The organism is Marivita lacus (assembly GCF_014637725.1).
Taxonomy (GTDB): Bacteria; Pseudomonadota; Alphaproteobacteria; order Rhodobacterales; family Rhodobacteraceae; genus Marivita; species Marivita lacus.
The window spans coordinates 57,354-172,696 of the sequence record NZ_BMFC01000003.1 but is presented as its reverse complement, the minus strand read 5'-3'; the positions used below and the strand labels follow the sequence as shown (position 1 = coordinate 172,696).

The following is a 115,343-nucleotide window of genomic DNA, read 5'->3' as shown; positions in this document are numbered from 1 at the left end:
GTGCAAAGCCTCGGGCGTGCCCAGCCCCTCGATCGTGGTGATCTCGCCCCAGACATCGGCCAACGCGACCTGGCAGGAGCGCACGGCTTCGCCACCGATATGCACCGTGCAGGCCCCGCATTGGGCAATGCCGCAGCCGTATTTGACACTGGTGATGTTCAGGCCGTCCCGCAGCGCCCAGAGCAGCGGCATGTCGTCTGGCAGGTCGACCGTGTGACTGGTGCCGTTTATCGTAAGGTCCATGGCTTTCTCCAGTCAGCTGGTGGACGAGACTTGGCGTATCAATCATTCTAAGCTAGGTCCGGCAGCGCCGTGCGGCGATATGCATATGTGGTCAGGTGCATGCAGATTGGGTCAGGCGGTCTTCGGGATCTGGTCGTGGGCAACTGCCCGTGGCATTCAGGTACGATAATTGAAAGACCGGGCGCATGGATAATTCACAGACCTATTCCCTGTTCATGGCGACCGACGTGGCGTGCCGCATCCTTGGCGTCGATCCGCAGGTGATGCTGGAGACGGCAGGCCTTGGCGCGCTTGCGCGCGGCAGAACCGAGGTGCGAGGCACGGCGCAGCAGTATTTCGACTGCTGGAACACGATGGAGGTGCTGTCGCCGCGCCCCGACTATGTGCCCCACTTGGGTGTTGCGATCTCGCGCGGGCCGGTGATCCCGGTCTTTTTCACGCTGTCCTGCGCGCCGGACATGGAAACCGGCCTGATGCGTCTGGCGCAGTTCAAGTCGCTCCTCGGCCCGACGCTCATGCGGGTGTTCTGGGACGGCAACTTGCTTCGGCTGGAATTCGACAGTGTCGATGCGCGTGTGCCGATGCCGCCGAGCTTTGGCGCGCTTCAACTCTTGGTCGCGGTCGAGAACATTCGCGGGGCGGCGGCCCATCTGGTCTGCCCGGTTGCGGCGGGCTTCGATGGGTCCGAGGAGGAGCGGCACATGATCGCCGGTCATCTCGGCGTCATGCCGGAGCGGTCGCACGCCACCTACGTGGCCTTCTCGCCCGAGGATGCGAAACGCCGGTTCATTTCCGAGAACCCCGCCCTCTGGGCCGATATCGAGGCCGACCTCAAGCTTCAGCTGGCAACCCAGAACGACCGTTGGCCTGTCGCCGAGCGGGTGCGAGGAGCCTTGGTTGATCTGATGCCCGCAGGGCGTACGGGGGCCGAGGACGTGGCGCAGGCCCTCGGGATCAGCCGCAGCACGTTGCAGAGGCGATTGCGCGAAGAGGAGACATCATATCAGGCGGTCCTCGACGCCACGCGGCGCGACATGGCGGTCCGGTATCTCACCAAGACAACCCTGCGCGCCGACGAGATCGCAAATATTCTCGCCTACCGCGATGCCAACAGCTTTTCGAGAAGCTTCCGGCGCTGGACGGGCCTGTCTCCGCTGGCGTTCCGGGAGGCGGACACCCTGCCGTCCACTTCAGGGAAGACCCAATAAACCACTCTTTGCGAAGATGTCGTTAGGCCTGCTTGATCTGTCCCGACATTCAGCGTTTGCGGCCGTTCGATTGTGCGGTGGCTTCCACCGACGCCGAGTCAGGGCAGAGTGTCGGGCACCCCAACAAGGAGCCCGGTTGCAAACGCGGGCATGGCAATAGAGCTCGGTGCGCAGGACTGGAGTCCCGAGATGGAAAACGGGAATGTACATCAGTCGGGACAGGATCGTCGCGAGCGCGGCATCCCAGTTCTAGCCGTTCGAGATGTCATGACTGACCGCCAGACGCGCAAGCGGCAGATACATGACCTCCCCTCCCTTGAGGTTTCCCAACGTCCCGTCGATCCTAAGGCCTTCCGTCCCCATGCCCGGCCGCGTGCGCGTGCGGTTGGTAAATCCATAGGCCAGCCCGCCAGTGACGGGAGCATAAACAGATTTCACCATGACGGCCCCAAAGATCACGAAGACGTAACCAGCAAGAAGACACCGGAGTCAGTCGAATTTCGTGAAGGCTCGCTGATGGTGTGGCGGCTGTGAACCTGGCCGCAAAATCACCGAACTCACCGTTTCGTGCGGCGCAGGATTTCACCGATCTGCTGGAAAATATCCGGGTACGTGCTGCTCTTGCGCCATGCCAGAACGACACGGCGTGGAGTTGCACCTTCAAGCTGCGACAGATGCAGGTCGTGTCCCGCCGTCAGTCCCGCTTCAATCGCCAGGTTCGGCAAAAGGGTCACTCCGATGCCTTCCTCGACCATCGAGACCAGCGTTGGCAAACTGGTGGCCGAAAAGGATGCGTCTTCTTCAAGGGCAACCCCCGGCACGCTGGACAGCGCGTGTTTTTGCAGACAGTGCCCACGTTCCAGAAGCAAAAGCCGACGACCCGCAAGATCGGCGCCTTCAATCCGTGAAAGATTGGCCAGCGGGTGGGCCCGGGATGTGGCAAGACTGTAGTTGTCCTCGAACAGCAGCATGGTTTCCACCTGTTCCGGCAGGTCATGCGGCAAAGCAATCAGGATGAGATCCAGACGACCTTCCATGAGACCTGACAGCAGCGAGTCCGTCAGTTCTTCGCGTAGGTAGACCTGCATCTTGGGCCATGTCTCACGCAGAGCAGGCAGAGCACGCGGCAGCAGGAACGGGCCCACCGTCGGGATAACACCCAGTCTGAGCCGGGTTGGTCCGGCAGACATTTCGGCATGTGCCGCGGCTTCAAAATCGCTCACTTTTGCCAGGATTTCGCGCGCACGGTTCGCAAGGGCTGTGCCGATTGACGTCATGAGAACGGAATGGGTGCTGCGTTCGGCCACTTTCACACCAAGGCGCGCCTCCATCTCCTTGAGGCCGGAAGAGAGGGTCGATTGCGTCACGTTGCAGATCTCGGCAGCACGCGAAAAGTTCTTGGTATCGTCCAGGGCAACAAGAAACCGCATTTGGCGAAGTGTCGTCATGGTGCCCCTGGTTATCGAAAAAACAGATCACCCTGTCCGTTTAATTCAATTTCCAGAATATATCCAGAGTGTCTATCCCGGTCTCAGACGAGCAAAAAGGAGAGACCACAATGAATGCTGTCACCCAAATCACTCCTGCATCGCAGGTCGCGATGCCCCGGATCAACGAACCCGCGCCGGAGTTCGATGCGCTGACCACGCATGGTCGGAAAACGCTGACCGACTATCGCGGCAAATGGCTCATCCTGTTTTCGCATCCAGCCGATTTCACGCCGGTCTGCACCACGGAATTCACCGCCTTCGCGCGTCGTGCCGAAGACTTTGCTGCGCTGAACACCGACCTGATCGGTCTGTCGATCGACAGCCACTACGCGCATATCGCGTGGGTCCGGTCGATCAAGGACAGCTTTGGCGTCGACATCCGCTTCCCGATCATTGCAGATCTCGACATGAAAGTGGCGCAGGCCTACGGCATGATTCAGCCTGGCGCATCCGACACACAAGCCGTGCGCGCCACCTTCATCATCGACCCCGAAGGCGTCCTGCGCGCGATGGTCTACTACCCGATGACCAATGGGCGGTCGATCGACGAATTCTACCGTCTTGTGCAAGCGCTTCAGACATCCGACACCCACAAGGTCGCAACGCCCGAGAACTGGACGCCCGGTCAGGCCGTGATCGTCCCGACACCGCAAACAACGGACGCGGCAGAGGCGCGCATGACCGAAGGCTATGACACCAAGGATTGGTATTTCTCGACCAAGACGCTCTGATCTCAGGAGTCTGCTGCGTGCCCCGGCGCATGGCCATCGGGGCCGCCCACGCAGGGTTTCGAGGTACCCCTCGGACTGCAATCGCTGCGCGAACGCGCGTCATGATCTTGCCGTTGATCATTCTGGCAATCACGGCATGGCACAGCTGGGCTGCGGCGGTTGTGCTGCTCGCGGCTGGGCCCTTGTCCGAGATCGGGCGGCTGCGGTCGGCAGCGAAAAGGATCGTGCCGATGGTGGGTGGGGGAAAATGGCTGCGCCTCGGCGGGAAACCATCATCTCCGCTACGCCCCTCATGGTAAGCGACCTTTCAGCAAAACGAGGAAAGGACGCCGACGTTATTTTCGAACCCGTGTCATTCCTCGTTGGGCCGGGAGAGTCCGTCGCGCCTGCGCCCTTTACCGCCATCGGTTTTCCCGACCAGGAGGCGCGTGCGACCCACTATGCAGTCGAAATTCCCTGGGCGATGGGGCTGATCGGCACACGGTTTCTGACACAGGCAATTCCGGGCATCAACGAACTCGTCGCTGAATCCGAAGTGAAGATCCGTGACGGGCTGATCGCCTATGACGCGCTGATGACCATTCGTGAAGAGCGGGATGCGACGCCCCAAGCCGTGCGCCACGTTTGAAGCGCATTCCGAGAACCAGAAGGCAGAAAACAGATGACCGGGTGATTTTGGCGTTTGGGCAGTCTCATCCGCGCCGACTTTCGAGCCTTTGTCCAAGGTCCGACTTCCTGAAGGTTTTTCGATGTGGGCCGCTGCGCGACGTGGGCGGCCCACATCGAAAAACCTTCAGGGGAGCGGACCTTCGCCGGCAGCGCGAGACAGTCCCACCAAACCGTTGGGTGCCGCCATCGGCGGGACCTCAAGATCTGGCGTCATGCTGCGCCGCCACAAGTCGACCCCGATCCCGTTGCCATGTCTGAGACTCAGAATGACCCGCTCGCCAAATTTTACCTTTCCGTTTGTAGGACTGGCAGTGTCATGCCAGCCCGTGCCGCGTGAAGGGCAACTCACGAACGCGGGTTCCCGTCGCCCGGAAAACCGCGTTGGCGACGGCCGGGCCGATCGGTGGCGTGCCCGGCTCACCGATGCCGGTAGGCGCCGCGTCCGAGCGGACGATGTGCACCTCGACCTCCGGCATGTCGGCGATCCGCAGCGGCGTGTAATCGGGGTAGTTCCACTGCGCCACTTCGCCGTCCACCATCGTGATCTCTTCGCGCAGGATGGCCGACAGGCCATAGCCCAGCCCGCCCTCGATCTGGGCGTTGATGTTGTCGGGGTTGATCGGCACGCCGCAATCGACGCCGCAGGTCACTTTCTCGACCTTCACAGTGCCATCGTCGCGGATCCGCACATCCGCAATCTCGGCCACGTAGCTGTTGAAGCTCTTGTGAACCGCGATGCCGCGATGGGTGCCCTCGGGCCCTGTCGGTCCGGCCTTTTCGGCAGCGAGGTGCAGCACACCGGCCAGCCGTGCGTCCTCGGCAAGATGGGCGAGGCGGAATTCAACCGGATCGCGCCCGGCCGCCACGGCCAGTTCATCCATCATAGTTTCCATGACATAGGCGGTGTGGGTATGCCCGACCGAACGCCACCACAGCGTGGGAACGCCGACCTTCGGGTGATGCACGTCCACATGCATGTCCGGGATCGCATAGGTGGTGTCCGAAATGCCCTCGACCGTCGAATGGTCGACCCCGTCCTGAACGACAAAGCTTTCGAACGATGTGCCGGTAAAGATCGACTGGCTGACGATGCGATGCTCCCAGCCCGAGATGTTGCCCTCGGCGTCGAGCCCGGCGCGCACGCGGTGCACCGCCATCGGCCGGTAGTAACCGCCGCGAATGTCGTCCTCGCGGGAATACACCAGCTTGATCGGGCGCGCGGCGTTGCCCGCGTCGAGCCAGGCTTTGCCGATCATCGCCGTCTCGGCGGCCAGATGGCCGTCTGGCGTCGCGCGGCGACCAAAGGACCCACCACCCCAGCGGGTGTTGATCGTGATCTGCGGGAAGTCGAGGCCGAGGACCGCCGCCGCTGTGCCATGATCCAGTGTCTGGATCTGCGAACCGCCCCAGAAGGTCGCCGACTGGCCATCGTACAGCACGGTCATGTCAAGCGGTTCCATCGGCGCATGCGCAAGGTAGGGGAAGACGTACTCGGCCTCGATCACCTGCGCGGCCTGAGCGAGTTTTGCGGACGCGTCGCCGCGCGGGTGGGATGGCAGGCCGGGTGCGTCGAGTGCGGCGCGAAATTCGTCAAGAAGCGCGTCGGTGCCCCGGGTCTCGCCCGAGCCCGCGACCCAGTCAAGCACCAGCGCCTCGCGGCCCTGCATCGCCGTCCATGTGTTGGTCGCCACCACCACAACGCCTTGCGGGATTTCGAGAACCGCCTCGACCCCGTCCAGCGCCAGTGCCGCTGTGGCATCCACCGAGGCCAGCGTCGCACCAAAGCGGGGTGGGCGGGCGGTCACGGCCACAAGGCCGCCTTCGGGCTGGGCATCCATTCCGAACAGTCCGACGCTGCCGCGTGTCTTCATCGGCAACTCGACGCGGGGAAAACCCTTGCCGATATAGACCCAGTCTTCCGGGGATTTCAGCGTCACTTCGGCTGGCGGCTCCTGCGCCGCGGCGAGGGCGGAAAGTTCACCAAGAGTTGCCAAATTGCCGCCACCCGAGACCACACCGTTCGTGATCGTGATGTCGCCTGTCGGTACACCCCATTCCGAGGCTGCGGCGGCCACGATCATTGCGCGAACGACAGCCCCGGCCTGGCGGTACTGGTCAAACGAGTTGGCCATGGCGGTGGACCCGCCTGTGCCCTGGAGACCGAACAGGAAGTTCTTGTATAGCTCGGGGTTCGACGGGGCGAATTCGACCTCGACCTGATCTGCGGCGGCGTCGAGTTCCTCGGCGACCAGCGTGGCAAGACCCGTCGCTGTCCCTTGTCCCTTGTCCAGATGCTTGCTGAGAACGATCACGCGGTTGTCCGGCGTGATGTGGACAAAGGGCGTGGCCAGTGCCCCGGACGCGGTATCGGCAAGGCCCTTCTGGGGGATCACGGCACCGATCAGCAGCCCGCCCAAGGCCCCTGCGGACAGCTTGAGGAAGGTGCGGCGCGTGGGCTGCGGCGCGGGGCGTTTCGCATCGAGATAATGCAGCATCTCAGGCCTCCATGATTTCGGCGGCGCGGTGGATCGCACGGCGGATGCGGGCATAGGTGGCGCAGCGGCAGAGATTGCCCTCCATGGCTGCGTCGATGTCGTCGTCGGTGGGCTTGGGCGTTTCGGTCAGAAGCGCCGAGGCCGACATGATCTGGCCGGACTGGCAGTAGCCGCATTGCGGGACCTGCAACTCGACCCAGGCTGTCTGGATCGCCCTGGCCGCTGGCGTGTCGATCGCCTCGATGGTGGTCACGGTGGCACCTTCGAGATCGCCGATCAGTGCCTGACACGACCGCGTGGCCTCTCCGTTGATATGCACGGTGCAGGCCCCGCAAGAGGCGACGCCGCAGCCGAATTTCGTGCCCGTCATCTTGAGCTCGTCGCGGAGGACCCACAGAAGCGGCATGTCTGGATTCGCGTCGATCTCGCGCGGTTCTCCGTTTATCGTGAGTTGCATGTTTCTCTCCGGTCGGTTTGTGGACGAGGCGTGACACCGCGCCTTTGAAAGGTAAATCCGGTGGGGTTCAATAGCGATATGCATTTATGGTCAAATGCAGACAATTCTGGTCAGGCGTGTCCGGACCTCGCATTGATCTTCCCTCCTTGACATAGGGCTGTCGCGGTTGAAGCGCTGCGCCTATGGAAATTTCACCGACCTTGTCCTTGCAGCGACGGATGCACCGGTCGATCCGTGCAAGCTCGGGTTTCGTGCCGGTCACCAGCCCGACGCCAAGAGGCAAAGGCAGGTGACCGCGCATCAGCCCCAGGCCTTGAATTCCGTGATCACGTCGCGGCGAAACAGCAGTCCGAGCGCTACAAGCTGGAAGCACATGAACAGGCCGATCCCCACATAGACCGTTGTGGCCGAGGCCATCTCTACCGGCATGGGACTGATCATCTGCGTGATCAGGCCCTGTGAATAGTCGAAGGCCCCCACGGCGTTGTAGGCGACAAGCGCCCCCCAGATGGCCACGCTGCGCCGGGTCCAGAAGAGGTAGAGCATCACCGGCACCGCAAACCCGATGATCGTGTCGCTCAGCCACGGGCCGAACCAGCCATCGGGTGCGATGCCGCCGAACATTTTCACCTCGGGCAGGAACAGGATGGTCTGCGCGCGGAAGATCGTGGCACCCATCAACAGCGTGATGGCCCATTTGATCATCGGTGTCATGCCGCGTGCCTTTCGGCGTGTTTGAGGACGGCTAGCAAGGCGAAGACCGGAACAGCCAGAGCGATCGCCACGCGGATGACGTGCAGCGCAAGCCAGGTCGCGCGCACGCTCGATGCCTCGGCCGCTGTATAACTGTCCCAGATCAGCAGGATGTTCTGAGGGATGAAATAGCCCAGCGTGAACACGGTATTGGCGACGTAAAGCCAGACCGCCCACATCCAGAGGCGGCGCACCGGGAGGTTTTTCCAGTCCAGCCGCACCGAAAAGAACAGCCCAACCAAGGTGATCAGGTTGAGCGGGATGATCGTGAGCGCGAAATTCAGGAACTCGTCCCAGAAGCCTGTCCGCCAGACCAGCGGGTCAGTCCCGAGCCACCTGATGCCGTAGGAGACAAGGATGAGCAGCCCGCCGCCCGCAAAGGCTGCGGAGGCGACCACGGCCGTCATATTGACAGCTTTGCGATAGGTGTCGGGCGTCATCGTGGGCAACCTTTGTTTTTGGTGTCAAATTGCTTTAGCGCGCGGGGCCCGCGGCCATCGCGCGCAGGATATAAACTGGGATTGCAAGCGTGATCAGGACGCGGGGGATATGACCCAGAAGCCAAAGCCCACGGATCGTGGCGGCATTCTCGTCCGTCACCGGGCCGGTCATCGCAATGCCCTTGTAGAAATCCAGCGCATCCCCCACGGGCGACCCGATCGCCGCCGCAAGTCGCACGTTGAGCGGCATGTGGTAGAAGATGGTGATCAGCGAGACCGCCAGATAGAGCCAAAGCGCGATCACCCAGTTGCGGCGCGCCCGGGCAACATGCCCGTCGAGCCGGGCCGACAGGATCAGGCCAACCGGCATCAGCAGAAAGAACGGCATGATCGTGAAGAGAAAATTGCTGAACTGGGGAAAGAATTGCGCGACGAACTCGGAAGGAGCGAGGCTGAGCCAGTAACCGCCCATCGACAGCCCGATGAAGGCATTGGCGCCGAAGAAGGCGGCTGAGGTAATGACAGCCAGCGCGTTGACGCGGCTACGGTAAACATCCGATGGCATGACAATGGCCTTGTCGTTGGGGGTCAATGAAACTCGGTCTTGGCGAACTGACGAAACAGGAAGGCGGGGGCGATCCGGCTCATCAGCTTGATCTGGCGCGATTGTCCCAGAAGCATCTCGGTCTGGTTCCGGCGCATGCCTTCGAGGATGTCGCGCACCAGGTCCGAAGGCTTCATCTTCTTGAAATTGTCGGACTTCAGCACCGATGCCATGTCGGTATCGACGACCGGCGGCATCGCTTCGAAAACGGTGATGCCGTGGGGCTGCAACTGGTGACGCAGGGTTTGTGCACAATGATGGATCAGCGCCTTCGTCCCGGAATAGATCGGCGTTCCGGGTGACGCGACAAATGCGATTCCCGATCCGATGAACAGAACCCCCGGCTGTGCGCTTTTCTCCAGAAGCGGCAAGGCGCGCCGCGTGAGTGTCAGCGGGGCAGTCGCGTTGATCGCGATCTCGGCCTCGATCTTTTGCAGCGCGCCGGGATCGCTCCTGAAGTCATAGGCCAGGAAAATGCCCGCGTTGTTGATCAGCAGGTCAAGCCGACCATGCTGCTCCCGGATCGCCGACAAAATGCGCTCCTGATCATCGGCGACCGTCACATCCCCTGTGATCGGTTGCGCCCCGGTCAGTCTTGCGGCCTCCGCGAGCCTGCCCGCGTCGCGCCCGCAGATGACGACCGTGTTGCCAAGCGCCACAAGTTGCCGGGCCAGTTCAAAGCCGATTCCCGAACCGCCGCCGGTGACAAGAATGATCTTCGATGTCAGGTCCAAGGCGATCTCTCCACGTACAGATGTCATCGTCAAACTAGGCTTGTGGGCTGGCTGTCTTCCACCGCTTGCGACTTGCAGATCGTGTCAATGACTTGCAGATCGGCTCAACGCCGTTGCCAAGAATAGGGCGAGCGTTTCTAGTGCAACGCGCGGAGTCCCCGCGTGAAAGGCTCCCCTGGATGCAGACGCAAGAGCGATCCCCGATCTATACATCCGCTGTCCTCTCGGGCCCGATCTGCGGGATGCTTGGTGTCGGCTGGGACGATGTTCTGATCCGCGCGGGCATCAACGCGACCGAGCGCAACGACCGGGCCTTTCTGGTCTCCGCCGACGAATACCTGGCGCTCTGGGCCGCGATGATGGACCTGACGGGGCAGCAGGACGTCTCGAAGCTTCTCGGATTGCGCATGGCAGGTGGTCCGGCGATCCCGGTTCTTTTCGCGCTGTCGACCGCCCCGGATTTCGAGACCGGCATCACGCGCATGGCACAGTTCAAGAGCCTGTTCGGGCCGATGCGGTTCGTCGTGTCGCGCAGCGCGTCGGAGTTCACCGTGCGGGTCGCCCCGGACCTGCTGAACGCCCTGCCCGGATCGTTCAGCAGCCCCCAGATCATCTACCTGCATGCGCAGGCCAATGCCTTGGCGCGTCATGCGATCCGCCCTAAGCGGGTGTCCCTTCCGCTTCCGCAGGACGAGCGCGCGCGTCTGGCGGAGGTCTTCGACCAGATCCCCGAGCAGGGGGACGCTTCGCTGACCTATGCCCGCGCCGATGCGCGCGCGCCCTTCGTCTCGGACAATCCCGACCTGTGGCAGGCCACCGAAGCCGACCTGCAAGCCCAGGCGATGATCCAGTCCAAGGGGGTGCCCCTGTCGGACCGGGTCCGGGCGACGATGGTCGAGGCGTTCTCGATCACCGAACCCACCATCGCCCATGTCTGCAGCCGCCTGAAACTGGGACGGAGCACGCTTCTGCGCCGCCTCGGAGAAGAGGGCGTGACATTCCAGTCGCTTCTGGACGAAACGCGAAAAGAGCTTGCGATCCGCTATCTGGTCAAGAGTGAACTGAACAACCAGCAGATCGCGCATCTGGTGGGCTACCGCGATCCAAACGCCTTCCAGCGCGCGTTTCGGAAATGGACCGGGAAAACACCACATGCGCTGCGCAGCGAGACCCGGCAATGACAACGCCGCCAATCACCGAAACACGCGCCGTGTTTCTGGAGGGCAACCTCTTTCGCCATATCACGGTGATGGCGCTGACCTCATCCGTCGGGCTGATGGCGGTCTTCGCGGTCGACTTCATCGACATGGTCTTCATCGCGATGCTGGGCAATGCCGAACTGGCGGCGGCCGTGGGATATGCAGGCGCGATCCTGTTCTTTACCACCTCCTTTGGGATCGGCATGGCCATTGCGGCGGGTGCATTGGTGGCCCGAGCCTTGGGAATGGGTGACGCGGAACTGGCGAAAGCGCAGGCGGCGGCAGCGCTTGTGTGGGGCGTGGTTTTCGGCGCGGTCTTCGCGGCGGCGGTCTGGCTGAACCTTGCACCCTTGGCAGCCCTCATGGGGGCCTCGGGCGAGACTTTGGACCTTGCCGTTCACTACCTGCAGATCATCGTGCCCAGCCTGCCGTTCCTGATCGTCGGCATGGTGGGTGGTGCGATCCTGCGCGCCCATGGCGATGCGCGCCGCGCGATGATGGCGACGATCTGGGGGGCGCTGGTCAACGCGGTGCTCGATCCGATCCTGATCTTCGGCCTGGGGCTAGACCTGACTGGGGCTGCACTGGCCAGCGTCGCGGCGCGCCTCGTGATCGCGGGCACCGCGCTGATCCCGATCTTTCGCCACCACGGCGGGCTGGTGCGCCCCGGCGTGCCAGAGATGCGGGTCGCCTTTGTGCCCATCGTGACCATCGCCGGCCCGGCGATCCTGACCCAACTGGCCACGCCCCTGGGTCAGGCAGTGGTCACCCGCGCCATGGCCAGTTTTGGCGAGGCTGCGGTGGCGGGCATGGCCATCGTAGGCCGGATGACGCCGGTGGCCTTTGGCGTGATCTTCGCATTGTCGGGCGCCATCGGGCCGGTCATTGGCCAGAACTTCGGCGCAGGTCGCATGGACCGGGTCCGGCAGGCCTACCGCGACGGGATATTGTTCTGTGGGATTTTCATCGTGGCGATGACAGGAATACTTTTTGCCCTTCGCGGCCCGATCATCGCGCTCTTTGGCGCCGAAGGCGTGACGCGCGATCTGCTGTTGCTGTTCTGCGGTCCGCTGGCGCTGGCATTCTTCTTCAGCGGTGTGATCTACGTTTCCAATGCGGCGTTTAACAACATGGGTCATCCATTCCGCTCCACCGCCATCAATTGGGGGCTGCATACTGTGGGAACCATTCCCCTGGTCCTCACAGGGGCTTGGCTTTTTGGTGCCAAGGGTGTGCTGATCGGACAGGCGCTCGCCGGAGTGATCTTTGCCGGTATTGCCACCTTCATGGTTCGGCGGATGATGGACGGTGAGGCCGGTCCCCCCGTGCAGAAAGAGCCCTTCGACCGGCAAGCGCGGTTGATGAGCCTGATGCACCGACGGAGGTAATCTCGCGCCATCCGGGCACAGACAAAAGTCATCCTCTGAGTTGAATGCTGCTTTTTGCAGGAGGCACGTTGGTGGGATTTGAAGGCGCGGACACAGGACAATGTCGCAACAATCCTCCCTCAACTCCGATACCCGCGGTCCGTGATGTGCTCCCCAAGGCGTTCCCGCTCGGGGTCAGACTTTCCCCGCTTTGATGTGCCAAGGTGATGATTGTTGAAGGCATCAGACGAATGGAAAGCATCCATGTCCAAGACAAGGGTCAACGCAAAGGATGCCGGTCAGACCATGTCAATCAGGATCTGCCGAGTGAGACACCAACGGCACCCTTCCACTTCGAGGACATTCAGCAGATTTGCAGCATCGCCTCGCGCATACCCTGCGTGATGAAGATCGAACGGGCGTGACCTGCCCCAATATGCATACTTTTGAACGAAATTGCAGATCGTCGCAACGAACACTGCAAGCTATATTTTGTTGTATAATCATAAGGATCACGGAAATGAAAAACTATACGTTGGCTGCGTCCGCCGGGCTATTCCTGGTCTTCGCGGCTCCAGCATTCGCTACATCGAACCTCGTCAATTGTCTGGACTATGTCATCGGTCTTTCGGATGAAGTGGCGATCGAAGGCCAGGCACGCGCAGGGTCCGTATCGGCGTTCGAGCAAAGAGTGTGTGAAAGCTCTTCGGAAAGGGCAAGCGATATCACTGAAGTCACTCTATATCCTGTATTTATCGAGGAACTTGGGATGGCAACTCGGGTGATTGTGATACCGACAATGACCAACGACAACTAACGTTCAGTCTCCTTGTCCTTGACAGGCTGAGGCGGGATTTCCGGGACGGGTTTATAGCTCGGGAGCGTGGCTCCCGGCTGGCCCGTCGCGGAGATATGCCAATGCCCAAGCAACAGAAGATCACCCTCAGCGCCTCGCGCGACATTCCCTTCGACAAGCTGATGCTCACCCAGACGCTGCGCGATCTTGAGAGGGACGGTCTGGTGACGCGGATCAGCTGTCCCGAAGTGCCGCCGCGGGTGGAAGACCGACTGACCGACCTCGGCCTCTCGCTCAGCGACCTTGCGCGGGCCATGGAGCAAGGAGTCGTCATTCATTGCCCGGCCATACTGGAGCAGCGGCGCAAGGTGGGACTGGACGCCTGACCTGATTGCGCAGAGCGCCCTCAAACAGCGCTGCCTGCGACCACCCTATTGCGCAGTGTGCCGATCCGTTCGATTTCGCTTTCCACCCGGTCTCCGGGCAAGCAGTAGCGCGTCGCGGCCACCAGACCCGGTGCGGGCTGCCATTTACCGCCAAGCTCGGCATCGACAGACCATGCGGTACCGGCGGGTGTACCGGTCAGGATCACCATGCCGGGTTTGAGGGTGAAGTTGATCGAAAAGAAATGGATCAGCGCGGCGCAGCTCCAGAGCATGTCGGCGGTGTTTGCCTCCTGGCGCAGCTCTCCGTTGATCCAGGTCCGCAGCATCAGCGCCTGAGGATCGGGAATCGCATCCGTGGTGGTGATGACAGGACCGAGAGGCAGGCTGGAATCGAAGGCCTTGCCGCGCCCAAGTTCGTAATAGACGACACCCTCGGGCGTGCGGCGCACTTGTCGGTCGCGCGCGGTCACGTCATTTGACACCGTGTAGCCAAAGACATGTGCCAGTGCGTCGGCCTCGGGAATGTGGCGGCCTTCGCGGCCGATCACGATGGCAAGCTCCGTTTCGCAATCCAGTTTCGAGGTGAGTTCGGGGTCATGCACGATCCCGTCTTCCGGACCGATCACGCAATCGGATGTCTTCAGAAAGAACTCCGGCTCCTTGCCCGAGAGCGGCGCATTCGCCTTTTCGGCGTTGTGGGCGTGGTAGTTGCTGCCAGCACACAGCACGGTCGAAGGCAGAAGAGGCGCGGCCAAACGCACCGTGTCGATTTGAACACAGGCCTCTTCAGGCGGGTTGTCCGCGATGGTACGTGCGGCCTTACGGGCACTCTCTCCGCCCCGGATCAGCGACACCATGTCGATGAATTCGGAACGTGGGTCGGCCTTGTGCAGATCGACGATACGGTCGCCATCGACAAGGCCAAGGCGGCGTTCGTCCGCGTGAAAGAAGGTACAAAATTTCATGGTGCGATCCCCGCTCCTCAGGAAAACAGAAAGGACAATGTCAGCCCAAGACCCAGCACGGCGACACCGATGCGCAACGGTTTCTCGGGCAGGCGCCGGGTGATCGACGCGCCGAAATAACCGCCGACCAAGCCGCCCGCCAGAACACAGCCCGCCGCCAGCCAGTCGGTGAGACCCGACAGCATCATGGGGATAACCGCTGCCGACTGGATCCCGGCCGCAAACAGGTTCTTGGCCCCGTTCACGCGGCCCAAGCCCTGCCCTGTCGAGGCCGAAAGCACCGCCAGCAGCATGAAGCCCATGCCAGCGCCAAAAAAGCCGCCGTAGAAGCCGATCAGCGTCAGCAGGACGGCGGTCGCGGCGCGCAGGCGGTCTCCGGGAAAGGCCCAGCGCATGAGATCGGTCGTCTTGGGGCCAAGCACGATGGCGACCACTGCGACACACAGCAGAAACGGCACGACGCGGACAAAGACGTCATTGCCCGAATTGACCATGACAACCGATCCCGCCACTGCGCCAAGCAGGGCTGGCAGAAATTGCCGGGCCAGCGTTTGCGCGTCGTCCCTCAATTCGCGTCGATAGACCCAGACCGCAGACAATTGCGCGGGCCAGAGTGCCACACCCTGCGTGACGTTGGCCGCGATGGGCGGCAGCCCGCTGGCCAGCAGCATCGGAAAAACGAAGAGCTTGGCCCCGCCCGCCGCCGAATTGACCATTCCGCCGACAAGACCGGCGGCAAGAAAGATCAGGATTTCGAGTGTCATCGGCCGGGCTGTCCTGCCGCGGCGCCCTCGACTTCCTTGAGGATTGCGGCGGTCAGCGCGAAATGGCGTTCGGTCAGGGTGCAGGCGCGTTCGGCATCGCGGGCCAGCGCGGCCTCCGAGATCGCGGCGTGTTCGGCGCCAAGGTCGCGCGACCCGAGCCTTTGATAGACCGAGGCCCTGCGGTAGCGTTCGCAATGGTCGTGCAGCCCGACCCGCAGGCGCAGCAGCCAGTCGGACCCGCAGGCCGAGACAAGCGCTGCGTGAAACCCGGCATTCGCCTGTTCCCAGGCATCGGGAACAGCGCTTTCGGCGCGGGACAGGGCCGCGTCTTCCTTGGCCATGATGTAGCTTGCCGCCACGACGCGCGCTTCCCACGCAGTGTCGCCCTGAGCGATGGACAGGCGCAGCGCCTCTTTCTCGATCACGGTCCGGGCAAGGTTGAGATCCGCGAACTCCGACGGATCGAGCGGGGCAACTGTAAAGCCGCGATTGCCCTCGGTGACGACCAGCCCGTCCTGCGCAAGTTTCTGCAACGCTTCGCGCAACGGTGTCGGGCCGATGCCGTAAAGCGCCTTGAGCTTTTCGATGCGCAAGCGTTCGCCCGGCACGCGGGTTCCCGCGATGATGTCATGGCGCAAGCCGCGATAGGCGGTATCCACGAGGGTTTCGCCTTCGGAAGGATGGAGGATCTGTGTGTTCATGGCGTCTGGATGTCCCACCTCGTCCGGCATCGCAACTGTATTTGACAGACTCACTTTCATATGTTTTCTGGTTTTATCGATAAAAAATAAGAGTGTCGAGATAATGAAGCTGATTACCTTCGAAATGGACGGGGAAATGGCGGCTGGTTTCGTCGACGGGACAAACGCTGTTGTCTGTGTGACCGGGGCCGACGCGCAACGCGCTGTCCTGTCCGTCATCGAGGGCGGAGAGGCCGCACTTGCGGCTTGGCAGGATGCCGAGCTCACGCGCGCGCCGCTGGCGGATGTGCGCCTGCTTTCACCGATCCCGGCACCGCTGCGCGATATCTTCTGCGTCGGCAAGAATTACTACGCCCACGCGGCGGAATTCCACAACAGCGGCTTTGACTCCAGCGCCAAGGAACAGGTGCCGTCGCATCCCGTGGTCTTCACCAAGGCCACGACCAGTGTCTGCGGTCCGGGCGATGTGGTGCGCGGCTCGCTCGATCCGACAGCATCGGTGGATTACGAGGGTGAACTGGGCGTGGTCATCGGCAAGCGTTGCTTTGGCGTATCCAAGGCCGACGCTTATGACCATGTGTTCGGCTATGTCATCGTGAACGATGTCACCTCGCGCGAATTGCAGAAACAGCACAACCAGTGGGTCATCGGCAAAGGGATCGACACCTTCTGTCCGATGGGGCCGTGGATCGCCACATCCGACGAAGTCGGCGATGTGACCGCGCTGGAACTGGTGACGGAAATCAACGGCGAAGAACGCCAGCGGGTGACCGTGTCGGACCTGATCTTCGACATTCCGACGCTGATCGAAACGATGTCCCGCACCATGACGCTGCTGCCCGGCGACATCATCGCCACCGGCACACCCGTCGGTGTGGGCATCGGGTTCACCCCGCCGAAATACCTCAGGTCCGGGGACCAGATGAAGGTCTCGATCACCAGGCTGGGAGTACTGGAGAACGAGATCGGCTGAGGCCGACATGACAAAAACCTAGGGAGGAAGACATGCGTAAACTGCTGACGACGACTGCGGCGCTTGCCGCGCTTGCCACGATGGCCCAGGCTCAGGACGGTTATTTCGCCGGGAAGTCCATCGACGTGATCGTGCCTTTCGGCACTGGCGGGGCGACCTTTGTCTCTGCCAAGTTCCTCGAGCCCTATTTCGAGAAGCACCTGCCCGGCAATCCCGAGATCAACGTGATCGACCGTCCCGGCGGCGGGTCCATCCTCGGGGCCAACTGGTTCGAGCAGAATGCCAAGGCGGACGGCACCACGATCCTGTTCACCACGTCTTCGACCGCCAACCCCTTTGTTTTGGGACAGGAGGGCGTGGAATACCGTCTGTCGGAGTATCGCGTTGCCTACAGCCACCCGTTTGGCGCGGTCGCCTATGTCTCGCCCTCGACCGGCGTGACGGATGCAGCCGGCATCAAGGAGTCCTCAAACCCGCTGATCTATGGCGGCATCGCGGCGGCGGCCTCGGACCTGCCGGGTCTTCTGTCCTTCGAGGTGCTGGGGCTCGACGTGAAATCGGTGCTCGGCTTTACCGGGCGCGGTCCGGTGCGGCTCGCTTTCGAACAGGGCGAGGTCAATATCGACTACCAGTTCACGCCGGTCTGGCTGACGCAGGTTGTACCGAGCGTGGAAGAAGGCAATGCCGTGCCACTCTGGACCGGCGGCGCGATGGAAGGTGGCGTGCTCAAGGCCCGCGATCCCGTCGCACCGGAGCTGCCCTCGGTCTACGAGGTCTACGAGACGATGAACGGCCAGCCCCCGTCGGGCATCGAATGGGACGCGTTCCAGGGCATCGCCTCGGTGACCTATGCCTATGGCCTGACCGGCTACCTGCATCCCGACGCCCCGCAAGAGGCGCTTGATGCCTTTGCCGCCGCGGTCGAGGCGATCAATGCCGATCCCGAATTCCAGGCCGCAAGCCAGGACGTCACCGGCGGCGCGCGGTTGAGCGCAGGACCGGAGACAGAAGCCGCGATCAAGGCGGCGCTGTCGCCGTCGGACGAGGTCAGAACCTACCTCCGCACCCTGCTCAGCGAAAAGTACGGCGTGAACTTCTGAAGCACAGACGAAACGGTACGGAGGCGGCACCCCTTGCGGGTCCGCCTCCTGTTCCTGTCTCCAACCCCCGGGCAGCCCCATGATCGACAACGCGCTGATCGCGCTTGACGCGCTCTTCGACCCGATGCGACTGGCCGCGCTCTTTGCCGGGATGCTGGTCGGCATGGTCTTCGGCATGCTGCCGGGACTGGGCGGGGTCGCGGCAGTGTCGATCCTGTTGCCCTTCATCTACTATCTCGACGACTATTCCGGCCTCGCGATGCTGCTGGGCGCGGTGTCGGTCGTCTACACCTCGGACACGATCACCTCGGTGCTTCTGGGCGCGCCCGGCTCCCCGGCTTCCGCGCCAACGGCCATCGAGGGCCATGCGCTCGCAAAGCAGGGTCAGGCGGCCCGCGCGCTTGGTGTGGGCTTTCTGGCGTCCATGGTGGGCGGGCTGGTCGGATCGCTGGTGCTCTTCTTCGCCATCCCCATCGCCGGGCCGATCGTGCTGATGCTCTCCACGCCCGAACTGTTCATGCTGGCGCTCGTGGGTCTGTTCTTTGCCTCGTCGATGATCGGCAAGGACTTGGCCAAGGGATTGGCAGCGGCCGCGCTTGGTGTGCTGCTTGGCGTGGTCGGGCCAGCACAGGCGGCAGCCGATTTCCGCTTTACCTTTGGACAGGTCTACCTGCTTGACGGGTTCTCATTGACCATCGTGGCACTGGGCCTGTTCGGCGTGGCCGAAGTGATCTCCATGCTCGCGCAAGGCGGCGGGATCAGCCATCAACGCATGGAAGTCTCGCAATGGGGTGACGGCTTCCGCGATTTCTGGCGCCATCGCTGGCTGGTGCTGCGCGCCTCGCTGATCGGCGTTCTGGGGGGCTTTGTGCCTGCAGTGGGCGCGTCGGCCTCGACATGGGTGGCTTACGGTCATGCGATCCGCTCGACCAAGGACAAATCCAAATTCGGCAAGGGCGAGATCCGTGGCATCGCCGCCTCGGAAGGGGCGAACAACGCGACCGTGATCTCGGATCTCGTGCCCACGCTGCTCTTCAGCGTACCGGGTGGACCTGCGGCGGCGATCTTTCTCGGCGCGCTTTTCTCGTTCGGCTACTATCCCGGACCGCGCATGGTGACGCAGAACCCCGACCTGATGTTCCTCATCGTGTGGTCGGTCGCGCTCACCTCGATCGTGGGTGCGGCGCTCTGCTTTGCCATCACGCCGATGCTCGCGCGGCTCACCCGCATCCCTTTCGCGATCATCGCGGCGCCATTGGTGCTTGTCATGGTGATCGGAGCCTATCAGGCGACCTCGACCATCGGTGACATCTTCATGCTGTTCATGCTGGGTGCGCTTGGCTGGCTGATGAAGCATGGCGGCTGGCCGCGTGCCCCGGCGCTTGTCGGCTTCGTGCTGTCCGGCCCGATGGAGCAGTATTTCTGGCTGACCAATCAAATCCACGGCTGGTCGTGGCTCACGCGGCCCGGTGTGCTGGTCATCGCGTCGATCATCGTGATCCCGCTGCTGATCTCCGGGGTCCGCAAGCTGCGCCAGTGGCAGAGCAACGAAGCCGTGACAGAGCCCGAGGACACCGATACCGCGGAAGAGTGCAACCGCAGCGTGGCGCTGATGCTGGCCGCACTTGCCGCGACGCTGTTCCTTTATGCGCTGTGGGAGACGTTCACCTTCAACCCGGCCTCGCGGTTGATGCCCCTGCTGGCCATCGCGCCGGGGGTTCCGCTGACGCTCTGGCTGGTGTTTCGGGGCGTGCGGGAATTCAAGCCCGACCTTGCCCGAGACGCGGGCGAGCTGACGATCCTTGCGGTGCTGCTGGCCTATGCCGTTGCGCTCTGGGCCATCGGGCTGACGATCCCCACGCTGGCGCTGTTGTGCTGGATGTTGCTGGCGCGTGCGCAGATGCGGCTGTGGACAGCGGCGCTTTACGGGGCGGTGGTGTTCGCCGCGATCTGGTTCCTCTTCGACGTGCTGCGCGGCGATCCGCCCGTGGGCGCGCTTATCCCCCTGAGCTGAAAGGCTGCTCCATGTCCAACATGATTGATCCCGACATCATCGAGCCGAGCATCGACCCCCACACCAAGAAGATTGGCGTGCGGCACGTGAAGGCAACCAACGCCGCAGGTACACGCACAAAAATTCAGGTGCGGGACTTCGAGCCGGTTTATACCGACGAGCCCGCGTCGCTGGGTGGCACCAACAGCGCGCCAAGCCCGCTCGAGACGGTTCTGGTCGTACTCGTGGGCTGTGACGGTGTCATCATCAACGGCGTCGCCAATGCCATGGGCTTTGCCTATGCCGGAGTGGATTTCGCCTGCGAAAGCCAGATCGACGTGCGCGGTCCCAAGGGTGTGCCGGGCATCCGCCCCTATTTCGAAAGCGGCAAGCTGGATATCACTGTCTATTCCGACGAACCCGAGGCGCGGTTCCGCCAGCTCTGCCGCAATGTCGAATTCCGCTGCCCGGTGATGAACCTGCTGGCTGCGGCCAAGGTCGACATGCAGGTGACATGGGTGCAGGCCCCCGCTGCGCAATATGCCGGGTCCGTCGCGTAGTCTCCGAATTTCACCACGACCCGCTGTTGTGTATGGCGGACCTTAGTATTGCAACCCTCAAGAACGCGGCCGTGTGATGGTCACAGCCACCGCATCGTGATCGGACCGGATGGTGACGTCCGGCCCGACGCGGCCCTTCGATTGCGTCAGGGCATGGTCGAGAGGGTCACCTGATCCACGCGCCAGATGCCTACGCGATCAGGTCGGGGATCGTGTGGCGGCAATGGTCGTGGATGTCGCCGCTGCGGGTCAGCCAGATGTCGTCGCGGTGGGCGCAGATATGGGTCAAGGCGCGGCGCAGATGGCGCAGGCGGTAAGGCTGGCCGACAAGATAGGGATGCAGGGCAATGCCCATGACCAGCGGCTGGGCGACGGATTGCTGGAGCATCTCGTCGAAATTGTCGATGATCATGTCCGCAAATTGCGCCGCACTGTCCTTGCGCGCGACGATCGACGGAATGTCGTTCACCTCTTGCGGATAGGGAATGGACAGAAGCCGCCCCGCGCTGGTCTGCGTCCAGATCGGCTGATCGTCCATGCACCAGTTGAGCGTATAGCCATACCCCGCCTTGGCCAGAAGGTCGGGGGTGTGCAGGCTTTCGGCGATCCATGGCGACAACCAGCCCTTGGGCGCGGTGCCCTCGCGCGCAGTCAGGATCTGCGTCGCCTCATCGATCAGCACGGCCTCCTCCTCTGGTGGCAGCACATCCTGACGTTCGGAATTCGTGCGGCCATGCCCGACGATTTCATCGCCCCGGTCCCGGAACGCCGCCATCAGGTCCGGCGCATACTCGTACATCGCGCTGTTGGCCAGCACACTCACAGGCATGTCCAGCGCATCGAACATGTCCCGCATCCGCCACGCACCGACCCGGTTGCCATAGTCGCGCCATGCGTAGTTGAGAACGTCCGGCTGCGGGCCTCCGGGGGCCAGTTCGGCACCCAGCCCGTCGCCAAAGGCAAAATGTTCGAGGTTGAGCCCGATATAGACCGCCAGACGTTTCCCATTGGGCCAGTTGTAATCGGACCGTCCGTTGATTGCGCTGTAGGAATAGCGCCCGTTGTCACGCACCATCTACAACTCCGCCTCGGCAAGCCCCGCCTTGTGGAGCAGGATCTCGGCGCTGTCATTCCAGACATCCGTGGCAACGATCTTGCCGCCCCGCACAACGAACTTGTCCATGTAGCGGTTGGTCTCGAACCCGGTCCCATCCTTCCACTCGCCATACAGATAGCCGGTATTGTAGACGTGGACATCGCCGGTTCGTGAATCCAGCGCGGCATCTGTCCTGAGGAATTTCTTCTTCACCCAGGCATACCGCTTGGCGTTGAAGGCGGAACTTTCCGCCGGACCGGAAAACCGCCGACCACCTGTAAAGGTGAGTTGAAAATCCTTTGACACAAAGGTGGCAGCGCCTTCGGGATCGGGCACCATGGAGCGTTCCAGATACGCCTCGACAATCGCCTTGGCCTCATCGACGGGATCGGTTTTCACATCCATCGGGGTCTCCTGCAGGTTCGCATGTTGTGACTCGTGATGCGCCGGGCCGTGCCGCCCGGCGCAGTGTGTTCGACTGTACCGATCAGTTGATCGACACGTCCAGCATCCGCTCGGACGCCGGGGCGAGGAAGGAACGGTCAAAGATCTCGGACGCTTCGGGCAGCGTTTCGAGATCATACCCTTCGGCGATGATCGCGATGGAGCGGGTCAGCCGTTCGTCCACCAGATCACCGATGCCGGTCTCGGCGGTTTCGGGCGCGTTCATGAGTTTGGTCAACGCGAATTCCAGACGCGCCCGTTCCAATTCGGGATCGACAAGGTTGTCAAAGGCCATGATCGCTTCGACCGCGATGTCCTGATCCTTCATGACTTCCAGCGTCGCGCGGGTTACCGCCCGCACCAGTCCCGCAACCGCATCGGGATTTTCGGCCAGCAAGCTGCGCGAAACCATCATGCCGTTGGAATAGAGGTCCATGCCGTAGTCTTCGTAGTTGAACCAGTCAAAATCGGCAGCCGGGTCCTTGCGGTTGGCGATAAGGTTGAACCAGCTCGAGACCGTGAAGGTGTAGGCCCCGTCGATTTCACCGCGGATCAGCATGGGTTCCTGAAGGTTTGGCGCGAGGCTTTCGTATTTCACCGTGTCGATGTCGATGCCGTTGAGGCGGGCAAAGACCGGGAACAGCCGCGTCGTGGGCGTGCCCTGCGCCCCGCCCAGCGTCTTGCCTTCAAGCTGCTTGGGCGATGTCAGTCCCAACTCCTTGGGCACGGCAATTGCAAAGGGCGGCCGGTTCCACATCTGGAACACCATCACGGGCGCTTCGCCCGGACGGGTGGCGGCGTTCTGGATGATGGCGTTGATGTCGCCGAAGCCCGCGTCATAGGCCCCGCTCATGATCCGCGTGATGGTGGCGGCAGAGCCTTCACCCTGGTCGATGGTGACGTTCAGGCCTTCTTCCTCGAAATAGCCTTCGTTCAGCGCAACAAGAAAGGGTGCGTCGCTGCCCTGGGTCTTCCAGCCAAGCGTGAACTTGATATCGGTCATCTCGGCCATGGCCGGGGTGATCCCGGCCATCACGGCGACTGCGGCAGCAAACAGGGTATGTTTCATGGTCTTTGTCCTTTCGAAATAGGGAAAACTCGGATCAGGTGATGGCAATCTCGGTGTCGCGGGTGGCCCAGCCCGTCACGCGACGCTCCAACAGCGAAAACAGCGCGTAGAGAACAACCCCCAGAACGGCGAGGATGATGAGACCGGCAAAGACCAGCGAGACCTGGAAATTCGAGGAGGCGGTCATCATCACGTTGCCGATGCCCCTGTTGGAGGCCACGGTCTCGGACAGCACCGCTCCGACAAAGGACAGGGTGATCGCCACTTTCAGCGAGGCGAAGAAATACGGCATCGTGCGCGGCAGCCCGACATTCCAGAGGATCTCGGATTTCGACGCGCCCAGGGTCTTGAGTACATCCTCGAGGTCCGGCTCGGTGGTGGCGAGGCCGGTGGCGATGTTCACCACGATGGGAAACACGCAGATGACCATGGCCGTCAGGATGGCCGGGGTGGTGCCTGACCCGAACCAGAGCACGAAGATCGGCACAACAGCCACCTTGGGGATCGATGAAAAACCCACCAGCAAGGGGTAGGCGACGGCGTAGGCCACCTTGGAGGTGCCGACCAGAACGCCAAGGGAAACCCCGATCATGACGCCAAGCGAAAAGCCCACCAGCGTCGAATAGAGCGTCTGCAGGATATGCGGCCACAGGATCGGAAACTTGGTCCAGAGCGTCACGATGATCTCGGACGGGCGCGGCAGCACGAGGTCCGAAACATTTAGGACGATGCACAGCACCTCCCACATCAGGAAGAAGCCCACGATCATAGAAAAGGACCACAGCCTTATGCGTTGCTTTTCGGTCATGCGTCGCTCCTATTGACGGACCTGCGCGATCAAGGCGCGCAGGTTCTGGGTCATTTCGACGAATTCGGGCGTGTAGATCGTGTCGATCGCGCGGGGCTGCGGCAGCGGCACCACCTCATCCGAGATGATCCGCCCCGGACGGGCGCTCATGACGCAGATGCGCTGCGCAAGAAACCCGGCTTCGCGCAGGTCATGCGTGACCAGAAGCACAGTGGGCTTGCGGTCGAGATACAGGTCCTGAAGGATCTGCCACAGTTCTTCGCGGGTGAACTGATCCAGCGCGCCAAAGGGTTCATCGAGCAACAGCAGGTCCGGATCATGCACCAGCGCGCGGCACAAGTTGGCGCGTTGGAGCATGCCGCCAGACAATTGCCATGGGAAATGCCCGGCAAAATCCCTTAGCCCCACCTGCCCCAGCAGCGCGTGCACCCTGTCGCGGAAAGCACCTTTGCGGTCCTGCCGGAACGTCGACTTGAACGGTTTGACGATCTTGAGCGGCATCATCACGTTCTGCTCGATTGTCAGCCAGGGCAGCATGGTCGGGTTCTGAAACGCCATCCCCATGCGCAGGTGCCGGATCGAGGCATCCCGCCCGCCCACCAGCACCGCACCGGATGACGGCTTGATCAGGCTGGTGACCAAGCGCAGGATCGTCGATTTGCCACAGCCGGACGGACCGACCAGCGCGACGAAATCACCTTTGTCGAGGATCAGTTTCGTCGGGGACAGGGCGGTGACCGCCTTGTCACCGGTTCCGAAGACCACGGCGGCCTGCTGCAATTCGACGGCCTTGTGGCGGGTTGTGACGACATTCTGGGCGTCAGGCAGGCTCACGGTCTCTGCGGGGGCGGTTGGGTGCGCTGAAATGTTCATGACGGCCGTTAAATCGCGGCCCAGCGCGGAATCGAAAAATTAAGTAAAAATATTTTGACTAATTTATGAGATCGACCAAATGCCGATCAATTTCTCTGTGTTTTGCCACTCAAACTTGCATATGCAGAAGTATACCGAGAGGGTCTCGGGACAGCGTTCCAGTCAGGCTTCTTGTAATCACTGCGCACAGGGAATCACCTCGCAACCGAGAACGATGACTGTCCTCTACCCCTTGGACACACCAAGCCACCTGCCGCCTAATCGGCCAATCACAAGTAAACGGCTGTTGCCCCTAAGCGCGTCGCCTATTCGGAAGTTTCGACACCCAGGTAGGTCAGAACGACCTCCACCGCGTGATCCCGCCGCTCTGCCTGCCAGGCAGGGTCGGTCAGGTCCTGCCCGACCACGGTGCCCAGCGTTGCCGCGTTGTTCAGATGATGCGCCGACAGCGCGACGACCGTCACGTAAAGCTGCACCGGGTCGGGTTTGCGCGCGAATTGACCAGAGGCGTGACCCCGTTCGACCAGTTCACCAATCGCCGTGATGAAAGGCTGCGACATGTCCCGGATCATCTGGGATCGCTTGATATACTTGCCGTTGAGCAGGTTCTCGTTGCGGGTCAACTTGAGGAAATCGCCGTTCTCGGAGAAGTAGTCGAAGGTGAATTCCACCAATCGGCGCGCCTCGAGACCGGGATCGGCCGTGCCGAAGCGCAACTGGCCTTCGCGGTTTCGGATCGCGGCATACACGCTGTCCAGCACGGCGAGGTACAACTGCTCCTTGCCGCCGAAATAGTGGTAGATCATCCGTGCGTTGCACTTGGCCGCCTTGGTGATGCGTTCGACCCGCGCACCGTGAAAGCCGTGTTCGGCAAATTCGCGCACCGCCACGGACAGGATCTCGGCCCGCGTCCGTTCGGGATTGCGACTGCGGACAGGGGGTGTCTTGGGGACACCGTCATCTCTGGACATGGCTTGCCTTGTGAAACGGAATGCCTGCCCACGATAGTCGCAAGCCGAACCACATGAACAGACCCCCACAGCCGCACAAGACCGCACGAACGCGTCTGGCGGTGCTTTGGCACTGCCATATGTCGGGTGCTCCCAGGTCCGACAGATCGTTGCCTTTCAAATCAGCGGAGCGGCGCGTGATACCGTTTTGGTACTAAGCGCGCGGCATCCGAACGATAAGTTCATATCCACTGGCATGCGGCGCGACGAGCCGCAAAAGCGCATCGCCATAAGACCGGTTCGGCAGCGATCCGAGATGCAAATCATCAATCGCGTGCGCGACCGAAGCCAGGTCCTCCGCCTCCAAAGCGATTGTCTTTCCGCTCCAGCGACCAACCCCGACGCGGCAGATCTCGGCCCGGCAGCCGCTGGTTCGGAACAAGAGCCGCGATTTGGTGACCGTTCTGGGGATCACCCGACCATCCCGCGTCGCCAGTTCGGACAGCAGATGCGCGGCTGACTGGCCTGCCACTTCGGGCAGGATGCGCCGCAGGCACAACGCTTCGGCAAGCCTGTTGCGATCCGAGGCGGCAAGCGGAAATTCTGTCGAGAGCGGCATCGACCAGTGCTGTATGCTGCCCACATCACGACCGCGCCGCTTGATCTCGAGCCGGTCGCCGGACCGCAGCTTGACAAGAACCCGGTCGCTTGCCGGGTTCAGCAGGTAGATATCGCTGCGACGTTCGGCGGAACTCAGCGTCCAAGCGCCGTTCAGAACGGCAATGGCCGGATGGCCCGACCCCGGCCAGATCCGGTATTCATATCGGCCTTCGGACGGGTTGGATGTCCGACGGGTATCGATCATCTGTTCGAGGACACTGTCCGACTCGGTTTTCATCGCAGCACCATCCCTTTCTGATCATGCCCCGAATTGAGCAGAGACCGAGCGGTGCAGTCGTTAACGCGGGTTAACACCTCTTTGTCCTCAAACAGTCCACGATCATGGCGGCCCGCACTGGAGGCATCTTGTGACGGGTAGATACTCAAGCACCGTGGGCGCCGGATACTTCAGCCTGAGCCTGTACCGAGTACCACGCTTTGACTTCCGTTAAGGCGCACCACCTGCCACCGTGCAACGATACCGACTTAGACCTGCAAGGGCAAAAGGCTCCGCGCGCCGCGCTCCGCGCAGACGTCCTGCGCCGCCTGAATGGATATGGGAACCGAGAAACGTGAAAGTCAGAGCCGTCATGTCGCAATGTGTCATCTCCGTTCAGCGACCCGACACGATCCACAAGGCGGCGGCGCTCATGCATATGCATGACATCGGCTCGCTGCCGGTGATCGACGGGCGCGACCCGGTGGGCATGCTGACGGACCGCGATCTGGTGTTGCGCGTGCTGTGCAGCGATCCGCAAACCAGCGCTCTCACGGTTGGCGAGATCATGTCACCCCAACTGATCACCTGCGACGCCCATCAGAGTGTCACGGAAGCGGCGGCGATCATGGGCGATGCGCAGATCAGGCAACTTCTGGTGGTCGATGATGCGGGCGAACCCGTGGGTATGCTGTCGCTTGGCGACATCGCCGAACACGTGTCCGAAAAATTGGCCGGCCAAGCCCTTGGCGAAATCGTCGAGGCCCGCCGGAAGCGTTCGAATGTGGTCAGATAGCCGGAACAATCTCCTGACGCAGGTCGGCGGGGTCGATCTCGGCAATCTCGGCAAGACTGTCCACATCGCGCACGACGATGTTCATGTGATCGGTGACATCCAACAGGCCGATGCGCGAAAAGCGGCGCAGTGTGCGGCAGATATGCACCGCCGACAGCCCGCAAAAGTCGCCAAGCTGTTGCTGTGTCATGGGAATGTGAAACATCACCCCCTCGACCATGTTCTTGCGGGTCGATCTGAGGCACAGTTCGAACAGGGCATAGGCGATGATGTTCTCGGCCGTACCCTTGCCCAGCCGAAGCATGCGCTCCGACATTCTCGACAGGGCTGACCGAAGATCCGTGTGAAACAAGCGGTGCAATTCGGCATTTTTCTGCGCCGCCCGCTCCCATGCGTCTCTCGGGATCACCGCAACCTCGATGTCGGTCAGCGCCTGAACCTCGAACGCGCTGACGCTGCAATCCGCCGAACCCGGATCAAGAAACTGTCCGGCCAAGACGATGTCGATGATCTGACGCTGACCATCCTCTAGCGATTTGGAGACAAGCAGCCAGCCCGATTTGACCAGGTAGATGGCCGTCGCATCGTCACCTTCGAATTTCGTGATATGGCCGACCGGACGGCTGAACCCGTGCTCGTCCGCAAGTCCTCGCAGAACGGTCCGGGCTGTCGTGTCGCAATCGGGCCAAATCCGCGCGACATCTGCCAATTCCTGCGAAACCGCGTTTGCGAGACTGTCAGACATAAGTCCCCCTTCAAGAGAAAGCTTCGATATGTGACCGACAGCCGATGCACATAGTTCAGACCCGACCGGATCGCTCGTACCGCGTGCTGGCTGCACTCTCCGTGACCAATCCAACAAGTCGGTCAAAGCAGCCCGTTCGCCGAGAATGATCCCCATCAAGTCATGGATACAGCGCCTGAGAGCGGGCAAAGTTCCCGATCTCATGTTTCAAATCATGCAAATGCGATGTGTCTTTTTTATAATTCAAAACAATATTTTATTGGATTCCCGGACCTTACCGACTTTCACCCCTGAAGGGTCCCCTGCCCTGCTTTACCGAAGTTAATGCAGCACAGGGTGCAGCGCGTCATGACCGCCCTGATCCCGTTTCGGACACAGAGGAGCGAAGGCGTGGCAGACAATACAAAGGCAAAATTCAGCGACATGATGGAGCAGACGCGCAACATCCTGTCCGCCAATCCGATGATTTCCCCGCAGATGGAAAAATTCTGGGAGGCTCAGGACCGCATGCTTCAAGAGACCGAAGCCTATTCGCAGGCCTGGTTCCAGCGCCGTCACGAGGCAACACAGGCGGCACTCGACGCGGTCCAGAAGATGAACGGCAAGAAAGCTGATTCCTCTGCAACGGTTCAGGCCATGGCCGACTGGCAGCACGGGTCGATCCAGCGGATGACCAAGGACATGCAGCAATGGTTCGATCTGTGCACGACCTGCGTCGGACAGATGACCCAAGCCGAAGTCGAGGCTGGACAGAAAGGCGCCGAAGAGGTCGCCAAGACGGCGCAATCGGCGGCAAAATCCGCGCAGAACAAAAAGAAGGCGACACCGGTGTGACCACCGCCACCGCGCGCCGCGAGACAGTCCTTTCCAAAGACAAAAGATAGACGCCTATGGACGATCAAGAGCAAAGCGATACCGCCAGAGACTCGAAGCCCCGCTCGACCACTGGCAGGCAGAGATCGACAAGCTGCAAGCGAAAGCCTCCGAGACCAGCGACAAGCTGAATAAGCTGGCGCCACCGCCTTGCCGGGCTGTCGTAGGGAACTGATCGCAGCCTTCTGCGCGTTGTCTTGGCATACCGCTCGCACAGGGGGCACGCCCCCGGGCGATACGAAGCCAAACACACAAGGACACAAAGCGCCCGGCGCCAGGGCAAGGAGTTCAGATGAACATGCAGACGACACTCGATCCGGACATGGAACACATGGGGCGATTCAAGACCACGCTGTGGATCGTCGGTGTGGGAACGCTGATCCTTGGTGTGCTGGCCATCATCTTTCCCCTCGCCGCCTCACTTGCGGCAGAGCTTCTGTTCGGCGGTGTCTTGCTCGCCTTGGGTGTGCTGCAGGTCGGGCGCGCCGTCTTTTCGGGGGACATCGACTCCCGCCTCTGGGTGATGGTGTTCGGGCTGTTGTCGCTTTTGGCCGGGGCCATCCTTCTGCTGTTCCCGCTTCAGGGCGTCGTTACGCTGACCATCCTTGTCGCAAGCTACTTTATCGTCGGTGGCGTTCTGAAACTGGCGGGCGCGTGGCAACTCAGCCCGCCGCGCCGCCGCAAGAACGCACAGGCCGAAATGCCAGGTTGGGGATGGCTGGCCCTGTCCGGCGCGGTGTCGCTGCTCCTGGGCTTGGTCCTGTTCTTCGGCCTGCCCGGCACTGCGGTCTGGGCGCTTGGCCTGTTGATCGGCATTGACCTTGCCTTGCTGGGCGCATCCGAAATCGCGCTTGCCGTGGCGCTGTCTTCCTCCTCCGAAGCGACGACAACCCGCTCGTGATCACGATCGAACACAGCCGCGATACGGACATGATCGTCCTGCGCGCCTCGCCGATAGAGCCGACCCCGGGTTCACCGACCCCGCGCCCTGTTCGCCCGATGTGCAGCAGGTCGTGGTCGGCCAAGGCCGCCAAAGACGCCACAAAACAAGACACGGAAAACTGAGGGATACCCGATGCAGACACCGATCGAGCTTTCATTCAAACATGTCGAGCCGTCCGAGGAGATCAAGGAACTGGTTTACTCCAAGGCCGAGCATCTCGAAAAATTCTTTGACGGGATCACCAGCTGTCACGTCTACATCCGCGCGCCGCACAAGAGCCAGCGCACCGGCAACCTTTATGCCGTGACCATCGAAGTGCGCGTGCCCGGCACCGAGCTTGTCGTCCGGCATGACCAGAACGACGTGAACGAACACCAGCACCTGGCTGTCGCCATACGCGATGCCTTCTCCGCCATGGCGATCGAGTTGAAGCGCTGGAAGAACCAGATCGGTGGAGAGGTGAAAACCCATGACGGCCCGCTTCAGGGCAAGATCGCCGAGATCAACCATGACGAGGATTACGGCCAGATCATCGCCACCGACAACCGCCTGATCTACTTTCACCGCAACAGCGTCGTCGATGGTGATTTCGACGACCTGCAACAGCGCGACACCGTCGAACTGGTTGTCCAGACCGGCGACAGCCCGATCGGTCCTCAAGCCAGCACCGTGCGCCCCATCGGGTCGATGGAATTCGACCCCGCGACCACGCCGAGCCGCCGATGACGGTAGAAAAACTCGACGTCGCGATCATCGGCGCAGGAACAGCCGGGCTTTCGGCACGCTCCGAAGTTGCCAAGGTCACCGACAATTACCGCGTGTTCGACCCCGGACCCTACGGCACGACCTGCGCGCGTTCGGCCTGCATGCCGTCCAAGGCGTTCATCCAATCCGCACATGACTTTCACCGGCGGCACGATTTTGCGGCACTCGGAATCGACGGGGCAGACCGCCTTTCGATCGACACCGCGCGTGTGCTGGCCGAGGTGCGGCACATCCGCAACGGTCTCGTGGACAGCGTGATCGACGGGATGCAGTCATGGCGCGACACGCATCTTGTCCCCGAACGCGCCTGTTTCGAGGAAGACGGCACCCTGCGCGCCCGAGAGGCCCGCTTTCGACCCAAAGCGACCGTGATCGCCACTGGGTCAAGCGCCGTGATCCCCCAAGGCTGGCGCGAGATACTGGGTGATCGACTTTTAACCTCGGACGACCTGTTTGAACTTCCCGATCTGCCCAAGCGCGTCGCGGTTGTCGGGCTTGGGCCGGTTGGGCTTGAACTGGGGCAAGCGCTGGCCTGGCTTGGCGTCGAGGTGACAGGGTTCGATCCCAACCCCACAATCGGTGGGTTGCAGGATCCAGAACTGCTGTCCCGGCTCCGCGAGGGGTTGTCCCCTGAAATGACCATCCTCGGGGTCGCGGCCGAACCGGTCGACACGGACGAAACCGGCGTCACGATGCGGTGGGATGGCGGTAAGATCGTGGTGGATCATGTGCTTGTCGCCATGGGCCGCGCGCCGAACCTCGAAGGGCTTGGCCTTGATGCGCTTGGCGTCGATCTCGGCGAAAACGGGTTCAAGGATTTTCCCGACGGGCAGCTCAACCTGCCCGACACGAGGCTTTATTTCGCCGGTGATTCCGGCCCCGGCCCCGCCATCCTGCACGAAGCGTCAGATGAGGGTCGCATCGCAGGCTACTTTGCCGCGCGCAACGAGGATGCCGTCTTCCGGCGCAGGACGCCCCTGCGCATGGTCTTCTGTGATCCCCAGATCGCTGTTGCCGGTGAAACCTGGGACACGCTTGAAGCCCGTCAGGACGAGATCGCCATCGGTGAAGCGGCGTTCGACGGCGCAGGCCGGACGCGGTTGCAAAGGGCGCATGGCGGGGCGCTGCGCATCTACGCGGAAAAGGCGACCGGACGGCTGCTTGGCGCGGCCATCGTGGCTCCAGAGGCGGAACACATTGCCCATTTTCTGGCCTATGCCATCACCCGAGAGGATGACCTGAGCGGTCTGCTGCGCGCGCCGGTTTACCACCCCACGCATGAAGAGGTGCTGCGGCGTGCCCTGCGGGCAACACTTGCGAAATGCGATGTGGAAACCGCCGAGCTTGAGGCGATGCGCTGCGCGGACGCGCCCGTGGATCACGACATGGACCGGGGCTAGCAGCGTTTCCGCCTCGCCCGTCACGACCGTTTCAAGGCCCGCGACAGGTTGTGCCACGACAGCGTGTTCAGCACGTCTTTCCGGTTCAGCCAGCCGCGCCGCGCCTGATCCACACCGTATCGCATGTTGCCCAGACCGCCTGTCGCGTGGGCATCGGTGGAAATGGCGATCCTGACGCCCAGTTCTGCGGCCTGGCGACAATGAATGTCGCTCAGGTCCAGCCGGTTCGGGTTCGCGTTCAGCTCGAGCGCGCATCCCCGGTCCGCCGCCGCCTCGATCAACCGCTCCATGTCGAGCGGATAGGGCCTGCGCTTTTCCAGCATGCGACCGGTCGGATGCCCGATGATGTTGACCTCGGGACTGTCCATTGCGCGGATGATCCGGTCGGTCTGCGCCTCTTCGTCAAGATCAAGCTTCGAATGGATCGACGCCACGACCAGATCGAGTTTTGACAAGAGACTGTCCGGAAAATCCAGATCACCGTCTTCGAGGATGTCCACCTCGCAGCCCGCCAGTAGCCGAAAGCCGTTGAAGCCGTCGTTCAGCTCTGCGATATCGTCGATCTGCCTTTCAAGGTCATCGGCGCTCAGCCCTCCGGCCTGCGTCTGGCTTTTCGAATGGTCGGTGATCGCCAGATACTTATAGCCCCGATCCATCGCGGCCTCGGCCATCTGCCTGAGGCTGTGCTTGCCATCGGATGCTGTGGTGTGGCTGTGCAGATCTCCCCTGATATCGTCGAGCGTGACAAGGTCGGGCAGGTCACCCTCTTCCGCCGCTTCGATCTCACCGCGGTCTTCGCGCAGAACCGGGTCGATCCATGGCAGGCCGATGGCGTCGTAGACCTCGTCTTCCGTGGCACCGCCGACGCGGCTTTTCTCCTCGTAAAGCCCGTATTCATTCAGCTTCAGGCCCCGGTCCTGCGCTCGCCTGCGCCCGGCGACATTGTGCTTCTTCGAGCCGGTGAAGTAATGTATCGCGGCCCCCCAGCTTTCTTCGGGGATGACGCGCAGATCGACATTGATCCCCGACCGCAGCGTCACCGTCGACCGCGTCTTGCCCTTCGACTCAACCTCGTCGACCTCGTCATACGCGACAAACGCGTCGATGATCGCGCCGCCATCTTGGCCGGCCACAAGGATGTCCAGATCACCCACCGTTTCCTTGCGCCGACGATAGCTGCCCGCGATCTCGGCCTTTTCCACCCCGTCGATCTCGCGGATATAGGCGATCAGCGGTTCGGCAAAATCCTCGGCCGTATCAAGATGAAAGCGCTGCTCGGTGATGTCGCCCTGCTTCAGTTCCTTCTTGATCCTCGCTTGGGTTTTCTCGCCAAAGCCACTGACGTCGGCGATCTCGCCTTCCTCGGCGGCGTCTTCCAGATCGTCGAGCGACGACAGGTCAAGCATGTCGAACAGCGCCTTGGCGCGTTTTGGCCCGATGCCGGGGATGCGGGTGGCATCCACGATGGCCTCGTCCATGTCCTCCGCGACCTCTTCAAGCAGCGGAAATTTCCCGGTCCGCACGATCGTCGTGATCTTGCCCGCAAGATCATCGCCGATATCGGGCAGCTCGGACAGGTCGTCGCCCTCTTTGACCATGCTTGCAATCGACCGGCTCTGGTCGCGGATCGTGTTGGCCGCGTTGCGGTAGGCGCGCACGCGAAATTCGTTGGCGTCCTTGATCTCGAGAAGATCGGCCAGATGGTCGAACTTGCTTGCGATTTCGCTGTTGTGCACGGGCATCGCCTGTCCTTTCTCAATCGAGCATCTTTGCAAATGCGGCTTCGTCCAAGGTCTCGACCCCCTCTGAACGCGCGTCGTCCAGCTTGGAACCGGGATCGTCCCCGACAACCACGTAATCGGTCTCGCCGCTCACGCTCGACGTGACGCGCCCGCCACGACGTTCGATCTCCGCGTTCGCCTCTTCGCGCGTCCATTCGTCAAGCGCCCCCGTCAGCACAAAGGTCTTGCCTTCAAGCGACGTGCCCGCCTGCTCCACCGGCTGCGGCGACACGCCAGCCTTGCGCAGGTCCGCGATCACGTCGCGGTTGTGCGGCTCGGAAAAGAACGCGCGCACGCTGGCGGCAGTTTCGCTGCCGATGCCGGACACAGCTTCGATCTCGGCCTCCGAGGCCTCCATCAGGTCATCGAGGCTGCCAAACTGTCGCGCCAACCGACGCGCCACGTCACCGCCCACATGGCGGATGCCCAGCGCGACGAGAACGCGATCCAGCGGCACCTCGCGCCGGTCATGGATCGCATCATGCAGCGCCTTGGCGGAGTTTTCGGCAAACCCCTCAAGGGCTTGGAAATCTTTGACCGACAGGTCGTAGAGATCGGAAATGTCAGCGACCAACCCAACCGAGGCAAGCTGCTCTGCGGTCTTTTCGCCCAAGCCTTCGATGTCCATCGCCTCGCGCGACCCGTAATGCATCAGCCGCCCCTTTATCTGCGCCGGGCACGAGATACCCGCAGGACAGATTGTCAGCGGACCGTCCCGCGTGACCTGCGCATCGCAGGACGGGCAATGGTCGGGCATCTCGAACGGATCGGCCCGCTCCACACCTGGACGAGGCACACGTTCGGCAACCTCGGGGATCACATCCCCTGCCCGTTCGATCCGCACCGTATCACCGACCCGAAGATCCTTGCGATGCACCTCCTCGATGTTGTGAAGCGTCGCGCGCGCCACCGTCACCCCGCCCACATCCACCGGATCAAGCAGCGCCACCGGGGTCAGCACGCCGGTGCGGCCAACGCTGATCCCGATATCGGCGATGCGTGTCTCTTCGGTCCGGGGCGGGAATTTCCAGGCGACCGCCCATCGTGGGCTTCGACTGCGGGCGCCGTAGCTGTCGCGATCCACCCGGCTGTCGAGCTTTAGAACAATCCCGTCGATCTCGAAATCCAGATCGTCACGCGCGTCCTGCTGCGCGTCGTAGAACGCGCATGCATCCTTGACGCTGGTGCAGCACTCCTGGTCGCCCATGACCACCAGGCCCAGATCGCGCAGCCGGTCCAGCAGATCGGCTTGGGTCGGTGCGGTCTCGGCGTCGATACCGTTTGCGTCATAAAAGGTGACGGCAAGCCCCGTGCGTTCGGCCATCGACGGGTCCAGCCGCCGGAGGAGGCCCGCCGCCGCGTTGCGCGGGTTGGCAAAGGGTTCCTCTCCGTCCTCGATACGCGCCTTGTTCACATCTTGGAACGCGCCCTTGGGCAAGATCGCCTCGCCGCGCACCGCCAGCCTCTTGGGCATATCGTCCAGCCCCTCGAGCCGCAGCGGCAGCGTGCGGACCGTGCGCAGGGTATGGCTGATATCCTCGCCAGTCTCGCCGTCGCCACGGGTGGAGGCGCGCACGAACCGGCCCTCTTCGTAGACAACCTCGACGGACAACCCGTCGAATTTCGGTTCCGCCATCACCGGAGCACCGTCGATCCGGTCGAAAAAATCCTTGATCCCGCTCGCAGTGTCCACCGCCTGCAGGCTCAGCATCGGATCGACATGGCTGACCTTTTCGAGGTCCGACACGGGGTCCGCACCGACCCGTTGCGTGGGCGACTCCGGGGTCACGAGGTCGGGATGGTCTTTCTCGAGCTGTTCAAGCTCCGCCAGCAGCTTGTCATACTCGGCGTCCGATATCTCGGGCGCATTCTCGACATGGTAGAGCCGGTCGTGCCGGGTGATCTCTTGACGCAACTCTTCGATGCGTTCCTCTGCGTCGGATGTGTCTGCCATGATGTCCCCATCCCGCGGTCAGGAGAACCGCGCCGACTTAGCCCACGGTCGCGGTCGCCACAGCCCAGGGCCACGCGATGGCCAGCCTTCCTTGCGTGCTTCCCGCGCTGAGCAAACGCCGGTAAAACACCTTTGTTCCGAAGGAGCGGGAGCATGGTCGCAACCCCGGTCAGGACCTGACGATGATCGAGTTGCAGAGAGTCGCTCTAGGAAACCGGCAGCGGATGTGCCGCGGGCACCCGTCTGCCCGACATCACCGCGCGGCACATCATCAACGGGCCGACCCTCTTGGCATCGTTGCTGACCCGTGGTTCCGTCAGGTAATAACCCGGCGATCCATCCCGGTAGCGCGACTGGTACGGGCCAAGACCGGCGACCCCGCAGAGATCGGCCATTTCCAGATGACCCTCCGGCCCCGGTTTCATGACCTGGCGCAGCACCGCGACCATTCCCAGTGATTGCGCCGTCCTGAGTGCATAGGCGAGCATGGCAGAGCCGGAGCTTTCGACGAAATTCCCGGCAAGATCGGGCTGGTCGATCACCTGAAGCCATAGCCCGCCCGGTCGCCGCAACTCCAGAATACGCTCGAACAAGGCGTTGGTCTGGGCGGACAGCGGGGCAAATCGCTTCGGTCCCAGCAACTCGGCCACATCCACAAGGCACATCGCCAGCCAGCCCAGCGCCCGCGTCCAATGCGCGCCGGACCGCCCCGTCACCGGATCGGCCCAGGACTGTTCGCGCGCTTCGTCATTGGCATGCACGTACAGCCCCGTGCGCGGGTCGAACGTGGCTTCCAGCGCGCGGAAAGCTATCGGCTGCGGCGCGGCGGGATGGACCCGGAACGTCCACAGCCAAGTGCAACATGACGGCGCGGGACGCTATGGTTCCTGACCTAGCCGGACCGCCTGCGCATCAAAAGCGACTGCGCGGTATAGACAAGAATAGCGATCCCCACGGCGCCGGCCGCCGCGATGCCAAGGAACACGATCACGTCCACCGGGCCACCCAGATTGCGCAGACTGGAACTGGTCATCACCAGAACGAACCAGACGGCGGCAATCGCCCCGATGGGCATGGACAGTTGCGCGAGCAGGAACTTGCGCCACGAGATGCTGTGATCGCGGACCAGAACATAAAAGTAGGCCACGGTGACAACCGCAGCAATACCAACCATGGCCCAGAACAGGCCACTGCCAAAAATCTCCTCGAACACGGCCAGAATGGTGCAGAATGTCAGGTCTTTCATGGTCGCTCTCCTCAGGCCAGACCGCGCAGCATGGCGTTGTAGGTGGGTTTCAAGGCCACTTCCTTCATCAGCCAGCTGATCCAAAGCTCCTCCAGCGGCGCGATGATGCCGGGGAAGGACGGGACAAGGTTGTTGTTGTAGTCGAACTCGACCAGCATCGCGCGGCCGACGCGGGTGATCATCGGGCAGGATGTGTAGCCGTTATAGGTCTCGGTCGCCTCGCGCCCCTCGATGGCGGCAAGGATGCCGTCCTCCACCACCGGAACCTGCCATTTCACAGATGCGGCGGTCTTGCCCTTGGGCACGCCTGCAACATCACCCAGCGCCCAGATATCGTCGTAGCGCAGGTGCCGCAGGCTCGCCATGTCGCATTCGACCCAGCCCTGATCGGTCCACTTGTCGGCCCAGCTGAGGCCGGACTGGCGGATCACGTCGGGCGCGCCTTGCGGCGGGATGACGTGGATGTAGTCGTAGTCGCGGGTCACCTGACCTTGGGGCGTGTCGAAGGTCGCGGTTCTTGCGCCTGCGTCGATGGCGCGCAGCACATGGGAATAGTCCGTGGTGATGCCTCGGTCGCCGAACAGCATCCGCACCTTTTCCGACACGATGGGCACGCCGAACAGGCTGTCATTGTTTGCCATGTAATGCATGTCGAGCTTGCCGCGCGTGCCAGCCGTGCGGGCGATGTCCTCGATCAGGAACGTGTGCTTGAGCGGCGCACCGGCGCATTTCATCTCGGTCGCGGGGCGGGTGAACAGGCCGACGCCGCCGGTTTCCGTATAAGCCTTCGCAGCCTTCCATGTGTCCGCCGCGTATTGCGGCCCCGCATATAGCGCGCCGATGCCGTTCTGCCCCACCATGTCGAGCGAGAAGCCTTCGATCGCGTCGTGATCCAGCACAAGACCGGGAGCGACGACCAGGAAATCATAGCCCACTGACTGACCACTTGTCGTTGCGACGGTTTTTGCCTCGGGATCGATCGCGGCGGCGGCCTCGGCGATCAGGGTCACACCATCGGGCAGCCAATCCGTGGTCTTCGACACGACATAGCTCGCGGGCTTCAGACCAGCGGCGACCAGCGACAGGCCGGGTTGGTACAGATGCTCGACGCGCGGGTCGATCAGCGTGATCTCGGCCCCGTCGAGCCGCATCACCAGCCGGTTGGCCAGCGCGGTGCCACCAGCGCCTGCGCCGATGATCACGATGCGCGCCTTGGTGGCAACCTGGGCACGAACGTCGCTCGGCGCAGCCAGCGCCGCCGCAGCAGCAGCGCCGCCAGCGGCAAGCCCAAAGAACTGGCGCCGGGTTGCGGTCAGCTTGGTCATGGGATCCTCCTCAGGGATTTACATTCCTGATGTCGCATATGACATTTCAGCCATGCGGGATTTGATATATGTCAAACCCATCAAAAACCCTCCCGCCCCAACCGAATGGCGGAGCGGGCGGCCGTTTGATGGCGGATGTCAGTAGCTGGCAATCCGCGCGTTCGGCGCAAGCATGGCAGCGGCCATGGCAGGGGGTTGTGCCACGGTGACACCGTCCATCAGAACGTCCGGCTGCGCGCCCTTGGCGGGCAGGTAGATGGCGCAGACCTCGACCTTGGCGTTCGGCAATTCGGCGATCTGGGTCAGCAGACCCTTGGGGCTCATGTCGCGCGGCGGCTGCGGCGCGGTCGCCGACTCGGGCGCGTCTTTCAGCGCGATGTCGCCCGCCGGACCACACAGCAGGATATGCTGTGCAATTCCCTGTTGCGCCGACGACATGGCCAAAACCATGGCCATCAGCTGGGTCTGCGGCTCTGGCGCGGTCAGAATGGTGACAAGCGTGTCAGGTGCGTCTTGGGCAAGGACCGGTCCGGTCAGGGTCACGGCGGCGCAGGCGGCGAGGATCAATTTTTTCATGATGAAAGTCCTTTCGGATTGAGTGGAAGGGGTTGGCAAGAGGGCGCGAAGCCCGGGCCAAAACGGGGCCCGCGCCGGACTGGGTGCGAAGGAAAAGGCCCCGGTCATTCGGTAAGTGGGGTCACCCATCGGACAATCGCCTTTGTCCGGGAAACAGGCATCGCTGCCTGTCACAAGCCGGATCGCGTTCGACAGGGCGAAGACCATGGCAAGCGCGATCTCTATGAGCAAACTCCTTGATTAGTCGGTATCCCGCATCGACGATGCGGGTCACAGGTGTCATATTCTGAATAAAAGATATATAGTTTGATCTGGGTCAAACTACGCCGTGAAGATACGGAATATTTGAAATGCGGAATATTTTGTCGGTGTCGCCCGGTTCGGGTGACGCGCGATGCCTCTGTCGACAGAGGCGACCTCGCAGGAAAGCAGACGCGAAGCGGTAGCGACCCTGCGGCCCCACGCCCATCAGCGTGAGACCCGACAAGGCCGCTTTTTGGTCCGCCCAAAGGCGGTTCAGCGATCCGACCCCGACCATTTGCCGCGCGTTTGGGCTGCGACCAAAAGCTCGACCGGGTTACCCGTGGCCAGGTCGATCAGGCGTCGACGGTTTCAACCACCTCGGCGAACTTGGTGAAAAAGCTGGCCGCCAGTTTCTTGGCCGTGCTCTGGATCAGACGCGAGCCAAGCTGCGCCAGCTTGCCGCCGATTTCGGCCTTGGCGTCGTAGCGCAGGATGGTGACGCCATCGACTTCCTCAAGCGTCACGTCCGCGCCGCCCTTGGCATGACCTGCCGCCCCGCCATTGCCCTGCCCGGTCAGCGAAAACGCATCCGGCGCGCCGGTGGTGTCCAGCACAACCGTGCCGCCGAACCGCGCCTTGACCGGGCCGACCTTGAGCACGACCTTGGCTTCGAGATCGGTGTCCGAATGCTTGACCAGCTCCTCGCAACCCGGGATGCACTGGCGCAACACTTCGGGATCGTTGAGCGCGGCATAGACCACATCCTTGGGCGCGTTGATGCGGATTTCGTCCTTGAGTTCCATGAAGGGTGTCCTTTCAGCAACAGGGAAATTTCACACGGGCCAGAAGATCGGCCTGTTCCTTGGTCATCGGTGCGCGGCGGGCGCATCGTCTGAACCATTCAAGCAGTCGTGTCATCTCAGTCCCCATCGGTTTCGGTGCGCTGCCTGCGGCGGCGGACCTCGGTGAGTTGGGCAAGGATCGACAGCGCGATCTCGTCGGGCGTGACCGCGCCGATGGCCAGACCGGCAGGCGCCTGCACGCGGGACAGGACGGATTGCGACACGCCCTGCCCGATCAGCGTTTCCGACAGGGTCGCGAACTTGCGGCGGCTGCCGACAAAGGCGACAAAGCGCGCCTCGGCCTCGAGCGCCTGTTTGAGGCAGGCCAGATCGTTCTTGCCCTGCGTGGCGACGACGATCATCCGGGTCTCCCCGTCAGCCAGCGGGCGAACCGCGCTGTCCGCTTCGCCCTGAGCAAGCGACCACTGGAACTGTGCCGCCAGCCGCGACAACGATTTCGCCACGGGTGCCTCCCCGAAGATCAGCAGTTCCGGCAGTGGCAGGATCAGTTCGACGAAGATGTCCATCGACCCCTTCGACGGGCAGCCGTTGCGCGCAAAGCTGACACCCTCGACATCGGAGCCGGGCGCGATGCCCTTTTCATCCAGAAGGTCTTGCGGATGCAGCGAGATCAGTTGCGGCGCGCCTTCGGCCATCGCCCGCTTGGTGGCCTTGGCCAAGGCACCGCGCACGCAGCCACCGCCGATCCAGCCTTGCAGGATCGTGCCCTCTGCATCCAGAAGCGCCTTCGCCCCCGGTTTCGCCGCAGTCGCGCCCAGCGTGCGGATCACCGTGGCGATGGCAAAGGGTTCACCACGCGCGCGCATGTCTCGTGCCACGTCCGAGATTTCGGTATCGGTCAGTTCGGCGGGTGTCATAGCCGGGTCAACTCCGTTTCGAGCGCGGCCAGATCGGCCAACCGGTTGGCGGGATGAAACAGGTCCAGATGCGGCAGAGCTGCGGCCATGCCACGCGCGACGGGTTCATACCCGTCCCAGCCTTTCAACGGATTGAGCCAGATGATCTTGCAGCCACGTTTCCTGAGCGCCGCAAGCGCCTCTCCAATCAAGTCGGGCGTGTCGGTGCCGTACCCATCCGACAGGATCAGAACGACCGTACGCCCATCGACAAAGCGCCGCGCATAGGTGCGTGAAAACTGCATCAGGGACGCCCCGATCTTCGATCCTCCGCCGAACCCGTCCGCCAGCACCGACAGCCGCCCCAGCGCCCGCAGCGCATCGCGGTCGCGCAGCGCTTCGGCGATCCGCACCAGCCTTGTGTGGAACAGATACGCATCGGCCGTATCATCGGCGCGCATCAGCCCGGCGATGAAGGCCAGGAAAACCTGCGCATAGGTGGTCATCGATCCCGACACATCACAGAGCGTGACAATCTTCAAAGGCCGGTCGGGGCGCTGTTTCTTCGGCAGGTGCAGCGGTTCGCCCCCGGTCGACAGGCTGTGTCGGATCAGGCGGCGGAAATGGATCTGGTCGCCCTTGCGTGCCAGCCTGCGCCGCCGGGACCTGCGATCCCGCAGGGCGGCGCCCAGCCGTTCCGCGATGCGCTGCGCCTCGGCGATGTCCTCGGGTTGCACGAGGTTGCGCAGATCGGTGTTCATGCGGGACTGGATCACACTGGCGACCAGCTTGCCCTCGCCATCCGCATCCGCCTCGCCGTCGCCACCATCGGGGGTCGAGGGTGCCCCTGACGCGCCGCTGGCCTCCGGTCCCTTGGCGTTGCGCGAGCTGTGCACGTTGTCAGAGGCAATCGCCTTGGTCGGGACGGATTTTTCCACAACCCGCCCGCCATTCATCCAATAGGCGTCAAAAAGCGATGCAAACCGTTCTGCATCTTCGGCGCAGCCCGAAAACACCGCCTTCAGCGCTGGACGCGCCTCGGTCGGGTCGGCGGCGTTCACATGGGTCAGCGCGGCAAGACCCAGTTCGGCCTCTCCGACACCCAACCGCAGGCCATTGTCGCGCAGATGCGCCATGAATCCCGCCATGCGTGCCGCGGGGCCGGGATCACGGGCCGCAAACCGGGTGACGCGGGTCATGCCGCCTTGCCCGCCAGACGCTGCGCGATCTCGGTCGTGATGTTGTCGCGGTCGGTCTGGGTTTTCAGCAACGTTGCCAGTGTCGCCTGCAACACCACCGGGTCTTGGGTCAGGTCGGCGATCCCCAGCCCCATCAGCGCTGCCGCGAAATCCAGCATCTCCGCGATGCCCGGTTTCTTTTCGAGGTCTTCCTTGCGCAAGGACTGCACGAACCCGACGATCTGAGCGGCCAGATGCGCTTCGATCCCGGCGCAGCGGGCCTTGAGGATGGCCAGTTCCGTGGCGCGTTCGGGGTAGGCCACATGGGCATAAAGGCACCGGCGGCGCAGCGCATCGCTCAGGTCGCGGGTGCCGTTTGCGGTGAGAATGACAATGGGACGGCTCTTGGCGGTGATAGTGCCGAGTTCCGGAATGGTGATCTGGAACTCGGACAGGATTTCCAGGAGATACGCCTCGAATTCCTCGTCCGCGCGGTCAATCTCGTCGATCAGCAGCACGGGCGGCGTGTCCTGACGGATCGCCTTGAGCAAGGGGCGTTCGAGCAAGAACTCTTCCGAGAAAATGCGCTGCTCGACGCTGCGCCCGGTCTCGCCATCCTCGGCGGCCGCGCGGATCGACAGCAACTGGCGCTGGTAGTTCCATTCATAGATCGCCTGCGCGGCATCCAGCCCTTCGTAGCATTGCAGGCGGATCAGTTGCGTGTCCTTCACCTGCGCCAGCACGCGCGCCACTTCGGTCTTGCCGACGCCCGCCGCCCCTTCGAGCAGCAGCGGGCGCCCAAGCGACAGGGCCAGATGAATGGCCATCGCCAGATCATCGTCTGCAATATATCCCGTGTCCGCCATGGCGGTCTGAAGTTCGGTCCACTGCATGTCTTTACCCGGCGACAAAAGGGGGTGGCCAGAACCGGCCACCCCGGTTCCGATCAGTCGTGAAGCCCAAGGCGGTTGGCGGTCTGCCAGATCCGCCAATGGTCATGCGGCATGTTGGTGTGCCGGTTGCCGAAGGCGCGGAACGCATCCTGCACCGCGTTCGAGAAGCAGGGCACGCCGCCGACATGCGGGCTTTCGCCGACACCCTTGGCCCCGATCGGGTGATGCGGGCTGGGGGTGACGGTAAAGTCGGTCTCGTAGTTCGGCACTTCCCATGCAGTCGGCAGGAAGAAATCCATCAGCGTGCCGGTCTTCACGTTGCCCAGATCGTCGTAGGCAATCTCTTGCCCCAGAGCGACGGCCAGCGCCTCGGTCAGGCCGCCATGGATCTGCCCTTCGATGATCATCGGATTGATCCGCGTACCGCAATCGTCCAGCGCGTAGAAGCGGCGGATTTCCGGCACGCCGGTGTCAACGTCGATATCCATGACACAGACATAGGCCCCGAACGGATAGGTCATGTTGGGCGGGTCATAGTAGCTGACCGCCTCAAGCCCCGGCTCGATCCCCGGAATGGCCTGATTGTAGGCGGCATAGGCGATTTCCTTCATCGTCTTGAACCGCTCGGGAGCGCCCTTGACGACAAACCGGTCGATATCCCATTCGACATCGTCGTCATGCACTTCAAGAAGGTACGCCGCGATCATCTGCGCCTTGGCGCGGATCTTGCGCCCGGCCATCGCCGTTGCGGCACCGGCCACCGGGGTCGAGCGTGACCCGTAGGTGCCCAGGCCGTAGGGCGCGGTGTCGGTGTCGCCCTCTTCGATGGTGATGCTGTCCGCCGAAAGCCCGATCTCGCTGGCAAGGATCTGCGCAAAGGTGGTCGCGTGGCCCTGCCCTTGGGAGATGGTGCCCAGGCGCGCAATCGCCGACCCGGTCGGGTGGATGCGGATTTCGCAGCTGTCGAACATGCCCATCCCAAGGATGTCGCAGTTCTTGACCGGCCCGGCACCCACGATCTCGGTAAAGAAGGACAGGCCGATCCCCATCAGGGTGCGGGTTTCACCACGCTTGAACGCCTCGACCCGTTCAGCCTGTTCGCGGCGCAGACCTTCGTAATCAACGGCCTTCAGCGCCTTGTCCCACGCGGTGTGATAATCGCCGCTGTCATACTCCCAGCCCAGAGCCGACTGGTAGGGGAACTGCTCTTTCTTGATGAAGTTGATCCGGCGCAGTTCCGCCGCATCCATGTTCAGCTCGATGGCCAGAACCTCGATCATGCGCTCGATGAAATAGACCGCCTCGGTCACGCGGAAGGAGCAGCGGTAGCTGACGCCACCCGGTGCCTTGTTGGTGTAGACGCCATCGACCGCGAGATAGGCCACCGGAATGTCATAGGACCCGGTGCAGATGTTCATGAAGCCGGCCGGGAACTTGGTCGGGTCGGCGCAGGCGTCGAAGCCGCCGTGGTCTGCGGTCACATGGCAATGCAGGCCGGTGATCTTGCCCTCCTTGGTGGCGGCGATCTTGCCTGTCATCCAGTAGTCGCGGGCAAAGGCGGTGGACATCAGGTTTTCCATCCGGTCCTCGACCCATTTCACCGGCACACCGGTGACGATGGAGGCGACGATGGAACAGACATAGCCGGGATACACACCCACCTTGTTGCCGAAACCGCCACCGATATCGGGCGACACGACGCGGATGTTGTGCTCTTCGATCCCCGACAGGAGCGATGCGACCGTGCGCACGACGTGCGGTGCCTGGAACGTGCCCCAAAGCGTCAGCTTGCCGTTGACCTTGTCCATCGACGCCACCGACCCGCAGGTTTCCAGCGGGCAGGGATGGGTGCGGTGGTAATACATGGTCTCTTCGGCCACCACGTCGGCGTTTTCAAGCACCTGGTTGGTCGTGGTCTCGTCGCCCTGTTCCCATGTGAAGATATGGTTATGATGCTTGCGCGGACCGTGCGCGCCGTGGGTCTGGCCTGCCAGATCCTCGCGCAGGACCACGTCGGTCTTCAGAGCCTCGAACGGATCGACGATGACCGGCAGTTCCTCGTACTCGACCTCGACCAGTTCCACTGCGTCGGCGGCGACATAGCGGTCCTTGGCGACGACAAAGGCGACCTCCTGCCCCTGGAACAGCACCTTGCCATCGGCCAGCACCATCTGCTTGTCCCCCGCAAGCGTCGGCATCCAGTGCAGGTTCAGCGGCGCGAGGTCTTCGGCGGTGAGAACCGCGACCACACCGGGCAGCGCCAGTGCAGCGTCCTTGTTGATCGACACGACACGGGCATGGGCATAGGGCGAGCGCACGAAATCGCCATGCAGCATCCCCGGCAGCTTGATGTCGTCGACATAATTGCCCTTCCCCTGGGTAAAGCGCGCATCCTCGACGCGCTTGCGCGAGCAGCCAAGACCCTTGAGATTGGCGGACCGGGTTTCGCGGTCTGGTGTCATGTCGTTCATTGCGCGGCCTCCTTGGAAGCGTTCAATTCGTTCGCCGCAGCGAGGATGGATTTGACGATGTTCTGGTAGCCGGTGCAGCGGCAGATATTGCCCGCCATGCCAAAGCGCACCTCTTCCTCGGTCGGGGTCGGGTTTTCCTCGAGCAGCTTGCTGGCGCGCGTGATCATGCCCGGCGTGCAGAAGCCGCACTGAAGCCCGTGATGTTCCTTGAACGCCTCCTGCAGCACGTGCAGGCTGTCAGGTGAGCCCAGACCTTCGATGGTGGTGATCTCGGCCCCGTTGGCCTGTGCCACGAACATGGTGCAGGACTTCACCGACTTTCCGTTCAGCGTGATGGTGCAGGCCCCGCAATGCGAGGTTTCGCAGCCCACATGCGGCCCTGTGATGTTGAGGGTCTCGCGCAGCGCATAGATCAGCAATTCGCGTGGTTCGGCCAGGAACTCCCGGTCCTCGCCATTGACGGTCAGTTTGATGTGCATTTTCTGTGTCATGTCATCTGTCCCTTATGCGCGGTCCCAGGCGCGGGTGATCGCGCGTTTCAGGATCACACCGGCCACGTGGCGTTTGAAGGCCACCGGCCCCCGGTTGTCTTCGGTCGGATCGATGTCGCCCAGCATCGCCTCGACAGCGGCCTTGAGCGCATCCGCATCGCAGCGCGTGCCGATCAGCGCAGCGCCCGCGCCTTCGGACCAGACAGGAACGTCGCTCAGGTTGGTCATGGCGATGGAGGCCGACGCGACGGTGCCGCCGTCCTTGGTGAGTGTCACGGCCGCCGCAGCGGTGGCGTAATCGCCGATCTTGCGCTTCTGCTTTTCGTAGGCATAGCCCGATTTCGGCGAGTCAAAGCTGACCGAGACCAGAACCTCGTCATCCTCACGGGCGGTCATGTAGGCCGCTTCGTAGTAATCCCGCGCCGCAACCGACCGCGCGCCGTTCGGCCCGGCAAGATTGATCTGCGCGTCCAGGCATTGCATCAGCCCCGGCATGTCGTTGCCCGGATCGCCATTGGCGACATTGCCACCGACCGTGCCCATGTAGCGCACCTGAGGATCGGCGATCTGAAGCGCGGTTTCGCGCAGGATCGGTGCGACCTCGGTCAGGGCTGCGTGGTTGATCAGTTCATGCTGCGTGACCATCGCACCCAGCGTCACGCGCTGTCCGTGGATGGTGATGTCCTGCAAGCCGCCGATGTCCTGAAGGTCGATCAGGTGCGGTATCTCCGCCATCCTGAGCTTCATCATCGGGATGAGGCTGTGGCCCCCGGCCATGACGCGGGCGTCATCACCGTGTTTGGTCAAAAGGGCGATAACATCGTCCATGTTCGTTGGTCGATGATATTCGAACGCCGCTGGTATCATTGCTGGTCCTCCCCTACCGCGCTCTGATTATGTCGGCAGAAGGTCGTATGCAGTGGCACGCCGTCGCACCAGAATTTCCCCGGAAAGAGAAGCTTTCTGCACGAAATGCGAACGCATTTCACGAAATGCGAAACATCACAGTCCGAGGGAGTCCCGCACGGGTTTGAGGCGGGATCGACTCACGGGGACCTTGCCCAGATTGGCGGTCTCGAAATAGCACACGCCGTTGTCCTTCATCCGTTCGAAGCCGGATACGTGTTCGGGGTTGATCAGGTAGCTGCGATGCGTGCGGATGAACGGCCCGGGTGTCAGCCGCTTCTCGGCCTCGGTGATCGACCAGGCACAGAATAACTGCTCGTCCCTTGTATAGAGATGCGTGTAATGCCCCTCGGCCCGGATCACCGCCACCGAGGCCGGATCGACAAACCGCGTCTGCCCATCCTTCTGGTAGGGGATCTGCCGTTTGGAGGCTGTTGGGATCACGATGACGTCTGGCATTTCGGCAACAGCTCCCGCGACCGCCTCGGGTTCCGGAGGTGCCAGAAATGTCACACCGCTCAGCAGGAACGCGCCACAGAGCACGAAGCTGGTCAGCACCACGCCAATCGCCATCATCTCGTTGCTGATGAGCGGGCCAACCTCGGTCTGTGTCTCGACGGCAACAAAGCTGGTCCCGGCGATGGCCGCGAAATGCACCGCGAACACCGCAAAGCCAAAGATCACCGTGCCGATCACGATGTTGCGCTGCGTGCGCCTGCCATACGCCACGGCAAAGGCGATCACGCAGAGCAGGCAGGACGCCACCGTCGCAAACGCGATCCCCATGGGCGTGTAGACCGCCTTGCAAAGCTGCATCGCCGACATCCCGAGGTAGTGCATCGCCACCACCCCCAGCCCGACGATCATTCCCGACAGGACCAGCGTATACCGCGTGCGTTTCCAGAAATGCAGGATGAGCAGCGCCACCCCGACAACCAGAATGGCCACAAGTGCCGACGCCAGCGTGATGACCGCGTCATAGTAGAACAGGATCGGCAATTGCAGACCCAGCATCGCCACGAAGTGCATCGACCAGATGCCGCCCCCCAGCGAAATGGCCGACAGCACGATCAGCACTTTCTGATAGGTCACGCTGCGTGTCGACAATCCGCGGGACAGCGAGAGCCCGGTAAAGCCAGCCATCATCGCCACCAGAAGCGAGGCGAGAACAAGCCACGGGTCGTGAGAAAAATCGAGCACCTGCATGAGCCATCATTAGGCCGATGCCCATTTGCTCGCAAGTTTGGCGTTTCGGTCAGCGTCGCATGCGTGAGGCTGCCCGATCTGCCCAAATTCCAAGCGGAAAGAAACAGATGCCAGGTTCACGGACGCGCTGTGCTCTCTGGCTCGGGCATCACAAACACGCTAGTATTCCGCATGATGGTATCCCAAGCTGAAACAAGCCTGCATGACATGGGCCTTGCCCTGCCCCCGGACTGGACCCCGCGTGGCCAGTTCCTTCCCTATCGAAGGGACGGATCGGTGGTCTACCTGTCCGGTCAGATCTGCGAATGGGGCGGCGCGGTCACCCATGTCGGACCCGTCGCGGATACGGCCGACGCCATCGCAGAGGCGCAGAAGGCGGCCCAGATTTGCGCGCTGAATCTGCTCTACCGGCTCAAGGAGGCGTGCGACGGCGATCTGGACCGCGTGTCCTGTGTCTTGCGGCTGGGGGGCTTCGTGAACTGCGTGCCCGGCTTTGGTGCCAGCCCGCAGGTCATCAACGGTGCCACCGAACTGTTCATCGCCTGTTTCGGCGAGGCGGGCTGGCACGCCAGAACCGCTGTCGGTGTCGCTGGCCTGCCCGGCAATGCGGCGGTCGAGGTGGATGCCATTGTCCGCCTCAGGGATGACTAGGCTGCGGCAGAGAGCCCGCGCAGATACTCCAGCATGGTCTCGGCTCCCGACACATCAAGCGGCACCCCCGGCGGGTTGTCCTTGAACCCCGGTTCGCTGAACACCTGCTCGATCACCCGGTCGTTGACATACATCGCATAGCGCCAGCTGCGCAGGCCCATGCCATTGCTGCTGCGGTCGACCAGCATGCCCATCTTGCGGGTGAACTCACCGTTGCCATCGGGCAACATCGTGACCTTCTCGACCTGCCGCGACAGCGCCCATTGGTGCATCACGAAGGCGTCGTTGACCGAAACGCACAGCACCGCGTCGATCCCAAGATCACGGAACGCGTCGTAATGCTGCTCATAGCCCGGCAAGTGGCTTTCGGAACAGGCGGGGGTGAAGGCGCCCGGCACCCCGAACAGAACGATCCGCTTGCCGGCGAACACGTCCTCAGAGGTCAGTTGCTTCCACTCGAACGGGTTCGGCCCGCCAAGCGCGTCATTGCGCACGCGCGTATGGAACATGGCGTCAGGAACGGATTGGGGGTGCATGAGGTCTCTTTCCCGCTGATGTCGGCGCAGCCTGTGATAGTCGAACAGGCTGCGCCGGTCGACAGGAACTTGAGGGCCGGTGGTCAGGACCCGTGCCCGGCTGTTTGGCCCGCGCGTTCAGATTTTACCGGACGGTAAAAAGCGGCCCGCCTTTCCAGCGCGGGAAGCCGTAGCCGTTGACCATCACCACGTCGATATCGGCGGCGGAACTGGCGATGCCTTCGGCCAGAACCGCCTCCGCCTCCTGCACCATTGCCCCAAGTATGCGGGTCATCACGTCCTTGGTCTCAAACACCGCATCGGCGACGCCCATGGCCTGCCGCTCTTCGACGATGATCGCCGTAACCGCGTCCGAGGGCGTGGCCTTGCCATCCGTGAAATCATACCAGCCCGCATCGGTCTTGCGGCCAAACCGGCCCTGTTCGCACAGACGGTCCGCGATCCGGATATCGCCTTCGCCCGACAGCCCTTGGGCCAGACGGCGCTTGCGCATGGCCCATGCGATGTCCAGCCCGGCGAGATCCTGCATCTCGAACACGCCCATCGGGAAGCCGTAGTCGCGCATCGCGGCATCGACCTGTTCGGGGCTGGCCCCGTCGATCAGCAGCCGGTCCGCCTCGGTCCGGTAGGCCGACATGATGCGGTTACCGATGAAGCCGTCGCAGACCCCGGAAAAGACACCGATCTTGCCAAGGGTTTTCGACAGCCGCGCGGCGGTCGCCACCACGTCATCCGCCACACTCGCGGGCAGCACGATTTCCAGCAGCTTCATGATATGGGCGGGCGAAAAGAAATGCAGCCCAATGGCGCGGGACGGATCACGCAGGCCCGCGGCGATCTCGGTCACGTCCAGATAGGAGGTGTTGGTGGCGAGGATCGCATCTGGGCGCGTCACGGCATCGAGCCTGCGAAACACCTGCTTCTTGACCTCCATCTCCTCGAACACCGCTTCGATCACGAGGTCCACATCCGCCAGAGCGCTGTCATCGGTGGCGGCATCGAACCGCGCGAAGGTGGCGTCGAGATCGACCAGCAGGCCGCGTTTCGCGCTGCTCTCCAGGGTGGACCGGACACGGGCGGACCCCGCATCGAGGCTGGACGCATCGCGTTCGATCAATGTGACGGTGAGGCCGCGCATCAGGCAGAGCGATGCGATCCCCGCCCCCATCGTGCCGCCGCCGATCACGCCGATCCGTGCAATCGGCCGGGGTGTTGCCTTTGTGCGCGGATCGGACAGCGCCGCCCGTTCGGCAAAGAAGATATGGCGCAGGGCGCGGGCCTGTTCGCTGGTCTTGAGCGACAGGAACGTGGCGCGTTCGGCGGCCAGCGCCTCGGTGGCAGGCAGGGTCAACCCACGCTCAAGCGCGTCGATGGCGGCAGGCACGGACACCTGCCCGCGCGCCTTGCGGCGCATGTCGGATGCGATCCGGTCGAACCGGGTTGCGTCACTCTTGCCGATCACCAGCTTGACGAGGGTCGGACGCAGGTCGACACCGGCGGCGGCCAGATCGCAGGCCTTCTGCACCAGATCGCCCTGCGCAATCGCGTCGATCAATCCGGCATCCAGCGCCTCTTGTGCGCTGATCGGCTTGCCGCCCGCGATCATGGTCAGCGCCAGTTCCGCCCCCACAAGACGCGGCAGGCGCACGGTGCCCCCCGCCCCCGGCACAAGGCCAAGCGTCACTTCGGGCAGGCCCATGCGCGCCGACGCTTCTGCGATGCGGTGGTGACAGCCCATCGCAAGCTCCAGCCCGCCGCCCAGTGCCGAGCCATGAAGCGCCGCGATCCACGGCTTTGACGCCGCCTCGATCGCCGCGATGACGTCGGGCAGATGCGGTGCGACAGGGGGCAAATCGAATTCGCGCACATCGGCCCCTGCCACGAAGGTGCGCCCGGCGCAGGTCAGGACCACGGCGTCGATTGTGGCATCCGCCTCGGTCTGCGCCACGGCGTCAACCAGCCCCGCACGCACCGCCTGCGACGCGGCGTTGACCGGCGGATTGTCGATGGTGACGATGGCGACGCGGCCAAGGGTCTGCACGGTGACGGTCATGGAAGGGTTCCCTTACCGCCGCGCCGGAAGCACGGTCCCTGTGCAAGCCCCGAAGCCAACGCGATACCCATCGCCCTGCGCATGACCGCGCAGGGTCAGAGTGTCTCCGTCCTCGACAAAGCTACGGGTCCCGCCGCTGTCCAATGTCAGCGGCTCTGTCCCGCCCCAGCTGAGTTCCAGCAAAGAGCCGCGATTGTGCTTTTCCGGTCCCGAGATGGTGCCGGACCCCAACAGATCCCCTACCCGCATCGGGCAGCCAGAGCTTGTGTGATGCGCCAGTTGCTGCGCGGCGGAGTAATACATCTCGGCGTAGTTGGTGCGGGTGATGACGGTCTCGGTGCCCTGCTCAGGCGTCAGCCCGACCTCGAGCGTGATATCATAGAGCATCGGGCCGGGTTCGGTGAGGTAGTCCAGCAACGGTGTTTCCCGTGCGGGCGTGCTTGTGCGAAACGGCACCAGCGCTTCGGCGGTGACGATCCACGGGCTGATCGTCGTCGCCGTTGCCTTGGCCTGAAACGGGCCGAGCGGCTGGTATTCCCACGCCTGAATGTCGCGGGCGGACCAGTCGTTCAGCACGACATAGCCGAAGATGTTGTCGAAGGCCTGCGCGACGCTGATGAGGCCGTCCGACGCCTGCCCGACGATTGCGCCGATCTCAAGCTCGATGTCGAACCGGGCCGAGGGTGCAAAGCGCGGCGCGGCGTCGTCCTGCCCCTTGATCTGGCCGTGCGGTCGCGTCACTGGCGTGCCAGAAACCACGACCGAGGACGCCCGACCGTTATAGCCGATGGGAATATGCAGCCAGTTCGGCGGCAGCGCGTTTTCGGCACCTCGAAACATCGTGCCCACATTGGTGGCGTGATGCCGCCCAGAGTAGAAATCAGTGTATTCGCTGACCCGGAAGGGCATATGCAGCGCCGCCCGCGTCATCTGCACGGAATGGGTGATGATGTGATCCTGCAGGGCCTCGTCCGCGCCTTCGGCCAGCATCGCGGTCAGCGCGGCACGGTAGCGGGACCATGCGGCGGGGCCCAGTTCCATGAAGTCGTTCCAAAAGGGCGCGTCCAGCACATCCGCCTGCGGATCGGCGCGCAGGAGGCCCGCCGCCTCGAGCCCGGTCGCATCGACGATCCTGTCGCCGATGGCAACACCGCAGCGCAGATCGCTGTCACCCACGGAAAACACTCCAAAGGGCAGGTTGTTCAGCGGGAAATCGCAGTCCGGCGCATTGGCGCTGTCCAGCCAGGAACGACGCAGGGCCATGGTCACTTCTTCCCCGGAGTGCCGTCGAATTTCTTCTCAAGGCTGTCCCAGCAGTCGATGTAGTCGTCCTGCAACGGCGCCTCTTTTCCTGCAAATTCAGTCAGATGCTGCGGAAACCTCGTCTCGAACATGAAGGACATGGTGCGGTCGAGCTTGTCCGGCCCCAGATTGGCATTCGACGCTTTCTCGAATGCCTCGCGGTCCGGGCCATGCGGCAGCATCATGTTGTGCAGGCTCATGCCGCCGGGGACAAACCCCTGCGGTTTGGCGTCATACTGGCCGTAGATGTTGCCCATCAGTTCGGACATGATGTTCTTGTGATACCACGGCGGACGGAAGGTGTTTTCCGCCACCAGCCACCGTTCGCGGAACAGCACGAAGTCGATATTCGCCGTGCCGGGCACACCCGAGGGCGCAGTGAGGACGGTAAAGATCGACGGATCGGGATGGTCGAACAGGATCGCGCCGACCGGACAATAGGTCCGCAAATCATACTTGTACGGCGCGTAATTGCCATGCCACGCCACCACGTCGAGCGGGCTTTGCCCGATCTGCGTTTCATGGAACTGCCCGCACCACTTGACCGTCAGCGTCGACGGCACCTCGCGGTCCTCGAAGGCGGCAACGGGCACCTTGAAATCGCGCGGATTGGCCATGCAGTTGGCCCCGATCGGGCCACGGGCTGGCAGTTCGAATTTCTGCCCGTAGTTTTCGCAGACAAAGCCCCGGCACGGACCGTCCAGCACTTCGACCCGGTAGACAAGGCCGCGCGGAAGGATGGCGATCTCCTTGGGCTCGACGTCAATGATGCCCAGTTCCGTGGCGAAACGCAGCCGCCCCTCTTGAGGAACGACCAGCAACTCGCTGTCGGCACTGAAGAAATAGGCGTCCTTCATGCTTTGGGTGACAAGGTAGACATGGCTGGCCATGCCAACCTGGATGTTCACGTCACCCGCCGTGGTCATGGTCCGCATGCCGGTCAGCCATGTCAGATGCTCACCGGAATGCGGGATCGCGTCCCAGCGGTACTGGCCCAAGGAGGTCACGTTGTCCACGACGTTGGGCGCGCTTTTCCAATAGGGCAGATCGATCCGCGCATAGCGCGCCGAATGCTTGACCGAGGGCCGGATGCGGTAGCTCCAGGTGCGTTCGGGCGGGTTGGCGGTAAAGGCGGTGCCGGACAGCTGTTCGCCGTAAAGGCCGTAATTGCATTTCTGTGGGCTGTTCATGCCACGCGGCAGGGCGTCGGGCAGTGCCTCGGTCTCGAAATCATTGGCCCAGCCGGGCATGTAGCCGGGCTCGGTCAGGCTGCCATTGGCCTGAATGAGGCCGGAGGTGTTCGGAGCATTCATCGCGTGTCTCCTTTCGATACGGCGGCCAACGCTTCGGTCAGCACCGCGCGGTCGCCGATATGGTTGGCAAGAATGAGGATCAAACGGGCGTTGAACGCGATGCTGTCATCATCGCTCAGCCCGTCATGGGCGTCGAGCAATTCGGCATAGAACCCATCGGGATCGGGAATGTTGGGGGCGGTGTTGAGCGCCATGGCGTCAGTCCTTTGCAATCGCGGTGGCAAGTGCGGCCCGCACCGCCGCCTCGTCGAAGGTGGGCCAGCGCGCCGCCACATGCTGGTCGGGCCGGATCAGGTAGACGGCACCGGGCGCGTCGCCCAGATAGCGGCCCCTGATGTCGCCTGCCGCAGGCACGGACAGGCCGCGCAGCACCAATCCGTGGGCAGAGAGCGTATCCGGCACATCGACGCCCACCCCAAGCAGCACGAAATCACCGCCCAGATGGTCCAGCAGGAACCCCTGCCCCAAAGGCGCATCAGGGCAAGGCGCGCCGGGGCGGGTGCGGGACGGGCCATACGGCAGGGCGTCGGGCGTGTTCAACGGCAGGCCGTCATAGACGCAGGGCACAGAGAGCCGCCCGGAATTGACCAGCGGTCGGGCAAAGGCGTGGTGTTCCGCCAGATCGAGCACCGCGTTGCGGAACACGTGGCTGATGCGGGATTTCGGCGTGATGAAATCGGTCGAACGGGACGAGTTGAGGATGTTTTCGTCCGCGCCGTGCCGACGCTCAAGATCGTAGCTGTCCAGCAACGCCTCGGGTGCCGTTCCATTCAGGACCAGACCCAGTTTCCAGCCCAGATTGTCCACGTCCTGAATGCCGGAATTCGCCCCGCGCGCCCCAAAGGGCGAGACCTGGTGCGCCGCGTCCCCGGCAAAGATCACCCGACCCTTGCGAAAGGTTTTCATCCGGCGGCACTGGAACCGGTAGATCGAGGTCCAGACCAGTTCGTAGTCCACATCCGGGCCGAGCATCGCGTCGAGACGGCGGCGGACATTTTCCTCTTTCAGTTCTTCGGTGCGGTCGATGTCCCAGCCCAGCTGGAAGTCGATCCGCCACACGCCGTCCGGCTGCTTGTGCAAGAGCGCGCTGTCGCCGGATTTGAAATGCGGCTCGAACCAGAACCAGCGTTCGGTCGGGAAATCCGCCTTCATCGTGATGTCGGCGATCAGGAAATTGTCCTCGAACACCCGGCCTTCGAAATCGAGCCCCATCATCTTGCGCAGCGGGCTGGACGCGCCGTCGCAGCCGATCAGCCAATCCGCCGCGATCCGGTAGGGACCGTCAGGTGTGGTGATGTCGAGGATGACATGGTCGTCCTTGACCTCGACCGTATCGACGCGGTTCTTGCCCCGCAGGTCAATCGGCGCGCCTTGGGCCTGCGCCTCGCGCACGCGGTCCACGAGGAAGCGTTCGAAATAAGGCTGTTGCAGGTTGATGAAGGCCGGATAGCGGTGGCCCTGTTCCGGCAGCAGGTTGAACTCGAACACCTGCCGGTCGTCGTGAAACACCTTGCCCAGGTTCCAGACCACGCCCTTGTCCAGCATCGGCTGGCCGCAGCCGTACCGATGGGCGATCTCGAGCGTACGTTTCGCAAAACAGATCGCCCGCGACCCCTGCCCGACCCCTTCGTGATCATCAAGCAGGACAACGGGAATGCCCTGCAACCCGAGATCAAGCGCCGTGGCGATGCCGACCGGGCCGCCCCCCATGACAACCACCGGGTGCCGCACCGGCACGGACGCGCCCTGATCGGTGCTGCGCGTATAGGGATACAGCGTGAACGCCAGTTGATAGCGGTCATCCAGCGGCATGATGGGTCTCCTCCCCCGTCGCTCGGTCTCAGCCTTGCAGTTGCGCCCACATTTCCAGATCGCGTTCTGCCGTCCAGATGCGCGGGTGCACGATCCCGCGCGCTTCATCATAGGCGCGGGCCACGTTGAACGGCAGGCAGTGTTCGTAGATGGCGTAATCCTTGAATTTCGGATCGCAGGCGGCGCGCACGGCGTCCCATGCTTCCTTGAGGGTTCCCCCCTTGGCGGCAATCGGCTTGACCGCGTTGTAGGTGCTGTCGACAAAGTCGCGGGTGTTGGCCAGTGCTGCGTCCACCATATCGCGTCCGATCAGCGCATCGCCGCGCCCCGGTGCAATGCTTTGCGGATCATAGGCCTTGACCGCATCGAGCGTGCTGCCCCACTCCTCGAAATGGCCGTCACCGCAGTAACAGGCGGAGTGATATTCGACGATATCGCCGGTGAACATGGTCTGACTGTCCGGCACCCAGATCACGCTGTCCCCCGCCGTGTGCGCGCGGCCGATCTGCTTGATCTCGACCTTCCGCTTGCCAAGATAGACCGTCATGCTGTCGCTGAAGGTGGTGGTGGGCCATGTCAGACCGGGAATGCTTTCGTGGCCCTCGAACAGGCGCGGGAAGCGCTGGAATTCGCTGTCCCAGTCTTCCTGCCCCCGCTCGACCACCATGCCGCGCGCGGCGTCGGACATGATGATCTGATCGGCGTCAAAGGCGCTGGCACCCAGCACGCGCACCGCGTGGTAATGGGTCAGGACCACATGGGAAATCGGCTTTTCGGTGACGCTGCGCACGCAATCGATCACCTTTTGCGCGAGACGCGGCGTGGCCTGCGCCTCGACGATCATGACCGAGTCGTCGCCGATGATCACACCGGAATTCGGGTCTCCTTCGGCGGTGAAGGCATAAAGCCCGTCACCGATCTCGGTAAAGGAAATCTGCTTTTCAGCGGTGTCACCCTGCGATGCAAAGGCCATGTGTGCGTCTCTCCCCTAGGTTCCCCGGTGCATGGCACCCGAGGGCAGGTCATTAGTCGTTGCCAAGAGAGCGAAAGTCAATATCATTTCAAATGCAACGAGTTTGGACCCCGCCATGACGCCCGACGATTTTCAGCTGTCGACCTTCCTGCCCTACCGGCTTGCCGTGCTGACGGAACGGGTCAGCCGACGGCTTGCGGTCGAATACGGGCGCACCCATGGTCTGGCGGTGGCCGAATGGCGCGTTCTGGTACACCTGCTGCGCTGCGGCGCGGTGTCGATCCGGGACATCCACACCTGCGTCAGTCTGGAAAAACCACGGGTCAGCCGCGCGGTGACGCGGCTCGAGGCCGAAGGTCTGGTCGCAAAGACGGCTGGGTCCGGCGACGGGCGGCTGGTGTCGATCTCGCTGACCACGGCCGGGCGGCGGGCGCTGGCGGACATCATCCCCGAGGCCACGCGCCTCGAACGGCAGCTGACCGATGCGGTCAGCCCTGACGAGCTGGCCATTTTCTATCGCGTCATGGAACGGATGCACGCGGTTCTGGACAGCGACCCGGAGGCCAAGCCGCGCACTCCGATGGATCTCGAGCGTCTGGAGGCGTGACGCGCCCTGCCCTCAGGACACGTCGCGCGCGGCGGGGTGGTGCTTGAGAAACGCGCGCAGGTCGGTCACGTGCTTGGCCCGCAACGAGACATAAACAAAGCCCATATTCGTCCGCTCCGTCACCATGTCGCCGGGATAGGGCAGATAGGACAGTTCCTGCGACCCGAACGAGGGCGACGCCGTGCCGACCTGCCATTCGGTCGTCAACTGGACATCCACCAGCTTCATCGACGGCCCGCCTTCGGGGGCTTCGATTTCCAGCGGCACACCGGCCAGCCGCAGATAGGACATCTTGTCCTTGGCACTGACGAAGCCATCGATGAATTGCGCGGTGAGTACCTGCAACTCCTCTGCCCGGTCCGCATCGGGCATATGGCTGTGCAGATGGTCGCCGTGGCTGTGGTTGTGGCCGATATGGCCGTTCACGATATCATGTGGCATTGGACCACCGCTTTCCTTCGAATTCGCCATGGGGGATCGTTACGGGCTTGTCGATATGGCGCTTGTGCTTGCCAAGGTTGCCGGAGGCCACAAGGCTGCCCAGCACATCGACGATCACGCGGGTACCCATGAGGGCGGTGATCTCGGACTGGTCGTAGGGCGGAGCCACCTCGACCAGTTCCATCCCGCAGATGCCCTCGGCCGCGACCTTGGAGGCCAGCGCCAGCGCCTCTCGCGGCAGGAACCCGCCGGGTTCGGGCCAGCCCGTACCGGGCACAAAGCCGCAGTCGATGCTGTCGATGTCGAAGGACATGTAGACCATGTCCACCCCGTCCCATGCCATTTCCAGCGCCATTTCGGCGGTGCGGTCGATGCCCATCTTTTCCATGTCGCCCATGGTGATGATGTTGGTCTCGCGCTCACGCGCCACCTTTACCGCCTCGCGCGGCACCTGCCAGCCACCAATCCCGACCTGCACAAGGTTCTTGGCGGGCACGTTGGGCAGGTTGGTCGAATGGAACCACGGCGTCGTGTGCATCCGCTCATCGAGGTCCTTCTCCTGGATGTCGGCATGGCGGTCGAAATGCACGATGCCGATCTTCTTGGAGGTGCACTCCGCAATGCCGCGCACGCAGGGAAAGCCGATGGAATGGTCGCCGCCGATCATGATAGGCAGGCTGCCCGAAGAGGCCACATGACTGACCGCGCGGCTGATCTGATCAAAGGTCTTTTCGATGTTGGCTGGGATCGTGAACACGTCGCCTGCATCGCAGAGCGTCATCTGTTCGCGCAGATCGACCGCCATTTCGTAGTTGTAGGGCGTATACAGCGCGCTGATCTTGCGCACACCTTGCGGGCCGAACCGCGTGCCCGCGCGGTAGGTCGTGCCACCGTCAAAGGGGATGCCCAGCACGGTGGCGTCGTAATCCCCCACCTCGGTCACGTCCTCGGCGTAAGGCGCCTTGAGAAACGTGTTGATGCCTGCGTAATGCGGCAGTTCCCCGCGCGCGAAGGTGGGGATGGATTTGTCCTCGATGCTGTCGGCACCCGTCAGCCCCATGCGCAGCGCCCATTTGCGCTCTTGCTCCCAGCCGCTGCCGGGGATGCCCGCCTCGTCATGCATCGCCTTCCAGCCACGCAGCTTGGTCAGGTCGGGATGGTGATGGCGCGCCTCGGTGCGGCGGTGGTCTGCCGGATGGTGCGACCGGGACCGGTCAGTGCGGCTCTGGAACATGGATGTTCTCCTTCAGGGTCTGAAACGGGATGCCGCCATCGCGGGCATCGAAATCGTAGGTGATGGTCGCGCCGTAACGGGACGGATCGTGCGGATCCCAGCGCGGCTTGTCGAAGACCAGAACGCGGTCGCCCAGCTTGAACGCCTCTTCGAGGTCATGGGTGACCATGAACACGGTCATGCCTGTCTCGGCGCGCAAGTCCTGCAGGAAACCGTGCATCGACAGCCGCGTGCCGGGGTCAAGAGCGCCAAACGGCTCATCAAGCAGCAGGACGCGGGGTTTCGCAGCCAGCGCCTGCGCAATGGCAAGGCGCTGCTGCATGCCACCCGAGAGCGTGGCGGGGTAATTGTCGGCGACATGATCCAGTCCGATCCGTGCGAGCGTCTCGTCCGCGCGGTCACGCGCCGCCCTCGCCGCGTCGCCAAAAAAGCGACCCCAGCCCGCGCGAAAGCTTTCGCCCGCCACGATGTTGTCGCGCACGGTCATGTGCGGGAAGACGGAATACCGCTGGAACACGATGCCCCGGTCCAGCCCCGGTTCGCGCGCAGGCTCTGCGCCGTCGATGCGGATCTCGCCACGGGTGGGACGTTCCTGCGCCAGAAGCAGCCGCAGGAAGGTGGATTTGCCACAGCCCGACGCGCCCACGATCGAGATGAATTCGCCCTCGGCCACGTCGACATTCACCCGTTCGATGATCGGACGGCTGCCATAGGTCTGGAACAGGTCACGGACGGTGACAAAGCTCACAGCCCCTCCTCCGCCCAGGGGAAGAACCGGCGCGAGGCGCGGCGCAGCAGCCAATCCATGGCGAAGGCAAGCAGCGTGATCCAGATCACGTAGGTCAGGATCACATCCATCGCGAGGTAACGGCGCACCAGGAAAATGCGGTAGCCCAGCCCCAGATCAGACGCGATGGCCTCGGCGGCAATCAGGAACAGCCACGCTGGGCCCAGTGACAGGCGCACCGCCTGGATGAGGCGCGGCATGACCTGCGGCAGCGCCACGCGGATCGCGATGACCCAGCTTGACGCACCAAGGGTCTGCGCCTTGACCAGCAGTTCCTGCGGAATTTCGACCGTGCGCTGGCTCAGGTCGCGGATGATGAACGGCAGGGTGCCCACCACGATCAACACGACCTTGGACAGCTCTCCCAGCCCGAACACGATGAACAGGATCGGCAACAACGCCAACGGCGGGATCATCGACAGCACCGCCACGAATTGCGCGAGCAGGCTGCGCATCAGCGGAAACAGCCCGATCAGCAGGCCGATCACCAGCCCGACGCTGGCCGAGATCGCGATACCCAGCCAGAGCCGTTGCAGGCTGGCCCATGTGTCGTACCAGAAGAGGATGCGGCCCGTGCGTCTATCGCCTTCGGTGAGCAGCCGCATCATCGAGTCGCCCACCGTGCCCGGCGCGGGCAACAGCTTGTCCGACGGGTTTGCCGTCAGGCGGATGTCGGAGCCCACTGCATAGGCGATCAGCACCGCTGCAAAGGGCAGCAGGACAAGAAACAGCGCGAGCGCGGGGCCGGGTTTTATGTTGATCAGACGCATCGGGGGCACCGCCACGCGCGGGCGTGACGGTGTGGTCCTTAAAGGCTGCCGTCGGCGGCCATTTGCATGTAGGTCGTGTCAAAGCGGAAGCGCACGTTGTTGGCGTCCCCGGTGACCGTCCCGTCCGGATAGGCGACACCGACGAAATCCGCCGAGGGCGCGCCTTCGCCCAGAATGCCCTTGTCGAACAGGAACTCCGCGACATTCACCATGGTCTGCGGCAGCTCCGCGCTTTCGGTGAAGGCGACGGCGGCGGCGGGATCGTAGAACATCTCGGTCGAGTCCAACTGCGCCTTGTAGCCCGCGAGATCGGTGCCCGAGGCGTCGGCCATGGCGGTCAGGACAGCCTCGTCGCCCGCAGCCATCAGGCCCATGACCTCGTACCATGCGCCAACAAGCGCCTTGCCGAAATCCGGGTTCGCGGCAAGCGTTTCAGTGTTCACCACCATCAGGTCGATGATCTCTCCGGGGATGTCCGAACTGTCGAAGACCGCGTTGGCCCCCGGCGTTTCCAGAATGGACGACACCAGAGGATTCCATGTCACCACCGCTTCGACATCACTGGTTGCAAAGGCCGCGATCATGTCGGCATCCGAGGTGTTGATCACCCCGGCCAAATCGGCCTCTGACAGGCCCACGCTGTCGAGCCCCCGCGCCAGCAGGTAATGCGACACGGACAACTCCACGAGGTTCACCGGCTTGCCCGCAAGCGTGGTCAGGTCGCCCTCGCCCTTGATAATCACCGCGTCATTGCCGTTGGAATAATCGCCCACGATCAGGGCGGTGGTGTCGACACCTCCGCCTGACGGGATCGACAGCGTGTCCATATTGGTGGCGGACACGCCGTCGAACTGGCCGGCGGTGTATTGGTTGATCGACTCGATATAGTCGTTGATCTGCACGATCTCGACATCGATCCCGTATGTGTCGGCCCATTTGTCCATGATGCCGCTGTCTTCGAGATAACCCCACGGCATCCAGCCGACATAGATCGACCACGCGACACGGAAATCGGTTTTTTCCTGGGCGACGGCGCTGGTAGCAAGGCACAGAGCCAGGGCAGTTGTGGATACAAGCTTGTTCATCTTCGGTCCCCATCAATCATCTACAAAATGGATTGACCGCGAGGAGGGCATGAGCGGAGCGCGGGTCAAACCAGCGCAGTAGCCTCCCGGGATTTTGCCCCGCCGTGTACTGTTCGGGATTGACCGAACAGCGATATCTCTCGGACCGGACCATGCACAACATGCGGAACCCTAGACATCCTGCAACTCCACCAAATCGCAGGAGAGTGATGTCAGGCAAGACGTTGCTGATCGTGCAAAGCCCTGTGCAGTCAGATGCCCATTGAATAGGCCGGTTCCTCTGAAAACGGCCAATTTACGGGCAACGCAGGAAGGTTTCGGGTCGGGACAGCGGACTGTCAGATCACTCCGGCCTGACGCGCGATCACCACAGCATCGGCCTGATCGCGCGCGTCGAACTTGCGGCAGAGCGTCTTGACCACGAAATTCACCGTCACGTCCTTGAGGCCAAGCGCCAGGGCGATCTCGGGCAGCGATTTGCCGCTGTCGAGCTGTTGCAGCACCAGCAGTTCACGCGATGTCAGACGGTGTTCGGCGGTCGGATCAGATGTCCCGACCTCGAAACTGCTCCAATCGTCCTGCAGGTTCAGCCGTTCCCCGGCGGCCATGGCGCGAATGGCCTGCACATAGGTTTTCGGCGACAGTTTCTTGGGCATGAACCCGGCTGCGCCCAGACGCAGCGCGTCCTGCACGATCTGCTGCGGCAGGTTGCCGGACATCAGCGCAACCGCAGCCCCCTTGCCGGCGTCCAAGGCGCGGCGCAAACCGTCCAGACCGTCCATGCCCGGCATGTGGTAGTCCAGCAGGATCAAATCGAACGGATCGCCCTTGTCCACTTCGACAAGCGCCGCATCCAGATCCGGAGCCAGCGCAACGGTGATGTTGTCGCGCGACAGCATCGCGTCGAACACATCGCGCAGCATTTTCTGATCGTCCGCAATCAAGACACGCATAGCCTAATCTTTCTGGTCGCTTTCCGACCGAAGAAGAGACATCTCGCATTGTAACACAAGTGATTTGCGATCGATAGGTTTCGACAGAACTCCGGTAAACAGCGGACCGGTCCGCCCCGCCTCGCGGGCGAGAGCCGTGACAAGAATGATCGGCAAGTCCGGCACGATGTTTTTGGCCGCTTCGGCCAGGTCGGCACCGTCCATGTCAGGCATGTCGAAATCGGTCACCAGCAGGTCCCAGTGGGTCGGGTCATCGCGCAGCGCCTCGAGCACATCCGCCGGGTACGTGGTGGCCGCGACCTCGGCACCGGCAGCTTCGAGATAGGCGGTGATCACGTCCAGCACCTCGGGTTGGTCATCGACCACGAGGATCATGCGCCCGTCCAGCCGCCCGGTCAGTTCGTCATTCGGCACAGAGGCAACGGCAGCTTCCTGACCGGCACTGACGGGCCAGTATACATCGAACCTCGTGCCTTTTCCCGGCTCGGTGGTCAGGCTCATGGCTCCGCCGTTGTCCTCGATCACCGACGACACGACAGCAAGGCCAAGCCCGGTGCCCATCTCGCCCTTGGTGCTGTAATAGGGCGTCAGGATTTTCGCGGCGACCTCTGGCGGCATTCCGGGGCCATTGTCCTCGACGGTCAGGCGGGCATAGCGCCGCGCAGGATTGATGCGCCCGACGACGATTGGGTCTGTCGGTGCAGGCTCTTCGGCTGCAACCAACCGGATCGAGATCGTTCCGGACTGCGAAGCCATCGCATCGCGCGCGTTGATCGCGAGGTTCAGAAGCAGCTGCAGAACATCCGTCGGGTCCGCCTGCGCATCGACGGGCGTGTCGGGCAGATTCAGTGCAAGGCGCATGGGGACGCGCAGGCTGGACCGGACAAGCTCTGCCGCCTCCTGCACCGGTCGCCGCATGTCCAGATCGATGCGTGCCGATTGACGTGCCCCGAGGGTCAGGAGCCGCTTCACCAGCCCCGCAGCCTGATCCGATGCCGCGAGAATACGTGATGCACCGACCGCTTCTGCACCCCGGTCTTCAGCCTGCTCCACGATCAGCGACGCCCCGCCCGAGATGATGGCCAGCAGGTTGTTGAAGTCATGCGCAAGTCCCGCCGCGATCTGTCCGATGATCTCGCGGCGTTGGGCAAGCTGCAGTTCGTTCAGCAAGCGGTCGCGTTCGGCACGTTCTCGATTCCGCACCGAGATGTCCCGCGTGATGCACAGCAGACCGCCATCGTCTTTCAGAGTCAGGGAGACATCCTGGTAAACTGGAGCGCCATACTTGGCCAAACCGACGATCTCTCCCGACCAGCCACCATCCCGCATCACCGCGGGCATCACGTTGGCCTCCATCCATTCCGCCTCTTCGGGGCCATAGAGCATGGACCAGCTTTGCCCCAGAAGCTCCTTTTCGGAGGCGTAGCCGAACATCTCGAGATGCGCGCGGTTGGTATAGTTGAACAGCCCCTTGTGGTCGGTGATCGCGATCCCGTCCCGGCTGGCGGCCATCGCGGCAGCCTTGTCCGCCAGCGCGCGCCGCTCTGCCAGCTTGAGTTCCGTGATATCGACGCGCAGTTCGACGCGTCCCCCGTCGGGCATGGATTTTTCGAAAACGCGCAGCCAAGTTCCGTCGCTGAGCTTCTGTTCGGTTTCGCGGTCGGGTTGCGCATGCTGACGCAGACGTTCAGCCAGAAATTCCTCTTCGCGCCCAATGGCTGAAGGATATTCACCAACCGCCAACCCGTAGCGCACGATGCTTTCAAAGCTGGCCCCGGTCACGAGGGCCGGTTCCGACAGCGCATAGATCTCGCGGAATCGGCTGTTGCAGATCACGAGGCAATCGTCGGCATCATAAAGAACGAACCCGTCCTGCAATGCCTCGACCGCCTTTTCGAGGTTGGCCCGCGCCAGTGCGGCTTCAGCTGCCGCGCGGCGCAGAGACTCGGCTTGTTTGCGCTTGTCGGTGATATCGACTTCGAGCGCCAGGAAGCCTTCCAATTCGCCCGCTGCATCATGCAAAGGATGAATATCAAGCGACAGCCAATACTCCCGGCCGGTCCGGGACCGGTTCAGAATTTCCACCTGAACTGCCTTTTCGTTGTCCAGAGCGTCGCGTATCGCCGTGACGGTCTGGGGGTCCGTCCCTTCGCTTTGCAGGAATTCGCCAGGTTTTTTGCCCTTCACGTCTTCCAGCGTCCAACCGGTCGTGTCTACGAATGCGTCGTTCACCCATTCGATACGGCGTTCCGCGTCGGTCAAAACAACTAGGTTGGTGGTCCGGCGCGCGATTTCCGAAAGCCGTTCGATTTCCAGCGACTTCTCCCGCGCCTCGGTGATGTCGCGCATCGCCAGGACATAGCCCTGATCACCGATGGCAGAGGCTGTCATCTGCCACCATTGCCGTGTCGGCGCCGTGATGGACATCTCGAAGGTGCTTCGGACAACCTGCGCCCCTGCGTCGAGTTCGGCCATCAAGTCGCGCAGGCCTTTCGCATACTCTGGCGAAAGTCTTTCTTCGGGCGTGCGATTGAACGCGGCCTCGAACACCCCATCGGGCACCACAACGCTGGCCGAATGCAGCGACACGAGACGCCCATCGCGGTCCAGTTCCACGATCAGGTCCGGCATCGCGGACAGAACTGCCTTGAGACGCTTCTGCTGCGACAATGCTTCGGCATTTGCCTGCACCAGCTTTTCCTCGGCATCCCGGCGCGCCAACACCGACAGGATGACCTTGGCCACCGATCGGATCAGATGCACCTCACCGGGCAGGTAATTGCGCTGGGTGCGGATCGAGTCGAAACTGACAAGCGCCCGAAGCGCACCATTTTCCACCATCGGAACCGTAAGGTGCGACCGCACGCCATGATCACGCAACAGTTGCTTCTCAGGTGCGTCATCCGGCATTGCGGAGACGTCGGAGATCAACACTTCTTTACCCGCGTCAAAGCTGGCGCGGACGTTGTCGAACATGTGGGCCGGGTACTCTTTGGGAATCTCAAGCGCTGGCGCCACGTCGGGCGCGCACCAGAGGTGAGTGTTGTCGATGAAATCGCCGGAGGACCGCAGGCGGTACACGTAGACCCGGTCGCTTTCGGTCAATTCGCCCATCCGGGCCAGCGCCGTATCTATCGCCGCGTCCGCGTCCTGCAATGACGCGCCCAGCAGGTTGTCAAGGATACCGACGACCTGTCCCTGCATGTCGGTCAGGCGTGAAAACGCCCTGTGCACCGCCTCGAGCGGCGCATCCAGAACCGCTTCGGATGTTTCAAGCGACTTGCCCTCGACCAGCGCGACCAGAAGCGCGTTGCGGCGAGCCTCTCGAAGTGCGAGCAGTGCCTGCGCGGCCAGCCGGGCGACTTGCTCCAATGTCCGCAGATCACCCGCCGAATAGCACGCGCTCTGCAGGCACGCCAAAACGAAGGCACCGGCCTTTTCGTTCCCTATTTCAAGCGGCACGATCAACATGGAGGCAAGACACTCCGTGCCGCCCGGCCATGAATAGCCCGCGAGCAGCGAGGTTATTCGTGCCATCCGTCTGGGCCTGTCGATCATCGCGGCGGGCAAAGGCAGCGCATGGCCGACATGGGCGCTGTCCGCAGAGGCCGCAATGACGGTGTGATCACCTTCGGCCTGCACGAAAAAGCAGTCACGCCCGCCGATCTCGCGCCGGAGCACGGTCAACAGGCACTGCATCGCCTCATCCGCGCCGGACTTGCCCGTCAGCGCCTTCAGCGCCTCGGACAGGATCGACCGTTCTTTCAGAACCGCGGATTCGCGCAGCCGGGCGGCTTCGGTGTCTGCAAGCGCTGCGCGTACGGACTCTGCTTCGGCCATGAGCCGATGGTTCATCTCTGAGATTTCCTGCTTCTTCGCTTCCAGAAGCGCTTCGGCTTCAAGACGCACCTGCTTTTCGCGCTCGTACAGGCTATGAGGGATCATTGCGTCTCGAGATTCATTATTCATGACCCGGGTCCGCGTGAAAAACCGGCAATGGCCTGGCCAATACGCCTCTTGAAACTCGCAAACAGAGAATCGAACCCTCTATCTTCGGCCGATCTGACAACTCAAGACCTCGCGTGTATTTGGTGTCACCGCAGATATCAATAGTTGTTTGTCACGGGTCCTGGCTACCGAATACCGTGCAGGAAATCATGAGGTTGCCGTGCCTCGGTCCGTCGCCCACGGGTGAGCCCTGCTCTCCGAAGGTAAAGATGCCAAGCCATGGTGTGTCGCCAAGCTGTGCCTCGATCCCGGCGGACACTTCGGTCATGCGGTCCCGTACGGCCAGCATGCAGCCACCGCAATAGACAACCAGCGCGCCTGCGATGTCCCCTGCCAGGTTCTTTCTTGCCTGCTCGGCCACGCGCCCGGCGCGGGCCACAAGGCTGTCCGCAGTCCCGTGCATCTGCCAGATCTGATCGCCTTGCGCTACGGCGGCAAAGAGATCGACCGCACCGTCGGGATGCGCAACCGCAGGATGCGCCAACAGGTGAAAGGGCACTCCTGCCACCTGCTGCGCCACCCGGCCAAGCGGCCAGAGCGTCGATTCAGCAAGGATGAATCTGGGTTCCGTGTCGGCCATCGGGACGGCACCCGCGCTCCATTCGTTGAGAACCTCGGCAGCCGCGCGATTGTCGATCTCGTACAGGCGACGGCCCTCGACACCCGTCACGATGCCCTGGTGTGCAGTCGGCGCATAGCCGCTCTGATAGACAGAGGCGACGGGCGTGGACGGAAACAGCACCGACACGACCATCCCGTCCGAATGCACCGCCTCGGGGCCGAACTGGGCCCACTGGCCGCTCACGTCATTGTCCGCCGAACTGCCGCCGACGATCAGCGTTTCCGACCCGACAACAGCGCGCAGACCGTTGATGACATCCTCTTCGCGTCCGGGTGCGACGGTCAGCCAGATCAGCTCGGGGACTTCGCCCGGTCGCCCTGCCTGCGCCAGCGCTGCGGTGACCGCGCTACGGGCTGCCGCGTCGGCATCCGCGCCCAGATCGGCGGAACTGGTCCCGTAGCTGCCTTCGGCATCCCAGATCGCAAAGGCCCCCAGACCCGCGCCGCCGATATCGACGCCCAAAGGCCCCATGATGCCCAGACAGGACGACCCGCCATGCAGCGCAGCCGCGCCGATCACCGATATCGCCTCGTCGCGCAGATGTGCTGCGTCAAGACCGACTGCAAAATGCAAAGCCACGAAATCAGGCGCACCCGACTGGCTGAGCCCGAGAGTTGAAGCGATGTCGGCCAACCCGCCCGAAACATCCCCGGATACCGATTGTGCAGCGCGAATTCTCATACCACCGTCCTTTTTGCGACGATACATCACCAATTCGTGAACACCATCGCACAAAAGCATATCCCACTGGTCTAAAAGCGAAAATCAGTCTGTTTTCCACACGCAAAAAGCATGTGTGTCGCACAGAAAATCGCTCTGATTGAAAAGTGCCGCGCAGCTATGTCTTGCAACACGTGCTTCAGCAGAATCTGACACCTGCCCTCATCCAGTCAGAGACGCCATCGCGGCAATGACGAATGGCACCGGAAGGCTGACAAGGATGCGCGTCAGCGTGGCCTGACGCCCCATGAAGGACAACTCGTAGGCAAAGATCTTGGTGGTGGAAAACAGCGACCACGAGGTGACATAGGCAATCGCCGCAACCGGAGAGGCGCCCGCCTTGAGCGCCGCAGCACCGATGGCAAAGCTGACGAACGCGCCGCCGGGTGTCAGAGGACCCAGCGCGATGGCCAGAAGGATACCCGCGATCCCCGCCTCTGCCCCCAAGAGCTGTCGCACCTCGTCCTCGGGCAGGAGTTCGGCGAAAAAGCCAGCACCCAAGAGCGCCACGATCACGCGGGGCGCGGTGAACAGGAACGTGTCCAGAGACGCGCGGTAGGATGCCGAGCGCCATGCATCGTTGGGCAATTGCCACCAGAGCCATATGGCACCAGAGCCGATCAGAACCGTGCCGATCAGGATATTCATGCCAGCCGCCTCTGCATCACGGCGCGCGCCGCAAGTCCCAGCAAGACTGGCATCGGCAGGCTGAGCAAGTAGCGCGTCCAGACGAGGTCCGAAGGCAGGAACGAGAATTCCCAGATCAAGGTGCGGTTCAGCCCGAGCAGGCTCCAGCCCGAGATGAAGGCCACCATCGCCCCCAGATCGGCCCCCGCCACGCCAAGACCCGCCGCGAGCGGAAAGGTCATCATCGGCCCGCCCGGCAAGGCCGCGCCACAGGCAGCAGCCACCACAAGCCCGCGAACACCGCTCTCCCGACCGATCAACCGCCCGACACGCTCGCGCGGCAGCAGGATCGGCAGGGTTGCCGCGATGAAGATGCCCGCGCCGATCTTGGGGGCAAGCATCGCGATGAACTCGAAAGTCTCGATCAGGATCTGCCCGACACGTGCCCAGCCCGACACCACCCCCACCGCGACACCGCCAGCCAGGGTCAGCACCAACAGGACCATGAAACTGCCATCAAAGACCCGGCGGGTCTTTTGGACCGGCGGCAGATCGGCCGCGATGTTCTTGAGCGATGGCATCTGTGTCGCGTCTTCGGCAGGGCCGTCCTTTGATGTATCGCGGGATGGGTCCCGGCTTGCACGGCGCGCCTTCAAGAAGGCCGCGTTTTGGTCGATCAGCCCGACTCGGTGCAGCCCGATTGCCCTAACCCGGCCATGTGACACCCGTATATCAACCCAAATACAAATGGGGCACAAGGATGTCGACTGACCCGCGGCCGCATGAGGTGGCCGGGTCAACTGGATGACGCGACACCAAAAGGGAGGCTCAGATGAGCGCATTCGACGAAGACCTGTTCCTGAAAGGACTGGAACAGCGCAAGGCCACGCTGGGCGCAGACTACGTGGAACAGAACCTCGCCGCCGCCGATGACTTCACCCGCCCGTTTCAGGAGGCGATGACCGCCTGGTGCTGGGGCTTTGGCTGGGGCGATGACGTGATCGAGCCCAAGACGCGGTCGATGATGAACCTCGCGATGATCGGTGCCTTGGGCAAGATGCACGAATGGGAAACCCACTGTCGGGGGGCCCTGAACAACGGTGTCAGCCCTGAAGAGATTCGCGCGATCATCCATGTGGTGGGCATCTATTGCGGTGTGCCGCAGGCGCTCGAATGTTTTCGCGTCGCGCGCAAGGTGCTGGACGACCGCTGATCCCGCCCTGCCCGTGTCACAATACCGGGCCGGAAAATGATTGGGGGCGGCCCCGTCAGGCCGCCCCCGTTGTGAGGCTCAATCCGCGCCGCGCACCGCGATGGTGGCGTTGGGATCAGGCTGGAACAGCCTTTGTACCAGCCACGCCGCCACGGCTGCACCGATGCCGACCAGATCGGTCACCAGACCGCCCTCGATCATCAGAAGCGCCGCCGCCAACAGACCCAACCGAATGAACCATGCCGCGCGTTGGCCCATGAACCAGCCCTGCACCGCGCCAGACAGAAGGAACACGCCGAAGGTTGCCGTGACACCCGCCCGGATGACCTCGACCCAGGTGCCGTCCATCAGAAGCGACCCGTTGTAGAAGAACATGAACGGCACGATGAAGGCCGCGATGCCCATCTTGAACGACGCCACCGAGGTCTGCATCGGGTTCGCGCCCGAGATCCCCGCCGCCGCATAGCTGGCCAGCGCCACGGGGGGTGTGATGGCCGACAGAACCGCAAAGTAGAACACGAAGAAATGCGCGGTCAGCGTCGGGATGCCAAGCTGCACAAGACCCGGCGCGACAACCGATGCGGCAACGGCATAGGCCGCCGTGGTCGGCATGCCCATCCCCAAAAGGATCGCGATGCACATGGCAAAGAACAGCGCCAGAAGCTGGCTCACACCTGCAAGATCCAGCAGCACCGCGGAAAAGCGAGCGCCGACCCCCGTCAGGCTGATGACCCCAACGATGATGCCCGCACAGGCGCAGACCGCGATGATCTGGATCGACATGATCCCCGCCAGCTCGAACGCCTTGGCAATGCCGCGCAAGGTCATCGGGAAAGGCGTCAGCCAACTGACGATGGCCGCGGCCATCGTCGCGAGTGTCCCCGCTCGGATCACCGAATAGCCCATGAAAAGTGCCACGATCAGGATGATGATCGGAATGAACAGGTAGACCTGACGCACAAGCTTGTTGAACTTCGGCAGCTCGTCCTCGCGCATCCCGCGCATGCCGAGCTTTGCCGCTTCGAAATCGACCATGAAGTAGACCGACACGAAGTACAGGATCGCCGGGATGATCGCTGCAATGGCGATCTCTTGATACGGAATGCCGGTGATCTCGGCCATGATGAAAGCACCTGCCCCCATGATTGGCGGCATGATCTGACCACCGGTCGAGGCAGCGGCTTCGACCGCGCCCGCAGTGGTGGAACGGTAGCCGACCTTCTTCATCAGCGGGATGGTCAGCGATCCGGTCGCCACCACGTTGCCCGCCGAGGTGCCGTTGATCATGCCCATGAGACCAGAGGCAAAGATCGCCACTTTTGCCGGGCCACCGCGGGCCCGACCGGCGGCGGCGAAGGCAAAGTTGACGAAGTAGTCGCCCACCTTTGACGCCTGCAGGAAGGCCGCGAAGATGATGAAGAGGATGATATAGGTCGAGGACACAGCTGTCGTTGGCCCGAGGATACCGGCATCCGAATAGACATGGCCAAAGAACCGCTGCCAGCTATAGGCGCTTTGCACGGCAAGAATGCCCGGCAACAGATGCGCCACAAATGTGTAGAGCAGGAAAATACCCGTGATGATCACAAGCGCCAGACCGGCCACGCGTCGCGTCAATTCGAGGATCAGCGCAGAGCCTGCCGTTGCCGCGAAGGCCACACCAATCGGCACAAACGGCGTGCCGACCGAGTTGCGCGCAGCGGTGCCGTAAATGGCGATCAGGTAGATCGCGACAGCGATGCCGCAAAGGGCCAGCAGGACATCCGACACCCGGAACCGGTCACGCGGTGCCTTTTCCAGCCAGCCAAGAACGATCCCGCCGCCCGTTGCCACCAAGAGCGGAACACCGAAATACCAGATCTCCTGGCTGTAGATCGGCGTGCCTGCAAAGGCGGGCCAGGTGGTCAGACCGCCCATTTCCGGCAGGGTGCCCGAGGCGATCAGGCGCGCGAAATACAGCCCGGTGCCCAGCGCAAGAAGCGCGGGCAGAAAGAGCACATAGGCAATCTTGCCCCAGATGCCACCCTGCGCGTCGTCGTCGCTGTCGGAAAACAGCATCGCGTTGTAGACGACAAAGCCAAGCGCCAGCGCGCCCGCGATATGGACGACGCGGAAATTCCAGGTTTCCATCGGGAATTGCGGCAGCAAAGGCACAGTGATCCCGGTGTAATCCGAGATCGACACCCCGTTCAGCGCGGCCATGTGGAACAGCGCATAGAACGCAGCAAACCCGGCCACGGCCTGCATCCGCCAGCCGCTGAACAGACGCCGGTTGTCTTCGACCGGTTCGTCATCGACGCCTTCTGCGATCACGGCCTGATCGGCCTGTGTTGACTCCTGAACCATTGCCACCTCCCTGGCAAAGCCGCCTTGGCTGTCGCTTTGGCGCTTCATGTCTAGAGTGAAACCCGCATCCTCGGGGGCGCGACAGGGGTCACGCGCGGGATGCGAAAAAGGGAGCGGCGCAGCCTTTCGGGATGCGCCGCTCCGGCATGGCTTACATGCCGTGGATCATGCTGTCCGGAATGTCCGCGCCCGCGTTGTCCTTGAACCACTGGGCCGCACCGGGGTGCCATTTCATGACAGTGTTCTTGTCCCAATGCTCGGGCAGCGTTTCGGTCGCGGCACGGTGGATGTTCACCATCCGCGCGTTATCCGACATCACCACATCGACAGCCGCATTCACGAAGCTGGCCGGCAGATCGCAATTCGCGATGGCGAAGTTCCACATCGCCACCGAGCGCGCAGGTGCTTCGAGCGTGGTGTAGGTGCCTGCGTCGATCTCGAATCCCGCAACCGGGAAGGCTTCGATGATCTTGGCCTGCTCTTCTGCGGTGAATTCGATGATGTTGACGTCGGTCTGCACCTCGAGCTGCGACACCGCCGGAACCGGAACACCGGCCGCAAACGCGATCACGTCCAGCAACCCGTCCTGAAGCTGACCGCCAAGGTCGCCCCAGCCGCCGTTGCGGCGCTCGAACTCGACCCCAAGCGCTTCCATCATCGCGGGGAAATAGGTGTCCGAGGTCGAACCCGCAGGGCCAAAGCCGATGCGCGCGCCCGCCGGAATATCCGCGATCGACGTGATGCCGGACGATGCCAGTGTGGTGACCGAGAACGGGGTCTGGTACATCGGGAACATGGCGCAGGCGTTGGTCATCTGAAGACCCGGCGCAATCGGGTTGGTGCCGTTGAGCGATTCTGCCGCCGGGCCCATCGTGGTCATGCCGAACTGCGCGTCGCCGGTATGCACCAGCGCCATGTTCTGCATCGGGCCGCCGGTGACTTCGCCGCTGCCGGACACGCCCAGCTCGTCTGCGACAAGGTTCGCCCAACCTGCGCCATAGGCAAAGAAGGTGCCGCCCTGCGACGCGGTGCCGACGGAAAAGCTCGAAGGCCAGTCGGTGCGGTCAACATGGCTTTCGGCATAGGCCTGACCGGTGACGGCACAGGTGACTGCCAGGGTAAGTGCTGTGATCTTCTGCATTGGTTCCTCCCGAACGCATACATGATGTGTCTTGCCCGGCTGTTGTGTCTGCGCCGGGTCGCACGTCAGGAACCACAAGGCATGGCACTTTACCTAGCGCCGTTACCGCCAACACCTTGGGCAGGACGCAATTTTTTACGCCAATGGGTCACCGGGGGGACAAATACGGTCAATCGTGGGTGCCGCGCGACACATGCGCCGCCTGTGGCCCCGTGATCTTGCCGCCTAGGCCTCGGGGTCGGTGAAGGACTCGCGCTCCAGCCCGTAGCGCTGCATCTTCTCGTAGAGCGCTTTGCGGGAAATTCCCAGCGCCTCGTAAGTGTCCTTGAGCCGCCCCGCATTGGCCGCAAGGCTGGCCGCGATCAGTGCGCGTTCATGTTCGGCGACCCGCTCGACCAGCGTCCCGGCGGTTGGTGCCGCCTGATCCGCCGCGTCGGGAAGGCCCAGCACGTAGCGTTCAGCGGCGTTGCGCAATTCGCGGGCATTGCCGGGCCAGTCGCGCGCTGCGACCGCGTCCAGAACCGCTCCCGGCATCTGCGGCACCGGCTGGCCGTAACGGTCGGCCATTTGTGCCACGAAGGTCAGGAACAGCATTGGGATGTCCTGCCGCCGCGCCGCAAGCGCGGGCATCCGGATCGTCACCACGTTCAGACGGTAGAGCAGGTCTCCGCGAAACACCCCCCGCGCCGCTGCCGCTTCGAGATCGGATTTCGAGGCAGCGATGAACCTTACATCGAGATCGATCCGGTCATGCGACCCCAGACGGTTGATCGACCGGGTTTCCACGGCGTGCAACAGCTTGGCCTGCAGCGCCAATGGCAGGCTGTCGATCTCGTCCAGAAACACCGTGCCGCGCCGCGCGTGTTCGAACTTGCCCGCCCGTGCCCGCGTTGCCCCCGCAAAAGCACCGGGTTCATGGCCGAACAGCTCGCTTTCGATCATGTCGGCAGGAAGGGCTGCGCAGTTGATCGCCACAAAGGGACGGTCCGCCCGCTTGCTGGCCGCGTGCAACGCCTGCGCGGCAAGCCCCTTGCCCGTACCCGTGTCTCCGACGATCAGCACATCGGCATCGCTGACGGCAACCGCACGGATCTGTTTGCGGACGGTCTCCATCTCGGGGCTGAAGCCACGCAACCCGTCCTTGATGCCGATGAGCGGAGCCATGTCCCTGCGCAGACGGCGATTGTCGACGGTCAACCGCCGCATCTCGAGCGCGCGGCGCACCGCATCGACCAGCCGTTCAGGGGCATAGGGCTTTTCGATGAAATCATACGCCCCGTCCCGCATCATGGCGACGGCCAGTTCCAGATCGCCATGCCCGGTGACAAGGATCACCGGAAACTCGGGGTCTTTCTGAAGCGCGGCGCGCATCAGTTCGGTGCCGTCCATGCCGGGCATGCGGATATCGGTGACAAGAATGCCGGGATAGTCGGGGCCGATCACGCTCAGCGCCGGGGCCGCGCGATCAAAACAGCGGCAATCAAGGTCGGCCAGTTCAAGCGTCTGCTGCGCCGCGATGCGCAGCGGTTCCTCGTCGTCGACAAACAGGACCGGGCCGGTGTCGCTCATTCCGCTGCCGCCAGTGACGGGGCCTCGGCCAGCTTCAAAGTCACGCTGAACACCGCACCTCCCTCGGGATGATTGCGCCCGCCTAGCGTGCCGCCGAAATCGCGCACGATGTTGTAGGAGATCGACAGCCCCAGCCCAAGCCCCTTGCCCGGCTCCTTGGTGGTGAAGAACGGATCGAAAAGCTGGGCAATCTCGGCCTCGGTCATGCCGGTGCCGCGATCCCGGACGCGGACATGGATCTCGCTGTCCTCCTGCACAAGCGTCAGGTCGATCACCGGGTCGGGCACATCGCCCATCGCATCCACCGCGTTGCTGAGCAGATTGACGAAGACCTGTTGCAGCCGCACCTGCCCGCCCAGAACCCAGATGTCGCCGCAACCGATCTCGTGGCTGACCCGGCACCCGGTGGCGCGCAGCTTGGGCTCCAGAATGACCAGCGCCGTATCCAGAGCCCGGTTCAGCAGCACGGGTTCGGTCTTTTCCCCCGGACGGCGGGCAAAGTTGCGCAGATGGGTCGAGATGGCGGCCAGCCGGTCGACCATGTCGTCGATCATTCCGACATTCTGGCGCACCTTTTCCGACTCTCCCCGGTCAAGATAGGCGGCGGCATTGCGGGCAAAGGATTTGACCGCGGCAAGCGGCTGGTTGAATTCATGGCTGAGTGCCGCCGCCATCTGGCCCAAGGCCGCCAGCTTGCCCGCCTGGATCAATTCGGTCTGGGTCCGGCGCAGACGGTTTTCCGCAGCGCGCCGTTCCTCGACCTCCTGCATGATGAGATGGTTGGCCGCCTTGAGTTCCGCCGTGCGCTGGCTGACCCGGTGTTCGAGTTCTTCCTGCATCGACAGCGCGGCGCGGATGCGTTCCTGCAACTGCATGCGCCGCTGGATCACGACGGTCGCGATCAGCCCGACCAGCAAGAGCAGCAGCGCCGAGAGCGCAACGGTGCCCATCGCGCGGGTCCACGCCTGTTCCGCGGGCGTCAGCAGCAGCACGTCCCATCCGGCTTCGGGAATGGTCTGGCTCTGCACGATGAAACGCTCTGTTGTGCCGGCCTCATCGGTGATCGCCACCTGCCGGAACCTGTCGTCGAACGGCGCTTGCACGGCTTGAAGCGGTACCAGCGCGTCCATCGGGTATTTCTTGGTTTCTTCGATGGCCGCGCGCGCCTCGGGGCTGAGCGGCACCAGCGACCGGAACTGCCACGCTGGCCGGCTGGCCATGAAGATCACCCCCGCATCGTCCAGAACGATGAGCTTGTTGCTGCCGTCGCGCCACGCCTCTTCAAAGTCGTCGACGGTGAACTTGACCGCCAGCACCCCGATGATCTCGGACCCGTCGCGCACCGCTTCGGCAAAGAAATAGCCGCGTTCCCCCGACGTGGTGCCCAGCGCGAAGAACCGGCCCTGATCCCCGGCAAGGGCGAGGGTGAAATAGGGACGGTAGGCGAAGTTCTGGCCGACGAAGGACAGGTCTTTCCAGTGGTTGCTGGCCGCGATGGTCAGTCCCGAGAAGTCGATGACGAAGATATCCGACAGGCCGACGTCTTCGGCGGTGCGGTGCAGATCGTCATTCACCCGCGCAATCAGGTCGGCATCGGAGGGGTCGCGCAGCGCCTGCACCAGATCGGGGCGTTCCGCGATCAGGCCGGGCAGCGCCTCGAACCGGCGCAGCGATCCGTTGAGGCCCTCGACCGCAAGGGTGAGGGTCGGAGCCTCGCGGGTGCCAAGCTGGCCCAGATACATCCGTTCGAGCACCGGAAAGAGCAGCGCCAGCGCCGCCAGCACAAGCGCCACGCCCCCCGCGATCAACGCGACTGCGAAAGGCCGTCTGCCGACATGTCGGCGATGTTCCATGATCTGCATCATGGCGCGAAGATGCGGCCAATCGCGGGCCGAGACAAGCCGCTAGCGTAGCTCGCGCGCGCCCTACATCACCGCGCCGATCTGCCATGGGACAAATTCGTGATCGCCAAGGCCAAGCGCTTCGGACTTGGTCGGCTGACCCGAGGCGGTGGCGCGGATCAGGTCGAAAATCTCGCAGCCTTTCTCGGCGATGCCGACGCCCCGCGACAGGATATCGCCGGAGTTGAGATCCATGTCGTCGGGCATCTGCGCGAACAGCCGGTCCGAGGTGGCGAGCTTGATCGTCGGCGCGGGTTTCGATCCAAAGGCCGATCCCCGCCCTGTGGTGAAAACAACAATCTGCGCACCGCCCGCGATCTGGCCCGTCACCGAGACCGGATCATATCCGGGCGTGTCCATGAACACGAGACCCGGCTCTGTCACCGGTTCTGCATACTCGTAGACAGCGGTCAGCGGGGTCGCACCCCCCTTGGCCGCAGCGCCCAGCGATTTCTCCAGAATGGTGGTGATGCCACCCTGCTTGTTGCCCGGGCTTGGGTTGTTGTCGAGCGAACCGCCGTTCTGCGCGGTATAGCGCTCCCACCACTTGATCTGCGCGATCAGCTTCTCGGCCACCGCGCCAGAGGCAGCACGCCGCAGGAGCAATTGTTCGGCGCCGTAAATCTCGGGCGTCTCGGACAGGATCGCGGTGCCGCCCTGCCCCACGATCAGGTCGCTGGCCACGCCAAGCGCCGGGTTGGCGGTGATGCTGGAAAACCCGTCCGACCCGCCGCATTGCAACGCCACCCGCAGCGCCGACATCGGCTGCGCACTGCGCCGTGCGGCGTTCACATCGCGCAGGATGCCCGCGACATGTGCCTTGATGGCGTCGATGGTCGCAAGGGTGCCGCCAGTGTCCTGTATGGTCAGCGCGTGCAGCCGGTCGGTGCCGGTCGTGCCGAAATGAGATTGCATCCGCGCGATCTGCATCACCTCGCAGCCCAGACCGACAAAGACCGCCGCACCCACATTTGGATGGGTCGCATGGCCCCAGAGCACCCGGTCGAGGATCTCGAATCCCGCGCCGCTGCCCGCCATGCCGCAGCCGGTGCCATGGGCCAGAGCCACGATGCCGTCGATATTGTCATACGCGTCCAGCAGGCCGCTGGACTCGATCTCTGACGCGGCACGGCGGATCACCGTGGCCGAACAGTTCACCGTCGCCAGAAGCGCGATGTAGTTGCGGGTGCCGACACGCCCGTCCGCGCGCAGATAGCCGTCGAAGGTCACAGGCGCGACCACCGGGATCGCCGCCTGTGCCGCTGCCAGATCGGCACCGATGGCATAGGCCTGTTCCGGGTTGTCGAACTCGCAATTGGCGGTATGGACATGGGCGCCCGCCGCGATGTCGGCGGTGGCCCTGCCGATGAACTGGCCGAACTTGAGAACCGGATCACCTGCGGCAATGGTCTGACGGGCGATCTTGTGACCCGCCGAGAGGGGCGCTGCCAGCGGCACGCCAAGACGCAACGGATCCTCGCCCGCCTGCGCCCGCGCACAGAGGACTGCCACGTTGTCAGATGGATGCAAGACCAGCGGATCAGACATGACCGATCCCCCGGATCACGCCGCGCAATTCCGCCAGACCGCGCAGACGACCGATCAGCGGATAGCCCGGCACGAAGTCACGGTCGTGATCGCTCAGCATGTGATGCCCGTGATCGGGACGAAACGGGATCGCGTCATCCGCACGGCCCGCGGCCCGCCGCCGCGCCTCTTCACCCAGCAGAACCCGCAAGAGCGCCACCATGTCCGTGTCCCCTTCAAGATGCGCCGCTTCCTCGAACGACCCGTCCGGTTCCTTGCGGACATTGCGCAGATGGGCGAAATGGATCCGCCCGGCGACCTGTGCGGCAATCGCCGGAACGTCATTGCCGGGATGTGCGCCAAGCGAGCCGGAACACAGCGTCACGCCATTGGCCGGGCTGTCCTGCGCGGTCAGAATCCAGTCCAGATCGGCGCCGGTCGAGACGATGCGCGGCAGACCAAGAATGTCGCGGGGCGGATCGTCGGGATGCACGCAGAGCCGGATGCCCAGATCCTCTGCCGCCGGAACCACCTCGGACAGGAACCGCGCGTAATTGGCGCGCAGGGCATCGCGGTCGATCCCGTCATAGCCTGCAAGGGCCTTGCGCAGGCCCGGAATGTCGTAGCGGTCGAACGCGCCAGGCATCCCCGCCATGATCGAGGACAGCAACTTGTCACGCTCAGTCTCTGTCGCCTGTTGGAACCACGCGGCAGCACGCACACGCACCTCGTCGCTGTAGTCGTCCTCGGCGGCCTGACGCCCCAGCATGTGAATCTCGAACGCGGCCATATGGGTCGCCTCGAACCGCAGGCAGGTGGCACCGCCTGCGACCGGGGCAGCCAGATCGGTGCGAGTCCAGTCCAGCAGCGGCATGAAATTGTAGCAGATCGTCCGGATGCCCTGCGCGGCCAGATTGGCCATCGACTGGCGGTAATTCGCGAAAAGCCCCGACAGATCGCCGTCGCCTGTCTTGATGCGCTCATGCACCGGCAGGCTTTCGACAACGGACCAGACAAAGCCCGCAGCCTCCACGGCACTTTTGCGTGCTGCGACTGCCTCGGAGGACCAGATCTCGCCATAGGGGATGGCGTGCAATGCGGTGACGATGCCCGACGCCCCGGTCTGCGCCACTTCGGCCAGCGTGATCGGGTCGAACTCGCCGTACCAGCGCCATGTCTCGATCATGCAAGCACCTGTGTGATCGCGGCGCGGGTGCCGTCTTTCCACAATCGCGTCGCGGCGATCGTGACCGGCGTTTTTAGCGCGGCGGCCAGATCCGCAGGAAACACGTCCCGAACTCCCAACAATGCAGCCACCTTGCCCTCGGGCGTATCGGCGCTGTCGGACACGGCGCGCAAACGCTCCGCCATCGGATCCCGCACGTCAATCGCCCGTCCATGTTCATCGACACCGCCGACATAGCGCATCCAAGAAGCCACGGCGAGGCACAGCGCCGGAGAGGCGTGCCCGCCCGCGACATTGGCCTCAAGGCTGCCCAGAATGCGCTGCGGCAGTTTCTGGCTGCCATCCATCGCGATCTGCCATGTCCTGTGGCGGATGCGGGGATTGGCGTACCGGTCGAACAGCGCATCGGCATAGTCGGTCAGGCTCACACCTTCTGGCGCCTGCACGGCGGGCATGATCTCGGACCAGAGCTGGCGGACATAAGACGCAAAGACAGGGTCCGCGACGGTGTCGGCAATGGTCTCGTGCCCGGCAAGATAGCCGGTATAGGCCAGCGCCGAATGGGTGCCGTTGAGCATGCGCAGCTTCATGTGCTCATGCGCGGTCACGTCCTGCACCATCTCGACACCTGCTGCCGCGAAATCAGGCCGCGCGCCGCCGACGAAATCATCCTCGATCACCCATTGGGCAAAGGGTTCGTGCATCACTGGCGCTGCATCGACATGGCCTGTCAGTTGGGCAACGCGGGCAATGTCGGCCTCGGTGGTGGCCGGCGTGATGCGGTCCACCATCGTCGATGGGAACCGCCCTTCGGTGGCGATCCAGTCGGCCAGCGTGGGGTCCAGTCGCTGCGCAAACTCCAGCACCAGACCGCGCACCAGACGGCCATTTTCCGGAAGGTTGTCACAGGTCAGCACGGTAAAGGGCGCGTTCCCCGCCGCGCGACGACGCGCCAGAGCACGCACCAGAAAGCCGGGAGCGGACATCGGCAGATCATGGGCAAGGTCGTGCTGGATGTCGGGATGATCGGTGTTCAGCGCGCCGGTGGACGGGTTGTGGCAATAGCCCTTTTCCGTGACCGTCAGGCTGACGATCCGAACCGCCGGGTCCGCCATCGCGTCAAGCACCGCGTCGGGGTCTTCGGGCGCGACCAGCACGTCGTTCAGAACATCGATCCAGCGCGTCTGCTCGCCTTCAGGCGCAAGCGTGACGGATGTATAGCCCCAGCCCTGCCCCTGCAGCGCATCGCGCGTGTCCGGGCTGCGCAGGGACACGCCTGTGATGCCCCAGTCACCACCCGACGCCGCCATCGCGTCGGCCACGAACACACATCCGAAGCCGCGAAAAAACGCGCCAAGGCCCAGATGCACGATCCCCGTCCTGGGGCCTTGAGCGGTGTCAGCGGGCAAGCCAGCCTCCATCGACATTGAGCACCGCACCATGCACGTATTTTGCGGCCGGGCTGGAAAGATAGACCGCAGCCCCCGCGATGTCCTCGGCCTGACCCCATCGGCCTGCCGGGATACGGTCGAGGATCGCCTGATTACGTTCCGGGTCGTTGCGCAACGCCTCGGTGTTGTTGGTCTCGATATAGCCGGGCGCGACCGCGTTCACGTTGATCCCCTTGGCGGCCCATTCGTTTGCCAGAAGCTTGGTCAGCCCTGCCACGCCATGTTTCGACGCCGTGTAGGATGGCACGCGGATGCCGCCCTGAAACGACAGCAGCGACGCGATATTGACCACGGCCCCCGTACCCTCTCGCGCCATCACCGCCTTGGCAAAGGCCTGCGTTGTGAAGAACAGCGCCTTGAGGTTCACGTCCATCACCGCGTCCCAATCGGCCTCGGAGAATTCGAGCGCATCGGCGCGGCGGATGATGCCCGCATTGTTCACGAGGATGTCGATCGGCGCATCCCCGAACAGCCCCTGCCCCGCCATCGGATCGGCGAAATCGACCAGCACCGACGACGCGCTTCCCCCGGCCTGCGTGATCGCCTCCACGGTCTCGTCACAGCTGCGCCGCCCGGCACAGATCACCTCGGCCCCGGCCTCTGCCAGTCCGACGGCAATGGCCTGCCCGATGCCGGTATTGGCGCCGGTCACCAGCGCGCGGCGCCCCGAAAGGGAAAACATGCTCACCTAAGATCCTCCATCGCCACCATGTCCATGTCGGTGAAATCGACATTATCGCCCGCCATCGCCCAGCAAAAGGTATAGGACGCGGTGCCTGCACCCGCATGGATCGACCAGGGCGGCGAGATCACCGCCTCTTCATTGGCCATGACGATGTGCCGGGTCTGCGACGGCTCGCCCATCAGGTGGAACACGCGCTGGTTCTCGGGCAGCTGGAAATAGAGATAGGCCTCCATCCGACGGTCATGCAGATGGGCAGGCATCGTGTTCCAGACCGACCCTTCGGCAAATTGCGTGTAGCCCATCAGAAGCTGGCAGCTTTGGCACACTTCGGGATGCAGGAACTGGATGATGACCCGCTCATTGGCGGTTTCGCGTGCGCCCAGCTCGACGCGGCGGGCTTCAGACAGTTTGATCAGTCGCGTCGGATAGGTATGATGCGCCGGGGCAGACAGCACGTAAAACCGCCCGTTGCCGCCGAATGTTACCGGGCCAGACCCCATGCCGATATAAAGAACCTCGCCACTGCCGATCTCGTAGGTTTCGCCCGCGACGCTGACAGTGCCCGCGTCGCCGATGTTCAGCACCCCCATCTCGCGCCGGTCCAAGAGCGATGGCGTGCCCGCCTCCTTGACCTGATCCAGCACCAGAGTGCCGCCCGCTGGCACCGCAGAGCCAAGAATCAGACGGTCGTAGTGCGAGTAGACAAGGTTGATCTCGCCCTCCGCGAACAGCCCCCCGACATGGAAATGATCCCGCAGCTGATCGGTGTCGAGCGTCTTGGCCGTGGCCGGGTCGATGGCGTGGCGGGTTTGGGTCTTGAGCATGGTGTCAGGCCTTTCGGGTCAGAGAAAATCGTCGCGGCGTGGCGTGAAGGTGTCGATCAGCGTGCCTGCTTCGCGGCAGCGGCAGCCGTGGCAAGCCCCGGACGGGATCACGACACTGTCGCCGGGGCCGAGGTCGTGCTCCACATCCCCCACGATAAACGTGAAGCGCCCGGATTCGACATAGGTCGACTGCACGTGTGGATGATCGTGCAGCTTGCCCTCCGCACCCTCTTCAAACCGGAAGGCCACCACCATCAGGTCCGGGTTTTCGGCCAGCACTTGCCGGGTCACACCCGGATCGGTTGGCACCACGGGATAGGTCATGTCTTTCCTCACCTGAACAGCGACGGCAGCCAGAGCGACAGCGCCGGAATGTAGGTCACGAGCATCAGCGTCACCAACGCCGCGCCGTAGAAGGGCCAGATGGTGCGCACCGCATCCCAGACCGGAATCCGCCCCACCGCACAGCCCACGAACAACACCGCCCCCACCGGCGGCGTACACAGACCGATTCCGAGGTTGAGGATCAGGATCACCCCGAAATGCACCGGATCGACGCCGAAGGCCGTGGCGACCGGCAGAAAGATCGGGGTTGTGATGACAATGAGCGGCGACATGTCCATGAACGTGCCAAGGAGCAGCAGGACGAGGTTCAAGAGCAGCAGGATGACGATCGGGTTGTCCGACACGCCCTGCAAGAGCGCGACCATCGACGCGGGCACGCGCGTATAGGCCAGCAGCCAGCCGAAGGCCGCCGCACAGCCGATCACCAACAGCACCATCGCGGTCGTCCGGACGGCAGCAAAGGTGGCTTCGATGAAATCGCTCCAGCTCAGGCTGCGATAGACAAAGAACGTCACCAGCAGCGCATAGACCACCGCGATATTCGAGGACTCGGAGGCGGTGAAAATGCCCGACCGCACGCCGCCAAAGATGATCGCCACGAGGATCAGACCGGGTGCTGCCGACACGAACAGGGTGCCCAGCATGCGCACGCCCTGGAACGGCTGGGTCGGATACCCCTTGCGCACCGCCATTCCCCACGCAGCCACCATCAGCAGACCGGCCAGCAGGAAGCCCGGAATGATCCCGGCGGTGAACAGGTCGGCAATGGAAATGCGCCCACCCGCCGCGATCGAATAGATGATCATGTTGTGCGACGGCGGCAAAAGCAGCGCGATGATCGAACTCACAACGGTGATGTTAACCGCGTAATCCGTGTCATAGCCACGCTCTTTCATCTGCGGCACCATCAGGCCACCGACAGCGCTGGCATCCGCCGCAGCCGATCCCGACACGCCGCCGAACATCACCGAGGACAGAACGTTGACCTGCCCCAACCCACCGCGCAGATGGCCGACGAACCCGCCGGCCAGCGCCACCAGACGTCGGGCAATGTCGCCGCGCACCATCAGGTCGCCCGCGTAGATGAAGAACGGGATCGCCATCAGTGCAAAGACCGACACCCCGGAATTGAGCCGCTGGAACACCACCACCGGCGGCAGGCCAAGATAGGCGATGGTGGCAAAGCTGGACACGCCGAGGCAGAACGCGACGGGCGTGCCGATCAGCAGCAGGAACGTGAAGGTTCCGAAGAGGACATAAAGTTCCATCAGTCGATCTCTGCCTCTTCGCCAAAGCGCGCGGTCGGAAGACCGGCAGCGCGGCGCGCGATACGTTCAGTTGAAAAAAGCACGATCAGGACACCGCCCGCGACAATCGGGGCGAAATCGAACGCACCTGAAATTCCGAGACTCGGCAGCTTGTTCCCGGCGGTGCGCTCGGCCAGTTGCCAGCCATACCAGATCATCCCGACGCCAAAGCCCGCGACGGCCAGATCGGAAAGCGTGTGCAGCACCAGCTTGATCCGCTGCGGGACGACGTAGAGCAGCACATCGAAGGACAGGTGATAGCCTTCGCGGATGCCGACTGCGGCGCCCAGAAAAATGAACCACCCCATGATCATGACCGAAGCGGGCTCGGTCCAGACGAGGCTGTCGTTCAGCACGTAGCGCCAGAACACCTGCGCCGCGATCAGAACGGTCATCAGGACCAGCCCGATCCCCGCGACCCACAGCGCGACCCGCGCCAGACGCCCCGTCAGAAGCGCTATCGTTTTCATCATGTCAGGCCTGCCCATCCTTGGAAGAGTGCCCGCCCCACGACTGTGCGCCGTGGGGCGGAGAGATGGGATTATTCAGTTGCCTGAATGTCCGCGACCATCTGCTGAAGCTTGGGCGAGGTCACGTATTTCTGGTAGACCGGCACCATGGCTTCGATGAACGGGGTCTTGTCGATATCGGTGATGATCTCGACACCCGCCGCGCGCACGCGATCTTCGGACACTTTTTCACGCTCCTGCCACAACTCGCGCATGACTGAAACGGAGTCGCGGGCCGCCTGACGGACGATGTCCTGATCCTCGGGCGACAGCTTGTCAAAGCTGGCTTTCGCCATGACCAGAACCTCGGGCACGATCAGGTGCTCGTTCAGCGTGTAGTAGCCAGCAACCTCGAAATGGCCCGAGCTGTCATAAGACGGCCAGTTGTTCTCGGCCCCGTCGATGACGCCGGTCTGGATCGAGGAATAGACCTCTCCGTAAGGCATCGGGGTGGCGTTCGCGCCCAGAGCAGAGACCATGTCGACAAAGATGTCCGACTGCATCACGCGGAACTTCATGCCCGCCAGATCCTCGATCGACCGGATCGGTTTCTGCGAGTTGTAGAAGCTGCGCGAGCCGCCATCGTAGAAGGCCAGACCGACAAGGTCATGATCGCTGAACGCATCAAGGATCTGCTGACCGACAGGGCCGTCCATGACCTTGTGCATGTGGTCGACCGAGCGGAAGATGAACGGCAGCGACGGCACCTGGGTTTTTTCGATGATGTTGTTGAACGGTCCAAGCGAGACGCGGTTCATGTCGATGACGCCGAACTGGGTCTGTTCGATGGTATCTTTTTCCTGCCCCAGCTGGGCCGAATGGAACACTTCGATGCAAAGACGCCCGTCTGTGCGCTCTTCCAGCATCTCGCCCATCTTCTGGACTGCGACAACGGTCGGGTAGCCCTCGGGATGGGTGTCCGACGACCGGAGCGTCACTTCGCAGGCCGACACGGCCGATATGAAAGCGACGCTTGCCAGCAAGGTCGCTCCGAGTGTTTTGACGTAATTCATGGTTTCCTCCCAGAAAATGGCTCTCAGAGCCGGTAAGCCTGCTTTGCAAGCCGGTATGCGAGGTCGGTTGCGACCTCGAATGCTTCGTCCTCTGCCAGCCGACCCGTGGCGATCAGGTTGGCAAGGAACGCGCAATCGACCCGCCGCGCCACGTCGTGACGCGCGGGGATGGAGCAGAAGGCACGGGTGTCGTCGTTGAACCCGACCGTGTTGTAGAACCCAGCGGTTTCGGTCGCCATTTCGCGGAACCGCATCATGCCTTCGTAGCTGTCATGGAACCACCAGGGCGGCCCCAGTTTCAGCGCCGGGTAGACACCCGCAAGGGGTGCCAATTCGCGTGCATAAGAAGTCTCGTCCAGCGTGAAGAGGATGATCGTAAGATCCGGGCGTTCGCCCACCGCGTTCAGCAACGGACGCAGCGCATGCACGTAATCGGTACGCGTGGGAATGTCGTATCCCTTGTCGCGTCCGAACCGCGCCATGATTGCGTCGGAATGGTTGCGCGCGGCGCCGGGATGGATTTGCAACACAAGCCCGTCGTCAAGGCTCATGCGGGCCATCTCGGTCAGCATGTGCCCGCGAAAGGCATCCGCCTCGTCATCGGTGCAGGCACCGCGCAAGGCCTTGTCGAACAGCGCCGCCGCCACGTCCTGCGGCAGGTCTTCAGTGCGCGCAGTGGGATGGCCATGATCCGACGAGGTGGCGCCGAATTCCATGAAATAGGCCCGCCGGTTGCGATGCGCGGCCAGATAGCCCTGCCACGTCGTGGCATCCTCTGCGGCCATCTCGCCCATCTTTTCGACATTGGCGGCAAAGCCCGGAAATTCGGGATCGACCACGGCATCGGGGCGGTAGGCCGTGACGACCTTGCCGGTCCAGCCGCTGTCGCGGATCATCCGGTGCCATTTGAGATCATCGATGGCGCTTTCGGTGGTCGAGATCGCCTCGATATTGAACCGCTCGAACAATGCGCGGGGGCGGAACGCGTCCTGTTTCAGACAATCGTTGATCTGGTCGTAGATCGCATCGGCGCTGGCGGCGGTCAGACGCTCCGTGATGCCGAAAACCTCTTGCAACGCGTGATCGACCCAGATCCGCGAGGGGGTACCCCGGAACAGGTGATAATTCGACGCGAACAAACGCCAGATCTTGCGCGGGTCCTGTTCGGTCTCTCCCCCATCGGCGCGTGGCACACCGAGCGCTTCGAGCGCGATGCCCTGCGAATGCAGCATACGGAAGACGTAGTGGTCGGGCGTCACGAACAGACGCGCGGGATCGGGGAACGGCGCGTTCTCGGCATACCATTGCGGGTCGGTATGGCCATGCGGGCTGATGATCGGCAGATCGCGCACCGTGTCGTAAAGCGCGCGTGCCAGGGTCCGCAGACCGGGATCGGGCGCAAAGAGCCGGTTGTCATCCAGTAGTGCCATTCATCCCCCCTTGGTCTCAGCGGGTTTGGCAAGCCGACTCCGCTAATGACTAATATCCTAGTTAAGCAATTCTGACACGTCAACTAATATCCTAGTTGCAAATCCCTGCGCGATTTGTGCTATGATGCGGAACAGGTGATGCGCAGAGGAAGGCCCAGACCGTGGACATGTCCGCCCAGAAAAAATCGGCTCCCCTGCCGCTGCCGCAACTTCGGCAACAGTTCCAACCGACCATCGCGGATCAGGTGTTCAAGGTTCTGCACGACCGCATCCTGTCGCTCGAACTGCCGCCCGAGACCAAGATATCGGAAGCCGAGGTCGCGGCGAAAATGGGCGTGTCCCGCCAGCCCGTGCGCGAGGCGTTCAAGCGGCTGGCCAATCTGGGGTTCCTGCAGATCCGCCCGCAGAGCGGCACGATGGTCAGCCTGATCTCCGAAGAGGCGGTCATGCGCGCGCGGTTCATTCGTCTGGCGCTGGAGATCCACACGGGGCGCACCGCCTGCGGGGTCATCACGGATGACGGGCTGCGCGCCCTGTCCGCGCTGATCGAGCAGCAGAAAGCCGCGATTTCCGACAACAACCGAACCAGGTTCCATGCGCTCGACGATGCGTTCCACCGCGAGATCTGCGTGCAGTCGGGTGTGGATTATGTCTGGGACGTGATCAGCGAGAACAAGGGCCACATGGACCGCGTGCGCATGCTGACCCTCGACACCTCCACGCAGAACCACGCGCTCGGGGAACATATCGCGATCCTCGACGCGATATCGTCGCGCGATGCGGACGCCGCCGCCGATGCCATCGACAAACACCTGTCGCGAATCCTCGTGCAGATCGAAGAGATCAAGGCGGTCAATCACAACTGGTTCACGGACAGCCCCCGGTGACGCGGATCGTCGCGATCGGGGAATGCATGGTCGAGATGGCCCCGCTTGCGGAGGCCGGCACCTATCGCATGGGGTTTGCAGGCGACACATTGAACACCGCTTGGTATCTGGCCAAGCTGCTGAAAGACCGCGCGCAGGTCGATTATTTCACCGCCGTCGGCACCGATGCCGTGTCGGACCAGATGCTGGCCTATCTGGACCGCGAAACCATCGGCACTGCGTCGATCCTGCGCCGGGCCGACCGGACGCCGGGGCTGTACATGATCCAGTTGCAGGACGGTGAACGCAGCTTCAGCTATTGGCGCAGTCAAAGTGCCGCCCGCACTTTGGCGCAGTCGGGTCAGGACATCGACACTGCGCTGCGCGGGGCTGACATTGCCTACGTCTCGGGGATCACGCTGGCGATCCTGCCCGACGCGGATCGCGTCACGCTCCTGGGTGCGTTGGAGCAGTTCCGCAGCGCAGGCGGCGCGGTGGTGTTCGATCCCAACCTGCGCCCCAAGCTGTGGCCAGATGCGAGCACCATGACCGACGCGATCATGCAGGCCGCGCGCCTGAGCGACATCGTCCTGCCCTCGCACGAGGACGAGGCGACGTGGTTCGGCGACGCGACACCGCTGGACACGGCGGAACGCTATGCGCATGCAGGCGCACAGACTGTTGTGGTCAAGAACGGGCCCGGCGAGATCGTGATGCTGCACGGGGGCAGGACCAGTCGCCACCATCCCGAGCCGGTGACGGACGCGGTGGACACCACCGCTGCCGGGGATTCATTCAACGCGGGGTTTCTGGCCAGCCGCATCATCGGCACATCGCTGGATCAGGCGGTCGAGAGGGCTGCACGGCTTGCGGCGCGGGTGGTGTCGCATCGCGGCGCGCTGGTGATCGAGGCGGTGTCGGCGGGCGACCTCATAAACTAGGCTTTTCCCGCCGGGCGATCTGCCGAAGAACGCACTTTACCTCTGGCTTCAAGAAAAGCACTTTGCAGGGATGAAACAGCGCCCTGCCAGAACCTTCATGTCCCGCGTCCGGGCCATCCTGCCCGATCTGCACCCGACCGAACGCCGACTGGCCGAAGCGGTGCTGGATTTTCCCGGCGACATGGCCGGGTATTCCGCGTCCGAGATTGCAGCACTGGCCGATGTGTCCAACGCCACGGTGTCGCGTTTCGTGCGCAAGCTGGGCTATGCGTCTTTTGACGAGGCGCGCAAGGCGGTGCGGGACGAAGGGCGCACCGGCTCTGCGTTGCTGCGGTTCGGCACCGGGCCGGACGACACGATCAGCACGGCAGCACGCCATTCCGAGCAATCGCGCCTGAACCTCGATGCCACCTATGCCGGGTTCGCGCCCGACGAGATCGACGCGCTGGCCCATGCGCTGCACAGCGCGCGGCGCGTCTGGATCGCGGGGTTTCGCGCGGGCTATCCGCTGGCCAGCTATCTTGGCTGGCAGATCAAGCAGGTGGTGCCCAACGTGTCGGTCCTGCCCCATCCGGGAGAAACGCTGGCCGAATCCGCGGCGACCTTCGAACCCGAGGACGTCGCCGTGATCCTGTTGCTGCGGCGCAACCCCAAGCTGGCCTGGTCGCTGGCGGACACGGCGGTCGAGTCGGGCGCACAGGTGGCGTTGATCGGCGATGTGCAATCGATGGAGGCCCTGCCCGCCCGCTGGCACATCACCTGCGACACGACATCGTCGGGACCGCTTCTGAACCATGTGAGCGTGATGGCCGTCTGCAACCTGATCGCCGCGCGCACCTTGGAGATGTCGGGGTCGTTCGGGCGGCAGCGGATGGGCGATATCGAAGACATGCACGACCGGCTGTCCGAGCTGTAACCCGTCAGATCAGCGATTCATCACCGGGCAATTTGCACACGGAGTACCCGGATCGTTGCCTAAATTTCAGGCAATAGCAGGCGAATTCCCTTGCGCATGCGAGAAAACATTATTTCTTGTATGCGATAACTGAGAAAAATCATTTTCACGATCAGCAAGTTTCCACCATGTCTTTAGTTAGGAGAATCGGACCATGACCAAACATCTGCTGTTTGCAGCGACCATCGCCGCCCTGCCCGCTGTCGCCTCGGCGCAAACCGTGCTTCAGATCAATTCGTCCCTGCCCGAAGGAACGTTCGCCCACGTGTTCCTGCAGGAATACGAAACCCGCCTCGAAGCAGCCGCTCCGGGCGAAATCGACGTTCAGATTTTCATGGGCAGCACCCTCGGCAAGGAAGAGGATGTGCTTCAGGGTCTGTCGCTGGGCACGCATCAGGCCTCGCTGTCGGCCTCTGCGGTGGCGCAGATCAACAGCCGCAGTGCCATTTTCGACCTGCCTTACCTTTTCGAGGACCGAGCCGCGGTTCAGGCCTTTGCCGCCAGCCCGGCGGGCGAGATGCTGGCCGAAGGGTTTGACGGCACCGGCATGGTGCTTGCCGCGATGTGGGACAACGGGTTCCGCCAGATCACCAACGATGTGCGCCCGATCGTGGTGCCAGCCGACCTCGAGGGGCTGAAGATCCGCACCCCCACCAGCAAGCAGCGCGTCGAGATGTTCAACACGCTGGGCGCGAACGCCACGCCGCTGTCCTTTGGCGAGGTCTATTCCGCGCTCGATCAGGGCACCATCGACGGGCAGGAAAACCCCGCCAACGTCGTGGACACGGCCAAGCTCTACGAAGTGCAGGACTACATGTCGCTGTCCAACCACGTCTACCTGCCGACCTTCCTCGTGTTCAGCGAAACCTTCCTTGCCGGTCTTGATCCCGCGCTGAAAGACACGGTCATGAGCGTCGCACAGGACGTGGCCCCGTGGAGCTTCGAGTGGGGCGAGACAACCGACACCGAGACCATCGCCGCGCTGTCGGACAAGATTGCCGTGAACGAGATCGACTTTGCCGCCTTCCAGGCCGCAGCGGCCCCGCTTTACGAAAGCCCGACCTTCGTGGACGTGATCGGTGCAGACATGATCGCCGCGACCAAAGCCGCCCTTGGCATCGAATAAGGTACGCAAGATGGACCGACTGGAGCACCTGATCGACCTGCTCGACCGCTGGACAACAGCCGTGCTGGACGCGCTTGTGGTTGCCATGTCGGGGCTTCTTCTGATCCTGTTGAACTGGGCGGTCTTCGCCCGGTTCGTTCTGAACGACAGCGTGTCCTGGGGCGAGGAGCTGCCTGCGCATATCCTTGCGGCGCTGACCTTTATCGGCGCGGCTTACCTGACCCGCACCAACGAGCATCTTGGGTTTGATGCTGTTCTGCGGGTGTTTCCCATGGGCGTGAAGCGAGCCGTCACCTGTGTGAACCTGATCCTGATGGGCGCGTTCGGCGCGCTGATGGCGTGGTATGGCGGCATTGCCGCGCTGAGCTTCGGATCGCGGACGCTGATTTCGATCGAACTGCCGATGGTGCTGTTTCGCGGCTCTATGGCCGCGGGCGGCGTGCTCATCACGATTTTCTGCGCGGTGCGCCTTGTGGGCGTCGCGACCGGGCGTATCGCGCCTGATGACCTTCTTCCCGAAAGTGACGCCTGATGTTCCTTGATCCCGGCTGGATGATCCTGATCCTGCTTCTCGTGCTGCTGATCGCAGGGCTGCCCATTGCCTTCGTGCTTGGGATAACCGCCGCCACGATGATCCTGCTCGATCCGGCTGTGGTGCCGCAGATCATCGGGCTGATCCCGTTCGGCGGGGCGAACAACTACCTGCTCGTGGCCGCCTTGCTGTTCATGATCGCCGGGGAAATCATGAACCAGGGCAAGATCGCGGAAAAGCTGATCGCCTTTGCCTCATCGCTCGTGGGCCATATCCGGGGCGGGTTGGCGCATGTCAACATCCTGACATCGCTGTTCTTTTCCGAGATCTCGGGCACGGCGACATCGGACGCGGCCGCCATCGGGTCGGTGATGATCCCGCAGATGCGCAAGCGCGGCTACCCGGCTGCGTTCGCGGCGGCGGTCACATCGACATCAGCCACGATGGCCATCATCGTGCCCCCCTCGCTGAACCTGATCCTCTATGCCTATGTCGCCAATGCCTCGATCGCGGAACTGTTCGCGGCGGGCATCCTGCCGGGCATCATGGTCTGCGCGCTGCTGATGGCTACCGCCTACATCATCTCGGTCAAGCGCGGCTATCCGACCGAGGGTGAGTTCTCGCTCAAGCGGGTTGCCGAAACCGGCAAGGACGCGGCGATCCCGCTGACCCTGCCGATCCTCATTCTTGTCGGCATCCTCGGCGGCATCTTCACCGCGACCGAAGCGGGCGCCATCGCGGCGTTCTGGTCCATCGTGCTGGCGGGGCTTGTCTACCGGACGGTCAAGATGGGCACGCTGATCGACACGCTGCGGGTAGCGGGCAAGCGCTCGGCGATGCTGATGTTCATCGTGGCGACCTCGACCCTGCTGGGCTGGTACCTGACCAACCAGCGCATCCCGCAGGACATCGCGCAGGCCATTCTGGGCATTTCCGACAACTACTGGGTGGTGCTGCTGACGATCAACGTGTTCTTCCTGTTGGCCGGGACGATCATTCACGGCACACCCGCCATCCTGATGCTGGTGCCGATCTTTTTGCCGCTGGCGGACCAGTTGGGCATCGACCGGGTGCATTTCGGGCTGATCCTGACGATCAATCTGGGCATCGGGCAACAGACCCCGCCGGTGGCGTCAGTGGTTCTCATTACCTGCGCCATCGCCAAGATCTCGATTGCCAAGATCATTCCGTCGATGCTCGCGTTCATCGGGGCGATGCTGGTCGCGCTGATCCTCGTCAACCTGTTCCCGGCGATTTCGCTCTGGCTGCCCTCGGTGCTGGTCTGATGCGCCTGCTGGTCGTCAATCCGAACACGTCGCAGGGCATCACAGACCGGATCGCGCAAGCCGCGCAGAGTGCGGCACGTGTGGGTGAGCATGTCACAACCCTTTCGGCGGCGTTTGGCCCGCAACTGATTGTCACGCCCGAGGACGGGGCTGAGGCCACGCGCGGCGTGATCGAGACCATCCGGGCACAGGACCATCTGCCCGACGGGATCGTTCTGGCCTCGTTCGGGGACACCGGGTCACCCGAGGTGCGTGCGCTCTGGCCCGACATTCCGGTGATCGGCATTGCCGAAGCGGCGTTCGAGACCGTGCGCCGTGTCGGTGGCCCCTTTGCCATCGTGACCTTTGCGCCCGAAGTTGCACCACCGCTGCGGGACAAGGCCTTCGAGCATGGTGTTGGCGATCACCTGATGCGGGTTGCCGCCTATCCCGAACCGCTGCTGGGCGATCCGGCCCATGTAGCCGACGACCGCTTCGCGTCTCTGCTCGACCTGTGCCACGCCTGCGTCACGGACGGGGCGGCCTGCATCGTCATGGGGGGTGGCCCGCTGGCGGGCCTTGCCGCGCGGATCGCGCCGCTCTGCCCGGTCCCGATCATCGACGGCACAGTTGAAGCGGTTGGGCAAATCCGGGCGCGCATCCTGCACAGCGGACCCGCGCGGCAGGTCGGGGGAGGCAAGTCATGAGCACGCAGATCATCACCGCGAAATGGATCGTCACCGGCACGTCGCGGGATGGCGATATCCAGATGCTGGACGATGCCGCCATCGCCTTTGACGACGGTGTGATCCTGGCCGTGGGTCCACGGGCGCAGGTGATCACCGCCTATCCCGATGCCAAGGTGACGCCTCATCCGCTTCACCTGATCATGCCGGGGCTGATCAACGCGCATCACCATGTCGGGCTGACGCCGCTGCAACTGGGCGCACCGGATTCGCCGCTGGAACTGTGGTTCGCCGCGCGGCTGGCCATCCGCAAGGTCGATCCCTATCTCGACACGCTTTATTCGGCGTTCGAGATGATCTCCTCCGGAGTGACGACCGTCCAGCACATCCAGGGCTGGGCCATGGGCGATCTGGAGGCCGTGGTCGGTTCGGCCAGTTCCGTGATGGACGCCTATGCCGATATCGGGATGCGCGCGTCCTACTCCTACGGCGTGCGCGAGCAGAACCGCTTTGTCTACGAGGACGATGCCGCCTTCTGTGACCGGCTGCCGCCCGAAACCGCCAAGAAGATGGCCGCGCATCTGCACCGTCTGACCATGCCGTTCAACGATTTCCTGACCTTGTTCGACAGGCTTACCGACACGAAAACATCGCCGCGTGCGCGGGTGCAACTGGCCCCGGCGAACCTGCACTGGATGAGTGATGACGGGTTGCTGGCGCTGCAGGAGAAATCCGTGGCGGCGGGTGTGCCGATGCACATGCACCTGCTCGAAACCGCCTACCAGAAGGAATACGCGGCCCGGCGCACCGGGACGACAGCGGTGCGGCATCTGGAAAAGCTGGGGCTGCTCGGTCCGCACATGACACTTGGGCACGGCGTCTGGATGACCGAGGAAGACATCGAGATCTGCGCGGGAACCGGCACCTGCATCTGTCACAACTGCTCGTCCAACCTGCGGCTGCGGTCGGGAACCCTGCCGCTGATGCCCCTGCTTGACCGTGGCATGACCGTCGGCATGGGGATCGACGAGGCCGGGATCAACGATGACCGGGACATGCTGCAGGAACTGCGCATGGTGCTGAACCTGCACCGGGTGCCGGGGATGGATCCGGCAGAGGTGCCGTCGGCAGGGGATGTGCTGCGCATGGCGACCGAACATGGCGCGCGCACCACACCCTTTGGCCCCCGGATCGGACGCCTGGACCCCGGTTGCCGCATGGATGCGGTGGTCCTGGATTACGACAGCGCGACCTACCCCTACCAGGACACCGACATCGCGCCGATGGTGGCGTTGATCCACCGGGCGAAGTCCAAGGATGTGCACAGCGTCCTCATCGAAGGTGACGTCGTCTATCACGATGGCCGCTTCACGCGGGTGGATCGCGACGCCGTTCTGGCCCGGATCGCCGAGGCGCTGGCCAAACCGCGCGACGCCGATGAACTGAACCGTCATGCGCTGCGCGAGGCGGTGTTTCCGACAGTGCGGGCGTTCTACGACGGCTACCTCCAAACCACCGCAGACCGGGATCCGTTCTACAAGGGATCGTCGCGTCACTGAGGCGCGGCCCCGATCTGCGGCATGACGGCGGCGATTGACCTTCCTGCGCGATGGCGGCATGACCGGGGGCATCCTTGCCTCAACCCCAGTCCTCCGGCGGTCACCTTTCATGCAGACTCCCTCGGAAACCTCCAAGGCCACAGCGGAACGGATCGCCGCGATCCTGCGCGACCGGATCGTCAAAGGCGAGTTTGCGCCGCTGGACCGGCTGGTCGAGCGCCGCCTCTCGGCAGAGCTTGACGTGTCGCGGACCCCGGTGCGCGAAGCGTTGAAACTGCTCGAGGCGGACGGACTTGTCGAGATCACGCTGCATCGCGGTGCGCTGGTGTCCATGTTCGGCCCGGAAGAGGCGGTGCATCTTTTCGATGTCATCTCCAGCCTCGAAAGCCTCGCGGCGCAGCGGCTTGCCGAAACGATCACGACGGATGGCCTGCACCGTCTGGAGGAACTGCACGGAACCATGCTGGACCAGTTCCGATCGGACCGAATCAGCGACTATTTCGACACCAACACCCTGATCCACGATTTCATCGTCACCGGAAGCGGCAATCCGATCGTCATCGAGACCCATCGCCGCCTGATCGCGCGGGCGCGGCGCGGGCGATTCATGGCGATCATGAACCGCGACCGGCTCGAACAAGCGGTCGGAGAACACGAGACCCTGATGCAGGCGTTTCGGTCGCGCGACCCCGATAAGGCGGCGGAGATCTGGAAGATTCACCTGCGTCACACCGGCGAGACTTTGGCCGAGGTTCTCAGCCGTCAGAGCGACCCGAGCGGTGCCGGTTTCGATCCAGCCCATTAATTCCCTCCTCCCTGCCCAACCGCCTAAACTTGAGGCAGAACCATGCGTGAACCTGCCTCAAGCCCAACAAAATCAGGACTTTTCCGAAATGGCATGCCATTTTTGGGACAGTGAAAATCCTGCTGGGGGAAGTGAACGATGAAGAGAATGACCAAGGGCATGTTGTCCCGCCGATCCGTTCTGAAAGGCTCGGCCTATGCGGCGCTGGGAACGCTTGCGACACCGGCGATCCTGCGCGCACAAAGTACCGAACTTGTCATCGGTTGCGCCGGGTCGCACACCGCGTGGATGGAAGCGGTCGTCATCCCGCACATGAAAACGGCCATCGGGGCCGACATCCTGTTCGAAGGCACCAAGTCGTCGGTGAACCTCGAGAAGATGTCGTCGAACAAGGACGCGCCTTACCTGTCGGTGGTCCAGATGGACGATCCGGTGATGATCCAGGCGGTCGAGGCCGATCTGCTGACTCCGATCACCGCCGATGCGGTGCCCAACATGACCGATCTGCGACCCGATGCCATTCACATGGACGGGATGTGGTGCAACTACGTTCAGCCCTGGGCGGGCGTGGCCTACAACACCGAATTCGCGCCGGATGGCGTGCCGTCCTGGAGCAGTTTGTGGATGCCCGAGGCCAAGGGCCAGATCATCATTCCGTCGCTCCAGAACACCGAAGGCATGTGGACGCTGTTCATGGCCGCCATGCTCGGGTCGGGCAAGCCCTTCTCGGAGGCGCAATACGAGATCGACGCGGCCTTCGCCAAGCTGGAAGAGCTCAAGCCGAACCTTCTGTCGGTCTACACGACGATGAGCCAGGCCTTCAACCTGCTGGAACAGGGTGAAATCACCATGCTCGCGGGCAGTTTCTCGTCCTACGCGCTGCCGCGCAAGGCCGAGGGAGCGCCGATCGATCTGGCTGCACCCTCCGAGGGAATTTTTGCAATGCCTTCAGGCATTTGTCTTGTCAAGGGCGGCCCGAACCCGGAACTGGCGGAGGCCTATGTCAACGAGATGCTTGGCCCAGATCTTCAATCGGCAATCGCGGACTTCTCGGCTTCGGTTCCGGCCAACACAACCGTGACCGCGGGCGCGATCATTCCCGATGGTGTGCCGATCTATTCGCCGGACTGGGCTTTCGTCGCAGAAAACCGACGCGACTGGATCGAACGGTTCGACAAGCTGATGGCCCTCTGATCCATGCAAAGCTCCGCAGGGACGGAGCCGGACAAACGCGCCTATCTCGACGTTGTCGGAGTGGGCAAGGCGTTCAAGGGAACCACCGTGATGTCCGATATGGACTTCCGCGTGGCGAGAGGAGAACTCGTGTCTCTTCTCGGCCCGTCCGGCTGCGGCAAGACCACATTGCTGCGCATCATTGCAGGACTGACCTCGGCTGACGCGGGGGACATCCTGCTGGACGGACGCGCCATCACGCGGGTGCCCGCGCATCGCCGCAACATCTCGGTCGTTTTCCAGAGCTACGCGCTGTTCCCGCACCTGACGGTGGCCGAGAACGTGGCGTTCGGCCTGCGGGCGCGCCACGTTCCCAAAGGCGACATCGCCCCGAAGGTCAGCGAGGCACTGCAACTGGTGCGGATGAGCGACTTTGCCGATCGCCCGGTGGCCGCGCTGTCCGGCGGTCAGCAACAGCGCGTGGCGGTTGCCCGTGTGCTGGTGGTCGATCCGGTGCTGCTGCTGCTTGACGAACCGTTTTCCGCGCTGGATCGCAAGCTGCGCGAGACCATGCAGGTGGAGTTGAAATCGCTATTGCGCGACCGGAACATGACCGCGATTTTCGTCACGCATGATCAGGAAGAAGCCATGGGCGTGTCGGATCGCATCGCGGTGATGAATGCGGGCCGAATCGAACAATTCGCAACACCGTCAGAGCTTTACGCCCGTCCGCAATCGGCCTTCGTGATGGATTTCGTTGGCCTGTCGACGCGGATGCGCGGCCGCGTCAAACAGGTCGAGGGCGACGTGATGCAGATCGACACGGCCAGCGGAATGGTGCGCGCACCCGGCGCGCTTGGCATCGGCACGGATGTGACCATCGGCATCCGCCCCGAACTGATCCAGCAGGGTGCGGGTGAGAACACCATCACAGTCACGCTGGCCGACGCGATGGTTCTGGGCGCGAAAACCCAGTTGCACGGCGTCAGCCATGCCGCCGAGGACCGGCTGCTCTGCGAAGTGCCGGGCATCCAGACCGGCATGGACCGGGGGCAGGATGTGAGTTTCGGCTGGTCGGTCAAGGACACGCTGGTCTACGAGGCGGCGCACTGATGCGGCGGCTCGACCATATCGGGCTGCTGGCGCTGCCGGGCCTGTCATTCCTTGCCGTGATCTTCGCGCTGCCGCTGCTTTTGCTGTTGCTCAAGTCGTTCCAGATCGACGGGCAGTTTTCGCTTGAGGAATACCGCCTGTTTTTCAGCGACGAATACAACATGTCGGTGCTCTGGCGCACCTTGCGGGTGGCCGCGCTGACCACCCTGCTTGCCCTGGTCATCGCCTATCCGACCGCCATCGCCATGTCGCGCGCCAACGGAATATGGCTGTCGATCTTTCTTGTCGCCATGGTGCTGCCGATGTCGGTCGGCGTCGTGGTCAAGGCCTTTGCCTGGTCGATCATCTTTCGCACCCGCGGCGTGCTGAACGATCTGCTGATGTCTCTGGGGATCACCGAGGCGCCGATCCGCATGCTGTTCACGGAGACCGCGCTGATCATCGGGGCGGCGAACGTGTTTTTGCCCTTCATGGTGCTGCCGATCTACGCGGTGCTGCGCCAGATGGACAGCCGTCTGCCCGAAGCCGCCGCGTCGCTGGGCGCAACCCCGGTCTTTCGCTTCGTCAACGTCACCCTGCCCCTGAGCCTGCCGGGCGTCGTGGCCGGATGTGCCTTTGTATTTTCTCTGGCGGTGTCGATGTATGTCATCCCGTCGCTAATCGTGGGTGAACGGCAACAGACCCTGTCGATGCTGACCGCGCGATCCTTCCTTTTCCTGCGCAACGAGGCCTTGGGTGCCACCATTTCGTCCATCCTGCTGATCATCGCGGTCTCGGTCGTGCTGGGGTCAAGCTGGCTGGCCAACCGGCTAGGAGCACGGTCATGACCGGCACGGACAGGCTGGGCCTTGCCATCAGCTGGACCATCGCGATCTGCTGCGTGGTGTTCCTGATGCTGCCCATCGTGGTAACGGTCGCGGCGTCCTTCACCTCGTCCTCGGTCTACACGCTGCCGCCGCCCGAATGGTCGCTGCGCTGGTACCGCTCGCTCGATCGCCGGTCGGGGCTGTGGGAAGCGGTGATGCTGTCGCTGAACCTCGCGCTGATCTCCACTGCCATTTCACTGGTGCTCGGCACGCTGGCCGCCGTCGCGGTCGCGCGGGGCCGGTTTCAGGGGCGCGAAGCAATTGCCACCTTCACCGTGTCGCCGCTGATGATGCCGGGGCTTGTCGTGGGTGTGGCGCTGTTGCAGTTCTTCCGCGAGATCGGATTGCGCGACGCCTATTGGTCGCTGCTTCTGGGCCATATCGTGATCACCCTGCCCTTTGTGATGCGCACCCTGCTGGCGTCGATGTCGAGCTTCGATTTCTCGCTGGTGGATGCGGCACGCACGCTCGGGCTGTCTTATCCCAAGGCGATCCTCAAGGTGCTGATCCCCAATCTGGCTCCCGCCTATCTGACCGGCGGGCTGTTTGCCTTTCTTGCGTCAATGGACAATTATCCGATCTCGATCTTCCTGACCGATGCCCGCAACAAGACATTGCCGATCAAGATGCTGCAATATCTCGAGGAACAGCCAGACCCGTCACTTGCGGCCATCTCCTCGGGGTTGATCCTGATGGCGGTCATCGTACTGGTGATCGGGTCGCGCACCGTGGGCCTCAACCGGATGATCCAGGGATGAGCCGCGATCTGAAGGGATATTTCGGCGCAGAGCCCGCGCCCTGCTGGCCCAACGAGGCCCGTCTGGCGGTGTCCTTTGTGGTCAATGTCGAGGAAGGCGCGGAACTGTCCATCGGGGACGGGGACGAACGCAACGAGGCACGCTACGAGGCGGTCGAAGAGGTCAAGGGCGCGCCGGATCCCTGCATGGAAAGCCATTTCGGCTATGGCCCGCGACAAGGCTACAGGCGCATCGTCGAGGCATTCGAACGGTACGGCGTCACGGCGACGTTCTCCACCTGCGGACGCGCTGCCGAACGCACGCCCTGGCTGATCCGCGATGCTGTAGAACGCGGGCACGAGGTGGCGTGTCACGGCTGGCGCTGGGAAACCCATGCCGGATGGGACGCCGGGCGCGAACGCGCCGTGATCGCCCGCACCCATGCCGCCCTGACCGAGATCGCAGGCATCGCCCCCGTCGGCTGGCACACGAGGTCGGCCACGTCGCCACACACCCGCGCGCTCTTGATCGAACATGGCGGCTTTGCCTATGACAGCAACGCCTATGACGACGACATTCCCTACATGGAAGGTGATCACGTGGTGCTGCCCTATGCCTTCGACACCAATGACATGCGCTTTTCCCCCGGTGGCGGATTCGTGCAGGCGCGCGATTTCTCGGATTACGTGATCGCCGGGTTCGACCGGCTCTATGCCGAGGGCGCTACGACGGCGCGGATGATGTCCATCGGCCTGCACCTGCGCATCATCGGCCGACCGGCGCGCATCGGGGGTCTGGAAACGGTGCTGGCGCATATCGCGGCGACACCCGGAGTCTGGATCGCACCGCGCCGGGACATCGCCCGGCATTGGGCCATGCAACAGGCAGGCACGGCATGAGCGCACTTGACCTGAGCGCCCGTGATCTGGCTGCCGCCGTACGCCGTGGCGATGTCACACCCGCCGCTATTGCCGCAGAAACGCTGGCGCGTGCTGCCGACCGCAATCCAGCGATCAACGCGATCTGTTTCCTCAACCCCGGCTTCGAGGCCGAGGCCGACCACGTGGCGCAGCGTCTTGGCGCGGGCGAAGACCTGCCTCTCGCCGGGGTGCCGGTGCTGATCAAGGACAATATCTGGGTCAAAGGCCTGCGGATCTCTCAGGGCTCGCGGCTTTTTGCCGATCACATCGCCCCGGAAGACGCCGAAGCGGTGCGCCGCCTGCGCGCGGCCGGGGCGATGGTTCTGGGCATCGCGACCTGTGCCGAGTTCGCCTGCAAGGGTGCCACCAACTCGCCCTATCCCGGGATCACCCGCAACCCGGTCAATCCCCTGCTGGGGCCGGGCGGATCATCCGGCGGATCGGTCGCGGCCGTGGCGGCCGGTATCGTGCCGCTTGCGCTTGGCACAGATGCAGGCGGATCGAGCCGCAGGCCACCGGCGCATACCGGGCTCTGCGGCATGAAGCCGACCTATGACCTGATCCCCTACGGTCCCAGCTTTGTCGAACCCGTCTGGGGCATCTCGGTGATCTGCCCGATTGCGCGGGACATGGGCGACATCGCCTTGGCGATGGAGGTTCTGGCCGGAGTGCGTGCGGAGGTGCCATCCACCCTCACGCTTGCGGCAAGTCCCGATTTCGGCACGGGGCAAGTGGTCGAACCGGACGTGGCCGACAACTTCGCCGACGTGATGCAGGTCTTGGCCAAGGCAGGGATCGACGTTCAGACCGCCGCGATTGACTGGGGCGGGATCAAGGGGCACGACATCCTGCCGCTGCAATTCGCGGGGGTGGCGCAGGCCTATGGCGATGCGTGGCGCGCCACGCCCGAGATCTTCGATCCGATGATCGCAAAACAGATCGAGACGGGGCTGGCGCTGACCGGGGTGGAGGTTGCCGCTGCCCACCAGATCTCCCACCGAATGCGCGTTGTCCTGCGGGACGCGCTGGACCGTCACGGGATCATCGCGACCCCGACAACTCCCTGCCCCGCATGGCTCGCAGAACTGTCCGCGCCGGAAACCATCGCCGGTCTGCCCGCAGGACCGCGCGACCATGCCGCCTTCACGCCGCAGGTCAACCATGCCGGGGTGCCCGCGCTGTCCCTGCCCTGTGGCACGGACCGGACCGGGCTTCCGCTCGGCCTGCAACTGATCGCGGGCGCGGGATGTGACGGGGCGCTGATCGGTGCCGCGCAACTGCTCGAACCGCTTCTCAAGGACATCGCGTGATGCGGTTGTTGATGATCAACCCGAACATGACAGAAGCCATGACAAGGCCGATGGCGCGGGTGGCGCAGGGCATCGCGGGCGACACGGCAGAGATCATCGCACTGACGGCCGCGCAGGGGTTTCCCTATATCTCGTCGCGCGCAGAGGCGCAGATCGCCGGGGCGCATGTGCTGGACGTGATTGCGCACCACCATGACAGTGTCGACGCGGTCATCATCGCGGCCTTCGGCGATCCTGGACTGATGGCGGCGCGTGAATTGTTCGACCTGCCCGTGGTCGGCATGGCCGAGGCGGCGATCCTGACCGCTGCCATGCTGGGCGACCGCTTTTCCATCGTCACCTTCTCGCCGCACATGGCGCGGTGGTACGGCGATTGCGTGCGCCAGACCGGGCTTGAGGCGCGGTTCACCGGGGTGCGCTGCCCCAAAACCGCACCCGTATCGGTCGACACGGTTGCAACCGACCTGCGGGCAGACCTGATCGGCCTTGTCGAAGAGGCCACGGCAAGGGACGGCGCCGATGTGGTGATCCTTGGCGGCGCACCGCTGACCGGCGTGGCAAGCGATATCGCGTCCGAGGTGCAGGGACTGTTGGTCGACCCCATCGCAGCGGCAACGGCACAAGCCATTGGCCTTGTCCGGCTTGCCCCGACCTATGGCCGCCGCGTCGCGCGTCCAGTGGCAAAACCATCGACAGGCCTGTCCCCTGCCCTTGCCCGTGTCATCGCGGGAGGCTGAGCATGCGCCCCGACCTTGCAACCCCGCTGGCACGTGCCGAGCGGCTCTTTGCCGAACTGGCCGACCTGAGCGCGGATGCGCCCGGTGTGACGCGCGCGAGCTTTGGCCCGGTCGAGGATGCCGCCCATGCGATGATCACGCGCGAGGCCGTGGCTCTGGGGCTGGACACGCGCACCGACGCCGTCGGCAATCTGTATGTCACGCTGACGGGACAGGACCGCGATGCGCCGGTGCTGATGACCGGCTCGCATCTGGACAGCGTGCCGCACGGCGGCAATTTCGACGGTGCCGCGGGGGTGATCGGCGGGCTGGTGCTGCTGGAGCATTTGCTGGACGGGCCACAGCCACCCTGCGACGTGACGCTGATGGCGATCCGCGCCGAAGAGATGATCTGGTTCCCCGAGCATTACCTTGGCAGCCGGGCCGCGTTCGGGGTGTTGCCCGCCGACGCCCCTGATCGGCTGCGGCGCAGCGACACCGGGCGCACACTGGCCGATCACATGACCGAAGCGCGGCGCGATCCGCAGGCGATCCGCGACAGCCGCGCGCAGCTTGATCCCAACCGGATCGGCGCCTTTGTCGAGATGCATATCGAACAGGGGCCGGTTCTGATCGAGGCGGGGTGCCCGGTCGGCATCGTGACCGCGATCCGGGGCAATATCCGGCACCGGTTCTGCCGCATCGAGGGCGAGACCACCCATGCGGGCGGTGTACCACGCCAAAGCCGCCGCGATGCCGTGCTGGCAGGCGTCGAACTGGCCCACGCGATGGAGACCTATTGGGTGGAGGCCGAAGCCAAGGGCGAGGACATGGTCCTGACCTTGGGCGAATTCACCACCGATGCCCGGCTCCACGGCATCACCAAGGTGCCGGGCCTGCTGAGCTTCACGCTGGATGTGCGCAGCCAGGACGACACCGTTCTGGCCCTGTTCGAACATTGGCTGCAGAAACAGGCGCGGGACATCGCAGAGCGGCGGGATGTCCGGATCGATCTTGGACCCTATACCCAGGCCGCCGCGGCCCCGATGGATGCGCGGCTGCGGCGGGGCCTTGTCGCGGCGGCGCATGCCTGTGGCATCGACAGTTTTGAGTTGCCTTCGGGCGGCGGGCATGATTGCGCCACCTTCGCAGGTCAGGGCGTGCCCTCTGCGATGGTGTTCATCCGCAACGAGAACGGCAGCCACAACCCCGCCGAAGCGATGGATCTCGCCGATTTCGGGCAGGCCTGCGCGGTGCTCTGCGCTTGGGCAGGTGCGTATCTGAAGCTCTGAGGCGCGCCGCGCTGGCCGCCGGAGGGTCCGATGAATCGGCACCGGGTTTTCGTGCCGCCTATGGGCCGCGCTTCTATGTCGGCGACCTGCGCGACCCACGGGGCACAAGATCGATTTGTTCTCAGGTGATCCGGACGAACCCGGACGGGACGTACCATGCGGCCCTGCACGAGTCGGTCAGGCCGACGCAGGTTGTGCCTTCGACCAAGACGACGGGAATTCACGCAAGGGGCCATCGGCGTGCGTCTGCGCGCAAAAGATAGTCCGGGCTGATCCTTCCTAAACCGGACCTGCTGCCAACCGTTTTCCATCGTGCACGAGCAGGGATCAAACGGGAGGGCGCGATGTCACAGGCAAATTCAGACCTCAGCCCGAACGGCACCTGCACGGGGCCCGTCCCATCCGTGCCCCTGCCCGTCTGATCCCCGGATCACCGTCAGTTAACCAGTGCCAGGAGCGCGTAAGCCATGCCAATCGCCACAGAACTCGATATCGTCCAGACAAGTGATGCGAGCCTTGTCGCAGAAACGATCTTTGGGCCCGGCATCACGATTGTTTCTTCGACCCTGACAGGCTCTGCGGGTCAGACCGGCATCTACTCGAACGGAGAGACGACATCTCCCGGCGTGGCACCAAGCGAGTCGGGGGTTATCCTTTCGACCGGCAATGTTGCGGATTTCACCAATTCCGATGGCACCACCAACACGAATACGCAGGGCGCAACCGGCACAGGCTACAGCACCCCCGGCGACGCCCAGCTCACCGCAATCGCCGGGGTTGAAACATTCGATTCCGTCGTCTTCGAGGCCGTGTTCATCCCGGACAACGACTTCCTGACAATGCAATTCGTCTTCTCGTCCGAAGAATACCTCGAGTTCGTCAACGATGGCTTCAACGACGTGATTGGCGTCTGGGTCAACGGAACCCTTGTCGAGTTGACGCCTACCGGCGACACGGTGTCGATCGACACCGTCAACACGACCGTCAATTCGAACCTCTATGTCGACAACCCAGACACCCAAGACCTCTACAACACCGAGATGGACGGGTTCACCATCACCATGGCCTTCAAGGCCCCGGTGATCGCAGGGGTGGAAAATTCCATCAAGATCGGCCTCGCCGATGGCGGCGACGCGGACTACGATTCCAACTTCCTGATCGCGGCGAACAGCCTTCAGACCGTTGCCATCGCCTTTTCAGACGAGATCGAACTGACCCCGAACAGCCCGGCGATCCTTGACGTGCTGGCCAATGACGCGGATTCCTCGGGTCTTGGCTTGACGGTCACCAAGATCAACAACGTCGATGTCGTGCCGGGTGACACGATCGCCTTCGGAACGGGCGAAGAAATCACGCTGAACGCCGATGGCACCCTGACGGTGCTGACCGATGGCGACCTGACCGCATCGACCTTCACCTACGAAGTGACCGACGGGCTTGGCATCACCGATGTGGGCTATGTCACCGTAACGACGGCTGCTGTACCCGATCCGGACGGCATCGTGGATGGCACGACCGGCAATGATCTGATTGACACTGCCTATCTCGGCGATCCCCAGGGAGACCGCGTCGACAACAATGATGCGCTGGGGGTGCAGGGCACGACCGGTGACGGAGATGTCATCAATGGCTTTCAGGGCAACGATACCATCCGTGCCGGGGCTGGAGACGATATCGTGGATGGTGGGGCCGACAACGATGTGATCGACGGCGGAGCCGGCAACGACACGCTCATCGGTGGCGATGGCGATGACACATTCATCTATGCGCCCGGCGACGACCTCGACACGATCCGCGATTTCAATGTCGGAAACACCGGAACCCTGAGCGATGGCGACATCACCAACAACGACCGGATCGACCTGTCGGCCTTCTACGACGACATCTGGGAGCTGACGGCGGATTACCGCGATGACGGCATCCTGAACCAGTCTAACGATGGCGTGGGTGGTGCCGATTATTCCGACAATGCCAGCTTTGGCAGCGGCGGGCTGGTGGTCGTCGGCGCGACCGGGACCAAGGCGTCCTTCACCGTCGAGAATACCGGCGTCGTCTGTTTCGCCTCGGGCACGCGCATCCTGACGGAGACTGGCGACCGCAGGATCGACACGCTGCGCGCCGGGGACAGGATCGTCACGCGCGACAACGGGGTGCAGACCCTACGGTGGATCGGGCGGCGGCATCTGGACAGGGTCGCGCTGGCGCAAAACCGGAAGCTGCGGCCGATCCTGCTGTCGGCTGACCTCACCGGTGGCGACGCGCCCCTGACCGTGTCGCCGCAGCATGGCGTTCTGTTTCAAGTCGATGGCGAGGAACGGCTTGTGCGCGCTGTGCACCTTGCCGGTCTCGAGGGCGGGACGGCCCGCATCATGCAGGGGTGCCGACAGGTCACCTACCTGCACCTGATGTTCGACGATCATCAGATCCTCTTCGCCAATGGCGCGCCGTCCGAGAGTTTCTTTCCCGGACATCTTGCGCTGGCCGCCCTCCACCAGGAAGCGAGAGACGAGATTTTCACGCTCTTCCCGGACCTCAGGCACGTGCAGGCCGGCCGCGCCTATGGCGAACCCGTGCGAGGCTTTGCGGGACGACAGGACTTGCCTGCGCATCTCAAGGGCCTCAGCACCCGCGCCGGGCGCACAGTTCTCCCCAGTCGTTTGGCCAGAGGCCTGCCCGCACCGCAATTGTCGCTGGCTGCGGTACAATGAACCTTATTCTGGCTGTTGTTTCCAGCGGACACGGGCAAATGCCACAGCTTCGCCCCAGTCGCTCAGGAATAAGGCCGCAATTTCTGGATACGCACGGGATCTGGGGTGGTTGCGTGCGTGACTGACCCGGACGGAAGGCTCGCCCGGGTTTGGGCGCGTTCAAGAGTTGCCGCGGTACCAGGAGCGTTCACATGGTTCGGCCCACATTTTGCAAAAGCACCGGCAAACTGCCGCAGCCGCAGCTTTCCCTGCGTTTGCGACCGCACCTGCCCCACCTCCGTGGCCTCCCCTTCACGACTCCCGACCTGACCCTTTGCGCAGGAAGCAAGTAAATCATGCCCACAGCAACCGAACTCGCCGTCACGCAGACCACCGACGCAACACTCCTTGCGAATACGATCTTCGGCGATGGCGTCACCATCGTTTCGTCCACCCTGACGGGGGCAGTCGGCCAGAGCGGGACCTATTCCGGCGGAGAAACCACATCGCCCGGCACGGTGCCCGGCGATTCCGGGATCATCTTCTCGACCGGCAACGTAGCGGACTACACGAATTCCGACGGCACGACGAACACCAATACCGCGCCGGGGACAAGCACAGACCACAGCGGCGCAGGAGATGCCGACCTGACAGCGCTGTCGGGAAATACCACGTTCGACGCGGTGGTCTTCGAGACCGTCTTCATTCCCGACAACGCCTTCCTGACGATGCAGTTCACCTTCTCCTCCGAGGAATACCTCGAATTCGTGAACGGCGGTGTGAACGATGCAGTGGGCGTGTGGGTGAACGGCGTCTTCACGCCGCTGACCCCGACAGGCGACACTGTGTCGATCGACACGGTCAACACGACGGTCAATTCGAACCTCTACGTCGACAACCCCGCAGCCACCGACCCTTTCAACACCGAGATGGACGGGTTCACCGTGACCCTGTCGTTCAAGGCACCGGTAAATGTCGGTGTCGAGAACACCATCAAGATCGCCCTTGCCGATGGTGGTGACGGTGCATTCGATTCCAACCTGCTGATCGCGGCGGACAGTGCGCAGACGGTCGCGCTCGCCTTTTCGGACGAGATCGAGCTCGCCCCGAACAGTTCTGCAGTCATCGACGTGCTGGCCAATGATTTCGACGCGGCGGGTCTTGGCCTCACGGTCACCAAGATCAACGGAACCGATGTTGTTGTCGGGAACGTCGTAACGCTGGGCACGGGCGAACAGGTGACGCTCAACCCGGACGGCACGCTGACCGTTCTGTCTGACGCCGACATCATGTCCTCGGCCTTCACATACGAGGTCACTGACGCCAATGGTGTCACCGATGTGGGCTATGTCACGATCAACACCGTCGCGTCGCCCAGCCCGGATGGCTTTGTGGACGGATCGGCCGGGGGAGACCTGATCGACGCCAGCTATACCGGCGATCCGAACGGTGACCTCGTTGACAACAATGACGCGCTTGGTGTCCAGGGCACCTTCGGCGATGGCGATGTCATCCGCGGCTTTGGCGGCAACGACACGATTCTGGCAGGTGCTGGCAATGACATCGTCGACGGCGGAGATGGCAACGACATCGTCTGGGGCGGCGACGGCGATGACAGCATCTTGGGCGGAACCGGCACCGACACGCTGAGCGGCAACGCAGGCACCGACACCATCGACGGTGGCGACGGCGCGGACAGCATTCACGGCGGCCAGGGAGGCGACAGCATCGCGGGCGGCGGCGACGCCGACTTCATCCTGGGCGACGGTCAATGGTATACGCCGTCGGATTTCGCGTCGGTCACGAATGGTACGGCCACCAATCTCACGATCATCAACAGCGCCGATGGCCCGATCGAGCTGTGGTGGATCGACGGCAGTGGCATTCACCAATTCTATGCCACGATCCAGCCGGGCGAAACTTATGTCCAATTCACCTTCGAAGATCACAACTGGCTCCTGCGCGACACGGACGGCTATTTCCTCGAACTGATCGAAGGTGCCGCAAACCAGACGGTGAATTATGGCGCAGAAGGGCTGGCCGACAGCATCGAGGGCGGCGATCGTTCAGACACGATCTACGGTCAGTTCGGCCACGATACCATCGATGGCGGGAACAGCGCCGACCTGATCTATGGCGGAACCGGGAACGACAGCATCTTTGGCGGCTCTGCCGCCGATACGATCTATGGCGGGGATGGCAACGACACCATCGACACAGGTCTCGGGCCGGACCTGGCCTATGGCGAGGCCGGCGACGACCTGCTGATCGACGGCACCACGGGGCCCGAGGCAGCCACGCTTTATGGCGGTGACGGCAATGACACGATCCAGTCCGGGACCGGCAATGCCTTCGCCGAGTACTTCGGCGATGCGGGCGACGACCGGTTCGAGGATCGCGGCGGCACCAACCAGACCTTCAGCGGCGGCGCGGACCGCGACACCTATGTCGTTCTGAACGGCATCGGCAACGATACCGTCATCGGCGGCGAAACCGTCACCACCGGCACGGACTTCGACACCATCGACCTGAGCGCGCTCGCGACCGGCGTCACCGTCACCTATACCGGCGACGAGGCCGGGACGATCACGGACGGCACCAATGCGCTCACTTTCTCCGAGATCGAGCAGATCATCCTGACCAATCAGGCCGACACGGTGGATGCCTCCGCCTCGACCGTCGGAGTCACGCTGACCGGTCTCGATGGCGACGATTCCATTATCGGCAGTTCCGGCGCAGATGAACTATCTGGCGACATCGGCGACGACACGATCAGCGGCGGCGCAGGCAATGACAGTCTGTTCGGAAATGGCGGCGCCGACAGCCTGTCGGGCGACGACGGCGACGACCGGATCTGGGGAGGCGGCGGGACCGACACGCTGAGTGGCGGGGCCGGGAATGACACCCTTCTTGGCGAGATGGGCAACGACACGATCACCGGTGGCGAGGGCGATGACAGTCTGGTCGGCGGCGAGGATTCCGATACATTCCTTCTGGCAAACGCTTTCGGCAACGACACGATCAGCGGTGGCGACACCATCACCACCGGCACGGATTTCGACACGATCGACCTGAGTGCGGTCACAACATCTGTGACGGTCAATTTCTCGGGTGGCGAGGCAGGCACCATCGACGATGACGCCAGCACGGACGTCATCTCCTTCTCCGAGATCGAGCGTCTGATCCTCACCGATCAGGCCGATATCGTGAACGGTGGCGGCGGCAACGAGGTGATCGAAGCGGGTGGCGGCGATGACACGGTGTCAACCGGAACCGGTGATGACAGCATCCTCGGCGGTGCGGGCAATGACAACCTGACCGGCGGCGACGGCAACGACACGGTGGATGGCGGCGCGGGTGACGACTATGTCGCCGCTTTCACCGGCAACGACCTGCTGCTCGGCGGCGATGGCAACGACGAGATTTTCTCGCTCGGGGGTGGCACCGACACGCTGGATGGTGGGGCCGATGCGGACCTGATCTCGGTCATGACGATGAGTGACGCCATCGTCACCGGTGGCGAGACGATGACCACCGGCAGCGATGCGGACACGCTGAACGCGAGCACCGGGGTCGACGTGATCTTGACCACGACCGGAGGAGAATCCGGCACGATCACCGACGGCACGAGTACAATCACCTATTCGGAGATCGAAGCGGTCCGGCTGGGTTCGGGGAACGACACTGTTGAGGCTGGCACTGAAACCGCCGCGCTTGACATCGACGCAGGTGCCGGGGATGACCTCTTCAGCGCAGGATCGACCTCGGGTGACAACATCTTCGACGGTCAGGGTGGCAATGACACGATCTTTGGCGGCAGCGGCAACGAAACGCTGAGTGGCGGTTCCGGCAACGACTCGATCTCGGGCGGTGCGGGTGACGACAACATCAGCGGTGGCGGCGACGCCGACACGCTCTTGGGTGGCCTCGGAAACGACACCATCGACGGCGTGCAAGGCGACGACCTGATCTTTGGCGGTGACGGCGACGACCTGATCCTTGGCGGTGACGGCGCGGACACCATGACCGGTGGCGCGGGAGCGGACGTCATGGTCGGCGGCGGGGATGCCGACACGTTCCTGCTTGCGGACGGGTTCGGCAATGACACGATCGGTGGTGGCGACACCGCGACCACCGGCGCGAATTACGACACGATCAACCTGAACGGGCTGAGCAATCCGGTCAGCGTCGTCTTCACCGGCGCGGGTGCGGGCACGATCACTGACAGCGTGACCGGCGACACGATCAGCTTCTCGGGGATCGAACAGCTGATCCTGACCGAGGGCAACGACACCGTCGATGCGACGCTGGACAATGGCTCCACCTATATCCAGACGCGGGGCGGCGACGATTTCATCCAAGGCAGCCCCGGCAACGACATCTACGACGACGAGATATTCGGTCCCGATGGTCAGGGCAACGACACCTTCATCGGCGGCGACGGCAATGACGAGCTGTGGGGCGGGACCGGAAATGACAGCCTCGTCGGCGGGCTTGGTGCGGATTCCATCGACGGCCAGTCCGGTGATGACATCATCGACGGTGGCGCGGGCAATGACAGTCTGCAAGGCGGCGTCGGCAATGACAGTATTCTTGGTGGCGACGGCGATGACCTGATCGATGATCGGCAGCCCTTCGGCACGCTGGTGAACGATGCCGACACGGTCACCGGCAGCATCGGGTTCGACGCGTTTCTTTTTAACGGCGATCCGGGCACCTCGGCCACGATCATTCTCGATGACGGCTCGGGCACGGCCAATGATGGCGACATCGAACTCGACCTGGTCACCGTCACCTCGACCGGCGACGGAGCGAACCTGACGCTTCAGGGTTTCACCTACGGGACCGACAATGTCTTCCTGTCCGAACAATGGGCAAGCCTGAGCACGACCCAGATCGCGTCGGGTCACCACCAGGTCACGGTCACCTATGACAATGGCAACAGCCAGACCTTCGACATCCTCCACGACAACGGCACCGCCTTTGATCCGGCGCAGGTGTTCTACACCTATGCGGGCAACGACACCCTGATCGGTGACGCGGGCAACGACACGATCAACGGCGCGTTCGGGAATGACAGCATCACGGGCGGCACCGGCAACGATCTGGTCAATGCGGGAGCGGGTGACGACACGATCGGGCTGGGCGACAACCACGGCGCGGACACGATCGCGGGTGGCGAGGATGCGGATGGCACTGACCGCGACGTGCTCGACATCTACGAGAACGGCACCGGCCAGGGCGCGACCGTTCTCTATACCGGCAACGAGGCTGGTACGGTAGAGTTCGACGGCACGCCGGGGGTGGTCTCCACCTTCTCCGAAATCGAGGTCATGGACGGCACCAATCAAGCCGACAGCATTGACGCCAGCATCACCACCGACGGTGTTGAAGTCTACTCCAACTGGGGTGACGACACGGTCATCGGCGGCAGCGGTGCCGACACGATCTATGGCGGGCTTGGCGCAGACAGCCTTACGGGTGGTGGCGGAGCCGACCTTATCGACGGCCAGGAGGGCAACGACACAATCGTGGGTGGGCTGGGCAATGACACGCTGATCGGCGGGGATGGTCAGAACTATCTCGATGGTGGCGCGGGCGATGACAGCCTTGTCGGCAAAGCAACGGGTATCGGCAGCTTCACCCAGATGGAGGGCGGCGCGGGCGCGGATACGATTGACGGCAGTGCAGGCGACTGGGATATCGCGAGCTACTTCACGTCGGTCGACGGGGTGACGGTCGACCTGTCCGATGGATTGATCGAAAGTGGCGGCGACGCGCAGGGGGACCTTCTGATCGGGATCGAGCAGATCGACGGATCAAACGTCGCGAACGACACGATCATCGCCGACGACAGCGGCCTGCTCATCAAAGGCTGGGGTGGCGATGACAGTCTTGTCGGCGGTGCAGGCAACGACACGCTCGAGGGGGGGGATGGCAACGACACCGTCGCAGGCGGCGATGGAGGCGATACGATCCTTCTCGGCAGCGGGAATGACAGCGCGACCGGCGAGGCCGGGAATGACACCATTGCCGGTGGCGACGGTAATGACACGCTCGCGGGCGGCTCTGGCAACGACACGCTCAGCGGCGGCACCGGGGACGACTCACTGTTCGGCGGCACCTTTGCCGACACCCTGGACGGCGGAGACGGGGACGATACGCTGGATGGCGGTCTTGGCGCAGACATTCTTACAGGTGGCGCGGATGCCGATACCTTCGTTCTGACGGATGGATACGGCAATGACACGATCACCGGCGGCGAGACGATCAGCACCGGGACCGATTTCGACACCATCGACCTGAGCGCAGTCACCACGGACACAACCGTCGCCCTGTCCGCAACCGAGGCGGGAACGATCACCGATGGCACTTCGACCGCAAGTTTCTCCGAGATCGAGGCCGTTACATTGGGTGGCGGGCGCGATACGCTTGTGCTGGGGACGGGCTCGGGTAGCCTGACGCTCACCAGTTTCGACCTGACCGACAGCGGAGACGGCTCCACCCGTGACCAGCTTGATGTCTCGGGCCTGACAAGCGACGGCTTCACGCCGGTGCATGCGGGCGACGTGGTGGTCACCGACACCAATGGCGACGGAAGCGGCGACGCGATCCTGACCTTCCCGGGCGGAGAAAGCCTCACGCTTGTGGGTGTCTCGGCGGCGTCCGTGTCGGATATCGACACGCTGGTGGCGATGGGCATACCGGATGCGCGCGATTTCATCGTCGAAGGCACGGCAGGCGCGGACCTGATCGACACCGGCTATATCGGCGATCCCGAGGGCGACCGGGTCGATGCGCTGGACAATGGCGCAGGCACCAATGACGATGTCATAGATGCAGGGACAGGCAACGACACGGTTCTCGCGGGGCTGGGGGAAGACCTTGTCTATGGATGGACCGGCGATGACAGCCTGTCGGGCGATGACGACAACGACACGCTTTTTGGCCAGGATGGCAACGACACGCTGATCGGCGGTGCCGGGGACGATTCCCTTGACGGCGATGATGGGCTGGCCGGAATGGACTCCATTTCCGGCGGTGCAGGCAATGACACGATCATCGGCGACGGTGGCAACGACACGCTTCTGGGCGGTGCCGATGACGACATGATCTTTGCCGGAGCGGATGATGACAGTGTCGAGGGCGGCACGGGCAACGACCAGATCTTTGGCGAAGGTGGCAACGATTTCCTTGATGGCGGTGCTGGCGGCGATACGATCCTTGGTGGCGACGGCAACGACACGATCATCGGCTTTGAAGGCAATGACAGCGTCGAGGGCGGCGCGGGTGACGATGTCATCAACACCCGCACCTCGCCCGGCACCGGGATGCCTGACGAAGGCTACGGAACGGTGGGCGATCCGCTCTACTATCCGGGTGACACGGCCCCCCTCAACGACCGTGATACGGTCGATGGCGGGCTTGGAAATGACAGCATCCTGACCGGGGATGACAACGACATCATTTTCGGTGGCGAAGGCAACGACACGGTGGATGCCGGGTTCGACGATGACTTGGTGTCCGGTGGCGCGGGGACGGATTTCCTCGAAGGCAACGAGGGCAACGACACCATCGACGCCGGAGATGACGACGACATCATCTATGGCGACGTGGCGCCGACGAACCCGGATTACCCATTCTTTGCTCCCTACGATCTGCCCAATGACGGCACTGACCTTGCCCCGGACAACAACGCCGACAGCCTGACGGGCGGAGCGGGCAACGACTCGATCTACGGTCAGGACGACAACGACACGCTTGAAGGTGGTCTGGGCAATGACCTGCTCGATGGTGGCAATGACAACGACTACCTTGATGGCGCTGAGGGTGCGGACACGCTGATTGGCGGCGCGGGCAACGACACGCTGCTGGGTGGCAACGATGCCTCTGCCGATTCACTTGACGGCGGCGCGGGCAATGACGAGCTGAGCGCTGGCGACGGCAACGACACGCTGATTGGCGGGGACGGGAACGACTCGCTCTTTGGCGGCGGCGACAATGACCTGCTGGAGGGCGGGACGGGCGACGACACGCTGGACGGCTGGGCGGGCAATGACACGCTCACCGGCGGGCTGGGCAATGACCAGCTGACCGGCAGCGACGGCACAGATACGTTTGTCTATGTGGCAGGTGACGGCGTCGACACGATCACCGATTTCAACTTCGGCAATACCGGAACGCTGAACGACGCGGATATCACCAACAACGACCGGCTCGACCTGTCGGCCTTCTACGATGATATCTGGGAACTGACCGCCGACTTCAACGATGACGGCATCCTGAACCAGTCGAACGACGGTTTGGGCGGTGCCGATTATTCCGACAATGCCAGCTTTGGCAGCGGTGGTCTGGTGATCCTCGGGGCGACGGGCAACAAGACCTCTTTCACGGTCGAAAACACGGGCGTGGTCTGTTTCGCCTCGGGCACCCGCATCCTGACCACCGATGGCGACCGCCGGATCGACATGCTGCAGGCCGGAGACCGGATCGTGACCCGCGACAATGGCGTGCAAACCCTGCGCTGGATCGGGCAACGCCAGCTGGATGCGGCCGATCTGGCTAGAACACCCAGGCTGCGGCCAATCCAGCTGTCACCGGCGCTGACCGGGGGCGA

103 protein-coding genes, 1 pseudogene and 1 riboswitch (2 of these 105 cut by a window edge) are annotated in these 115,343 nt (G+C 63.1%); of the genes and pseudogenes, 39 read left to right on the top strand and 65 right to left on the bottom strand.

The window, feature by feature from the left end; all coding sequences use genetic code 11:
• Positions 1-243 carry the 5' portion of a (2Fe-2S)-binding protein gene (locus IEV82_RS08430; RefSeq protein ID WP_188481578.1) on the bottom strand. 216 nt of this gene lie to the left of the window's left edge, so only the first 243 of its 459 coding nucleotides appear in the window; the start codon lies at positions 241-243; its stop codon lies off the left edge, out of view.
• Between the two features lie 185 nt (positions 244-428).
• On the opposite strand from IEV82_RS08430, the gene IEV82_RS08425 reads away from it, so the two are divergent.
• Positions 429-1,451 (top strand): helix-turn-helix domain-containing protein, encoded by a 1,023-nt coding sequence (locus IEV82_RS08425; RefSeq protein ID WP_188481577.1) that lies wholly within the window; start codon positions 429-431, stop codon positions 1,449-1,451.
• Positions 1,452-1,700: 249 nt separating this feature from the next.
• On the opposite strand, the gene IEV82_RS08420 is transcribed toward IEV82_RS08425, so the two are convergent.
• Both IEV82_RS08420 and IEV82_RS08415 read right to left on the bottom strand, forming a co-directional pair.
• Entirely contained in the window at positions 1,701-1,892 is a 192-nt protein-coding gene (locus IEV82_RS08420) for a hypothetical protein (RefSeq protein ID WP_188481576.1), read from the bottom strand.
• 116 nt (positions 1,893-2,008) lie between these two features.
• Positions 2,009-2,899 (bottom strand): hydrogen peroxide-inducible genes activator, encoded by an 891-nt coding sequence (locus IEV82_RS08415; protein WP_188481575.1) that lies wholly within the window; start codon positions 2,897-2,899, stop codon positions 2,009-2,011.
• A 110-nt stretch (positions 2,900-3,009) separates the two neighbouring features.
• On the opposite strand from IEV82_RS08415, the gene IEV82_RS08410 reads away from it, so the two are divergent.
• Together IEV82_RS08410 and IEV82_RS24165 are read left to right on the top strand one after the other, a co-directional pair.
• Positions 3,010-3,672: a peroxiredoxin gene (locus IEV82_RS08410; RefSeq protein WP_188481574.1), complete on the top strand. Its 663-nt coding sequence runs from the start codon at positions 3,010-3,012 to the stop codon at positions 3,670-3,672.
• 136 nt (positions 3,673-3,808) lie between these two features.
• Complete coding sequence (locus IEV82_RS24165) at positions 3,809-4,300, top strand: cytochrome ubiquinol oxidase subunit I (RefSeq protein WP_444543189.1); 492 nt, start codon at positions 3,809-3,811, stop codon at positions 4,298-4,300.
• A 355-nt stretch (positions 4,301-4,655) separates the two neighbouring features.
• On the opposite strand, the gene IEV82_RS08400 is transcribed toward IEV82_RS24165, so the two are convergent.
• The 6 genes from IEV82_RS08400 to IEV82_RS08375 all read right to left on the bottom strand — a co-directional run bounded on the left by IEV82_RS08400 (position 4,656) and on the right by IEV82_RS08375 (position 9,824).
• On the bottom strand, positions 4,656-6,836 hold the full coding sequence (locus IEV82_RS08400; RefSeq protein ID WP_188481573.1) for a xanthine dehydrogenase family protein molybdopterin-binding subunit: 2,181 nt from the start codon (positions 6,834-6,836) through the stop codon (positions 4,656-4,658).
• 1 nt (position 6,837) lies between these two features.
• Positions 6,838-7,293: a (2Fe-2S)-binding protein gene (locus tag IEV82_RS08395; RefSeq protein WP_188481572.1), complete on the bottom strand. Its 456-nt coding sequence runs from the start codon at positions 7,291-7,293 to the stop codon at positions 6,838-6,840.
• 300 nt (positions 7,294-7,593) lie between these two features.
• The gene (locus IEV82_RS08390; protein ID WP_188481571.1) at positions 7,594-8,007 is read right to left on the bottom strand and encodes a hypothetical protein; all 414 of its coding nucleotides are present in this window, start codon (positions 8,005-8,007) and stop codon (positions 7,594-7,596) included.
• Positions 8,004-8,486: a hypothetical protein gene (locus IEV82_RS08385; RefSeq protein ID WP_188481570.1), complete on the bottom strand. Its 483-nt coding sequence runs from the start codon at positions 8,484-8,486 to the stop codon at positions 8,004-8,006. The genes IEV82_RS08390 and IEV82_RS08385 overlap by 4 nt, the downstream gene beginning before the upstream one ends.
• Before the next feature lie 34 nt (positions 8,487-8,520).
• Entirely contained in the window at positions 8,521-9,051 is a 531-nt protein-coding gene (locus tag IEV82_RS08380) for an anthrone oxygenase family protein (RefSeq protein ID WP_188481569.1), read from the bottom strand.
• 23 nt (positions 9,052-9,074) lie between these two features.
• Positions 9,075-9,824 carry an SDR family oxidoreductase gene (locus IEV82_RS08375; RefSeq protein ID WP_188481568.1) on the bottom strand — a complete coding sequence of 250 codons (750 nt, stop codon included), beginning with the start codon at positions 9,822-9,824 and terminating at the stop codon, positions 9,075-9,077.
• Between the two features lie 179 nt (positions 9,825-10,003).
• Between IEV82_RS08375 and IEV82_RS08370 the strand changes: the two genes are divergently transcribed.
• The 4 genes from IEV82_RS08370 (at position 10,004) to IEV82_RS23900 (ending at position 13,572) form a co-directional block, all read left to right on the top strand.
• Positions 10,004-11,005: a helix-turn-helix domain-containing protein gene (locus IEV82_RS08370; protein ID WP_188481567.1), complete on the top strand. Its 1,002-nt coding sequence runs from the start codon at positions 10,004-10,006 to the stop codon at positions 11,003-11,005.
• A gap of 11 nt (positions 11,006-11,016) precedes the next feature.
• Entirely contained in the window at positions 11,017-12,411 is a 1,395-nt protein-coding gene (locus IEV82_RS08365) for an MATE family efflux transporter (protein WP_188481845.1), read from the top strand.
• Positions 12,412-12,910: 499 nt separating this feature from the next.
• Complete coding sequence (locus tag IEV82_RS08360; RefSeq protein ID WP_188481566.1) at positions 12,911-13,207, top strand: hypothetical protein; 297 nt, start codon at positions 12,911-12,913, stop codon at positions 13,205-13,207.
• 101 nt (positions 13,208-13,308) lie between these two features.
• Entirely contained in the window at positions 13,309-13,572 is a 264-nt protein-coding gene (locus IEV82_RS23900) for a winged helix-turn-helix transcriptional regulator (RefSeq protein WP_373285194.1), read from the top strand.
• Between the two features lie 20 nt (positions 13,573-13,592).
• On the opposite strand, the gene IEV82_RS08350 is transcribed toward IEV82_RS23900, so the two are convergent.
• Genes IEV82_RS08350 through IEV82_RS08340 form a run of 3 tightly spaced genes read right to left on the bottom strand, consistent with a single transcriptional unit; the run spans position 13,593 to position 16,002 of the window.
• Positions 13,593-14,537, bottom strand: coding sequence for a fumarylacetoacetate hydrolase family protein (locus IEV82_RS08350; RefSeq protein ID WP_188481564.1), 945 nt, complete (start codon positions 14,535-14,537; stop codon positions 13,593-13,595).
• 17 nt (positions 14,538-14,554) lie between these two features.
• Positions 14,555-15,301, bottom strand: coding sequence for a sulfite exporter TauE/SafE family protein (locus tag IEV82_RS08345; protein WP_188481563.1), 747 nt, complete (start codon positions 15,299-15,301; stop codon positions 14,555-14,557).
• Positions 15,298-16,002: a GntR family transcriptional regulator gene (locus IEV82_RS08340; protein WP_188481562.1), complete on the bottom strand. Its 705-nt coding sequence runs from the start codon at positions 16,000-16,002 to the stop codon at positions 15,298-15,300. Before IEV82_RS08340 ends, IEV82_RS08345 begins: the two co-directional genes overlap by 4 nt.
• Positions 16,003-16,105: 103 nt before the next feature.
• On the opposite strand from IEV82_RS08340, the gene IEV82_RS08335 reads away from it, so the two are divergent.
• From IEV82_RS08335 to IEV82_RS08320, 4 genes are all read left to right on the top strand, one after another.
• Positions 16,106-16,975 (top strand): fumarylacetoacetate hydrolase family protein, encoded by an 870-nt coding sequence (locus IEV82_RS08335; protein ID WP_188481561.1) that lies wholly within the window; start codon positions 16,106-16,108, stop codon positions 16,973-16,975.
• Positions 16,976-17,007: 32 nt separating this feature from the next.
• Positions 17,008-18,075, top strand: coding sequence for a type 2 periplasmic-binding domain-containing protein (locus IEV82_RS08330; protein WP_188481560.1), 1,068 nt, complete (start codon positions 17,008-17,010; stop codon positions 18,073-18,075).
• A gap of 79 nt (positions 18,076-18,154) precedes the next feature.
• Positions 18,155-20,089, top strand: a complete 1,935-nt coding sequence (locus IEV82_RS08325; protein ID WP_188481559.1) for a tripartite tricarboxylate transporter permease — start codon at positions 18,155-18,157, stop codon at positions 20,087-20,089.
• 11 nt (positions 20,090-20,100) lie between these two features.
• Positions 20,101-20,628: an OsmC family protein gene (locus tag IEV82_RS08320; RefSeq protein WP_188481558.1), complete on the top strand. Its 528-nt coding sequence runs from the start codon at positions 20,101-20,103 to the stop codon at positions 20,626-20,628.
• Positions 20,629-20,818: 190 nt separating this feature from the next.
• Here the strand turns inward: IEV82_RS08320 and IEV82_RS08315 are convergent, their stop codons facing one another.
• The 7 genes from IEV82_RS08315 to IEV82_RS08285 all read right to left on the bottom strand — a co-directional run bounded on the left by IEV82_RS08315 (position 20,819) and on the right by IEV82_RS08285 (position 26,766).
• Positions 20,819-21,703: a polysaccharide deacetylase family protein gene (locus tag IEV82_RS08315; RefSeq protein WP_188481557.1), complete on the bottom strand. Its 885-nt coding sequence runs from the start codon at positions 21,701-21,703 to the stop codon at positions 20,819-20,821.
• Positions 21,704-22,129 carry a nuclear transport factor 2 family protein gene (locus tag IEV82_RS08310; protein ID WP_188481556.1) on the bottom strand — a complete coding sequence of 142 codons (426 nt, stop codon included), beginning with the start codon at positions 22,127-22,129 and terminating at the stop codon, positions 21,704-21,706.
• Between the two features lie 82 nt (positions 22,130-22,211).
• Positions 22,212-23,237, bottom strand: coding sequence for an ABC transporter substrate-binding protein (locus tag IEV82_RS08305; protein WP_188481555.1), 1,026 nt, complete (start codon positions 23,235-23,237; stop codon positions 22,212-22,214).
• A gap of 34 nt (positions 23,238-23,271) precedes the next feature.
• Entirely contained in the window at positions 23,272-24,045 is a 774-nt protein-coding gene (locus IEV82_RS08300) for an ABC transporter permease (protein ID WP_188481554.1), read from the bottom strand.
• 9 nt (positions 24,046-24,054) lie between these two features.
• Positions 24,055-24,879: an ABC transporter ATP-binding protein gene (locus IEV82_RS08295; protein ID WP_373285193.1), complete on the bottom strand. Its 825-nt coding sequence runs from the start codon at positions 24,877-24,879 to the stop codon at positions 24,055-24,057.
• A gap of 344 nt (positions 24,880-25,223) precedes the next feature.
• Positions 25,224-25,889, bottom strand: a complete 666-nt coding sequence (locus IEV82_RS08290; RefSeq protein WP_188481552.1) for a TetR/AcrR family transcriptional regulator — start codon at positions 25,887-25,889, stop codon at positions 25,224-25,226.
• Between the two features lie 193 nt (positions 25,890-26,082).
• A complete protein-coding gene (locus tag IEV82_RS08285; protein ID WP_188481551.1) occupies positions 26,083-26,766 on the bottom strand; it encodes a hypothetical protein in 684 nt (227 codons plus the stop codon).
• A gap of 352 nt (positions 26,767-27,118) precedes the next feature.
• Between IEV82_RS08285 and IEV82_RS08280 the strand changes: the two genes are divergently transcribed.
• Positions 27,119-27,541 carry a CBS domain-containing protein gene (locus IEV82_RS08280; protein WP_188481550.1) on the top strand — a complete coding sequence of 141 codons (423 nt, stop codon included), beginning with the start codon at positions 27,119-27,121 and terminating at the stop codon, positions 27,539-27,541.
• Here the strand turns inward: IEV82_RS08280 and IEV82_RS08275 are convergent.
• Positions 27,534-28,286, bottom strand: coding sequence for a Crp/Fnr family transcriptional regulator (locus tag IEV82_RS08275; RefSeq protein ID WP_188481549.1), 753 nt, complete (start codon positions 28,284-28,286; stop codon positions 27,534-27,536). The two genes, IEV82_RS08280 and IEV82_RS08275, sit on opposite strands and share 8 nt — an antisense overlap.
• A gap of 390 nt (positions 28,287-28,676) precedes the next feature.
• Between IEV82_RS08275 and IEV82_RS08270 the strand changes: the two genes are divergently transcribed.
• The 4 genes from IEV82_RS08270 (at position 28,677) to IEV82_RS08255 (ending at position 32,267) form a co-directional block, all read left to right on the top strand.
• Positions 28,677-29,120 carry a hypothetical protein gene (locus IEV82_RS08270; protein ID WP_188481548.1) on the top strand — a complete coding sequence of 148 codons (444 nt, stop codon included), beginning with the start codon at positions 28,677-28,679 and terminating at the stop codon, positions 29,118-29,120.
• Between the two features lie 331 nt (positions 29,121-29,451).
• Complete coding sequence (locus tag IEV82_RS08265) at positions 29,452-30,060, top strand: HdeD family acid-resistance protein (RefSeq protein WP_188481547.1); 609 nt, start codon at positions 29,452-29,454, stop codon at positions 30,058-30,060.
• A gap of 174 nt (positions 30,061-30,234) precedes the next feature.
• A complete protein-coding gene (locus IEV82_RS08260) occupies positions 30,235-30,828 on the top strand; it encodes an HPF/RaiA family ribosome-associated protein (protein ID WP_188481546.1) in 594 nt (197 codons plus the stop codon).
• Positions 30,825-32,267, top strand: a complete 1,443-nt coding sequence (locus tag IEV82_RS08255) for a dihydrolipoyl dehydrogenase (RefSeq protein ID WP_188481545.1) — start codon at positions 30,825-30,827, stop codon at positions 32,265-32,267. Before IEV82_RS08260 ends, IEV82_RS08255 begins: the two co-directional genes overlap by 4 nt.
• Positions 32,268-32,287: 20 nt before the next feature.
• On the opposite strand, the gene polX is transcribed toward IEV82_RS08255, so the two are convergent.
• From polX to IEV82_RS08185, 14 genes are all read right to left on the bottom strand, one after another.
• A complete protein-coding gene (gene polX, locus IEV82_RS08250) occupies positions 32,288-34,009 on the bottom strand; it encodes a DNA polymerase/3'-5' exonuclease PolX (protein WP_188481544.1) in 1,722 nt (573 codons plus the stop codon).
• A 13-nt stretch (positions 34,010-34,022) separates the two neighbouring features.
• Positions 34,023-36,002, bottom strand: a complete 1,980-nt coding sequence (gene ligA, locus IEV82_RS08245; RefSeq protein WP_188481543.1) for an NAD-dependent DNA ligase LigA — start codon at positions 36,000-36,002, stop codon at positions 34,023-34,025.
• A 206-nt stretch (positions 36,003-36,208) separates the two neighbouring features.
• Positions 36,209-36,799, bottom strand: coding sequence for a glycoside hydrolase family 88 protein (locus IEV82_RS08240; protein ID WP_268236112.1), 591 nt, complete (start codon positions 36,797-36,799; stop codon positions 36,209-36,211).
• A gap of 95 nt (positions 36,800-36,894) precedes the next feature.
• Positions 36,895-37,248 carry a DUF5368 domain-containing protein gene (locus IEV82_RS08235; RefSeq protein WP_188481542.1) on the bottom strand — a complete coding sequence of 118 codons (354 nt, stop codon included), beginning with the start codon at positions 37,246-37,248 and terminating at the stop codon, positions 36,895-36,897.
• Positions 37,249-37,259: 11 nt separating this feature from the next.
• Positions 37,260-38,573 (bottom strand): NAD(P)/FAD-dependent oxidoreductase, encoded by a 1,314-nt coding sequence (locus IEV82_RS08230; protein ID WP_188481541.1) that lies wholly within the window; start codon positions 38,571-38,573, stop codon positions 37,260-37,262.
• Positions 38,574-38,711: 138 nt separating this feature from the next.
• Positions 38,712-39,149, bottom strand: coding sequence for a hypothetical protein (locus IEV82_RS08225; protein ID WP_188481540.1), 438 nt, complete (start codon positions 39,147-39,149; stop codon positions 38,712-38,714).
• Positions 39,150-39,745: 596 nt separating this feature from the next.
• On the bottom strand, positions 39,746-40,195 hold the full coding sequence (locus IEV82_RS08220) for an SRPBCC family protein (protein WP_188481539.1): 450 nt from the start codon (positions 40,193-40,195) through the stop codon (positions 39,746-39,748).
• A 116-nt stretch (positions 40,196-40,311) separates the two neighbouring features.
• On the bottom strand, positions 40,312-41,112 hold the full coding sequence (locus tag IEV82_RS08215) for an XdhC family protein (RefSeq protein ID WP_188481538.1): 801 nt from the start codon (positions 41,110-41,112) through the stop codon (positions 40,312-40,314).
• A complete protein-coding gene (locus IEV82_RS08210; protein ID WP_188481537.1) occupies positions 41,109-42,290 on the bottom strand; it encodes a vWA domain-containing protein in 1,182 nt (393 codons plus the stop codon). Before IEV82_RS08210 ends, IEV82_RS08215 begins: the two co-directional genes overlap by 4 nt.
• A complete protein-coding gene (locus tag IEV82_RS08205) occupies positions 42,287-43,162 on the bottom strand; it encodes an AAA family ATPase (RefSeq protein WP_188481536.1) in 876 nt (291 codons plus the stop codon). The genes IEV82_RS08210 and IEV82_RS08205 overlap by 4 nt, the downstream gene beginning before the upstream one ends.
• A gap of 53 nt (positions 43,163-43,215) precedes the next feature.
• Positions 43,216-45,633, bottom strand: a complete 2,418-nt coding sequence (locus tag IEV82_RS08200) for an aerobic carbon-monoxide dehydrogenase large subunit (protein WP_188481535.1) — start codon at positions 45,631-45,633, stop codon at positions 43,216-43,218.
• Entirely contained in the window at positions 45,630-46,124 is a 495-nt protein-coding gene (locus tag IEV82_RS08195; protein ID WP_188481534.1) for a (2Fe-2S)-binding protein, read from the bottom strand. The genes IEV82_RS08200 and IEV82_RS08195 overlap by 4 nt, the downstream gene beginning before the upstream one ends.
• A gap of 12 nt (positions 46,125-46,136) precedes the next feature.
• A complete protein-coding gene (locus tag IEV82_RS08190) occupies positions 46,137-46,991 on the bottom strand; it encodes an FAD binding domain-containing protein (RefSeq protein WP_188481533.1) in 855 nt (284 codons plus the stop codon).
• 135 nt (positions 46,992-47,126) lie between these two features.
• Positions 47,127-48,236, bottom strand: a complete 1,110-nt coding sequence (locus tag IEV82_RS08185) for an MHYT domain-containing protein (protein ID WP_188481532.1) — start codon at positions 48,234-48,236, stop codon at positions 47,127-47,129.
• A 171-nt stretch (positions 48,237-48,407) separates the two neighbouring features.
• Here IEV82_RS08185 and IEV82_RS08180 point away from each other — a divergent pair, with 171 nt between their 5' ends.
• Positions 48,408-48,887 (top strand): RidA family protein, encoded by a 480-nt coding sequence (locus IEV82_RS08180; RefSeq protein WP_229747725.1) that lies wholly within the window; start codon positions 48,408-48,410, stop codon positions 48,885-48,887.
• Here IEV82_RS08180 and IEV82_RS08175 read toward each other — a convergent pair.
• The 7 genes from IEV82_RS08175 to IEV82_RS08145 form a co-directional block, all read right to left on the bottom strand.
• Positions 48,884-49,423, bottom strand: coding sequence for a peroxiredoxin (locus IEV82_RS08175; RefSeq protein ID WP_188481531.1), 540 nt, complete (start codon positions 49,421-49,423; stop codon positions 48,884-48,886). The two genes, IEV82_RS08180 and IEV82_RS08175, sit on opposite strands and share 4 nt — an antisense overlap.
• 124 nt (positions 49,424-49,547) lie before the next feature.
• Positions 49,548-51,476, bottom strand: coding sequence for a 3-hydroxyacyl-CoA dehydrogenase NAD-binding domain-containing protein (locus IEV82_RS08170; RefSeq protein WP_188481530.1), 1,929 nt, complete (start codon positions 51,474-51,476; stop codon positions 49,548-49,550).
• Positions 51,477-51,488: 12 nt separating this feature from the next.
• A complete protein-coding gene (gene fahA, locus IEV82_RS08165; RefSeq protein WP_188481529.1) occupies positions 51,489-52,739 on the bottom strand; it encodes a fumarylacetoacetase in 1,251 nt (416 codons plus the stop codon).
• 2 nt (positions 52,740-52,741) lie between these two features.
• Entirely contained in the window at positions 52,742-54,091 is a 1,350-nt protein-coding gene (gene hmgA / locus IEV82_RS08160; RefSeq protein ID WP_188481528.1) for a homogentisate 1,2-dioxygenase, read from the bottom strand.
• A complete protein-coding gene (locus tag IEV82_RS08155; protein WP_188481527.1) occupies positions 54,088-54,285 on the bottom strand; it encodes a DUF2783 domain-containing protein in 198 nt (65 codons plus the stop codon). Before IEV82_RS08155 ends, hmgA begins: the two co-directional genes overlap by 4 nt.
• A 4-nt stretch (positions 54,286-54,289) precedes the next feature.
• On the bottom strand, positions 54,290-55,903 hold the full coding sequence (locus IEV82_RS08150) for an FAD-dependent oxidoreductase (RefSeq protein WP_188481526.1): 1,614 nt from the start codon (positions 55,901-55,903) through the stop codon (positions 54,290-54,292).
• A 28-nt stretch (positions 55,904-55,931) separates the two neighbouring features.
• Positions 55,932-56,876, bottom strand: coding sequence for an MBL fold metallo-hydrolase (locus IEV82_RS08145; protein ID WP_188481525.1), 945 nt, complete (start codon positions 56,874-56,876; stop codon positions 55,932-55,934).
• A 115-nt stretch (positions 56,877-56,991) separates the two neighbouring features.
• Between IEV82_RS08145 and IEV82_RS08140 the strand changes: the two genes are divergently transcribed.
• Positions 56,992-57,483 carry a MarR family winged helix-turn-helix transcriptional regulator gene (locus tag IEV82_RS08140; RefSeq protein ID WP_188481524.1) on the top strand — a complete coding sequence of 164 codons (492 nt, stop codon included), beginning with the start codon at positions 56,992-56,994 and terminating at the stop codon, positions 57,481-57,483.
• A 12-nt stretch (positions 57,484-57,495) separates the two neighbouring features.
• Here IEV82_RS08140 and IEV82_RS08135 read toward each other — a convergent pair whose 3' ends face one another.
• From IEV82_RS08135 to IEV82_RS08090, 10 genes are all read right to left on the bottom strand, one after another.
• Positions 57,496-57,924, bottom strand: a complete 429-nt coding sequence (locus tag IEV82_RS08135; RefSeq protein ID WP_188481523.1) for a hypothetical protein — start codon at positions 57,922-57,924, stop codon at positions 57,496-57,498.
• Entirely contained in the window at positions 57,914-59,158 is a 1,245-nt protein-coding gene (locus IEV82_RS08130; RefSeq protein ID WP_188481522.1) for an agmatinase family protein, read from the bottom strand. Before IEV82_RS08130 ends, IEV82_RS08135 begins: the two co-directional genes overlap by 11 nt.
• Entirely contained in the window at positions 59,139-59,906 is a 768-nt protein-coding gene (locus tag IEV82_RS08125) for an ATP-binding cassette domain-containing protein (RefSeq protein WP_188481521.1), read from the bottom strand. Before IEV82_RS08125 ends, IEV82_RS08130 begins: the two co-directional genes overlap by 20 nt.
• Positions 59,903-60,715, bottom strand: a complete 813-nt coding sequence (locus tag IEV82_RS08120) for an ABC transporter permease (protein WP_188481520.1) — start codon at positions 60,713-60,715, stop codon at positions 59,903-59,905. Before IEV82_RS08120 ends, IEV82_RS08125 begins: the two co-directional genes overlap by 4 nt.
• Positions 60,716-60,753: 38 nt before the next feature.
• A complete protein-coding gene (locus IEV82_RS08115) occupies positions 60,754-61,800 on the bottom strand; it encodes a putative urea ABC transporter substrate-binding protein (protein WP_188481519.1) in 1,047 nt (348 codons plus the stop codon).
• A gap of 81 nt (positions 61,801-61,881) precedes the next feature.
• Positions 61,882-61,986: riboswitch (guanidine-I (ykkC/yxkD leader) on the bottom strand.
• Positions 61,987-62,138: 152 nt separating this feature from the next.
• Positions 62,139-62,753 carry a response regulator transcription factor gene (locus IEV82_RS08110; RefSeq protein ID WP_188481518.1) on the bottom strand — a complete coding sequence of 205 codons (615 nt, stop codon included), beginning with the start codon at positions 62,751-62,753 and terminating at the stop codon, positions 62,139-62,141.
• 3 nt (positions 62,754-62,756) lie between these two features.
• Positions 62,757-66,698 carry a PAS domain-containing protein gene (locus IEV82_RS08105; RefSeq protein ID WP_188481517.1) on the bottom strand — a complete coding sequence of 1,314 codons (3,942 nt, stop codon included), beginning with the start codon at positions 66,696-66,698 and terminating at the stop codon, positions 62,757-62,759.
• 175 nt (positions 66,699-66,873) lie between these two features.
• A complete protein-coding gene (locus IEV82_RS08100) occupies positions 66,874-68,064 on the bottom strand; it encodes an FIST signal transduction protein (RefSeq protein WP_188481516.1) in 1,191 nt (396 codons plus the stop codon).
• Positions 68,065-68,265: 201 nt separating this feature from the next.
• Entirely contained in the window at positions 68,266-68,751 is a 486-nt protein-coding gene (locus IEV82_RS08095; protein ID WP_188481515.1) for a hypothetical protein, read from the bottom strand.
• Positions 68,748-69,311 (bottom strand): hypothetical protein, encoded by a 564-nt coding sequence (locus IEV82_RS08090; protein WP_188481514.1) that lies wholly within the window; start codon positions 69,309-69,311, stop codon positions 68,748-68,750. The genes IEV82_RS08095 and IEV82_RS08090 overlap by 4 nt, the downstream gene beginning before the upstream one ends.
• 251 nt (positions 69,312-69,562) lie before the next feature.
• Here IEV82_RS08090 and IEV82_RS08085 point away from each other — a divergent pair, with 251 nt between their 5' ends.
• Positions 69,563-69,943, top strand: a complete 381-nt coding sequence (locus IEV82_RS08085) for a carboxymuconolactone decarboxylase family protein (protein ID WP_188481513.1) — start codon at positions 69,563-69,565, stop codon at positions 69,941-69,943.
• Positions 69,944-70,021: 78 nt separating this feature from the next.
• Here IEV82_RS08085 and IEV82_RS08080 read toward each other — a convergent pair whose 3' ends face one another.
• The 14 genes from IEV82_RS08080 to uxaC form a co-directional block, all read right to left on the bottom strand.
• Complete coding sequence (locus IEV82_RS08080; protein WP_188481512.1) at positions 70,022-72,289, bottom strand: TRAP transporter permease; 2,268 nt, start codon at positions 72,287-72,289, stop codon at positions 70,022-70,024.
• 151 nt (positions 72,290-72,440) lie between these two features.
• Positions 72,441-73,430 carry a TAXI family TRAP transporter solute-binding subunit gene (locus IEV82_RS08075; RefSeq protein ID WP_188481511.1) on the bottom strand — a complete coding sequence of 330 codons (990 nt, stop codon included), beginning with the start codon at positions 73,428-73,430 and terminating at the stop codon, positions 72,441-72,443.
• A gap of 225 nt (positions 73,431-73,655) precedes the next feature.
• Positions 73,656-74,999 (bottom strand): sigma-54-dependent transcriptional regulator, encoded by a 1,344-nt coding sequence (locus tag IEV82_RS08070; RefSeq protein WP_188481510.1) that lies wholly within the window; start codon positions 74,997-74,999, stop codon positions 73,656-73,658.
• Complete coding sequence (locus tag IEV82_RS08065) at positions 74,996-76,852, bottom strand: sensor histidine kinase (protein ID WP_229747724.1); 1,857 nt, start codon at positions 76,850-76,852, stop codon at positions 74,996-74,998. Before IEV82_RS08065 ends, IEV82_RS08070 begins: the two co-directional genes overlap by 4 nt.
• A 72-nt stretch (positions 76,853-76,924) precedes the next feature.
• Positions 76,925-78,448: a UxaA family hydrolase gene (locus tag IEV82_RS08060; RefSeq protein ID WP_188481509.1), complete on the bottom strand. Its 1,524-nt coding sequence runs from the start codon at positions 78,446-78,448 to the stop codon at positions 76,925-76,927.
• Entirely contained in the window at positions 78,441-79,613 is a 1,173-nt protein-coding gene (gene uxuA / locus IEV82_RS08055) for a mannonate dehydratase (RefSeq protein WP_188481508.1), read from the bottom strand. Before uxuA ends, IEV82_RS08060 begins: the two co-directional genes overlap by 8 nt.
• Entirely contained in the window at positions 79,610-81,022 is a 1,413-nt protein-coding gene (locus IEV82_RS08050; protein ID WP_373285192.1) for a mannitol dehydrogenase family protein, read from the bottom strand. Before IEV82_RS08050 ends, uxuA begins: the two co-directional genes overlap by 4 nt.
• Positions 81,012-81,752: a 2-dehydro-3-deoxy-D-gluconate 5-dehydrogenase KduD gene (gene kduD / locus IEV82_RS08045; RefSeq protein ID WP_308420411.1), complete on the bottom strand. Its 741-nt coding sequence runs from the start codon at positions 81,750-81,752 to the stop codon at positions 81,012-81,014. Before kduD ends, IEV82_RS08050 begins: the two co-directional genes overlap by 11 nt.
• A complete protein-coding gene (gene kduI / locus IEV82_RS08040) occupies positions 81,749-82,573 on the bottom strand; it encodes a 5-dehydro-4-deoxy-D-glucuronate isomerase (protein ID WP_188481506.1) in 825 nt (274 codons plus the stop codon). The genes kduD and kduI overlap by 4 nt, the downstream gene beginning before the upstream one ends.
• A gap of 18 nt (positions 82,574-82,591) precedes the next feature.
• Complete coding sequence (locus IEV82_RS08035; protein WP_188481505.1) at positions 82,592-82,897, bottom strand: cupin domain-containing protein; 306 nt, start codon at positions 82,895-82,897, stop codon at positions 82,592-82,594.
• An 8-nt stretch (positions 82,898-82,905) separates the two neighbouring features.
• Positions 82,906-84,186: a TRAP transporter large permease gene (locus tag IEV82_RS08030; RefSeq protein WP_188481504.1), complete on the bottom strand. Its 1,281-nt coding sequence runs from the start codon at positions 84,184-84,186 to the stop codon at positions 82,906-82,908.
• Positions 84,186-84,695, bottom strand: coding sequence for a TRAP transporter small permease (locus IEV82_RS08025; RefSeq protein WP_188481840.1), 510 nt, complete (start codon positions 84,693-84,695; stop codon positions 84,186-84,188). The genes IEV82_RS08030 and IEV82_RS08025 overlap by 1 nt, the downstream gene beginning before the upstream one ends.
• Positions 84,696-84,766: 71 nt before the next feature.
• Positions 84,767-85,747, bottom strand: a complete 981-nt coding sequence (locus tag IEV82_RS08020; RefSeq protein WP_188481503.1) for a TRAP transporter substrate-binding protein — start codon at positions 85,745-85,747, stop codon at positions 84,767-84,769.
• Between the two features lie 23 nt (positions 85,748-85,770).
• Positions 85,771-87,177 (bottom strand): glucuronate isomerase, encoded by a 1,407-nt coding sequence (gene uxaC / locus IEV82_RS08015; protein ID WP_188481502.1) that lies wholly within the window; start codon positions 87,175-87,177, stop codon positions 85,771-85,773.
• A 167-nt stretch (positions 87,178-87,344) separates the two neighbouring features.
• Between uxaC and IEV82_RS08010 the strand changes: the two genes are divergently transcribed.
• From IEV82_RS08010 to IEV82_RS23895, 20 genes and pseudogenes are all read left to right on the top strand, one after another.
• The gene (locus IEV82_RS08010) at positions 87,345-88,064 is read left to right on the top strand and encodes a GntR family transcriptional regulator (RefSeq protein ID WP_188481501.1); all 720 of its coding nucleotides are present in this window, start codon (positions 87,345-87,347) and stop codon (positions 88,062-88,064) included.
• A complete protein-coding gene (locus IEV82_RS08005) occupies positions 88,061-88,984 on the top strand; it encodes a sugar kinase (RefSeq protein ID WP_188481500.1) in 924 nt (307 codons plus the stop codon). The genes IEV82_RS08010 and IEV82_RS08005 overlap by 4 nt, the downstream gene beginning before the upstream one ends.
• Positions 88,985-89,054: 70 nt before the next feature.
• A complete protein-coding gene (locus tag IEV82_RS08000) occupies positions 89,055-89,900 on the top strand; it encodes a MurR/RpiR family transcriptional regulator (protein WP_188481499.1) in 846 nt (281 codons plus the stop codon).
• 193 nt (positions 89,901-90,093) lie between these two features.
• Positions 90,094-91,065: a TRAP transporter substrate-binding protein gene (locus IEV82_RS07995; protein ID WP_188481498.1), complete on the top strand. Its 972-nt coding sequence runs from the start codon at positions 90,094-90,096 to the stop codon at positions 91,063-91,065.
• 10 nt (positions 91,066-91,075) lie between these two features.
• Positions 91,076-91,597: a TRAP transporter small permease gene (locus IEV82_RS07990; RefSeq protein WP_188481497.1), complete on the top strand. Its 522-nt coding sequence runs from the start codon at positions 91,076-91,078 to the stop codon at positions 91,595-91,597.
• On the top strand, positions 91,597-92,883 hold the full coding sequence (locus tag IEV82_RS07985) for a TRAP transporter large permease (protein ID WP_188481496.1): 1,287 nt from the start codon (positions 91,597-91,599) through the stop codon (positions 92,881-92,883). Before IEV82_RS07990 ends, IEV82_RS07985 begins: the two co-directional genes overlap by 1 nt.
• Entirely contained in the window at positions 92,883-93,569 is a 687-nt protein-coding gene (locus tag IEV82_RS07980) for an aspartate/glutamate racemase family protein (protein ID WP_188481495.1), read from the top strand. Before IEV82_RS07985 ends, IEV82_RS07980 begins: the two co-directional genes overlap by 1 nt.
• Complete coding sequence (locus tag IEV82_RS07975; RefSeq protein ID WP_188481494.1) at positions 93,566-95,107, top strand: amidohydrolase family protein; 1,542 nt, start codon at positions 93,566-93,568, stop codon at positions 95,105-95,107. Before IEV82_RS07980 ends, IEV82_RS07975 begins: the two co-directional genes overlap by 4 nt.
• A gap of 109 nt (positions 95,108-95,216) precedes the next feature.
• Positions 95,217-95,912 (top strand): GntR family transcriptional regulator, encoded by a 696-nt coding sequence (locus tag IEV82_RS07970; protein WP_188481493.1) that lies wholly within the window; start codon positions 95,217-95,219, stop codon positions 95,910-95,912.
• Positions 95,913-96,050: 138 nt separating this feature from the next.
• Positions 96,051-97,106, top strand: coding sequence for an extracellular solute-binding protein (locus IEV82_RS07965; RefSeq protein WP_188481492.1), 1,056 nt, complete (start codon positions 96,051-96,053; stop codon positions 97,104-97,106).
• 3 nt (positions 97,107-97,109) lie between these two features.
• A complete protein-coding gene (locus tag IEV82_RS07960) occupies positions 97,110-98,198 on the top strand; it encodes an ABC transporter ATP-binding protein (protein ID WP_188481491.1) in 1,089 nt (362 codons plus the stop codon).
• The gene (locus tag IEV82_RS07955; RefSeq protein WP_188481490.1) at positions 98,198-99,025 is read left to right on the top strand and encodes an ABC transporter permease; all 828 of its coding nucleotides are present in this window, start codon (positions 98,198-98,200) and stop codon (positions 99,023-99,025) included. The genes IEV82_RS07960 and IEV82_RS07955 overlap by 1 nt, the downstream gene beginning before the upstream one ends.
• Positions 99,022-99,822 (top strand): ABC transporter permease, encoded by an 801-nt coding sequence (locus IEV82_RS07950; protein WP_188481489.1) that lies wholly within the window; start codon positions 99,022-99,024, stop codon positions 99,820-99,822. Before IEV82_RS07955 ends, IEV82_RS07950 begins: the two co-directional genes overlap by 4 nt.
• Positions 99,819-100,700, top strand: coding sequence for a polysaccharide deacetylase family protein (locus IEV82_RS07945; protein ID WP_188481488.1), 882 nt, complete (start codon positions 99,819-99,821; stop codon positions 100,698-100,700). The genes IEV82_RS07950 and IEV82_RS07945 overlap by 4 nt, the downstream gene beginning before the upstream one ends.
• Positions 100,697-102,031, top strand: a complete 1,335-nt coding sequence (locus IEV82_RS07940) for an amidase (RefSeq protein WP_188481487.1) — start codon at positions 100,697-100,699, stop codon at positions 102,029-102,031. The genes IEV82_RS07945 and IEV82_RS07940 overlap by 4 nt, the downstream gene beginning before the upstream one ends.
• Positions 102,031-102,768, top strand: a complete 738-nt coding sequence (locus tag IEV82_RS07935; protein WP_188481486.1) for an aspartate/glutamate racemase family protein — start codon at positions 102,031-102,033, stop codon at positions 102,766-102,768. The genes IEV82_RS07940 and IEV82_RS07935 overlap by 1 nt, the downstream gene beginning before the upstream one ends.
• Before the next feature lie 2 nt (positions 102,769-102,770).
• Positions 102,771-104,039, top strand: a complete 1,269-nt coding sequence (locus IEV82_RS07930) for a Zn-dependent hydrolase (protein WP_188481485.1) — start codon at positions 102,771-102,773, stop codon at positions 104,037-104,039.
• Positions 104,036-104,190: pseudogene (locus tag IEV82_RS23570) on the top strand (VOC family protein); the annotation flags it as partial. The gene IEV82_RS07930 and the pseudogene IEV82_RS23570, both read left to right, overlap by 4 nt.
• Before the next feature lie 316 nt (positions 104,191-104,506).
• Positions 104,507-106,747 carry a choice-of-anchor L domain-containing protein gene (locus IEV82_RS07925; RefSeq protein WP_188481484.1) on the top strand — a complete coding sequence of 747 codons (2,241 nt, stop codon included), beginning with the start codon at positions 104,507-104,509 and terminating at the stop codon, positions 106,745-106,747.
• Positions 106,748-107,082: 335 nt separating this feature from the next.
• Positions 107,083-115,343 carry the 5' portion of a choice-of-anchor L domain-containing protein gene (locus IEV82_RS23895; protein ID WP_188481483.1) on the top strand. 460 nt of this gene lie beyond the right edge of the window, so the window shows 8,261 of its 8,721 coding nt (coding positions 1-8,261); it begins with the start codon at positions 107,083-107,085; the stop codon falls past the right edge of the window.

Excerpts from the sequence above, each read along its gene's own strand:
- IEV82_RS08425 (WP_188481577.1), top strand. The coding sequence starts at position 429 with ATGGATAATTCACAGACCTATTCCCTGTTCATGGCGACCGACGTGGCG.
- IEV82_RS08420 (WP_188481576.1), bottom strand. The coding sequence starts at position 1,892 with ATGGTGAAATCTGTTTATGCTCCCGTCACTGGCGGGCTGGCCTATGGA.
- IEV82_RS08415 (WP_188481575.1), bottom strand. The coding sequence starts at position 2,899 with ATGACGACACTTCGCCAAATGCGGTTTCTTGTTGCCCTGGACGATACC.
- IEV82_RS08410 (WP_188481574.1), top strand. The coding sequence starts at position 3,010 with ATGAATGCTGTCACCCAAATCACTCCTGCATCGCAGGTCGCGATGCCC.
- IEV82_RS24165 (WP_444543189.1), top strand. The coding sequence starts at position 3,809 with ATGGCACAGCTGGGCTGCGGCGGTTGTGCTGCTCGCGGCTGGGCCCTT.
- IEV82_RS08400 (WP_188481573.1), bottom strand. The coding sequence starts at position 6,836 with ATGCTGCATTATCTCGATGCGAAACGCCCCGCGCCGCAGCCCACGCGC.
- IEV82_RS08395 (WP_188481572.1), bottom strand. The coding sequence starts at position 7,293 with ATGCAACTCACGATAAACGGAGAACCGCGCGAGATCGACGCGAATCCA.
- IEV82_RS08390 (WP_188481571.1), bottom strand. The coding sequence starts at position 8,007 with ATGACACCGATGATCAAATGGGCCATCACGCTGTTGATGGGTGCCACG.
- IEV82_RS08385 (WP_188481570.1), bottom strand. The coding sequence starts at position 8,486 with ATGACGCCCGACACCTATCGCAAAGCTGTCAATATGACGGCCGTGGTC.
- IEV82_RS08380 (WP_188481569.1), bottom strand. The coding sequence starts at position 9,051 with ATGCCATCGGATGTTTACCGTAGCCGCGTCAACGCGCTGGCTGTCATT.
- IEV82_RS08370 (WP_188481567.1), top strand. The coding sequence starts at position 10,004 with ATGCAGACGCAAGAGCGATCCCCGATCTATACATCCGCTGTCCTCTCG.
- IEV82_RS08360 (WP_188481566.1), top strand. The coding sequence starts at position 12,911 with ATGAAAAACTATACGTTGGCTGCGTCCGCCGGGCTATTCCTGGTCTTC.
- IEV82_RS23900 (WP_373285194.1), top strand. The coding sequence starts at position 13,309 with ATGCCCAAGCAACAGAAGATCACCCTCAGCGCCTCGCGCGACATTCCC.
- IEV82_RS08350 (WP_188481564.1), bottom strand. The coding sequence starts at position 14,537 with ATGAAATTTTGTACCTTCTTTCACGCGGACGAACGCCGCCTTGGCCTT.
- IEV82_RS08345 (WP_188481563.1), bottom strand. The coding sequence starts at position 15,301 with ATGACACTCGAAATCCTGATCTTTCTTGCCGCCGGTCTTGTCGGCGGA.
- IEV82_RS08340 (WP_188481562.1), bottom strand. The coding sequence starts at position 16,002 with ATGAACACACAGATCCTCCATCCTTCCGAAGGCGAAACCCTCGTGGAT.
- IEV82_RS08335 (WP_188481561.1), top strand. The coding sequence starts at position 16,106 with ATGAAGCTGATTACCTTCGAAATGGACGGGGAAATGGCGGCTGGTTTC.
- IEV82_RS08330 (WP_188481560.1), top strand. The coding sequence starts at position 17,008 with ATGCGTAAACTGCTGACGACGACTGCGGCGCTTGCCGCGCTTGCCACG.
- IEV82_RS08325 (WP_188481559.1), top strand. The coding sequence starts at position 18,155 with ATGATCGACAACGCGCTGATCGCGCTTGACGCGCTCTTCGACCCGATG.
- IEV82_RS08320 (WP_188481558.1), top strand. The coding sequence starts at position 20,101 with ATGTCCAACATGATTGATCCCGACATCATCGAGCCGAGCATCGACCCC.
- IEV82_RS08315 (WP_188481557.1), bottom strand. The coding sequence starts at position 21,703 with ATGGTGCGTGACAACGGGCGCTATTCCTACAGCGCAATCAACGGACGG.
- IEV82_RS08310 (WP_188481556.1), bottom strand. The coding sequence starts at position 22,129 with ATGGATGTGAAAACCGATCCCGTCGATGAGGCCAAGGCGATTGTCGAG.
- IEV82_RS08305 (WP_188481555.1), bottom strand. The coding sequence starts at position 23,237 with ATGAAACATACCCTGTTTGCTGCCGCAGTCGCCGTGATGGCCGGGATC.
- IEV82_RS08300 (WP_188481554.1), bottom strand. The coding sequence starts at position 24,045 with ATGACCGAAAAGCAACGCATAAGGCTGTGGTCCTTTTCTATGATCGTG.
- IEV82_RS08290 (WP_188481552.1), bottom strand. The coding sequence starts at position 25,889 with ATGTCCAGAGATGACGGTGTCCCCAAGACACCCCCTGTCCGCAGTCGC.
- IEV82_RS08285 (WP_188481551.1), bottom strand. The coding sequence starts at position 26,766 with ATGAAAACCGAGTCGGACAGTGTCCTCGAACAGATGATCGATACCCGT.
- IEV82_RS08280 (WP_188481550.1), top strand. The coding sequence starts at position 27,119 with ATGTCGCAATGTGTCATCTCCGTTCAGCGACCCGACACGATCCACAAG.
- IEV82_RS08275 (WP_188481549.1), bottom strand. The coding sequence starts at position 28,286 with ATGTCTGACAGTCTCGCAAACGCGGTTTCGCAGGAATTGGCAGATGTC.
- IEV82_RS08265 (WP_188481547.1), top strand. The coding sequence starts at position 29,452 with ATGAACATGCAGACGACACTCGATCCGGACATGGAACACATGGGGCGA.
- IEV82_RS08260 (WP_188481546.1), top strand. The coding sequence starts at position 30,235 with ATGCAGACACCGATCGAGCTTTCATTCAAACATGTCGAGCCGTCCGAG.
- IEV82_RS08255 (WP_188481545.1), top strand. The coding sequence starts at position 30,825 with ATGACGGTAGAAAAACTCGACGTCGCGATCATCGGCGCAGGAACAGCC.
- polX (WP_188481544.1), bottom strand. The coding sequence starts at position 34,009 with ATGCCCGTGCACAACAGCGAAATCGCAAGCAAGTTCGACCATCTGGCC.
- ligA (WP_188481543.1), bottom strand. The coding sequence starts at position 36,002 with ATGGCAGACACATCCGACGCAGAGGAACGCATCGAAGAGTTGCGTCAA.
- IEV82_RS08235 (WP_188481542.1), bottom strand. The coding sequence starts at position 37,248 with ATGAAAGACCTGACATTCTGCACCATTCTGGCCGTGTTCGAGGAGATT.
- IEV82_RS08230 (WP_188481541.1), bottom strand. The coding sequence starts at position 38,573 with ATGACCAAGCTGACCGCAACCCGGCGCCAGTTCTTTGGGCTTGCCGCT.
- IEV82_RS08225 (WP_188481540.1), bottom strand. The coding sequence starts at position 39,149 with ATGAAAAAATTGATCCTCGCCGCCTGCGCCGCCGTGACCCTGACCGGA.
- IEV82_RS08220 (WP_188481539.1), bottom strand. The coding sequence starts at position 40,195 with ATGGAACTCAAGGACGAAATCCGCATCAACGCGCCCAAGGATGTGGTC.
- IEV82_RS08215 (WP_188481538.1), bottom strand. The coding sequence starts at position 41,112 with ATGACACCCGCCGAACTGACCGATACCGAAATCTCGGACGTGGCACGA.
- IEV82_RS08210 (WP_188481537.1), bottom strand. The coding sequence starts at position 42,290 with ATGACCCGCGTCACCCGGTTTGCGGCCCGTGATCCCGGCCCCGCGGCA.
- IEV82_RS08205 (WP_188481536.1), bottom strand. The coding sequence starts at position 43,162 with ATGCAGTGGACCGAACTTCAGACCGCCATGGCGGACACGGGATATATT.
- IEV82_RS08200 (WP_188481535.1), bottom strand. The coding sequence starts at position 45,633 with ATGAACGACATGACACCAGACCGCGAAACCCGGTCCGCCAATCTCAAG.
- IEV82_RS08195 (WP_188481534.1), bottom strand. The coding sequence starts at position 46,124 with ATGACACAGAAAATGCACATCAAACTGACCGTCAATGGCGAGGACCGG.
- IEV82_RS08190 (WP_188481533.1), bottom strand. The coding sequence starts at position 46,991 with ATGATACCAGCGGCGTTCGAATATCATCGACCAACGAACATGGACGAT.
- IEV82_RS08185 (WP_188481532.1), bottom strand. The coding sequence starts at position 48,236 with ATGCAGGTGCTCGATTTTTCTCACGACCCGTGGCTTGTTCTCGCCTCG.
- IEV82_RS08180 (WP_229747725.1), top strand. The coding sequence starts at position 48,408 with ATGATGGTATCCCAAGCTGAAACAAGCCTGCATGACATGGGCCTTGCC.
- IEV82_RS08175 (WP_188481531.1), bottom strand. The coding sequence starts at position 49,423 with ATGCACCCCCAATCCGTTCCTGACGCCATGTTCCATACGCGCGTGCGC.
- IEV82_RS08170 (WP_188481530.1), bottom strand. The coding sequence starts at position 51,476 with ATGACCGTCACCGTGCAGACCCTTGGCCGCGTCGCCATCGTCACCATC.
- fahA (WP_188481529.1), bottom strand. The coding sequence starts at position 52,739 with ATGGCCCTGCGTCGTTCCTGGCTGGACAGCGCCAATGCGCCGGACTGC.
- hmgA (WP_188481528.1), bottom strand. The coding sequence starts at position 54,091 with ATGAATGCTCCGAACACCTCCGGCCTCATTCAGGCCAATGGCAGCCTG.
- IEV82_RS08155 (WP_188481527.1), bottom strand. The coding sequence starts at position 54,285 with ATGGCGCTCAACACCGCCCCCAACATTCCCGATCCCGATGGGTTCTAT.
- IEV82_RS08150 (WP_188481526.1), bottom strand. The coding sequence starts at position 55,903 with ATGCCGCTGGATGACCGCTATCAACTGGCGTTCACGCTGTATCCCTAT.
- IEV82_RS08145 (WP_188481525.1), bottom strand. The coding sequence starts at position 56,876 with ATGGCCTTTGCATCGCAGGGTGACACCGCTGAAAAGCAGATTTCCTTT.
- IEV82_RS08140 (WP_188481524.1), top strand. The coding sequence starts at position 56,992 with ATGACGCCCGACGATTTTCAGCTGTCGACCTTCCTGCCCTACCGGCTT.
- IEV82_RS08135 (WP_188481523.1), bottom strand. The coding sequence starts at position 57,924 with ATGCCACATGATATCGTGAACGGCCATATCGGCCACAACCACAGCCAC.
- IEV82_RS08130 (WP_188481522.1), bottom strand. The coding sequence starts at position 59,158 with ATGTTCCAGAGCCGCACTGACCGGTCCCGGTCGCACCATCCGGCAGAC.
- IEV82_RS08120 (WP_188481520.1), bottom strand. The coding sequence starts at position 60,715 with ATGCGTCTGATCAACATAAAACCCGGCCCCGCGCTCGCGCTGTTTCTT.
- IEV82_RS08115 (WP_188481519.1), bottom strand. The coding sequence starts at position 61,800 with ATGAACAAGCTTGTATCCACAACTGCCCTGGCTCTGTGCCTTGCTACC.
- IEV82_RS08110 (WP_188481518.1), bottom strand. The coding sequence starts at position 62,753 with ATGCGTGTCTTGATTGCGGACGATCAGAAAATGCTGCGCGATGTGTTC.
- IEV82_RS08105 (WP_188481517.1), bottom strand. The coding sequence starts at position 66,698 with ATGATCCCTCATAGCCTGTACGAGCGCGAAAAGCAGGTGCGTCTTGAA.
- IEV82_RS08100 (WP_188481516.1), bottom strand. The coding sequence starts at position 68,064 with ATGAGAATTCGCGCTGCACAATCGGTATCCGGGGATGTTTCGGGCGGG.
- IEV82_RS08095 (WP_188481515.1), bottom strand. The coding sequence starts at position 68,751 with ATGAATATCCTGATCGGCACGGTTCTGATCGGCTCTGGTGCCATATGG.
- IEV82_RS08090 (WP_188481514.1), bottom strand. The coding sequence starts at position 69,311 with ATGCCATCGCTCAAGAACATCGCGGCCGATCTGCCGCCGGTCCAAAAG.
- IEV82_RS08085 (WP_188481513.1), top strand. The coding sequence starts at position 69,563 with ATGAGCGCATTCGACGAAGACCTGTTCCTGAAAGGACTGGAACAGCGC.
- IEV82_RS08080 (WP_188481512.1), bottom strand. The coding sequence starts at position 72,289 with ATGGTTCAGGAGTCAACACAGGCCGATCAGGCCGTGATCGCAGAAGGC.
- IEV82_RS08075 (WP_188481511.1), bottom strand. The coding sequence starts at position 73,430 with ATGCAGAAGATCACAGCACTTACCCTGGCAGTCACCTGTGCCGTCACC.
- IEV82_RS08070 (WP_188481510.1), bottom strand. The coding sequence starts at position 74,999 with ATGAGCGACACCGGCCCGGTCCTGTTTGTCGACGACGAGGAACCGCTG.
- IEV82_RS08065 (WP_229747724.1), bottom strand. The coding sequence starts at position 76,852 with ATGGAACATCGCCGACATGTCGGCAGACGGCCTTTCGCAGTCGCGTTG.
- IEV82_RS08060 (WP_188481509.1), bottom strand. The coding sequence starts at position 78,448 with ATGTCTGATCCGCTGGTCTTGCATCCATCTGACAACGTGGCAGTCCTC.
- uxuA (WP_188481508.1), bottom strand. The coding sequence starts at position 79,613 with ATGATCGAGACATGGCGCTGGTACGGCGAGTTCGACCCGATCACGCTG.
- kduI (WP_188481506.1), bottom strand. The coding sequence starts at position 82,573 with ATGCTCAAGACCCAAACCCGCCACGCCATCGACCCGGCCACGGCCAAG.
- IEV82_RS08035 (WP_188481505.1), bottom strand. The coding sequence starts at position 82,897 with ATGACCTATCCCGTGGTGCCAACCGATCCGGGTGTGACCCGGCAAGTG.
- IEV82_RS08030 (WP_188481504.1), bottom strand. The coding sequence starts at position 84,186 with ATGGAACTTTATGTCCTCTTCGGAACCTTCACGTTCCTGCTGCTGATC.
- IEV82_RS08025 (WP_188481840.1), bottom strand. The coding sequence starts at position 84,695 with ATGAAAACGATAGCGCTTCTGACGGGGCGTCTGGCGCGGGTCGCGCTG.
- IEV82_RS08020 (WP_188481503.1), bottom strand. The coding sequence starts at position 85,747 with ATGAATTACGTCAAAACACTCGGAGCGACCTTGCTGGCAAGCGTCGCT.
- uxaC (WP_188481502.1), bottom strand. The coding sequence starts at position 87,177 with ATGGCACTACTGGATGACAACCGGCTCTTTGCGCCCGATCCCGGTCTG.
- IEV82_RS08010 (WP_188481501.1), top strand. The coding sequence starts at position 87,345 with ATGTCCGCCCAGAAAAAATCGGCTCCCCTGCCGCTGCCGCAACTTCGG.
- IEV82_RS08000 (WP_188481499.1), top strand. The coding sequence starts at position 89,055 with ATGAAACAGCGCCCTGCCAGAACCTTCATGTCCCGCGTCCGGGCCATC.
- IEV82_RS07995 (WP_188481498.1), top strand. The coding sequence starts at position 90,094 with ATGACCAAACATCTGCTGTTTGCAGCGACCATCGCCGCCCTGCCCGCT.
- IEV82_RS07990 (WP_188481497.1), top strand. The coding sequence starts at position 91,076 with ATGGACCGACTGGAGCACCTGATCGACCTGCTCGACCGCTGGACAACA.
- IEV82_RS07985 (WP_188481496.1), top strand. The coding sequence starts at position 91,597 with ATGTTCCTTGATCCCGGCTGGATGATCCTGATCCTGCTTCTCGTGCTG.
- IEV82_RS07980 (WP_188481495.1), top strand. The coding sequence starts at position 92,883 with ATGCGCCTGCTGGTCGTCAATCCGAACACGTCGCAGGGCATCACAGAC.
- IEV82_RS07975 (WP_188481494.1), top strand. The coding sequence starts at position 93,566 with ATGAGCACGCAGATCATCACCGCGAAATGGATCGTCACCGGCACGTCG.
- IEV82_RS07970 (WP_188481493.1), top strand. The coding sequence starts at position 95,217 with ATGCAGACTCCCTCGGAAACCTCCAAGGCCACAGCGGAACGGATCGCC.
- IEV82_RS07965 (WP_188481492.1), top strand. The coding sequence starts at position 96,051 with ATGAAGAGAATGACCAAGGGCATGTTGTCCCGCCGATCCGTTCTGAAA.
- IEV82_RS07960 (WP_188481491.1), top strand. The coding sequence starts at position 97,110 with ATGCAAAGCTCCGCAGGGACGGAGCCGGACAAACGCGCCTATCTCGAC.
- IEV82_RS07955 (WP_188481490.1), top strand. The coding sequence starts at position 98,198 with ATGCGGCGGCTCGACCATATCGGGCTGCTGGCGCTGCCGGGCCTGTCA.
- IEV82_RS07950 (WP_188481489.1), top strand. The coding sequence starts at position 99,022 with ATGACCGGCACGGACAGGCTGGGCCTTGCCATCAGCTGGACCATCGCG.
- IEV82_RS07945 (WP_188481488.1), top strand. The coding sequence starts at position 99,819 with ATGAGCCGCGATCTGAAGGGATATTTCGGCGCAGAGCCCGCGCCCTGC.
- IEV82_RS07940 (WP_188481487.1), top strand. The coding sequence starts at position 100,697 with ATGAGCGCACTTGACCTGAGCGCCCGTGATCTGGCTGCCGCCGTACGC.
- IEV82_RS07935 (WP_188481486.1), top strand. The coding sequence starts at position 102,031 with ATGCGGTTGTTGATGATCAACCCGAACATGACAGAAGCCATGACAAGG.
- IEV82_RS07930 (WP_188481485.1), top strand. The coding sequence starts at position 102,771 with ATGCGCCCCGACCTTGCAACCCCGCTGGCACGTGCCGAGCGGCTCTTT.
- IEV82_RS07925 (WP_188481484.1), top strand. The coding sequence starts at position 104,507 with ATGCCAATCGCCACAGAACTCGATATCGTCCAGACAAGTGATGCGAGC.